At 72.3% G+C, this 90,777-nt stretch carries 70 protein-coding genes (1 of these 70 cut by a window edge); 38 read left to right on the top strand and 32 right to left on the bottom strand.

Features of this window, described 5'->3' with window-relative positions; all coding sequences use genetic code 11:
- Both SNE206_RS21210 and SNE206_RS21205 read left to right on the top strand, forming a co-directional pair.
- Positions 1-971: aldehyde dehydrogenase family protein (locus SNE206_RS21210; protein ID WP_407915029.1), on the top strand; the 971-nt coding region annotated here is incomplete at its 5' end.
- A 376-nt stretch (positions 972-1,347) separates the two neighbouring features.
- Positions 1,348-2,292, top strand: a complete 945-nt coding sequence (locus SNE206_RS21205) for an alpha/beta hydrolase (protein WP_407915028.1) — start codon at positions 1,348-1,350, stop codon at positions 2,290-2,292.
- A 100-nt stretch (positions 2,293-2,392) separates the two neighbouring features.
- Here SNE206_RS21205 and SNE206_RS21200 read toward each other — a convergent pair whose 3' ends face one another.
- The gene (locus tag SNE206_RS21200; RefSeq protein WP_407915027.1) at positions 2,393-3,415 is read right to left on the bottom strand and encodes an LLM class flavin-dependent oxidoreductase; all 1,023 of its coding nucleotides are present in this window, start codon (positions 3,413-3,415) and stop codon (positions 2,393-2,395) included.
- Between the two features lie 344 nt (positions 3,416-3,759).
- On the opposite strand from SNE206_RS21200, the gene SNE206_RS21195 reads away from it, so the two are divergent.
- On the top strand, positions 3,760-4,476 hold the full coding sequence (locus tag SNE206_RS21195; protein WP_407915026.1) for an alpha/beta fold hydrolase: 717 nt from the start codon (positions 3,760-3,762) through the stop codon (positions 4,474-4,476).
- A 15-nt stretch (positions 4,477-4,491) separates the two neighbouring features.
- Here the strand turns inward: SNE206_RS21195 and SNE206_RS21190 are convergent, their stop codons facing one another.
- From SNE206_RS21190 to SNE206_RS21180, 3 genes are all read right to left on the bottom strand, one after another.
- Positions 4,492-5,145 carry a GOLPH3/VPS74 family protein gene (locus tag SNE206_RS21190; RefSeq protein WP_407915025.1) on the bottom strand — a complete coding sequence of 218 codons (654 nt, stop codon included), beginning with the start codon at positions 5,143-5,145 and terminating at the stop codon, positions 4,492-4,494.
- A 335-nt stretch (positions 5,146-5,480) separates the two neighbouring features.
- Positions 5,481-6,218 carry an alpha/beta hydrolase gene (locus SNE206_RS21185; protein WP_407915024.1) on the bottom strand — a complete coding sequence of 246 codons (738 nt, stop codon included), beginning with the start codon at positions 6,216-6,218 and terminating at the stop codon, positions 5,481-5,483.
- Positions 6,219-6,597: 379 nt separating this feature from the next.
- A complete protein-coding gene (locus tag SNE206_RS21180; RefSeq protein ID WP_407915023.1) occupies positions 6,598-7,584 on the bottom strand; it encodes an ROK family protein in 987 nt (328 codons plus the stop codon).
- A gap of 338 nt (positions 7,585-7,922) precedes the next feature.
- On the opposite strand from SNE206_RS21180, the gene SNE206_RS21175 reads away from it, so the two are divergent.
- The 7 genes from SNE206_RS21175 (at position 7,923) to SNE206_RS21145 (ending at position 16,583) form a co-directional block, all read left to right on the top strand.
- The gene (locus SNE206_RS21175; protein ID WP_407915022.1) at positions 7,923-9,230 is read left to right on the top strand and encodes an ABC transporter substrate-binding protein; all 1,308 of its coding nucleotides are present in this window, start codon (positions 7,923-7,925) and stop codon (positions 9,228-9,230) included.
- A 121-nt stretch (positions 9,231-9,351) separates the two neighbouring features.
- Entirely contained in the window at positions 9,352-10,335 is a 984-nt protein-coding gene (locus tag SNE206_RS21170; protein WP_407915021.1) for a carbohydrate ABC transporter permease, read from the top strand.
- A complete protein-coding gene (locus SNE206_RS21165; RefSeq protein WP_407915020.1) occupies positions 10,332-11,213 on the top strand; it encodes a carbohydrate ABC transporter permease in 882 nt (293 codons plus the stop codon). Before SNE206_RS21170 ends, SNE206_RS21165 begins: the two co-directional genes overlap by 4 nt.
- A 207-nt stretch (positions 11,214-11,420) precedes the next feature.
- A complete protein-coding gene (locus tag SNE206_RS21160) occupies positions 11,421-12,446 on the top strand; it encodes a LacI family DNA-binding transcriptional regulator (protein WP_407915031.1) in 1,026 nt (341 codons plus the stop codon).
- A 190-nt stretch (positions 12,447-12,636) separates the two neighbouring features.
- Positions 12,637-13,878, top strand: coding sequence for a mannose-6-phosphate isomerase, class I (gene manA, locus SNE206_RS21155; RefSeq protein WP_407915019.1), 1,242 nt, complete (start codon positions 12,637-12,639; stop codon positions 13,876-13,878).
- A gap of 62 nt (positions 13,879-13,940) precedes the next feature.
- Positions 13,941-15,233 (top strand): cellulase family glycosylhydrolase, encoded by a 1,293-nt coding sequence (locus SNE206_RS21150; protein WP_407915018.1) that lies wholly within the window; start codon positions 13,941-13,943, stop codon positions 15,231-15,233.
- A gap of 309 nt (positions 15,234-15,542) precedes the next feature.
- Positions 15,543-16,583, top strand: coding sequence for a LacI family DNA-binding transcriptional regulator (locus SNE206_RS21145; RefSeq protein ID WP_407915017.1), 1,041 nt, complete (start codon positions 15,543-15,545; stop codon positions 16,581-16,583).
- Positions 16,584-16,599: 16 nt separating this feature from the next.
- Here SNE206_RS21145 and SNE206_RS21140 read toward each other — a convergent pair whose 3' ends face one another.
- On the bottom strand, positions 16,600-17,652 hold the full coding sequence (locus tag SNE206_RS21140; RefSeq protein WP_407915016.1) for a LacI family DNA-binding transcriptional regulator: 1,053 nt from the start codon (positions 17,650-17,652) through the stop codon (positions 16,600-16,602).
- Between the two features lie 320 nt (positions 17,653-17,972).
- Between SNE206_RS21140 and SNE206_RS21135 the strand changes: the two genes are divergently transcribed.
- A complete protein-coding gene (locus SNE206_RS21135; RefSeq protein ID WP_407915015.1) occupies positions 17,973-20,429 on the top strand; it encodes a glycoside hydrolase family 2 protein in 2,457 nt (818 codons plus the stop codon).
- A 426-nt stretch (positions 20,430-20,855) separates the two neighbouring features.
- On the opposite strand, the gene SNE206_RS21130 is transcribed toward SNE206_RS21135, so the two are convergent.
- The gene (locus SNE206_RS21130; protein WP_407915014.1) at positions 20,856-21,371 is read right to left on the bottom strand and encodes an ATP-binding protein; all 516 of its coding nucleotides are present in this window, start codon (positions 21,369-21,371) and stop codon (positions 20,856-20,858) included.
- Between the two features lie 520 nt (positions 21,372-21,891).
- Between SNE206_RS21130 and SNE206_RS21125 the strand changes: the two genes are divergently transcribed.
- Together SNE206_RS21125 and SNE206_RS21120 are read left to right on the top strand one after the other, a co-directional pair.
- Positions 21,892-22,935 (top strand): LacI family DNA-binding transcriptional regulator, encoded by a 1,044-nt coding sequence (locus SNE206_RS21125; protein WP_407915013.1) that lies wholly within the window; start codon positions 21,892-21,894, stop codon positions 22,933-22,935.
- 378 nt (positions 22,936-23,313) lie between these two features.
- Positions 23,314-24,624 (top strand): cellulase family glycosylhydrolase, encoded by a 1,311-nt coding sequence (locus tag SNE206_RS21120; protein ID WP_407915012.1) that lies wholly within the window; start codon positions 23,314-23,316, stop codon positions 24,622-24,624.
- Between the two features lie 286 nt (positions 24,625-24,910).
- Here the strand turns inward: SNE206_RS21120 and SNE206_RS21115 are convergent, their stop codons facing one another.
- Entirely contained in the window at positions 24,911-25,186 is a 276-nt protein-coding gene (locus SNE206_RS21115; protein ID WP_407915011.1) for a hypothetical protein, read from the bottom strand.
- Between the two features lie 768 nt (positions 25,187-25,954).
- On the opposite strand from SNE206_RS21115, the gene SNE206_RS21110 reads away from it, so the two are divergent.
- From SNE206_RS21110 to SNE206_RS21100, 3 genes are all read left to right on the top strand, one after another.
- Positions 25,955-29,926 carry an FG-GAP-like repeat-containing protein gene (locus tag SNE206_RS21110; RefSeq protein WP_407915010.1) on the top strand — a complete coding sequence of 1,324 codons (3,972 nt, stop codon included), beginning with the start codon at positions 25,955-25,957 and terminating at the stop codon, positions 29,924-29,926.
- 374 nt (positions 29,927-30,300) lie between these two features.
- Positions 30,301-36,420 (top strand): RHS repeat domain-containing protein, encoded by a 6,120-nt coding sequence (locus SNE206_RS21105; RefSeq protein WP_407915009.1) that lies wholly within the window; start codon positions 30,301-30,303, stop codon positions 36,418-36,420.
- A gap of 325 nt (positions 36,421-36,745) precedes the next feature.
- A complete protein-coding gene (locus SNE206_RS21100) occupies positions 36,746-38,083 on the top strand; it encodes a collagen-binding domain-containing protein (RefSeq protein ID WP_407915008.1) in 1,338 nt (445 codons plus the stop codon).
- Between the two features lie 206 nt (positions 38,084-38,289).
- On the opposite strand, the gene SNE206_RS21095 is transcribed toward SNE206_RS21100, so the two are convergent.
- Complete coding sequence (locus SNE206_RS21095) at positions 38,290-39,066, bottom strand: MerR family transcriptional regulator (protein ID WP_407915007.1); 777 nt, start codon at positions 39,064-39,066, stop codon at positions 38,290-38,292.
- 328 nt (positions 39,067-39,394) lie between these two features.
- On the opposite strand from SNE206_RS21095, the gene SNE206_RS21090 reads away from it, so the two are divergent.
- A complete protein-coding gene (locus SNE206_RS21090) occupies positions 39,395-40,621 on the top strand; it encodes a serine hydrolase domain-containing protein (protein WP_407915006.1) in 1,227 nt (408 codons plus the stop codon).
- Positions 40,622-40,708: 87 nt separating this feature from the next.
- Here the strand turns inward: SNE206_RS21090 and SNE206_RS21085 are convergent, their stop codons facing one another.
- The 4 genes from SNE206_RS21085 to SNE206_RS21070 form a co-directional block, all read right to left on the bottom strand.
- Entirely contained in the window at positions 40,709-41,401 is a 693-nt protein-coding gene (locus tag SNE206_RS21085; RefSeq protein WP_407915005.1) for a response regulator, read from the bottom strand.
- Entirely contained in the window at positions 41,394-42,626 is a 1,233-nt protein-coding gene (locus SNE206_RS21080; protein ID WP_407915004.1) for a sensor histidine kinase, read from the bottom strand. Before SNE206_RS21080 ends, SNE206_RS21085 begins: the two co-directional genes overlap by 8 nt.
- A 25-nt stretch (positions 42,627-42,651) precedes the next feature.
- Complete coding sequence (locus SNE206_RS21075) at positions 42,652-43,548, bottom strand: lysostaphin resistance A-like protein (protein WP_407915003.1); 897 nt, start codon at positions 43,546-43,548, stop codon at positions 42,652-42,654.
- Positions 43,549-43,826: 278 nt separating this feature from the next.
- On the bottom strand, positions 43,827-44,636 hold the full coding sequence (locus SNE206_RS21070; RefSeq protein WP_407915002.1) for an alpha/beta hydrolase: 810 nt from the start codon (positions 44,634-44,636) through the stop codon (positions 43,827-43,829).
- Between the two features lie 50 nt (positions 44,637-44,686).
- Between SNE206_RS21070 and SNE206_RS21065 the strand changes: the two genes are divergently transcribed.
- The gene (locus tag SNE206_RS21065; RefSeq protein ID WP_407915001.1) at positions 44,687-45,064 is read left to right on the top strand and encodes a winged helix-turn-helix transcriptional regulator; all 378 of its coding nucleotides are present in this window, start codon (positions 44,687-44,689) and stop codon (positions 45,062-45,064) included.
- Here the strand turns inward: SNE206_RS21065 and SNE206_RS21060 are convergent.
- The gene (locus SNE206_RS21060) at positions 45,018-45,488 is read right to left on the bottom strand and encodes a hypothetical protein (protein ID WP_407915000.1); all 471 of its coding nucleotides are present in this window, start codon (positions 45,486-45,488) and stop codon (positions 45,018-45,020) included. The genes SNE206_RS21065 and SNE206_RS21060 overlap by 47 nt on opposite strands.
- A 392-nt stretch (positions 45,489-45,880) precedes the next feature.
- Here SNE206_RS21060 and SNE206_RS21055 point away from each other — a divergent pair, with 392 nt between their 5' ends.
- On the top strand, positions 45,881-46,648 hold the full coding sequence (locus SNE206_RS21055) for an SDR family oxidoreductase (protein ID WP_407914999.1): 768 nt from the start codon (positions 45,881-45,883) through the stop codon (positions 46,646-46,648).
- 167 nt (positions 46,649-46,815) lie between these two features.
- Positions 46,816-47,739 (top strand): RNA polymerase sigma-70 factor, encoded by a 924-nt coding sequence (locus SNE206_RS21050; protein WP_407914998.1) that lies wholly within the window; start codon positions 46,816-46,818, stop codon positions 47,737-47,739.
- Between the two features lie 141 nt (positions 47,740-47,880).
- On the opposite strand, the gene SNE206_RS21045 is transcribed toward SNE206_RS21050, so the two are convergent.
- Positions 47,881-48,453, bottom strand: a complete 573-nt coding sequence (locus tag SNE206_RS21045; RefSeq protein ID WP_407914997.1) for a TetR/AcrR family transcriptional regulator — start codon at positions 48,451-48,453, stop codon at positions 47,881-47,883.
- A gap of 120 nt (positions 48,454-48,573) precedes the next feature.
- Here SNE206_RS21045 and SNE206_RS21040 point away from each other — a divergent pair, with 120 nt between their 5' ends.
- Positions 48,574-49,014 carry a nuclear transport factor 2 family protein gene (locus SNE206_RS21040; RefSeq protein WP_407914996.1) on the top strand — a complete coding sequence of 147 codons (441 nt, stop codon included), beginning with the start codon at positions 48,574-48,576 and terminating at the stop codon, positions 49,012-49,014.
- A gap of 91 nt (positions 49,015-49,105) precedes the next feature.
- On the opposite strand, the gene SNE206_RS21035 is transcribed toward SNE206_RS21040, so the two are convergent.
- The 6 genes from SNE206_RS21035 to SNE206_RS21010 form a co-directional block, all read right to left on the bottom strand.
- Positions 49,106-49,456, bottom strand: a complete 351-nt coding sequence (locus SNE206_RS21035) for a hypothetical protein (protein WP_407914995.1) — start codon at positions 49,454-49,456, stop codon at positions 49,106-49,108.
- A 421-nt stretch (positions 49,457-49,877) separates the two neighbouring features.
- Positions 49,878-51,422, bottom strand: coding sequence for a hypothetical protein (locus SNE206_RS21030; RefSeq protein ID WP_407914994.1), 1,545 nt, complete (start codon positions 51,420-51,422; stop codon positions 49,878-49,880).
- A gap of 376 nt (positions 51,423-51,798) precedes the next feature.
- Positions 51,799-52,305 carry an N-acetyltransferase family protein gene (locus tag SNE206_RS21025; protein WP_407914993.1) on the bottom strand — a complete coding sequence of 169 codons (507 nt, stop codon included), beginning with the start codon at positions 52,303-52,305 and terminating at the stop codon, positions 51,799-51,801.
- Positions 52,302-52,721 carry an arsenate reductase ArsC gene (locus SNE206_RS21020; RefSeq protein WP_407914992.1) on the bottom strand — a complete coding sequence of 140 codons (420 nt, stop codon included), beginning with the start codon at positions 52,719-52,721 and terminating at the stop codon, positions 52,302-52,304. Before SNE206_RS21020 ends, SNE206_RS21025 begins: the two co-directional genes overlap by 4 nt.
- A gap of 44 nt (positions 52,722-52,765) precedes the next feature.
- Complete coding sequence (locus SNE206_RS21015) at positions 52,766-53,512, bottom strand: aquaporin (protein WP_407914991.1); 747 nt, start codon at positions 53,510-53,512, stop codon at positions 52,766-52,768.
- Entirely contained in the window at positions 53,509-53,877 is a 369-nt protein-coding gene (locus tag SNE206_RS21010; RefSeq protein WP_407914990.1) for an ArsR/SmtB family transcription factor, read from the bottom strand. Before SNE206_RS21010 ends, SNE206_RS21015 begins: the two co-directional genes overlap by 4 nt.
- Before the next feature lie 87 nt (positions 53,878-53,964).
- Here SNE206_RS21010 and SNE206_RS21005 point away from each other — a divergent pair, with 87 nt between their 5' ends.
- Positions 53,965-54,438, top strand: a complete 474-nt coding sequence (locus SNE206_RS21005; protein WP_407914989.1) for an ArsI/CadI family heavy metal resistance metalloenzyme — start codon at positions 53,965-53,967, stop codon at positions 54,436-54,438.
- Between the two features lie 134 nt (positions 54,439-54,572).
- Positions 54,573-54,875, top strand: a complete 303-nt coding sequence (locus SNE206_RS21000; protein ID WP_407914988.1) for a hypothetical protein — start codon at positions 54,573-54,575, stop codon at positions 54,873-54,875.
- Between the two features lie 275 nt (positions 54,876-55,150).
- Here SNE206_RS21000 and SNE206_RS20995 read toward each other — a convergent pair whose 3' ends face one another.
- Positions 55,151-55,432: a tetratricopeptide repeat protein gene (locus tag SNE206_RS20995; protein WP_407914987.1), complete on the bottom strand. Its 282-nt coding sequence runs from the start codon at positions 55,430-55,432 to the stop codon at positions 55,151-55,153.
- A 9-nt stretch (positions 55,433-55,441) separates the two neighbouring features.
- Positions 55,442-59,818 (bottom strand): tetratricopeptide repeat protein, encoded by a 4,377-nt coding sequence (locus SNE206_RS20990; RefSeq protein WP_407914986.1) that lies wholly within the window; start codon positions 59,816-59,818, stop codon positions 55,442-55,444.
- A gap of 1,648 nt (positions 59,819-61,466) precedes the next feature.
- Here SNE206_RS20990 and SNE206_RS20985 point away from each other — a divergent pair.
- From SNE206_RS20985 to SNE206_RS20970, 4 genes are all read left to right on the top strand, one after another.
- Positions 61,467-62,288: a hypothetical protein gene (locus SNE206_RS20985; RefSeq protein WP_407914985.1), complete on the top strand. Its 822-nt coding sequence runs from the start codon at positions 61,467-61,469 to the stop codon at positions 62,286-62,288.
- Between the two features lie 484 nt (positions 62,289-62,772).
- Positions 62,773-63,819: an AI-2E family transporter gene (locus SNE206_RS20980; protein WP_407914984.1), complete on the top strand. Its 1,047-nt coding sequence runs from the start codon at positions 62,773-62,775 to the stop codon at positions 63,817-63,819.
- A 395-nt stretch (positions 63,820-64,214) separates the two neighbouring features.
- Entirely contained in the window at positions 64,215-65,318 is a 1,104-nt protein-coding gene (locus tag SNE206_RS20975; protein ID WP_407914983.1) for a pentapeptide repeat-containing protein, read from the top strand.
- A gap of 158 nt (positions 65,319-65,476) precedes the next feature.
- Positions 65,477-66,760 (top strand): PQQ-binding-like beta-propeller repeat protein, encoded by a 1,284-nt coding sequence (locus SNE206_RS20970; RefSeq protein WP_407914982.1) that lies wholly within the window; start codon positions 65,477-65,479, stop codon positions 66,758-66,760.
- Between the two features lie 49 nt (positions 66,761-66,809).
- On the opposite strand, the gene SNE206_RS20965 is transcribed toward SNE206_RS20970, so the two are convergent.
- Entirely contained in the window at positions 66,810-67,400 is a 591-nt protein-coding gene (locus SNE206_RS20965) for a hypothetical protein (RefSeq protein ID WP_407914981.1), read from the bottom strand.
- A gap of 272 nt (positions 67,401-67,672) precedes the next feature.
- Between SNE206_RS20965 and SNE206_RS20960 the strand changes: the two genes are divergently transcribed.
- Entirely contained in the window at positions 67,673-68,200 is a 528-nt protein-coding gene (locus tag SNE206_RS20960) for a hypothetical protein (RefSeq protein WP_407914980.1), read from the top strand.
- Between the two features lie 119 nt (positions 68,201-68,319).
- Here SNE206_RS20960 and SNE206_RS20955 read toward each other — a convergent pair whose 3' ends face one another.
- A complete protein-coding gene (locus tag SNE206_RS20955) occupies positions 68,320-69,015 on the bottom strand; it encodes an ABC transporter ATP-binding protein (protein WP_407914979.1) in 696 nt (231 codons plus the stop codon).
- Positions 69,012-69,311, bottom strand: a complete 300-nt coding sequence (locus tag SNE206_RS20950) for an ABC transporter permease subunit (RefSeq protein WP_407915030.1) — start codon at positions 69,309-69,311, stop codon at positions 69,012-69,014. The genes SNE206_RS20955 and SNE206_RS20950 overlap by 4 nt, the downstream gene beginning before the upstream one ends.
- On the opposite strand from SNE206_RS20950, the gene SNE206_RS20945 reads away from it, so the two are divergent.
- The 5 genes from SNE206_RS20945 (at position 69,312) to SNE206_RS20925 (ending at position 78,913) form a co-directional block, all read left to right on the top strand.
- Positions 69,312-70,499 carry an MATE family efflux transporter gene (locus SNE206_RS20945; RefSeq protein ID WP_407914978.1) on the top strand — a complete coding sequence of 396 codons (1,188 nt, stop codon included), beginning with the start codon at positions 69,312-69,314 and terminating at the stop codon, positions 70,497-70,499.
- Between the two features lie 67 nt (positions 70,500-70,566).
- Positions 70,567-71,475: a phosphotransferase gene (locus SNE206_RS20940; protein ID WP_407914977.1), complete on the top strand. Its 909-nt coding sequence runs from the start codon at positions 70,567-70,569 to the stop codon at positions 71,473-71,475.
- A 308-nt stretch (positions 71,476-71,783) separates the two neighbouring features.
- Positions 71,784-76,157 (top strand): molybdopterin-dependent oxidoreductase, encoded by a 4,374-nt coding sequence (locus SNE206_RS20935; RefSeq protein WP_407914976.1) that lies wholly within the window; start codon positions 71,784-71,786, stop codon positions 76,155-76,157.
- A 198-nt stretch (positions 76,158-76,355) separates the two neighbouring features.
- Positions 76,356-76,781 carry a hypothetical protein gene (locus SNE206_RS20930; protein WP_407914975.1) on the top strand — a complete coding sequence of 142 codons (426 nt, stop codon included), beginning with the start codon at positions 76,356-76,358 and terminating at the stop codon, positions 76,779-76,781.
- Positions 76,782-76,795: 14 nt separating this feature from the next.
- Positions 76,796-78,913, top strand: coding sequence for a tetratricopeptide repeat protein (locus tag SNE206_RS20925; RefSeq protein WP_407914974.1), 2,118 nt, complete (start codon positions 76,796-76,798; stop codon positions 78,911-78,913).
- A 99-nt stretch (positions 78,914-79,012) separates the two neighbouring features.
- Here the strand turns inward: SNE206_RS20925 and SNE206_RS20920 are convergent, their stop codons facing one another.
- Both SNE206_RS20920 and SNE206_RS20915 read right to left on the bottom strand, forming a co-directional pair.
- Positions 79,013-81,370: an arylsulfatase gene (locus tag SNE206_RS20920; protein ID WP_407914973.1), complete on the bottom strand. Its 2,358-nt coding sequence runs from the start codon at positions 81,368-81,370 to the stop codon at positions 79,013-79,015.
- Positions 81,371-81,488: 118 nt separating this feature from the next.
- Positions 81,489-82,493: a formylglycine-generating enzyme family protein gene (locus SNE206_RS20915; RefSeq protein ID WP_407914972.1), complete on the bottom strand. Its 1,005-nt coding sequence runs from the start codon at positions 82,491-82,493 to the stop codon at positions 81,489-81,491.
- 322 nt (positions 82,494-82,815) lie between these two features.
- Between SNE206_RS20915 and SNE206_RS20910 the strand changes: the two genes are divergently transcribed.
- Entirely contained in the window at positions 82,816-83,460 is a 645-nt protein-coding gene (locus SNE206_RS20910) for a dihydrofolate reductase family protein (RefSeq protein ID WP_407914971.1), read from the top strand.
- 568 nt (positions 83,461-84,028) lie between these two features.
- Positions 84,029-84,706 carry a hypothetical protein gene (locus SNE206_RS20905; RefSeq protein ID WP_407914970.1) on the top strand — a complete coding sequence of 226 codons (678 nt, stop codon included), beginning with the start codon at positions 84,029-84,031 and terminating at the stop codon, positions 84,704-84,706.
- Positions 84,707-84,941: 235 nt separating this feature from the next.
- On the opposite strand, the gene SNE206_RS20900 is transcribed toward SNE206_RS20905, so the two are convergent.
- Together SNE206_RS20900 and SNE206_RS20895 are read right to left on the bottom strand one after the other, a co-directional pair.
- Positions 84,942-85,250 (bottom strand): hypothetical protein, encoded by a 309-nt coding sequence (locus SNE206_RS20900; protein ID WP_407914969.1) that lies wholly within the window; start codon positions 85,248-85,250, stop codon positions 84,942-84,944.
- A gap of 395 nt (positions 85,251-85,645) precedes the next feature.
- Positions 85,646-86,839 (bottom strand): HEAT repeat domain-containing protein, encoded by a 1,194-nt coding sequence (locus tag SNE206_RS20895; RefSeq protein ID WP_407914968.1) that lies wholly within the window; start codon positions 86,837-86,839, stop codon positions 85,646-85,648.
- A 245-nt stretch (positions 86,840-87,084) separates the two neighbouring features.
- Between SNE206_RS20895 and SNE206_RS20890 the strand changes: the two genes are divergently transcribed.
- A complete protein-coding gene (locus SNE206_RS20890) occupies positions 87,085-87,519 on the top strand; it encodes a hypothetical protein (RefSeq protein ID WP_407914967.1) in 435 nt (144 codons plus the stop codon).
- Between the two features lie 107 nt (positions 87,520-87,626).
- On the opposite strand, the gene SNE206_RS20885 is transcribed toward SNE206_RS20890, so the two are convergent.
- Positions 87,627-87,944 (bottom strand): DUF6193 family natural product biosynthesis protein, encoded by a 318-nt coding sequence (locus SNE206_RS20885; RefSeq protein ID WP_407914966.1) that lies wholly within the window; start codon positions 87,942-87,944, stop codon positions 87,627-87,629.
- Positions 87,945-88,026: 82 nt separating this feature from the next.
- On the opposite strand from SNE206_RS20885, the gene SNE206_RS20880 reads away from it, so the two are divergent.
- Positions 88,027-88,509, top strand: coding sequence for a hypothetical protein (locus SNE206_RS20880; protein ID WP_407914965.1), 483 nt, complete (start codon positions 88,027-88,029; stop codon positions 88,507-88,509).
- 259 nt (positions 88,510-88,768) lie between these two features.
- On the opposite strand, the gene SNE206_RS20875 is transcribed toward SNE206_RS20880, so the two are convergent.
- Both SNE206_RS20875 and SNE206_RS20870 read right to left on the bottom strand, forming a co-directional pair.
- Positions 88,769-89,515, bottom strand: coding sequence for an MBL fold metallo-hydrolase (locus SNE206_RS20875; protein WP_407914964.1), 747 nt, complete (start codon positions 89,513-89,515; stop codon positions 88,769-88,771).
- A gap of 105 nt (positions 89,516-89,620) precedes the next feature.
- A complete protein-coding gene (locus SNE206_RS20870; protein ID WP_407914963.1) occupies positions 89,621-90,595 on the bottom strand; it encodes a GlxA family transcriptional regulator in 975 nt (324 codons plus the stop codon).
- Between the two features lie 10 nt (positions 90,596-90,605).
- On the opposite strand from SNE206_RS20870, the gene SNE206_RS20865 reads away from it, so the two are divergent.
- A protein-coding gene (locus tag SNE206_RS20865; protein WP_407914962.1) for a hypothetical protein crosses the window boundary here: on the top strand, positions 90,606-90,777 show its 5' portion. The gene runs 92 nt beyond the window's last position; 172 of the gene's 264 nt are visible here — the first part of the coding sequence; it begins with the start codon at positions 90,606-90,608; the stop codon falls past the right edge of the window.

Genomic DNA, 90,777 nt, shown 5'->3' with positions numbered 1-90,777 from the left:
CGTTCTCGTCCGCGACTTCGAAGATCATTCCGGCGTTGCTGGCGGGCAACTCGGTGGTTCTGAAGGTCTCGCCGGAGAACTCGCTGAGCATGGGGTTCCTTGCGGGTCTGCTGGAGCGGGTGGGGCTGCCGCGGGGGGTGGTCAGTGTGCTGCCCGCCGACCGGGAGACCAGTGAGTACCTCGTCTCGCATCCGGGGGTCGACAAGATCGCGTTCACGGGTTCGACGCGGGCCGGGCGGCGGATCGCCTCGATCGCGGGGGAGCAGCTCAAGCGGGTGAGTCTGGAGCTGGGGGGCAAGTCGGCGGCGGTGGTCCTGCCGGACGCGGACATCCGTGCGGCGGTGCAGGGTCTGAAGTTCTCCTCGCTGCTGAACAACGGGGAGTCCTGCATCGCGCAGACCCGGATCCTGGCTCCGCGCAGCCGCTACGAGGAGGTCGTCGCCGCGCTGAAGGAGCTCGTGGAGTCCCTCAGGGTGGGTGATCCGGTGGATCCGGACACCTTCATCGGGCCGATGATCACCCCCGGGCATCAGGAGCGGGTCCGGCAGTACATCGCGCTCGGCATCGAGGAGGGCGCCCGCCTGGTCACCGGTGGGCCGCAGGTCCCGGCGGGGCTGGAGGGCGGCAACTACGTGACTCCGACGGTCTTCGCGGACGTCGACAACTCCATGCGCATCGCGCGGGAGGAGATCTTCGGTCCGGTGCTGGTGGTCATCGCCTACGAGGACGAGGACGACGCCGTCCGCATCGCCAACGACTCCGAGTACGGCCTGTCCGGCGGTGTCTGGTCCGCCGACGAGGAGCGTGCGCTGCGGGTCGCCCGCCGTATCCGTACCGGCACGGTCACCGTCAACGGTGCCGCGGTCGGTTTCGACGGTCCCTTCGGCGGCTTCAAGGCCAGCGGCACCGGCCGCGAGTACGGCGCGGTGGGCCTCGGCAGCTACACCGAGTACAAGACCATCACCCTCTGACGCACGACCCGCGGACCGGCGAACGCGCCGTGCTCCGGGACGACCGCGGCCCGGCACCGACCGTGACGGCCGCGGGGGTCAGGTCGGAAGTCGCGCCGAAGCCGTACGGCGGCACCGGCAGGTGGCCGCCTGCGGTCGCCCGCCCGCAGGCCGGTACAGGGGGAAGGATCGTTCCCCGGCACGAACCTGTCCCTCCCGCCGAAGCCCCGGCGGCCGTAGAAATGCCTTGGCGGGAACGGAACACCCCGCCCCTTCCCCGGACCGGCCCGGACCGTCCGCACCGGGAAGTCCGCAACGGACCGTCCGCACCGGACCGTCCGTACCGGGAAGCCCGCACCCGACGGAACAGCCGTCCGACACCGACAGGAGACCTCCCATGGCCCGCATCAGCGTGACCTTCGACAGCGCCGGCATCGACATCGCCGCCCACCTCTACACACCAGACTCCCCGGCGGCCGGCCCGAGGCCCGCCCTCGTGGTCGGCCACCCCGGCACCGGCGTCAAGGAACAGTCCTCCGGTCTGTACGCCCGGCAGCTGGCCGAGCGCGGCTTCATCACCCTCGCCTTCGACGCCGCCCACCAGGGCGAGTCCGGGGGGCTGCCCCGCGGCCTGGAGGATCCCGGCCAGCGGGTGGAGGACTTCAAGGCCGCCGTCTCCTACCTGAGCGTCCGCGAGGACGTCGACGCCGACCGCATCGGGCTCCTCGGCATCTGCGCCTCCGGCGGCTACTCGCTCACCGCGACGGGCGGAGACCACCGGGTCAGGGCCGTCGCCACCGTCAGCGGCGTCGACGTGGCCCGCCAGTTCCGGCTCGGCGCCGACGGCGTCCAGGACCCTGCGGTCTTCCGGAGCCTGCTCGACGCGGCCGCCCGCGCCCGCACCGCGGCGGCCCGCGGCGAGGATCCCGGCGCCCTGCCGATCTTCCCCGAGAGCGCCGAACAGGCCCGCGCACTCGGTGGCGAGCACGCGGTGGAGGGATTCGAGTACTACTGCACCGCCCGCGGCCGGCACGAGCGCTCGGCCAGGACCTTCGCCTGGCCCAGCGTCGACAAGCTGGCCTTCTTCGACGCCTTCCACGCCGTCCCGCTGATCGGCTCCCGGCCCCTGCTCCAGATCGTGGGCACCCGCGCCGTCACCGCCTGGATGGCCGTCGACGTCCACCAGCGCGCCACCGGCCCCAAGGAACTGCACCGGATCGAGGGCGCCAGCCACGTCGACCTCTACGACCGGAAGGAGTACGTCGACCCGGCCGTCGACAGGCTCACCGCGTTCTTCACGGAGAACCTCCGAGCCCCGGACAGGGCCGACCGGCGGGCGTGAGCGCCCGCGGCCCGCGCCCGTACGGCTGCCGACGGGCCGAGCCGCTGCCCGCACGTGTGCCCAGCCGCCCGCACGTGTCCTCGGCTGCCCGCGCGTGTGCTCAGGGGGTGGCGGGGTGCCAGCCGAGGGCAGGGCCGAGGACGGTGGCGATGTCGGTGAGGATCTGCACGTAGTCCTCGTGCCCGAAGGTGAAGGGCAGGGCGAAGGCGACCTCGTCGATCTCCCGGAAGGCGGGGTGCTCGTGGAGCCGCTCCGCGATCTCCTGCGAGCTGCCGACGAGGTCGGGTGCGAACAGCAGGCGGGCCGGGCCCTGCGGGGCGGTGGTGCGGGGCAGCCGGGCACGGGCGTACTCCCGGTACTTCGCCCGCTGGGCGGGAGTGGCGCTGTCGGTGGGGACGACCACCAGCCCTTGCGAGACCCGGGCACGGGCGCCGTCGGGGTGGCGCTCGCGGAACGCCCGTACGTGCGAGAGCTGGACGGCGCCGAAGTCCTCGCTCTCCTCGGCCTTCACCACGCTGCTGACCAGCAGGTTCATGCCGTTCCCGGCGGCCTGCCGGGCCGAGTTCAGACTGCCGGCGCCGTACCACATGCGGTCGGCCAGGCCGGGCGCGTGCGGCTGGACCCGGTCGGAGAACGCCTCGATGCCCTCGGTGCCGCGGAAGTCGGTGGCGGGCTTGCCGGCGACCAGGTCGAGCAGACGGCGCACCCGGGTGAACCCGAAGTCCTCGGCCCCGGCGGTGTCGGGGTACAGCGCGTCGCGGACCCGCTCGAAGTGCATCGGCGGGCCGACACTGACACCCGGGTTGAGGCGGCCGCCGGAGAGGATGTCGACGGTCGCGAGGTCCTCGGCGAGGCGGAGCGGGTTCTCCCAGCCGAGCGGGATGACCGCGGTGCCGAGTTCGATCCGCCTGGTCCGCTGGGTGGCCGCGGCCAGCACCGCCACCGGGGAGGAGATGCCGAACTGGAGGTGCCGGTGACGCAGCCAGACACTGTCGAAGCCGAGCCGTTCGCCGAGTTCGACGAGCTGCAGGGTGGACTCGTGGCCGCGCCCCGGGTCGCTCTCGTCGAACAGGCCGATGGTCAGGAAGCCGAGTCTGCGCAGGGGTTCCGAGGGAAGCGGCATCGGGGTCCTCCGGGTCGGGAAGGGCGCGCCGAGCCGGGCGCGCCGCACACTGGGTCGTCATCGTCATCATCGTCGGCGGTCGCCGACCGCCCTGACCTGAGCCTGCTCGGTCGGCGTGCGCCGCAACCCCGCGACGGGGCCGGGCTGCACCGCAATGCGGGCCCGGCAGGCCGGACCGCGGTGCCGGCGGCGGGTGATGCCTGCGGTGCCGCGCTCGCGCATGATCCGATGCGGCGAGGAGCGCACCGGCCCACCGGGGCCGGCCCTGGCGCTGGAATCTCCCCCTGGGGGAGGTCGTACCGTCTCGATCGGTCGCAGGGTGCGGCTGCCGAGAGGGGTGTGTGATGGCGACGTTCGTGCTGGTTCCCGGGCTGTTCATGGGTGGCTGGGCGTGGGAGGCGGTGGCCGCCGGGCTGGAGGCGCGGGGGCATCGGGCGGTGCCGGTGACGCTGCCGGCGGAGGCGGGGGCCGGGCTGGAGTCGCATGTCGACGCGGTGGCGGAGGTGCTCGCGGCGGAGGGGCCGGGGACGGTGCTGGTGGCGCACAGCTACGGTGCGTTCCCGTGCGTCGCGGCGGCGGACCGTCGGCCGGAGCTGGTCTCGCGGCTGGTGTTCGTGGACACCGGTTACCCGGAGTCGGGCGAGTCGGTGGTGCTGCAGATGCCGCAACTGGACCTGCTGGCGGGCGTGACGGATGACGTGGTCCCGGTGCCGAGGGAGATCCCGGCGGTGCACGGGGTGCCGGAGGCGGAGCACGAGCGCTGGCTCCGGTCGGCCGCTCCGCAGCCGGTGCGGACGGTCACGGACCCGATCGAGCTGACCGGCGACTGGCTACGGGTGCCGACCACCGGTGTGTTCTGCCTGACGGGCAGGCTGAGCATCGAGTTCGCCCGGTCGCTGCACGCCACCGGGCTGCCGCGGTTCGCGAAGCTCGCCGCTCCCGGGGTGACCTTCTTCGAGCTGCCGACGGGTCACTACCCGATGCTGTCCACGCCGCTGGAGCTGGTGGACGTGCTGGAGCGTGCCGCGAACGGCGAGGGCCGCGGCCTGTACGACAACTGACCGTGCACCCTCCGGTCAGCCGCCGCCCATCCCGCCCTGGCCGGCGATCATGGTCAGGTTCAGGTTGCCCACCGCCCGGGCCAGGCCAGGGGCGTGATCGGTGATCCGGTCGGTGAGCGTGGTGATCCGTCCGGCGTGGGCCTTGCGGTCGTGGCGTGAGAGCACCAGGCGCAGGTGTCCGTGGGCGGCCAGCGCGGCCAGCACCGCGTCGGCGAACGGCGCCTCGGCGATCGGGGCGCTGCCGCGGACGAGTTCGGCCACGCGGAGCTGGAGGTCCAGGGCTTCACGCGGATCGTCCATCGCCACCGCCCGGTGCGGCGTGACGGGGCCGTGGGGCACGCGGTCGGCCATCGTCATGACACCGAGCACCGTGAGCCGTTCCTCCACGGCCTCCAGGGTGTCGTCGCGGCTGCGCTTGATCCACGACTTCCAGGTGCGGGGCCGCTCACCCAGTTCGGCGAGCAGCGCGTCCAGGACGCGGTCCCCGGTAGGGGCCGCGGAGACGACCTGCACCCGGCCCGCCCCGTTCTCGGCCGCGGCGCCCCGGTGCGCGAGTTCGGCCAGGGCGGCGGCGCGCACCAGGAACCCGGCGCGGGTGCGGTCCTGCAGGAGCTGGGCCCGGGTGTCGAACGCCAGCAGGTAGGCGGCCAGATGCAGTCCTCGGCTCATGGCACCGACTCTACGGCGCGCCCGTCCGTCCGCCGTCGGCCTGCAGGACCAGCCGTCCTCCACCTGCAGGGGTATCCCCCCTGGCCGCCGTCGTCCCCCGGTCCTGCACCCGAGGAGCGGCAACCTCCCATCGCCCGTACCGACACCCTGAAGGCGCCGCCGGCTCCGGAGGCGGGAATCGGCAGTGCCCGGAGGCGAGTTCGGGCGGTGTGGGCCCCTGCCGATCCGGCAGGGGCCCACGGCACGAACGGCAGGGGCGCGCCGGGACCTGCCCTCGACGGGCAGCGTCCCGGTCGGCGCGGCCTACCGTCCGCCGGTGGCCCGGTGGCCCGGCCTCACTTCAGGTGCCGGGCGAAGAACCGGGCCCCGGGGTCGAGCTCGAACTGCGGGACGCCGGTGTGCCCGCCCATGTTGGCGTGCAGCGTCTTCTCCCTGGAACCGAAGGCGTCGAACAGGTCCAGGGCCGCCTGCCGGTCGTTGCCTTCGTCGTCCCACTGCAGCAGGACGTGCAGCGGAATGGTGACCCGGCGGGCCTCCTCGAACACGGCGGCGGGCACGAGACTCCCGGCGAAGAGACCGGCGGCCACGATGCGCGGCTCGACCACCGCCAGGCGGACGCCGACGGAGATCACGCCCCCCTCGTACCCGACCGGGCCGCCGATCCCGGGCAGCGACAGGAGGGCGTCCAGGGCGGCCTGCCACTCCGGGACCGCCCTGTCGACCAGCGGGAGGACGAGGGCGTCGACGATCTCGCCGCCGACCGGCCCGCCGGCCTCCATCGCCCGGCGCAGGTCGGCGCGGGCCTGCTCGGCGGCGGCCCACCGGGGCCGTTCACCGCTCCCGGGGAGCTCGATGGTGGCCGCGGCGAAGCCGTACTCCGCGGCGTAGTACCGGGCCCGTCCCGCCAGCCGGGGGTACATCCTGCGCAGTCCGAGCGGGGGGTGGCCGATCAGGATCAGCGGTGCCGGTGCGGAGACGGACGCGGGCGTCCACAGGATGCCGGGGATCTCGCCGAGGGAGAATTCGCGTTCGACGACGCCGTCGTCGAGGCGCTGTTCGGAAGTGAAGTGCACGGTCGTGCCTTTCGGGAGTGCTGTTGAACGGCGCTCCCGGACGACCTATCGCCCGACCGTGGCCCCGGAGGGGAGCACCCATGTCGATACTGCGTTCACGGGTACCACCTCCTCGTTCTCTCGCACGGCCTCCGGAAACGTAGCAGTGGCCGCGGTGGTCCGCCAAGCGGGTTCCTGCACGGGTTCCTGCGCGGGCCCCGTGGCGGTCGGGTCGCGGACGCCGTACCGGAAGCGCCGGCTCACGGCTGCTCGACGCCGGAAGGCGGCCACCGTCGGACGGTGGCCGCCTGCGGGGCCGTGCGGTCGGCCCGGTGGGGGAGCGGCGCGAAGGCCGGCGCCCGGTGCCGCCGGACTGCCCCGGACGCCGAGGCGGGGCCGGTCAGCCCGTGGCGGGCAGCGTGTTCAGGGCGAGCGCGGCGGCACCGACGAGGCCGGCATCGGTCCCGAGTGCGGCGGGGAGGAGGGCGATGCCGGAGGTGAAGGGGAGGGTGGCGTAGGTGGCGAGGTGGTGGCGCAGGGGGTCGAGGAACACGCTTCCGGCTTTGGCGACGCCGCCGCCGATGACGGCGGCCTGGATCTCGACGAGGGTGGCGGTGGCGGCGATGCCGGCGGCGAGGGCCCGGGCGGCGCGGTCGAAGGAGTGCAGGGCGACGGGGTCGCCGGTGCGGGCGGCGGCGGCGACGGCGGTGGCGGTGGTGTCGTGGCCGGTGGGGCGCCAGCCGTCGCGCAGGGCGCGGCGGGCGATGGCGGTGCCGCTGGCGAGGCCTTCGAGACAGCCGCGGGAACCGCACGGGCAGGGGTCGCCGTCGAGGTCGACGGTGATGTGGCCGAGGTGGCCGGCGTTGCCGGTGGGGCCGGGGCGGACGGAGCCGTCGAGGACGAGGCCGGCGCCGACGCCGGTGGAGACGACGATGCACAGGGCGTTGGTGTAGGGGCGGGCGGCGCCGCGCCAGTGTTCGGCGGCGGTCATGGCCACGGCGTCGCCGCCCAGGACGACGGCCCTGGTGCCGACGGCCGGGTGGGCGGCGGCCCGTTCGGTGAGGGGGAAGGCCCGCCACGCGGGGATGTTGACGGGGCTGACGGTGCCGGCGGCGATGTCGACGGGCCCGGCACTGCCGATGCCGAGGGCGGCGGCCCGTTCCCACAGGGGGTGGGCGGCCAGGAGGTCGAGGACGGCGTGCACGGCCCGCAGGACGTGGTCGGCGCTCTCGCGGGCCGGGGTGGGCAGCTGGACCTGGTGGAGGATCCGGCCGTCATGGTCGACGAGCCCGCCCGCGATCTTCGTGCCGCCGATGTCGAGGGCCGCGATCAGGAGGGGAGCCGGGGCCGCGTGCGTGGCGGGGGACAGCATCGTGGCGCTACTCATGGTGACGGGACTCCGGGGGCGTGGTAGCTGGCGGGGGTGAGGGGCGGCCGAGCCGGATGCGGCCGGGGTCGGTCGATTCTGACCCGGCAGGACAACGTTGTCCAGGCGCGTCCGGTCACGCTGTCGTAACGACCTTGCCGCTGCAACAGTAAAGGTAAAATTTAAGTAATTAGCACTGATGCGTTGATGAATACGCTGGATATCAGTGTTGACCGGTCTATGGACACGGCGGGATGTGACGTCTACGTTAAGCGGCATCGGCCCCCGGGGCGGTGACGCAGATCCTGCGCCCCCGGAGGCTTCGACTCAGCGACGAGTACCACGTGAGGATGGGCGTAATGCGAAGAGGATGGGTGGCCGTTGCCGCGGCGACGATGGTCGTGCTCACTGCCTGTAGCGGTGGCGGAGGCGGGACCTCCTCGTCCGCGGTCGTGTCCGGCGACCCGGCGAAGGTCTCCGGCGACATCACGGTGCTGACCAACCGCACGGACCTGATCAAGGACGGCGTGATGAAGCACTACGCCGCGGAGTTCAACAAGCTCTACCCGAACGTCAAGGTCAAGTTCGAAGGCCTCACCGACTACGAGGGTGAGACCAAGATCCGCATGAACACCGAGAACTACGGTGACGTGCTGCTCATCCCCAACTCCATCACGCTCAGCCAGTTCCCCAGCTTCTTCGCCCCGCTGGGCAAGGCGGACGACCTGTCGAAGAAGTACGACTACATCGACTACGCCACCGTCGGTGACCAGGCGTACGGCGTCGCGAGCATGGCCGTGGCCAGCGGCTTCGTCTACAACAAGGCCCTGTGGGCCAAGGCCGGCATCACCGAGTGGCCGGCCACGCCCGAGCAGTTCATCACGGACCTCAAGGCGATCAAGGACAAGACGGGCGCCACCCCCTACTACACCAACTACAAGGACGCCTGGCCGCTGCAGAAGTGGACCGACGCGATAGGCGCCCCCTCCTGCGACGTCAACGCCCGTGACAACCTCGCCTCCGACAAGGCCCCGTGGACCGCGGGCAAGGACCTGTACGCGATCGACAGCCTGCTCTACAGCACCGTCCACGAGAAGCTGAGCGAGGACGACCCCACCACCACGAACTGGGAGAACTCCAAGACCCTGCTCGGCACCGGCAAGGTCGGCGCCATGTACCTGGGTTCGTGGGCGCTCCCGCAGATGCAGAAGGCGGCGAAGGACGCCGGCCAGAACCCGGACGACATCGCCTTCATGCCGTTCCCCGCCCAGGCCGGCGGCCACTCCTGCACGATCGTCAGCCCGGACTACCGGATCGCGGTGAACAAGCACTCCGAGAACAAGGAGGCCGCCCGCGCCTGGCTCGACTGGTACATCGACAAGTCCGGCTCCGCGCAGGACGCCGAGGGCATCTCCGTCCTCAAGGGCGCCCCGCTGCCCACCGGCCTGAAGCCGCTGGAGGAGAAGGGGGTCAGGTTCCTCCCCCAGGCGCAGACGAAGTCGAGCGAGGTCAGCAAGATCGGCAAGGCCTCCGAGGTGGGCCTCGACGCCCCCGACTACCGGCAGCACCTGGTCGACACCGCCCGCGGTGCGGCCGCCGGCGACGCGAACAGCTTCTTCGCCGACCTCAACAAGAAGTGGGCCGAGGCCGTCCAGAACATCGGCTGACCCGGATCCCACGGCACCGCGGCGGGTGCCGCCCGGCCATCACCGGCCGCGCCCGCCGCACCCCGGCACGGACCCCGACACGACCCGGTCCCGCCCGCGGGCGCACGACTGAAGGAACGAGATGACTCCAGCACAGACGGACAGGACGCCCCCCTCCACCGGGGAGCCGCCGACGCAGCCGGCACCGCCGCGCACCACCGACGCCGGATCCCGACGACGCGGCACACGGCGCCGGCCCGCCCGCAGACACTGGTGGATCACGCCCTGGCTGTACCTGCTGGTGCCGCTCGCCCTCCTGGTGACGTTCACCTACCTTCCCGTCGCCGACATGCTCGGCTACAGCTTCACCGACTGGGACGGCATCAGCCCCGAATCGAACAACGTCGGTGCGGAGAACTACACCGACCTGTTCACCCGTCCCGAGCTGTTCAAGGTCTTCCTGGTCAGCGGCGTCTACATGCTCGCCTCGTTCGTCCAGATCGCCCTGGCGCTCTACTTCGCCACGGTGCTGAGCTTCGACACCCGGATGCGCAACCTCTTCAAGGGCATCCTGTTCTTCCCCTACCTGATCAACGGCGTCGCCATCGGCTTCGTCTTCCTGTACTTCTTCCAGCCCGGCGGCACCCTCGACTCCGTGCTCCAGATCCTCGGCTTCCACGGCAAACCGATGTGGCTGGGCGATCCCGACCTGGTCAACAAGTCGCTGGCCGGCGTGTCGGTCTGGCGCTACATGGGCCTGAACATGGTGCTCTTCCTCGGCGCGATCCAGTCGATCCCCGCGCACCTCTACGAGGCCGCGGCCCTCGACGGCGCCAGCCGCTGGCAGCAGTTCCGCCACATCATCGCCCCGAGCATCAAGCCGATCATCAGCCTCAGCGCGATCCTGGCGATCTCCGGATCGCTCTCGGTCTTCGAAATCCCCTGGATCATGACCGGCGGCGCCAACGGCAGCGAGACGTTCGTCATCCAGACCATCAAACTCGCCTTCAAGTTCGACAAGTTCGGACTCGCCTCCGCCAGCGCCGTCGTGCTGCTGGTCCTGATCCTCATCGTCACCTGGATCCAGCGCCGCCTGGTGCCGGAGGAGAGGGTTGAACTGTCGTGACCACTTCCGCCACCGTTACCCGAACGGCCGGCAGGCCGCGCCGCAGCCGCTCGCCGCGCGCCGGCATCGCCCTGACGGCCAAGTACCTCTCGCTCGTCCTGGCGAGCGCCGTCGTCCTCGTCCCCCTGCTGGTCGTCTTCCTCACCTCGCTCAAGACCGCCCAGGAGGCCACGAACACCGGCCCCCTGACACTCCCGGAGCACTGGTTCAACCTCGGCAACTACGCCACGGCCTTCAGCGAGGGCCAGATGCTGTCGGGCTTCGTCAACACCACGATCATCCTGGTCGTCTCCACCACCGGCACCGTGCTGATCGGCTCGATGACGGCCTACGCCATCGACCGCTTCGAGTTCCGCCTCAAGAAGCTGGTCATGGCGATGTTCCTGGTGGCCACGCTCGTCCCGAGCGTCACGACACAGGTCGCGACCTTCCAGATCATCAGCGACATGGGCGCGTTCAACACCCGCTGGGCGCCGATCCTGCTCTACCTCGGCACCGACATCGTCTCCATCTACGTCTTCCTGCAGTTCATCCGCTCCATCCCGATCTCCCTCGACGAGGCCGCGCGGCTCGACGGCGCGAACAGCTTCACCATCTACCGGCGCATCATCCTGCCGATGCTGAAGCCCGCCATCGCCACCGTCGTGATCATCAAGGGCATCTCGGTCTACAACGACTTCTACATCCCCTTCCTCTACATGCCCTCCTCCGACCTCGGGACCATCTCCACCTCCCTGTTCCGCTTCAAGGGCCCCTTCGGAGCGCACTGGGAGACCATCTCGGCCGGCACGATCCTCGTCATCCTGCCGACCCTCGCGGTCTTCCTCTTCCTCCAGCGCTTCATCTACAGCGGTTTCGCCGCCGGCTCGACCAAGTAACCGGACCCGTCCGCCCGTACACCCCGCGGCCGGCACACCCCGCGCCGGCACACCCGTTCGCCCGTACATCCCGCGGCCGGTACCGGACCTGCGCCCGGTACCGGCCGCCACGGAGGCAGGAGCGCTCCCCTGAACCCGCACAGCCCAGCCCCCGGTGCACCCGGTACCGGCCCGAGGACCGCAGGCCGCAGAGGAGCGCGCGTCACCATCAAGGAGGTCGCCGCCCGCGCGGGCGTGTCGATCGGCGCGGTCTCCCTCGCCCTCAACGGCCGCCCCGGCGTCTCCGCGGCGACCGCGGACCGCATCCGCGCCGCGGCCGACGACCTCGGCTGGGCACCCAACCAGGCCGCCCAGGCCCTCGCCGGCCACCGGCACACCGACACGATCGGCCTGGTCCTGACCCGGCCCGCCCGCCAACTGGGCCTCGAACCGTTCTACATGGAGTTCATCTCCGGCATCGAGAGCGTCCTGGAGCAGCACTCCCACGCACTGCTGCTGCGCCTGGCCCGTGACGCCGCCCAGGAGATCGAGGTCCAGCGCGACTGGTGGAAGGCCCGCCGCATCACCGGCTCCATCGTCGTCGACCTCAGGACCGACGACCCGCGCGTTCCCGCCATGGCCAAACTCGGCATCCCCGCCGTCGCGGTCGGTCACCCCGACCTCGTCGCGGACCGCATGCCCACCGTGTGGACCGACGACGCCACCGCGATCCAGCACGCCGTGCGCTACCTGGCCGTCCTCGGGCACCGGCGCATCGCCCGCATCGGCGGCGACCCCGACTTCGGCCACACCGCGATCCGCACCCGGGCCATGGAGAACACCGCGCGGGAGCTCGGCCTGCCGCCCGTTCGTACGATCACCACCGACTTCTCCGGCGACGAGGGGGCGCGGGCCACCCGGGAGCTGCTCGGCGGCCCCGAGCGCCCCACCGCGCTGCTCTACGACAACGACATCATGGCCGTCGCCGGCCTCTCCGCCGCGAACGGGATGGGTCTGCACGTCCCCCGGGACGTGAGCATCGTCGCCTGGGACGACTCCCAGCTGTGCCGGCTCACCCGCCCCACCCTCTCCGCCCTCGGCCACGACATCTTCGGCTTCGGCGCCCACGCCGCCCGGCGCCTGCTGAAGATCGTCGACCGCACGGCGGTGGAGCCCGGGCCGGCGCAGACCCCTGTCCTCACCCCGCGCGGCAGCAGCGGACCCCCGCCGCCTTCACCACGCCCGCCGTCCTGACCACACCCGCTGCCCCGGCCACGCCCTGCCGCCCCCGCGGCCACGGAACCCCGTGCTCCGGCACCGTCCCCGGCAGCGCAGCCCCCCGGACCCCGGTCCACCTCCCGGCGCCTTGTGAGGGTGAGGTCACGCCGAGAGGTGGACCGGCCGCAGACCGCACCGCCGTCCACCACACCAGCAGGAGCCCCCCGTGACCCCAGCAGCCCAGCCGGCCCCCGGCCTGCTCGCCAACACCGTCCGGACCTACGCCTGGGGCTCCGCCACCGCCATCCCCGGCCTGCTCGGCACGGACCCCACCGGCGAGCCTCAGGCCGAACTGTGGATCGGCGCCCACCCGAGCGCCCCCTCCCTCCTGCAGCTCCCCGAGGGCCCCCGCCCGCTGGACGCGCTGATCGCGGCCGACCCCGACGGCCAGCTCGGGGCACCCGTCGCCGCGCGCTTCGGTCCCCACCTGCCCTTCCTGCTCAAGGTCCTCGCCGCGGACCGGGCGCTGTCCGTCCAGGTGCATCCCACCCGGGCGCAGGCCCGGGCCGGCTACGACGACGAGGACGCCCGCGGCATCCCGCCGGGCGCCGACCGCCGCATCTACAAGGACCGCAACCACAAGCCCGAAATGCTGTGCGCGCTCTCCGACTTCGACGCCCTGTGCGGCTTCCGCGACCCCGCGGCCACGGCCGGCCTGCTGGATGCGCTCGACGTGGACGCCCTCACGCCGTGGATCACCGACCTGCGCACCCGGCCGGCCCCCGACGCCCTGCGCGCCGTCCTGACCGGGGCCCTCGGCAGCGACCGCGACCGGGGCCGCGCCGCCGCCGACGCCCTCGCCCTCGCCCTGCCGCGCGCCGCAGCCGGGGGCGGCCCGCACGGCGCCGCGTACGCCGCGTACGCCGCCGCCGCCCGCGACTACCCCGGCGACCCGGGCATCGTCGCGGCCCTGCTGCTCAACCATGTCCGGCTGGCCCCCGGCCAGGCCCTCCACCTCGACGCCGGCGTGCCCCACGCCTATCTCAGGGGCCTGGGCGTCGAGATCATGGCCAACTCCGACAACGTGCTGCGCTGCGGCCTGACCGGCAAGCACATCGACCTCGACGCGCTCGTCGGCGTCGTCGACTTCCGTCCTGCTCCCGCCGGGATCGTGGAACCGCTGCCCGCCGGGCCCGGCGAGATGCACTATCCGGCCCCGGCCGAGGAGTTCCGACTCGACCGGCTGGACCTCGACGGCACCCGCACCTGCGACGGCCCCGGACCGCAGATCCTGCTCTGCACCACCGGTGAGGCCACCCTCACGTGCCCCGGCAGCCGCCCCCTCACCCTGACCCCGGGCGCCGCGGCCTACCTCCCGGCCGCCGCCCCTCCCGCCGTCCTGCACGGCAGCGCCACCCTCTACCGCGCCACCGTGCCCGCCACCGTGCCCGCACCCGCACGCCCCTGACCCCGGCCGGTCCGCCGCGCCGGTACCACCCCGCCCGCCCGCCCACGCTCTTGGAGACCCAGGTGTCCTCTTCGAAGACCGGCCGCGCCCTGCCCACGACACCGCTCGACCGCCGCACCCTCCTGGCCGGCGCCACCGCCCTGGCCGCCACCGCCACCGCCACCGCCGTGGCCGGGGCAGGCACGGCCTCCGCAGCGGAGCGCCGCCCCGGCGCCTCCGCCACCCACGGGTTCGTCACCGCCCGCCACGGCTCGCTCCGCCTGAACGGCGACCCGTTCCGCTTCGCCGGCACCAACTGCTACTACCTCCACCAGCAGTCCCACTACATGATCGACAGCGTCCTGGACGACGCCGCCGCCATGGGCCTGTCCGTCGTCCGGGCCTGGGCCTTCGCCGACGGGGACGGCCACTCGTACCGCGCCCTGCAGACCGGGCCCGGCACCTACGACGACGCGGCCTTCGACTCCCTCGACTACGCCGTCCACAAGGCGGGCGAGCTCGGCATCCGCCTCGTGCTGCCCCTGGTCAACAACTGGCCCGACTACGGCGGCATGCAGCAGTACGTGCAGTGGTTCCTCGGCCTGTCCGACGACTCCTACGGCGACGGCGCCAACCACGACCGCTTCTACACCCACGCAGGCATCAAGGAGTGCTACCGCGCCTGGGCGAGGAAGGTCGTCCGGCACGTCAACCCCTACACGGGGCTCCGCTACTGCGACGACCCGACCATCATGACGTTCGAGCTCGCGAACGAGCCCCGCTGCCGCAGCGACAAGAGCGGTGCCACCCTGCTCACCTGGGCCGCCGAGATGAGCGCCTACGTCAAGAAGATCGCCCCCCGCCAGCTGGTCGCCGTCGGCGACGAGGGCTTCTACGGCCGCGTCGGCGCCGCCGACTACCCGTACTCCGACTACGAGGGCGCGGTGTGGACGAAGCTCACCGCGCTGCCCTCCGTCGACTACGGCACCGTCCACGTCTACCCGCAGAACTGGGGCGGCACGGCCGGCGCCGACCCGCAGGCCTGGGGCACCCAGTGGATCAAGGACCACCTGGCCGACGGCCGCGCCCTCGGGAAGCCCGTCGTCGTCGAGGAGTTCGGCCTGCACGTCAACACCGCCACGATCCCCGACGCCACCGCCCGCGACGCCGCCTACACCGCCTGGACCAAGGCCGTCCTGGACGGCGGCGGCGCCGGCGACCAGTTCTGGCTGCTCACCTCCCGCACCGACGACGGCGCCTTCTACCCCGACTACGACGGCCACCGCATCATGTGGAACTCCGACCAGGCCAACCCCACCCGTACCGCAGCCCGGCTCTTCAGCGACCACGCCAGGGCCATGGCCGCCGCGCGCTGACCTCCGACGGCGCCCCGGGCTCGCGCTGGTGCTGACCGCCGGCTTCATCGCCGTGCTCGCCGTGCCACCCGGGGCGCCCGGGGCGCCACCTCCCGCCCGCCCGTGACGCCCGCGGACCGGGGGAGGTCCCGCCGGAGGCCGTCCGGGCGGCGGACGGGGGTGCCAGGCCGCGGCCGAGCCCTGCGAAGCCCTCGCCGCTGTGTCCTCGCCCCTGTGTCCTCGCCCCGTGTCCTCCCCACCTGCTTCCACCTGCAAGAATGCAGAGGCAGGGCCGTTCTCGCCGGCCCGCGCCCGTGGGAGGGGAATGGCATGGCGCGTAGGGCCACGATCAGGGATGTCGCCGAGCGTGCCGGGGTCTCCACCGCGGCCGTCTCCCTGGCCGTCAACGGACGGCCGGGGGTGTCCGAGTCCACCCGCGACCGGATCCTCGGCGCGGCCCGGGACCTCGGCTGGGCACCCAGCCGTGCGGCCCGGTCCCTCGCCGGCGGAGCGGGCCCCCGGGCCCTCGGCCTCGCCATCGGCCGCGAGGCGCTCACCGGCGGCTCGGGCGTCTTCCACATGGCCTTCGTCGGCGGCCTCGAAAGCGTCCTGGCCGAGCACGCCTGGACACTGCTGCTGCACACGACGACGGACCTGCGGTCGGAGGTCGACCTCTACCGCACCTGGTGGCAGTCGGGGAGGATCAACGGCGCCCTCCTGGTCGGCGTGGTGGCCGACGACCCGCGTGTCCCCGCGCTGCACCACGCCGGCGTGCCCACCGTCGCAGCCGCGCACCCCTCGCTCGCCGGCGGGCTGCCGGCGGTGTGGATGGACGACGCCACCGCCACGACCGAGGCGGTCGTCTACCTGGCAGCCCTGGGCCACCGGCGCATCGCCCACGTGGCGGGGCCGGGGCGGTTCGGCTCCTACCTGGTACGCGCCCGGGCCTTCGCCGAGGCCACGGCAGGTCTGGAGAGCGACGCGTGCCCGAGCGTACCCACCGACCTGTCGGCCGGGGCCGGCGCACACGCCACCCGCACACTGCTGAGCAGCCCCCGGCCGCCGACCGCGATCCTCTACGACAACGACCTCACCGCGGTGGCCGGGATGTCGGTCGCCCAGGAGATGGGCCTGCGGGTGCCGGAGGACCTGTCCGTGGTGGCCGGCGACGACTCGGAGCTGTGCCGGACCGTCCGGCCGACGCTCTCCGCCCTGAGCCAGGACTCCTACGCCTACGGGGAGGAGGCCGCCCGCTGCCTGCTCGAACTGCTCGACAGGGGCCGGGCCGAGTCCCGGGTGTGCGGGGCTCCCGTCCTGGTGCCCCGGGGCACCACGGCGCCGCCGCGCCCCGGGACCTCGCACCGCTCCTGAGCCCGCCGCCGCCGGGTCAGGGCCGCGGGGCGGGCCCGGTGCTCTGGCGCGGCGTCAGCCGGGCGGAGCTGTCCTGGTAGCCGCTTTCGGTCTTCCCGCCCATCAGGGCCAGCAACGTGCGGGCGGCGTGCCCTCCGTAGGTGTGGATGTCGCGGGTGAGCGCGGTGAGCGCCGGCCGCACGACCTGGGCGAGGGAGGAGTCGTCCCAGGCCACGACGGACATGTCCTCGGGCACCCGCAGGCCCATCTCCTGCGCGACCGAGAGTCCGGCGACCGCCATGATGTCGTTGTCGTACAGGATCGCGGTGGGCCGGGCGGCGGAGACCACGAGCCTGCGGGTGGCGCGTGCGCCCTCGTCCCCGGTGTAGTCGGTGTGCACGACGGGGAGGGCCTCCATGCCGAGCCCCGCGCACGCCTCCGTGAAGGCCTCGTCGCGGATGCGGGTGTGGGCGAGCTCGGGCAGGCCGGCGACCCGCGCCACCCGCCGGTGGCCGAGCGCGGCCAGGTACTCCACCGTCTCGCGCAGCGCTGCGGCGTCGTCCGACCAGACGGGCGTGAGGCGGCCCGCCGCGGAAGGATGGCCGATCACCACGGCGGGCATCCCCATCTTCTCCACCGCGGGCACGCGCGGGTCGTCGTGGCGCATGTCCACCAGGACGGCCCCGTCGATGTGCCGCTCGCCCCACCAGCGCCGGTAGACCTCCAGGCCGCGCTCCTGATCGGAGACGATCTGCAGCGCGAGGGAGTAGGAGTGTTCCGACAGGACGTCCTCGATGCCGCTGATCAGTTCCATGAAGAACGGCTCCGTCCCCAGCAGCCGGGCCGGCCGGCACAGGGCCAGGCCCACCACCGAGGACGCCGCGCCGGTGAGGGCCCGGGCCGCGCTGTTGCGCACGAAGCCGATCTCCGCGGCCACGGCCAGCACCCGGGACCGGGTCGCCTCGGACACTCCGGGCTGTCCGTTGAGCGCGTTGGACACCGACACCTTCGAGACCCCGACGGTCCTGGCGATGTCGGCGATGGTCGGGCGCCTGCCCGCGCGGTGCTCCCGCTGAGACACCTGTTCCACAGAGCCCTCCCCAAACCGGTTAGCTTCGTGCACCCGTCCACACCCTATGCGGGAAGAGCGCCGTCCAGTAGCCGGTCCTGGCAACGAAAGCGGTTGGTGACATGGTGTTGACACGGTGACTCGGCGGCATCTAACTTGCATGGAAGTTAACCGGTTAACCAACAGGCCTGACGACAGGCCGCCGATCCGCGTCCCCGATCGGACCATGCCGGCCCCGCTGACCGCACCACGGCCGGAGCCGGTCCACTCAACCGTGTCAGCCGGAGCATACTGCCGCATCCCGCTGCCACCGCGCGCCCCCGAACCGCCGAGGAGAACCCGTGACGACCCTTCGCCCCCTGCACAACGGCTGGACCCTGACGGCCGTCTCCGGCGGGCCGCGGATCCAGGCCGTCCCGGCCACGGTCCCCGGCTGTGTGCACACCGACCTGCTGGCCGCCGGCCTCATCGACGACCCCTACCTGGACGACAACGAGAACCGCCTGTCCTGGATCGGCCGCACCGACTGGCGCTACGACACCGCCTTCACCTGGACCGACGACGGCCACGACCGCACCGACCTGGTCTGCCAGGGCCTGGACACGGTGGCCACCGTCGTCCTCAACGGCACCGTCGTCGGCACCACCGCCAACCAGCACCGCTCCTACCGCTTCCCCGTGCGCCACCTGCTGCACGAGGGCGAGAACACCCTCAGCGTGCGTTTCTCCTCCGCGTACACCTACGCCGAGGCGCAGCGCTCCGCCCTCGGCCACCGCCCCGGCCCCTACACCGAGCCGTTCCCCTTCATCCGCAAGACGGCCTCCAACTTCGGCTGGGACTGGGGCCCGACCCTCGTCACCGCCGGCATCTGGAAGCCGATCGGCCTGGAGAGCTGGAGCGGCGCCCGCCTGGCCGAGGTCCGCCCGCAGCTCACCCTGGACGGCGCCGACGGCCGCGCGCGCATCGCCGTCCGCGTCGAGCGCGCCGACGAACTGCCCGTCACCGTCGACGCCGAGGTCGCCGGCATCCACGTCCGGACCGTCCTGCGGCCCGGCGAGCGCACCGCCGTCCTCGAACTCGACGTCCCCACCCCCGCCCTGTGGTGGCCCCGCGGCCACGGAGCCCAGAACCGCTACGACCTCACCGTCCGTCTCACCGGCGCCTCCGACGGCACCCGCACCGACGGCACCCGCACCGACGGCACCTGTGCCGACGACACCCGCGCCGACGACACCTGGCAGCGCAAGGTCGGCTTCCGCACCGTCGAGGTGGACCAGGAGACGTTCGCCTTCACCGTCAACGGCACCCGCCTGCAGATCCGCGGCGCCAACTGGATCCCCGACGACTGCTTCCCCTCCCGGATCACCCGCGCACGGCTCGCCGAACGCCTCGACCAGGCCGTCGGCGCCAACATGAACCTCCTGCGCGTCTGGGGCGGAGGCACGTACGAGAGCGAGGACTTCTACGACCTCGCCGACGAACTCGGCCTGCTCGTCTGGCAGGACTTCCTCTTCGCCTGCGCCGCCTACCCGGAGGAGGACCCGATCCGCTCCGAGGTCGAGGCCGAGGCCCGCGAGAACATCACCCGCCTCACCCCCCACCCCTCGCTCGTGCTGTGGTGCGGCAACAACGAGAACATCTGGGGCGAGGCCGACTGGGAGTGGAAGGGCGAACTCGCCGGCCGCTCCTGGGGCGCCGGCTACTACTACGACCTGCTGCCCTCCCTCCTCGCCGAGCTCGACCCCACCCGCCCCTACGTGCCCGGCAGCCCCTACTCCGGCCGCCCCGACCTGCCCGCCAACGACCCGGCGCAGGGCCCCATCCACGTCTGGGACGTGTGGAACGAGAAGGACTACACCCACTACGCCACCTACACCCCCCGCTTCGTCTCCGAGTTCGGCTTCCAGGCACCCCCCGCCCACGCCACCCTGCGCCGCTCCGTCAGCGGCGAACTCCACCAGGACGCACCATTCGTCCTGCACCACCAGAAGGCCGACGACGGCAACGGCAAGCTGCTCCGCGGCCTCGGCGAGCACCTCCCGCAGCCCGCCGGCTACGACGACTGGCACTACCTCACCCAGCTCAACCAGGCCCGCGCCATCACCTACGGCGTCGAGCACTTCCGTGCCCTGGCACCGCACTGCAACGGCACGATCGTCTGGCAGCTGAACGACTGCTGGCCCGTCACCTCCTGGGCCGCGGTCGACGGCGACGCCCGCCCCAAGCCGCTCTGGTACGCGCTGCGCCGCGCCTACGCCGACCGGCTCCTCACCCTGCAGGGCGACGACCTCGTCCTGATCAACGACGGCACCACGACGTGGTCCGGCGAGGCCCGCATCGACCGCTACCGCTTCGACGGCGAACTCCTGGCGAGCGACACCCACAAGCTCGACGTCCCCCCGGGCGCCCCGGAGCGGCTCCCGCTCTCGGCGGCCGTCACCACCGCCGCCGACCCGGCCGGCGAGCTGATCGTCGCGACCTTCGACGGCAGCCGCACCGTGCGGCTGTTCACCGAGGACGCCGCCGCCGCACTGCCCGCCCCGGCCTTCGACACCCGGACGGAGCGCACCGCCACCGGCTACCGCGTCACCGTCACCGCCCGCTCGCTGCTGCGCGACCTGGCGCTCTTCCCCGACCGCCTCGACCCCGACGCCACCGTCGACGACATGCTCACCACCCTGCTGCCCGGGGAGAGCGCCACCTTCGACGTCACCAGCAGCGCGGACCTCGCCCCCGACGCCCTCACCGGCCCGCCCGTCCTGCGCTGCGTCAACCAGGTCGTGCGGCGGACGGTCTGACCCTCCACCGCACCGCGGGCCCCCACGGCCCGCCGGACAGCCCGGTTCCCACTCACCGGGCCCACCAGCGCGGTGCGGACGGGAGGCCCCAACAGCCCCGTCCGCACCGTGGCCCCCGCACGGCCCCGAAGCCCCCGCCGGGGGCCGGCCGTACTGCCGCCCCGCGCGGCACGAAGGGGCTGCACCGCCCCCGCGGGCACCGGGCACCCCCGTCGGCCTGCCCATCGGCCGGCGGGGGCACCGGCGCGTGCCGGGCGCGAAGCGGCCACGGCCGTCCGGCGCTCTCCGCCCCCCGGCCGTGAACACGCGGGCGGGACGGCGCGTTCCGGTCCGGACATCTGCCGCGACCCGCGACCCGCGACCCGCGACAACGGCTGACGGTGGCCGGAGGGTGGCCGGAGGGTGAGGAGCCGGTCGCCGACCGGATCAGCAGGGCTCGACGAGGAGCGGCAGGGTGCCGTGGACCTTCAGGCCGCCGGTGTCCTGCAGCTCGATCATCCAGGTCGAGCACAGTGCGGCCACGATGCCCAGACCGCGGCCACGCTCCTGTTCCTGCCCCTGCCCCTGCCCCTGTTCCTGCTCCGGCTCCTGGAGAGAGGCCCCGCAGCGCTGCCGCGGCAGGGTGGCGGCCGCGCCGGCGCCGTGGTCGGCGACGCTGATGTGGAGCGCGGCTCCGGCGCGGCCGAGCCGGATGATCATTCGCCGACCGCCGTGCTCGGCCGCGTTCGCCGTCAGTTCGGCAACGACGAGCAGGGCGTCGTCGATCAGTGACTGCGCCACGTGCCAGGTGCCCAGCACGGCTTTGGTCCACTGCCGGGCGGTGCGGGTGTGCTCGGTGTCGGCCGGCAGCTCGCGGACGGCCACCGAGGGGGTTCTGCCTCCGCGCTCCGGCCGGTGGACGGCCGGTGGGACGGGACGGGTGAGGAGCAGTGGACTGGCCATGGCGATCATCTCGTAGGTTGCGTGGGGGTCCAGGGCGGGGCGGCAGCCGGCTGAGGGAATCGGTGTCCCGATCATCCGTGCACGTTCTGCACGTTCTGAAGGTTCCTGGCAGGGGCCGAATCGATGGCGAAGGCCGCGGAATCTTCGGGCGTTTCATTCGCTCTCCGTTCATGAGAGCACTTGACCGGTTTAGCGTCAAGCGTCCTGAGCGGCCCCCGCTCCGGAGCTTCCGGCGTCCGGTGCCCCGCGGATGAAGGCCCGGCCGGGTTTCGGACCGGGTGCGGCGGGTCGGCGCGGCACGCCCGAAGCGGGAAACCCGGACGCTGCAGGACGGCGGCAGCCGGGAATCCCCGTGCGCGGCTCCGGGGAGGGCTCCTGGCGGAACCGCCGGCAGGTTGCCGGGCGGGAGGGGGCGGCGGCACCCTGAAATCCGGCGGAGCGAAGAAAATCCCTCCGGGCCGTCGAAACGGCCGATGGGAAAACAAATCCGCACCGCCACTCCGAACGAGGGGAGGACGGCATGAAGCGCCCCACGATGGCGGACATCGCACAGCGGGCGGGCGTCACCAAGGGTGCGGTGTCGTTCGCCCTGAACGGCCGCCCCGGAGTGTCGGAGGCCACCCGGGAGAGAATCCTGGGGATCGCCCGGGAGCTCGGCTGGCAGGCCAGCGCGGCGGCTCGCGCCCTGTCCGACGGACGTGCCGGCGCGTTCGGCCTCGTGGTCGACCGTCCGGCCCGGATGCTCGGGGTCGAACCGTTCTTCATGCAACTGGTCTCGGGAATGCAGGCCGAACTCGCCAAGAAGGGGATCTCCCTGCTGTTCACGCTGGCGGTCGACACGGCCGAGCAGGTCGACATCTACCGCAAGTGGTGGGCCAGCCGTCAGGTCGACGGCGTCTTCCTGGTCGACGCCCAGCCCGACGACCCCCGCATGTCCGCACTCGAACAGCTCGGCCTGCCCGCCGTCGTCATCGGGGCGCCGGAAGTGGCCGGAAACCTCAGCGCCGTCTGGAGCGACGACGCCGCCGCGGTGCGCGCCGCACTCGACTGTCTGGCGGGCCTCGGGCATCGCCGTGTCGCCCGCGTGGCCGGCCCGAACCGCTTCTGGCACACCCGGGTCCGCACGGAATCCTTCGAGGCCGTGGCCCGTGCGTACGGGATGAGAAGCATCGTCGTCGAGGCCGACTACAGCGCGGAACAGGGTGCGGAGGCCACCCGCACCCTGCTGGGGCTTCCCGATCCGCCCACGGCGGTGCTCTACGACAACGACGTGATGGCCATGGCCGGACTGTCGACCGCGATGCGGACGGGAGTGCGGGTTCCGGAGCAGGTGTCGCTGATCGCCTGGGACGACTCGCCGCTGTGCGAGCTGGTGCACCCGGGACTGACCGCGCTCTGGCGGGACATCCCCGACTACGGCGCGAAAGCCGCTCACCGGCTCGTCGAGCTGACGGGAGGCGGGGAGCGCGGCCACCTCCAGGTGGTCGGAGTGCGGCTCGTCGTCCGCGGGAGCACCGGCCCGGCCCCTGATCGGCCCGCCGTCCGGCGGACGGCAGCACGGTAGTGCCGGTGACTGCTGCTCGCCCGTGGTGGGGACTGCCGCGGCAGGGAGGGTTCTGCGGTGTCGTCAATTAATCGGTTAACCATAACCGTTGACCCGATCGTCGAGGCGTGTCAGGATCGCGCTCAGCTCCGGTGCGGATGAAAATCCGATGTCTCATGGCGCGCTTGGACAACGTTGCCATCCGACCCGCCGCCACCCTTGGCGTGGTGCGACGCATCGCCGCCCCGGAGCCTGCCGTCCACCGGCAACGTCGACTGTCGACCCGTCACGTCTCCTCCGTCACCGGGACCGCCCGACCGCCTTCCGGTCGGCCGCGGTCCGCAGGGCGACGGACCGGACGGGTCGGTGGCACCCCACTTCCCCCACCTGAGGAGAGACATGGAAAAGCCGCCGAGCAGCAGGGCACTCACCGCCGTCGGTGCGGCAATCGCCGCCGTATTCGGCCTGCTGGTCTCCGTGTTCGGGCTCACCGCCGGCAGTGCGGAAGCCGCCGCCACCGGCATCCACGTCAGCAACGGGCGCGTGTACGAGGCGAACGGCAACGAGTTCGTGATGCGCGGGGTCAACCACGCCTACGCCTGGTACCCGAGCCGGACCACCTCCATCGCCGACATCGCCGCCAAGGGCGCCAACACCGTCCGCGTCGTGCTCAGCAACGGCGACCGCTGGACCAGGACCACCGCCTCCCAGGTCTCGTCCCTGATCGGCCAGTGCAAGGCGAGCAAGCTCATCTGCGTGCTGGAGGTGCACGACACGACCGGCTACGGCGAGGACGGCGCCGCGACGACCCTCGACAAGGCCGCGCAGTACTGGATCGACATCAAGAGCGCACTGCAGGGCCAGGAGAACCACGTCGTCGTCAACATCGGCAACGAGCCCTACGGCAACACCGGCTACAGCGCCTGGACCGGCGCCACGAAGAACGCGATCGTCAAGCTCCGCAACGCCGGCATCAACCACGCCCTGATGGTCGACGCCCCCAACTGGGGCCAGGACTGGTCGAGCACCATGCGGAACAACGCTGCCTCGGTCCTCGCCGCCGACCCCGACCGCAACACCATCTTCTCGATCCACATGTACGGGGTCTACGACACCTCCGCCGAGGTGCAGGACTACCTGAACTACTTCGTCAACAACCACCTGCCCATCGTCGTCGGCGAGTTCGGCGCCCAGCACAGCGACGGCAACCCTGACGAGGACGCGATCATGGCCACCGCGCAGTCCCTCAAGGTGGGCTACATCGGCTGGTCCTGGAGCGGAAACGGCGGCGGCGTCGAGTACCTCGACCTCGTCAACGGCTTCGACAAGAACTCGCTGACCACCTGGGGCGTCCGCTTCTTCACCGGCAGCAACGGCATCTCCGGCACCTCGAAGACCGCTACCGTCTACGGGACCAATTCCCCCACCGCCACCGCCTCTTCCTCCTCCGGCACCGCTCCGAACGGGTACCCGTACTGCGCGAGCGGCTCCTCCGACCCCGACGGTGACGGCTGGGGCTGGGAGAACAGCCGGTCCTGCGTCGTGCGCGGCGGCTCCGCCGACACCGGTGCCACCGCCTCGCCCACTGCCACCACCGCCCCGAACGGGTACCCGTACTGCGCGAGCGGTTCCTCCGACCCCGACGGTGACGGCTGGGGCTGGGAGAACAGCCGGTCCTGCGTCGTGCGCGGCGGCTCCGCCGACCACTGACCGGCGTTCCTGGCACAGAACCCGACCCGCTCCCCGCGGCCGGCTTCCCTCTCACGGGGGGAAGCCGGCCGCGGGGCCGTCGTCGGACCGGCCCACCCCGGAGCGCAATCGGCAGCCCCGGAATTCCGACGCCCCGCCCAGGGAAGCCCTCCGCGGCCAGGTGGGCAGTCGTGCGTGTCCTGGACCTCGCACCGGCAGGAGGGTGGGGACTTCCGCCGAGTTTCCCCGCCTCTGCGTCCGCCTCGCGGCCCGGCCCGGCCCGGTCCCGGTCGCCGGCGGGCACGGGTCAGGGGGTTTCGCCGGGGGTGAGAGCGGTGCCGGTCCAGGTGGTGATCTGGGTGATGAGGCGGTCGGTGCGGTGGTGGCCGCGGGCGGTGGTGGACAGGAGGAGGACGGCGGGCAGGCTGGCCGCGACGATCAGCAGGAGCAGGAGGGCGCCGAGGATGACGGCGGCGGTGCGGGCGGGCGCGGCAGCCAGGCGCAGGAGGAAGTCGGACTGGACGTGACCGTGTGGGAACTGCCCTCCTGAACCCGGGCCCGCCACGTCCAGCAGCCCCGCCATCAGGCACTGTCCGGGCCCGCGGGCCGGTGGACGCAAAGCCAAGGAACTGTCGACGCAGTGCCAACACGGCCCGGCGGCGACCTGACATCCTCCATGAGAAGCCGTAACGGGGGCGTCGAGCATCGGGGCCCCGCACGCACAGGGGGGCGGTAAATGCTCAGAAGGACCATTCACACTTCTGCTGATGTGTGGATGTCCGCGGCAGGCCTCATCGGTGGCGCAGGGCCGGAAAGTGATTTCCGGTGCTCCGTGCGGCGGGCCGGTGCGATCGGTGAGGACGGGAATGTCGAAGAAGTGAGATTCCCGTCACCCGGGGGAGCCGGTTGCTGCATGAGGGCGTGCCGGGGCGACTGCGGCCGGGACTCCGGGTGGGCTTGCGCGTCGACAGGCGCCCAGGTCAGAGCCGGTGCCATGGGCGCGAACTCCCCGATCTGAGCGATCGTGATCGGTGCGCAGGACGTGGCTGGTGCTGCTTTCGCCGGGAAAGCGGACGGTCGGGTGGACCTGTAGGACGAAAGGCTTTCCTTTCCGTACTCCGGCGTGACCTGTGAGACATTTTCCGGCCCGTGGGAAAAACCCTTCGATGTGCGGGGATCCGTATAAGGTGACTCTGCTTCTCATATTCAGGAATGGGGCAGAGTGAATACTTTCGCAAGACGCGGAAGCGGGTATTTTTCCAGGCGTAGGGCCGGTCGGGTCACCACCCTGGTGGCCGCGGGCGCGATGGTGGTGGCAGGGGGTGCCTTCCCCCTGGTCCTGGCGTCGGCCGTGCCGGCCGTTGCGCAGGCCGACGACGGGTCCGTCAGTGCCGAGGACAAGGCGTTGCAGGAGGCGAAGGCTTCGGGGCAGCCGGTGGAGCTGACCTCGGCTCGTACCGAGTTGTCGGACACCTGGGCCCGGCCGGACGGGACGTTCTCGGTGAAGCGGTACGGGGCGCCCGTGCGCGTGCTGCGCGGTGGTGCCTGGATCCCGGCGGATCCGACGCTGGTGTTCGCGCCGGACGGTTCCGTCAGGCCGAAGGCGTCGTCGGTCACCATCACGTTCTCCGGTGGTGGTACGGGCCCGCTCCTGTCGGGGGTGAAGGACGGCCGGACGCTGGCGCTGTCGTGGCCGAAGGCGTTGCCGACGCCCACGCTGAGCGGCAACGTGGCGACCTATCCCGAGGTGCTGCCGGGGGTCGACCTCCAGCTCAAGGCCGAGGTCGAGGGGTTCTCGCAGCTGGTGGTCGTCAAGACGGCCCAGGCGGCCGCCAACCCGGAGCTGGCGACGCTGAAGTACGCGATGTCCACGGTGGGGGTGACGGTGACCACCGATCCCGCGACCGGGGCGGTGGAGGCCAGCGATCCGGCCGGGCGGACGGTGTTCACCAGTCCTTCGCCGCTGATGTGGGACTCCACCACCGCGACGAGCGGGGCGGCGGCAAAGTCCTCCGGTGCGGGCGCGGTGGCGCCGCGGGCTGCCGCTGCCGAGGCTTCCACGCCGGGCAGCGCCTTCGAGCAGCCGGCGGGGTCCAAGCAGGCCGTCATGCCGACCGCGGTCGCCGGGAACACGCTGGAGATCACGCCGGACCAGACGCTCCTGAAGGCCGCGGACACCCGGTACCCGGTGTACATCGACCCGACATGGGCCTGGGGCGGGCGGCAGAACTGGACCCGTGTCTACAAGAAGTGGCCCGGCAACAGCTACTGGAACGCCAACGAGGTGGCCCGGGTCGGCTACGAGAACGAGACGAACGGCCTGTCCCGGTCCTTCTTCCAGCTGGACACGGCCAACATCGCGGGCGCGAACGTCATCTCCTCCACGTTCCGCATCAACAACGTCTGGTCCTGGTCGTGCCAGGACCGGCCCGTGCAGCTGTGGCACACCAAGGCCATCAGCGACAGGACGACCTGGAACAACCAGCCGGACAAGGTCGACTGGCTGGGCACCGTGAACGACGCCAAGGGCTGGAGCTCCAGCAGCTGCCCCGGCGGGAACCTCGAGTTCGACGTCACCTGGAAGGTCCAGCGGATCGCCGCCGCGCACGAACCCAGCATGACCGTGGGCCTGTACGCCGAGAACGAGAGCGACACGTTCGGCTGGAAGAAGTTCGACCCCAAGTCGGCGGTCCTGGAGACGGTCTACAACGACCCGCCGCAGACGCCGTCGGGGCTGGGCACCAACCCGCGTACCGACTGCAGCACCGGCGGGCTCATCGGCAACACCACCGTCAGCCTCTACGCCACCGTGGACGACCCCAACGCGGGCAACCTCTCCGCGCAGTTCCAGGTGTTCCGGGGCGGCACCCTCGTCGTGGACAGGTGGATACCGGCGCTGAAGGGCCGGGTGTCGACGCTGGTCGTGCCCGACTCCGAACTGCCGACCGGCGACTACACCTGGCAGGTCCGCGCGTACGACCAGCGTGACTACTCCGGCTGGAGCACCACCTGCAAGTTCTCGGTGGACCGCACCCGTCCGGTGAAGGCACCGAAGATCGAATCCGCCGTCTTCCCGAACGGGAACGACGGCTGGCCCGCGGGCACCGGCAAGGCCCGCACCCCCGGCGGCTTCACCCTGTCCGCCAACGGCGTCGCCGACGTCGTCTGGTACGGCTACTACACCGACTGGGATCCGGCGGTGCACAGCGCCTGGGTCGCCGCCGGCGCATCGGCCTCCGTCCAGCTCACCCCGCCCGGTGTCGGGCCGCACTTCGTCTACGCCTTCAGCCAGGACGCGGCCGGCAACCGCTCGGACACCGCGACCTACCTGTTCTACGCCGCCCGCTCCCAGGACCGGGATCCGGCGGGCGACCTGAACGGCGACAGCCGGCCCGACATCTGGACCACCGACCCCCGGGGCAGTCTGCTGACCTGGGCAGGGCAGGGCAACGCGAAGTTCTCCGCCGCCACGAGCGGTGGCATGAGCCTCGCCAAGCCCGTGACCGCCTACTCGGGAGACTGGGGGGAGGACGGCTACAACGACCTGGTGACCCTGGAGCACGACCCGGTCGACAACATCGACAGGCTCCGGGCCTACAACAACAACGGCATGGGCCGCGTCAACGCCCTCGACCGCAAGGAACTCACCGTCGCCTGCCCCAGGCAGGACGAGGAGAACGCCTGCTTCGAGGAGGGTGACGACCACTGGCAGGACGCCCAGCAGATCATCACCCCCGGCGACCTCAACCTGGACGGCCAGCCCGACCTGATGGTCAAGCAGGGCAAGCGGCTGTGGGCCTACCTCGGCTCCCGCAGCGGCAATCTGGACCTGTTCGGGGCGCCCGTCCTGGTCGGCGGGCAGGACTGGGACCTCTTCACCGTCATCCTGCCCGGCGACCTCAACGGCGACGGCGTCCCCGACCTGTGGCTGCGCCACAACGGCGACGGCAGGATCCTCCGCTCGTACGGCAAGGCCGCGGTCGACGGCAAGGCCGTCGACCTCGCGACCTGGGGCAGCGAGCCCCGCACCGAGGTCGGCCACGGCGTGTCCGAGGACGCCTACCCGCTGGTCGGCTCGGTGGGCGACGTCACCGGTGACAACGTGCCCGACCTCTGGGCCCGGCAGGCCGACGGAACCATGTTCGGCTGGTACGGCCAGGCATGGGGCGGAAGCGTCAACTCCTTCTCCGGCGGCTTCGTCATCGACGGCGTGGCCGGCGCCCGGATCACCTCCGGCACCACCCTGGCCTCCGGCCAGTCGTACACCACCGGCAAGGCCAAGCTGACCATGCAGGCCGACGGCAACCTCGTGCTGTACACCGCGGCGAACCAGCCGCTGTGGGCCTCCAACACCAACGGCAACCCCGGCGCGGTCGCCCGCATGCAGCCCGACGGCAACCTCGTCGTCTACACGGCGGACGGTTCCAGGGCCCTCTGGTCGTCGAACACCTTCCACAACGCGAACTCCTACGCGGTGGTCCTCGACCGCGGCGTGCTCGCCATCTTCGACGCCTCCGGCAAGGGCCTGTGGACCAGCGGTTCGCAGAGCCGTCCCGACTACAACGGCGACGGGTTCACCGACGTCCTCGCCAGGGACGCCCACGGTGACATGTGGGTCTACCGGGGCACCGGCGGAACGGGCACGAACACGCTCGGCACCCGCGACTTCGTCGGCAACGGCTGGTGGCGCGACTACTGGACCAACGCCTACACCGCCGACCTGGACAACGACGGACGCACCGACATCGTCGGCCGCACCCGGTCGGGCGAGCTCTACCTCTACCCGGGCACGGGAGGCACCGGCACCAACTCCTTCGGCTCCCCCAGCTACCTCGGCAACGGCTGGAACACCTACGACACCCTCGCCTTCGGCGACATCACGGCGGACGGCCGCACCGACATCCTCGGCCGCGACAGCGGCGGCGAGCTGTGGGTCTACCCCGGCACCGGGAACGGCGGCACCGACACCTTCGGGAGCCGGCAGTTCAGCGGCAACGGCTGGTGGCCGGCGTCCTGGACCAGCATCCGCATCGCCGACCTCAACGGCGACTACAAGGCCGACATCATGGGCCGCACCGACCAGGGCGAGCTGTACGTCTACCCCAACACCACACCCGCCGGCGGCACCATCAGCTTCGGCGCCCGCTACTTCAACGGCAACGGCTGGTGGGGCGACTACTGGACGCCGTACGCGACCGACCTCAACAGCGACGGCGCGGCGGAGTCGGCCGGCGTCACCACCAACGGTGAGCTGTACGACTACCTCCCCGGCGGCCGGACGCTGATCGGAACCGGCTGGGGCGCCTACGACGTGATCCTCTGACCCCGCCCCGGTCCTGACGGCCTGTTCCGTCGGGATCCCGCCGGCCCTCGCCGCGCTCGCCGGAGCGCGGCGAGGGCCCGCGGTGCGCGAGCCCCGGCCGGTGCGGCCCGGCATCACCGCACCACCTGGTGCCGCGCCGGCCGCCAGGCCCGACCCGCGCCTGCGGGCCGATCCGTGCCGCGAACCGTCCCGCCGGGCCGGTCCGCCCCGGTCAGGGGCCCGCTCATGACCAGGACCGGCATCCCGTCCTCTTCGGACGCGGAGCATCTCGCGGTGCTCGCATCCGCGAAAGCCCACCGCACCGAATCCGTCATCACAGCCCGCTGTTGTCCCTCTCCACAGGAAGGTGTGACGTGAAACGTCACGGTGCTCGTTTGCTCTCGGCCGCAGTCGCGGCCGCAGCACTGATAGGCGGCCTGCCGGCCGTGTCCGTGGCCGCGCCCGGCAGGAGCGGCCCGGACCTCCCCGCCGTGCAGCAGCCCGAGCCGGTCGCGGTGAAGGCCGTCCGCTCCGGCGGGGCCCGGCGCGTCGACCAGGCCGCCAAGGCGGCCGCAGCGGCAAAGGCCCCGGTGGTGTGGCCCGCCGCCGGGACGGTCGCCGTGGAAGGCGCCGCCGCGGCGGCGCCGGCAGCCAAGGGCAGGTCCACGGCCCACGACTCCGCCCACCCCGTCACGGTGGCCTCCGGCGCAGGACAGGGAAGACTGAACCTCACGGTCGCCGACCGGGCCGCAACGGGCCGGGCCGGCGTCGACGGTGTGCTGCTGTCGGTCTCCCCGGCCGAGGCCACGGCCCGCGGCGGCCGGATCGAGGTCTCGGTCGACTACACCGGCTTCGCCGGCGCCAACGGGGGCGACTGGGCGTCACGGCTGGCCCTGGTGCGGCTTCCCGCGTGTGCGCTGACCACACCGCAGCGGGCCGAGTGCCGCACCCGGCAGCCGCTCCCCTCGACCAACGACTCCGCTGCCCGCACCGTCTCCGCGAAGGTCGAGACCGCCGCGGCGCAGCCGGCCGCGTCGAAGGACGCCGGCCCGTCGCTGCGCAGCGCGCCCGCCGCCGCAACGGTACTCGCCCTGACCGCCACGGCCTCCGGCCCGTCGGGCGACTACACCGCCACCTCGCTCAAGCCCTCCGCCACCTGGTCCGCGGGCGGTTCCACGGGCGGGTTCGCGTGGTCGTACCCGATCGGAGTGCCCTCGGTGCCCGGTGGCCTCGCGCCCTCCGTGGCCCTGGGCTACTCCTCGCAGGCCGTCGACGGGCGCACGAGCGTGACGAACAACCAGCCCGGCTGGATCGGCGACGGCTGGGACTGGGAACCCGGCTACATCGAGCGGCGCTACAAGCCCTGCGAGGACGACCAGTCCGGCGGGACGGGCACCGCTCCGGCCGGCGACCAGTGCTGGTCCGGCGACAACGCGACGCTCTCCCTCGGCGGCAAGAGCACCGAGCTGGTGTACGAAGCCGGCAAGGGCTGGCACCCGGCCTCGGACAGCGCGGAGAAGGTCCAGAGGCTCACCGGCGCCGCCAACGGCGACAACGACGGTGAGCACTGGAAGGTCACCACGGCCGACGGCACGCAGTACTTCTTCGGCCTCAACCGGCTGCCCGGCTTCACCGCCGGGGCGGCGGAGACGAACTCCGCCTGGACGGTGCCGGTCTACGGCAACCACACGGGCGAGCCCTGCCACACCGCCACCCCGGCCGACAGCTGGTGCCAGCAGGCGTGGCGGTGGCAGCTCGACTACGTGGTCGACCCGCGCGGCAACGCGATGGCGTACTACTGGAACCAGGAGAAGAACAACTACGCGCGCAACTGGAGCGCCACGACCGGCAAGGGCACGGCGACCCCGTACGTCCGCGGCGGCTGGCTCGACCGCGTCGAGTACGGCCTGCGCTCCGACACCGTGTACTCGGCGAAGCCGATGGGCACCGTGAACTTCGGCGTCGACGAGCGCTGCCTCACCGGCTGCGGCACCTTCGACGCGGCCAACGCGAAGAACTGGCCGGACGTGCCGTTCGACCAGTCCTGCGCGGACGGCGCCGACTGCGGCACCAACGCCTCTCCGACCTACTGGTCGCGCAAGCGTCTCGTCACCATCACCACCCGGGTGCAGACCGGCGGTGCGGCCAGGGACGTCGACTCGTGGTCGCTGGCCCAGAGCTTCCCGCCCTCGGGCGACGGCATCTCCACCCCGATGTGGCTCGCCTCGGTCACCCGTACCGGCAAGGCCGGCGGCACCGCCACCCTGCCCCCGGTGACCTTCGCCGGCGAGCAGAAGGCCAACCGCGTCGACCGCACCGGTGACGGGCTCGCCCCGTTCGTCCGCCTGCGTCTGAGCGAGGTCACCACCGAGACGGGCGCCACCGTCGGCGCCTACTACTCCGAGCCCGAATGCACCACCGCCGCGCTGCCGCCCACCGACGGCAGCAACACGCTGCGCTGCTACCCGGTCAAGCGGCACGAGGGCACCGTCACCTCCGACGACTGGTTCCACACGTACGTCGTCACCAGGGTGGTCGAGGGTGACAACCTCGCCGAGAGCCCCGACAAGGTCACCGAGTACGCCTACCTGGACGGCGCCGCCTGGGCGAAGAACGAGGACGAGTTCGCCAAGGCCGCGGACCGCACCTACTCCGTCAACCGGGGATACGGCCGGGTGCAGACCCGCACCGGCACCGGCTACGACGCGCGCACCCTGGTGGAGACCCGGTACTTCCGAGGCCTCGACGGGGCGCAGGTGAAGGACTCCGCGGGCACGGCGGTCACCGACCGCCCCGAGTTCGCGGGCATGGTCCGCGAGACCGCCACCTACAACGGTGACGGCGGCGCCCTGGTGTCGGCCACCTCGACCACGCCCTGGCGCTCCGCCGCGACCGCCACCCGCAGCCGGTCCGGGCTGCCCGCCCTCTCCTCGTACTTCACCGGGATCGGGAAGGAGCAGACCCGCACCGCCGTGACGGGCGGCGAGCGCCGCACCTCGGTCACCCGCTCGTTCGACGAATACGGCATGGTCAGTGCCGTCTCCGACCTCGGCGACGAGGCCCGCACCGGCGACGAGCGCTGCACGACCACCACCTACGCCCGCAACACGGACAGCTGGCTGCTCACCGCCCCTGCCGAGACCGAGACCCTGGCCGTCGCCTGCGGCGCCCCGGCCTCGCGGCCCGCCGACGTCGTCGACGCCGGCCGGTCGTACTACGACGGCTCCACCGTCCTCGGGGCCGCCCCCACCGAGGGGCTCGTCACGGAGACCCGTTCCGTCAACGGCGCCGGCGACGGCTACGACACCACCGCCCGTACGTCCTACGACGACTACGGCCGGATCGTGTCGGCCACCGACACGTACGGCAGGACCACCACGACGGCGTACACGCCCGCCACGGGCGAGGTGGCGACCCGGAGCACGGTGGTCAATCCGCTCGGCCACGCCGTCACCACCGACCACGAACCGCTCCGCGGACTCGCGGTGGCCGTCACCGACGCCAACGGCAAGGTGACCGCCACCGCGTACGACCCGATGGGCCGCGTCACCAAGATCTGGCTGCCGACCCGATCGGCCGCCACGTACCCGGACGCGCCGAACTACGGCTTCGACTACCTGGTCCGCAACGACGGGCCCGTGGTCGTCACGACCAGGACGCTGCAGCACGACTCGACCTACGAGACGTCCTACGCGTTCTACGACGGTCTGCTGCGCGAGCGGCAGACCCAGCGCACCTCTCCCGACCGGTCGGGCCGGCTGGTCACCGAGCAGTTCTACGACACCCGCGGCCTCGCCTGGCGGAACTCCGGCACGTACTACGCCGACGGCGCCGCCGACGCGACCCTGGTCACCGGCCAGGAGCTGAAGTACCCGGCATCGACCGACACCCTCTACGACGGTGCCGGCCGCCCGACCGCCGCCGTCAGCCGCAAGTTCGGCGACGAGACCAAGCGCACGACCACCCTGTACCTCGGCGACGGCACCACCGTCGTCCCGCCGAAGGGCGGCACGTCGAAGACGACGCTCACCGACGCGCGCGGCAACGTGACCGAGCTCAAGGAGTACACGAACGACGCCCGCACGGCGAGCCAGTCGGTCGTGTACCGCTACGACCGGCACGACAAGGTCGTCGAGATCGACGACACCGCCGGCGACGTCTGGCGTTACGGCTACGACGTGAAGGGACGGCAGATCCACGTCGAGGACCCGGACAAGGGCACGTCCGACCTCACGCTCGACACCGGTGGCAGGGTCACCGACGTCAGCGACGCCCGCGGCACCACGCTGCACACCGACTACGATGCGCTCGGCCGCCGGACCGCCGTCAAGCAGAACGGCACCCTGCTGGCCGCGTGGACGTACGACACCGTCTCCAAGGGCCTGCCCTCGACGGCGACCGAGTACGTCGACGGCAGCGCGTACACCACGGCGGTCACCGCGTACACCAGTCTCTACAAGCCCTCCGCCACCCAGGTGACCGTCCCCGCCGCGGAAGGCGCGCTGGCCGGCACCTACAAGTGGACGACCTCCTACAACGCCAACACCGGCCAGCAGATGTGGACCCAGCAGCCCGCCGTCGGCGGCCTGCCCCAGGAGCGTGTCACCACCACCTACACCACCACCACCGGCCTCCCGTCGACCACCTACGCGGGAACCGACCCGCTCGTCTCCGCCACCACCTACGACCACTACGGCCGGACCGTCCGGGACGAGTACGGCGCCTTCGGCAAGCACATCTGGCAGTCGTACGAGTATGACGAGCACACCGGAAACCTGGCGCGTGCCGTCTCCGACCGGGACCTCGCACCCCAGCGCATCGACGACACCCGGTACACCTACGACGCCGTCGGCGGTGTGACCGGCACATCGACCACGTCCGGCCAGGACGCCGCAGCGGTCACCGACACCCAGTGCGTCACCACCGACGCGCTGCGCCGCGTCACCGAAGCCTGGACGGCCACCGCCGACTGCGCGACGGCCCCCGCGGGGAACAGCGTGGGAGGTCCCGACGCGTACTGGACCAGCTACACCTACGACGCGATCGGCAACCGCAAGACCGAGACCCGGCACGCGACCGGCACCGCGACCGGCGACACCGTCCGTACCTACACCCGGACCGCCGGCAAGCCGCACGCCCTCGCCACCGTCGACCAGAGCGGCCCGGACGGCACGCTCCAGGAGGTGTACGGCTACGACGCGACCGGCAACACCACCAGCCGGAAGACCGGCAGCGGCCAGAACCAGACCCAGACCCTGGAATGGGACCGGTCCGGCCACCTGTCCACGGTCGTCCAGGGAAGCTCCACGAGCCGCTACCTCTACGACGCCGACGGGCAGCGCCTCATCCGCCGCGACTCCACCGGCACCACGCTGACCCTGCCGGGCGGCACCGAGGTCAGGCTCACCCCGGCCGGCACCCTGGTCGGGACGAGGTACTACAGCCACGGCGGCGAGGTCGTGGCCGTACGGACCGCCGGCAAGCTGACGTTCCTCCTCGCCGACCACCACGACACCGCCACGGCCGCGATCGACGCGGTCACCCTGGGCATCACCCGGCGCAAGTCGGCGCCGTTCGGTGCCCCCCGCGGGACGAGCCCCGGCAGCGCCTGGCCCGGCGGGCAGGGGTTCGTCGGCGGCACCCTGGACGGCGACACCGGCCTCACCCACCTCGGGGCACGCGAGTACGACCCGAACACCGGACGGTTCATCAGCGTCGACCCCAAGATGGACAGCACCAGCTCGCAGGAACTCCACGCCTACGCCTACGCCAACAACAACCCGCTCAGCACCAGCGACCCCCGCGGCGACATCCTGCCCGAGTGCTGGTCCGGCCAGTACACCTGCAAGGGCGGCACCGAGGTGACCGGCTACGGGCAGAACTACGAGGCGATCACCCGGGCCGAGGGCGGCGAGCCCGCACCCGACTACTGCGCCACGCACAAGTGCACCACGCCGCCGCCGCAGGACAACTCCAACGGCGGCCTCGACAAGGAGCAGCGCAAGGCCCGGGCGAACTTCCTCGGCGACGAGTACCAGAAGACCACGCGCTGGAAGCCGGCCACCGAGGCCGACCGCGAGGTGCTGGACCGCTCCACGTCGTTCAGCCTCAACTACGCGGAGAGCAAGCTCTGCGACGAGTTCGGAAGGACCGAGTGCATGACCTACCGCGCCGAGGGCGCCTGGGCCGTGGGGGAGACCGGGGAGTTCGCGGGCACCATCTACGGTGAGGTGGCGAACGCCTACCGCCACGTCATCTGGCAGGCAAGCCTGACCGCGCAGTTCGGCCGCGAGAAGGCCTCACGCTGGGCCGACGCCCATGAGGCGTTCTACCCGGGCAGGGAGGAACAGGACCACCGGGTCGACCTCCTGAACAACGAGTTCGCCCAGACCCTCGGCGAGCGGGCCGCGGCCAAGGCGAACGGCAACGCGGCACTCACCGTCCTCTACATCAAGCGAGCAGCCCGCGCCTACATCGAGTCCGGCAACTACGGGAGGAAGAGCGACCTGGACTGACACCGTCCCGCACGGCGGCGTCCCCACCCGGACGTCCGCACGACCGGTGCCCCGCAGGGAAGGCAGCACGCCTCCCCTGCGGGGCTTCCGTCCATGGGCCTCGGCCCCCGGACCGCAGCTCCCGGACCGTAGCTCCCGGACGTGCCCAGGCGGGTGGCCCGGAATTCCGGACGGGTCGTCCGGTCGTCCCGGCTGCCGGTCGTGGCGCGCCGCGCCGCACCTGAGGGCTGCGCGGATGCCGCCGCGTCACCCCGTTGGGCCGATGGGCGGACAGGGCGGCCCGGCCGCGCGGGGCGGCGGACAACAGATCATTACGGTGCAGGACATGACGAAACGCAATATCACGGTCATTGCGATCGCGGCCTGTGCCTGCCTGACGGCCGCCCTGCCCTGGGCCGGCGGCGGGACGGACGGCACGCGGGGCACCAGAGCCGTCGACTACAACCCGCTCCAGGGCGACAACGGTTTCGGCGTCCTCGTCGAACAGAACGCTTTCCTCGGCAGCACGGAGTCCGAGGGCCCGGTCGCGGTGGGCGGCAACCTGTCCTTCGGCACCTACAACGTCTCCCTGCACGACGTCGGGACGTACACCGCCCCGAACGACACCAGGCCGGCCGGACTGGTGGTGAACGGACGGGTGGACCTCGCCGGGTCCGTACCCGGCGGCGTGCTCAGCGTCCTCAGCAACCGGTACGTGAAGATCGGCGACCTCACCGGGGTCCAGGCGCTGACCCGCGACGGCAACGGCGCGTCCGTCAACACCCGGATCACCGCCACCGGCGCGGCCTACGGCTCCACGCCGCGGATCGAGCTGACGACGCAGCAGACGGCCACCTCCGTCGCGGCGGCGTCCGGGTTCGACGTCGCCGCACTCTTCCCCACCTACCGCGCGCGGGCCGCGGAGCTGGCGACCTGCGCCACCACCGTCGTCCTGCGGGCCGCCGACGGCACGCCCCTGCCCCAGCAGCAGGGTTTCCCGCCGGGCACGAGCGCCTACATCACGCTCACGGACAACGCCACCAACGTGCTGAACCTCACCGGGGCCGACCTGGAGAACCTGAGCGAGATCACCTTCACCTCGCCGCCCACCGCGACGGCGCCCCTGCTGATCTCCGTGGACACCACCGCCACCGGCGGCGTCTACACCTGGAACGTCCCCAACCAGGCCAACGCCTCCGCCGGCGCCCCCTACATCCTCTGGAACTTCGCCGACGCCACCGACCTGACCGTCGCCACCGGCGACAGCATCGAGGGCACCATCTACGCACCCGGCGCCCAGGTCACCGACATCGACGCGGCCAACATCGAGGGCACGGTCGTCGCGAAGTCGTTCACCGCGGGCCCGGTCGACCCCGTCTCCGGCAACGTCGTGAACGCGGGCGAGATCCACTACTTCCCGTTCGCGGCGAACCTCACCTGTACGGACACCCCGCCCACCGAGCCCCCGACCGAACCGCCCACCGAGCCCCCGACCGAGCCTCCCACGGAACCGCCGACCTGGCCTCCCACCTGGCCTCCCACGGAACTGCCGACCTGGCTCCCCACCTGGCCGCCCACCTGGCCGCCGACCATCGACCCGACCTGCCCGCCGGACCCGCCGTCCGGGCACCACCCGACCCCGCACCCCACGGGAGTGCACCCGGGCGTCCCCACGCACCACTGAGGGCCGCCACGCCACCCACACCCCGCCGCCAGACCCCGCCGTCCCGCCCCGCCACCGCCCGTCAGGAGCGGCGGCGGGGCTTTCCGTACCCGGCCGCGCCGCCCCTGCCCGGCGGCCCGGGACCGGTCGTGGTGAGGCTGCCGTGCCCGGGATGCCGGACCCGCCGCGGTGCCGGGAATGCCGCGGTGCCGGGTCCGCCGGGGCCGTCACTGATGCGGAACGGCGATGCCGGCTGCGCGCAGGTTCGCCTCGATCAGCGCGTTCAACCGGGCGATGGACGGTGACCGGTCCTCCCGGTGATGGTTGACCATTCCGTACCGGGAGGCGGCGTCGGGCTGGTCCTGGAACCCGGTCGGCATCGCCAGCAGTGCGCGGTCGGTCAGCAGCTTGCCGGTCAGCGCGGACGCCAGCTCCTCGATCCGCGGGTCGTCCGGATCCCAGGACCGCGCATCCCAGCCGCGCTTGGTCAGTTCGACGGACTCGGGATCGTCCAGCGAGCGTCCGAGCCGGGTCAGGAAGCTGTCGAAGATCTCCGGGACCAGTGCCCGGGCCAGCACCAGGGCCTCCCGCTGACCGGCCACGTAGTCGGCGCCGAAGCCGAGTTCGGCGAGTCGGTCCAGGACTGCGCAGGCCCGGTCGGGCAGCAGGGCCCGGTCGCCGTGGTCGAGACGGTGCAGCCTGTCGCGGCGCGCGATCAGGTCGTCGATCCGTTCGGTGAGCTGGTGATGGATGTCGTCCAGGGTGGCGGCGAACGTCCGGGGATCGGCGTCGAGCAGGTCACCGATCCCGGCCAGCGGCACGCCGGCCGCGGCCAGGGTCCGGACCTGGACCAGCCGGAACAACTCGCCCGATCGGTAACGGCGGTAGCCGGAACCGTCGCGTTCCGGCTCGGCGACCAGGCCGAGCCGGTGATAGTGCCGCACGGTCTTGATCGTGACACCGACGAACGCCGCCGCCTGACCGATCGTGAGCCCGTCTGCCATCGGCTCGGCACACCTCCGGATCGTGGGCGGCTGCGGTCCCCGCGAACCGCATCGGCGACGGCCGGGACGTCCGGACGGTCGCAGGGCGAGGATAGCGCGCACCGGTTCCGGCCCATCCTCCTGCCGCCGAGGAGAACCTGCCCGCCGAGGAGGACCTGCCGCCGAGGAGCACCGGGACGCCTGCGGCCGGTGCCGGTCACCCTTCGACCGCGACAGGGAGTTGACCTTGACCCTGGGTCAGGGCCGCAAGCTCTTCACACGGCCGCTCGAAGGGCCGGCCGCGGCCGACGCCGCCGTGGGAATCCACACCGTGAAGAGGAGATCCATCATGGGAACGAGCAACAGCGGCTTCTCCGACGGAGGGCTGCGCCGACTGCGCGAGGTGCTGGCACGGCACGTCGAGTCCCGGAAGATTCCCGGCCTTGTCGCCCTGGTCGGCCGCGGCGGCCGGACGCACGTCGAAGCGATCGGGACGATGCGTCACGACGGTGGCCCGTCGATGCGCCGGGACACGATCTTCCGGATGGCGTCCACGTCCAAACCGGTCACGACGGCGGCGGCGATGATCCTGCTCGACGAGTGCCGGCTGCGGCTGGACGACCCGGTGGACCCGTGGCTGCCCGAACTCGCCGACCGGCAGGTGCTGAAGCGGCCCGACGGACCGCTGGACGACACCGTGCCGGCACAGCGGCCGATCACCGTACGGGACCTGCTCACCTCCACGTTCGGGCTCGGAGTGGACTTCGAGTCGATGGATTCCCCGATCAGGGCCGCGACCTTCGAGCGTCTCGACCACAGCGTGGCGTCCGGGCCGGCACCCGGGCCGGACGAGTGGATGCGCCGCCTCGGCGAGCTGCCGCTGCAGTACCAGCCGGGAGTGCGGTGGCAGTACGACCTCAGCAACGAGGTGGTCGGCGTGCTCGTCTCCAGGGTCACGGGACAGTCGTTGGAGGCGTTCCTGCGCGAACGCATCCTCGATCCGCTGGGGATGAAGGACACCGCCTTCCACGTGCCCGCCGACAAGATCGACAGGCTGCCGCCCCTGTACGGGCCCGACCCGGAGACCGGCGGGTTCGTCGTGTGGGACGAGGCGGTGGGGGGAAGGTCCAGCGTGCCTCCCGCGTTCCAGGGCGCCGGCGGCGGGCTGGTCTCCACCGCCGACGACTACCATGCCTACTTCCGGATGCTGCTGAACCACGGGATGCACGGGAGTGAACGGATCCTGTCCCGGGCCGCCGTCGAGCTGATGACCACCAACCGTCTCTCGCCCGGGCAACGAGCCGCCCGGGACGCCATGTTCGGCAACATCGCCCACCTGTCGTCCGGCCAGGGGTCGAGCGGCGGCTGGGGCTTCGGGATGGCGGTGCGCACGCATCGCGGCGACTACGCGCCCGTCGGCCAGTTCGGCTGGTTCGGCGGTACCGGCACCACCGCCTACGCGGACAGGACCAACGGGCTCACCGGAGTCCTGCTCACCCAGGTCGGACTGTCCACCCCGGATTCGCCGCGCGCCATGAACGACTTCTGGACCACGCTCTACCAGGCCGTCGACTGACGACGGGCCCGACCGCCGCTTCGCGGCCGGGTCGGGGGGCGGAAGGCGGTGCCACGGCGGGGGAGAGGGTCACCCGGCCGGGCCGGTTCACGACATGCCGGGCACCAGCCCGACCCGGTGGGTGAGGACGACCGCCTGGACGCGGTCACGCAGGCCGAGTTTCGCCAGGATCCGCGACACGTAGGTCTTGACGGTCTCGGGCGTGATGAACATCGCCGCAGCGATCTCCGCGTTCGACAGCCCCTCGGCGATCAGCTGGAGCACTTCCAGCTCGCGGGGGGTCAGCACGCGCACGACGTCCTGCCTGGCCGTCCGGGAGGTGCCGGCCGGTCGCAGGTGCTGGGCGAAGTGGCCGATGAGGTGGCGGGTGACGGCGGGTGCCAGCAGGGCCTCGCCCCGGGCGACGGTCCGGATGCCGTTGACCAGCTCCGCCGGAGGCGCGTCCTTGAGGAGGAAGCCGCTCGCTCCGGCGCGCAACGCGTCGTAGACGTGGGCGTCGACGTTGAACGTGGTGACGACCAGGATCTTCGACGTGCCGTCGGCATCGGGACCGGCCAGTTGCCGTGTCGCCTCGATGCCGTCGAGCAGGGGCATCCGGATGTCCATCACGACCACGTCGGGGCGCAGCCGCCGCGCGGCCCGAACCGCCTCGTGGCCGTTCTCGGCCTCCCCGACGACCTCCATGTCGGGCTGCGCGGAGAAGATGGTGACGTAGCCGGTCCGCACCAGCGCCTGGTCGTCGCAGACGAGTACGCGGATCGGTGGCGGTGCATCACTCACGGGGTCGCTCCTGAAGGGTCTTGGCCGGAATCGTGGCGCGGACCTCGAACCCGCCCTCGGGCCGGGGACCGGCCTCCAGTTCACCATCGAGCATCCGCACCCGTGCACGCAGCCCGGCGAGCCCCCGTCCGCCCGCAGGGCCCGGTTTCCGGGTGACCGGTGCGGCGACGGGCCCGTCCGTGGCCACCTCGATCCCGAGGTGCTCGTCGCCGTACCGGAGCAGGACCCGGGTCGGCCTCCCGGCCGCGTGCTTCAGGGCGTTGGTGAGCGTCTCCTGCACCACCCGGTACGCGGCCAGCTCCACGTCCACGCCCTGCGGCCGCCGCTCGCCCTGCTCGCTGAACTCGACCGGCTGACCCGACCTGCGGGCCCGCTCGACCAGGTCTCCCACCCGCCCCAGGGCGGGTGCCCGGTCCGCGCGTGCCCGGTCCGCGGCCACCGACTCGCCGGTCGCCTCCAGGACACCGAGCAGGTACCGCAGTTCGGTCAGTGCCCGACGGCCGGTGTCGCTGATGGCGGTCAGTCCCTCTCCGGCGCGTTCCGGCGCGGACGCGAGCAGGAACTGCGCCGCGTCGGCCTGGACGACCATGGCCGTCACGTGGTGGGTGACCACGTCGTGCAGCTCGCGGGCGATCCGCGCCCGCTCGGCGGCGGTGGCCGCCTCGGCAGCCAGCCGCCGCCGCTCCGCCTCTTCCGTCCGCCGCGTGCGCACTCCGCTGCCCGCCAGCCAGACCGCGGCCAGGACCAGGGAGAACGCGAGGTAGTCCGGTACGGACTGCGGTGAACCGAGGCGGTCCAGGACGACGGCCAGCACGGCATAGCCCGCACCTGCCGCGGCGGCCAGGCCGTGGCGGAAGCGGACCTGATGGGCTCCGGCGGAGTACAGGGCCAGGTACAGCCCCACACTTGCGAACGTCGTCGCGAAGCCCAGCGACTGGTGCACGGCGAACGCGCCCGCAACGACGGCCAGACAGGCCGCGGGCCACCTGCGGCGAACTGCCAGCGGCAGGGTGTGGGCCAGGACCAGCCCGACGCTCAGCACGTTCGCCGGCCGCCCGGGCAGATCGCCGATCTGCGCACCGATGCCGGACAGGGTCGGCACGAAGGCCGCCAGGGTGAGCGCCAGGGCGAGGACGCCGTCCTTGAGGAGAGCGTCCCGTTCCTGCCACCGGTCGAGCGGCGCCCGGAGCAGCGGAAGGCTCCAGGGTGCCTGACGGGTCGTCATGTCGGTTTCCTTCGGTGGTTCTGTCTCAGTGGCCCGCGCGTCGACGGGTCTTCATCCCGCCGTTGCGGTGGGCGAGGACGAGCATCGGGACGGCGAGGGCCAGGGCGATGAGGACGGGCACCATCGACGCCTCCAGGCCGAAGCTGCCGCCGGTCAGGAGGGCGGAACCGTGCGTGTCGACGGTGAACAGGCCCTCGGGGGCGTGTCCGGAGACCGGGATGCCGAGCAGTTGCTCCGCGGTGTTCCAGGTGAAGTGCAGACCCGCGACGAACCAGATGCTACGCCGCCACAGGAACGCGGCACCGAGCAGGACGCCCGCCTCCAGAGCGATCGCGAGTCCGCTCCACGCGTTCGCCCCCGGGGCGCCCAGGTGGGCGGCACCGAAGAACAACGAGGTGATCACGATGGCGGCCCGGCTGCCCCACAGCTGCTCCAGGGCCTGCAGGGCAAGGGCGCGGAACAGCAGTTCCTCGGTGACCGCGGCGCCGATCTGCACCATGACCGCGGTCCGGACCACCGTCAGGACGCTGCCGCCCGCCCAGGAGAACGAGTAGCCTCCGAACACCGTGATCAGGATCGTGGAGACGAGAACGAAGCCCAGGCCGATTCCGCCGCCGAGCAGCGCCGCCCGGCCGGCCCCGCGCCGGGCGATCTCCGGCGTGGAGCGCCGTGCCGCACGGTGCATGACCAACCGGTACACGGCCACCGCGGCGGCCGCGCCCAGCACCGGCACCGGGCCGGGTCCGGTCGCCGTCAGGCCCGAGACCAGGCCGACGCCGACCGTCCCCGTCAGCATCCAGCCGAGCGGGGAGCGCGCGATCCGGCCGATCCGGCCGTCGCCGCGGTCGCGTCCGTCGCGGCCGTTGCGGTCTTCGTCCGGGCCGGAGCCGGTGTCGTGCGGTGCGGCGGATGTCGTACCCATGGGGCCTCCCCTGTCGTGGTCGTACCTGCGCCGACCTGACGACCACGTTAGGAATTCGCCGGCGTCCGCGAATCACCCGCACAGGGACAGCTCCGGTAGCTCGCACGGGGGATGCGCAACCCGCGGCGGCGAGGTCGGGACGGGAACCGGTGTCCGGAGGCCGGCCGGCGTCCGGTGGTCCGCACCGGCCACCACCGGCCACCACCGGCCACCGGCCCCGGTCCCAGCCCCGCCCCCGGCCCGCAACACTCCACCCGTGCAGGGGGAATGCGCCGCTCTCAGCCCTGCGGAACAGCCTTCAGGGCGGCAGGGCCCGGTGCGCCTGCGGGCTCGGCGCGCCCGGTGCCGTCGGCGGCCTTCAGCAGAAGCCCGGCCAGTCGGTCCGGCGCGATGATCATGCAATCGTGGCCGCTCTGCAGGTTCCACACCTGCGACGGAGTGCCGTTGGGCTGTGTCGCGGGGACGGGACGGCGGGTGACGCCCTCCGGCATGCTGCCGACGCAGTGGATGTGCGTCCGGGAGATGGCGGCCGTGGCCGGGTTGTCCAGCCGGACCGGCTGCTGGAAGCAGCGCGCCGACTCGTCGGAGAGCAACGTGCGCAGCCAGGCCGTGTCCGCCGGGTCGGTGACCCCGAACAGGCCTGCGGGCGCCGCTCCTTCCGGCAGGGGCGGGATGCGCCAGGGGGTGTCGGAGCCGGCGGCGAGGTCGAGCAGGTGCCGGGTCAGGGGCATGACGTCGAGCACGGTCTCGCCGTCGACCGGAACCATCGCGTCGACATAGACCAGAGCGGCGATCCGGTCCGGGACCTGGTTGGCCACGGCGGATATGACCATTCCGGCATAACTGTGCCCGACCAGCACCACGTCGGTGAGGTCTTCCCCGAGGAGGAGATCGATGACGTCGGCGGCGTGGGTGTCGAGTCCCACCTCCGGACCGAGCAGGTGCTCCCTCTCGCCGTGGCCGGTGAGCGAGGGGGCGAACACCCGGTGCCCGGCCCGGGTCAGCAGGGGTGAAACCCGGTCCCATACGCGCCCGTTGTGCCAGGCGCCATGGACGAGGACGTAGATTTTCTTTCGCGGCGTACTCATGGAACAGGACGCTACTGAGCCGATGGGTACCTCTTGGTACCCTTCGGCCCATGCGTGACTCAGCGGGAGACGTCTTCCTCACCGACTGCCCGGCCCGGCTGGCCATCGAGATCATCACCAGCAAGTGGGCGGTCGTCGTCCTGTTCGCGCTCAGCCGCAAACCGTGCCGGCACGGTGAACTCGTCGGTCTCGTCGGCGGCGTCTCGCGCAAGGTGCTCACCCAGACGCTGCGCAGGCTGCAGGGTTACGGCCTGGTCGAGCGCCACGCGTATGCCGAAGCGCCTCCACGGGTCGAGTACGGCCTGACCGCTCTCGGCCTGACCCTCGTCGAGCCGGTCGCCGTCCTGACGGACTGGGCGCGGTCGTACGGTGAGGCCGTCGTCAGCTTCCAGGAAGCGGCGGAGGACGGACCGGCGTCCGGTGCGTGACCGCGGTGGCCACGGACGGCATCAGGGCCGGCGGCAGCCATTCGGCATGGGCCCTGGCGAGCTCGTCACGCACCGCGATGTTCGCGGCGAAGACGTCCACGCCACCGTCGTAGGGGTGTACGGCCCATGTGCAGGCGGGTTCGGTCAGGATGACGCCGTCCGTCATGTCGTCGGCCACGCAGAGCAGGAGCCGGTCCAGTGCGGGGTCGCGCAGGTCCGTCGGGGAGACATGGAAGTGCCACCACGAGTGGAACCCCGGATCGGTGGCGAGGTCGTCGCTCCGCCAGTGCACGGCCCCGTGCGTGGTGGCGGCCACCGCACTGTCCCGCGGGGTCGGGGAACCGGTCGTGGACCAGGAGCAGGTGATCGCCACCAGTGCTCCGCCGCCGGCTGCGGCGTCGCCGAGGAGTTCCTCCAGAAGCACGTGCTGACGACGCAGAATCTCGGCGTGCTCGGCGTCCGAGGTCGCATACCTCTTGCCCTCCGGGAGGGTGCGGAAGCGTATCCAGTGCTCCGGGAACCGGTGACGCAGGCGGCGAGCCTCCGGTGGGCACCCGGGCCACGACCTGTTCCAGCCACCGTCGAGTCCGGCAATGTCCACCGGCTGGTTTCTGTCTCTCACGGCACCGCAACGTAGCCGATCCTGGTGTCGCCGGACAGCGAAATACGGCCCGTCCGACGCGACGAGGGGGACTGGCGATCCCCGCGGGCGACACCGGGAGCTCAGGATGTCAGAGATGGCCGGGCTGTCTCGTCTCAGGCTGTGAAGACAGGTTCCGGGAAGAACCCGCCTCGACACACAGCAGGGAGCAGGTCATGGACAAGAAGAGCACGCACCGGAAGGTCGCGCTGGTCACGGGGGCGAACAAGGGGATCGGTCGTGGTGTCGCCGAGCAACTCTCCGCGCTGGGCATGACGGTTGTGGTCGGGGCCAGAGACCCGCTGCGCGGCGAGGAGACCGCTGCGGCGCTGCGTGCGGCCGGCGGTGACGCCCACGCGGTCACCTTGGACGTCACCGACCGGGCCACCGTCCGAGAGGCCGCGAAGCAGGTCGAGGAGCGGTTCGGCCGGCTCGACGTACTGATCAACAACGCCGGCATCACCGGGTCCGGACAGGTGTCGCCCGAAGACGCCCACGATCAAGTCCCCAGCTCCGTCGACCTGGACATGGTCCGGGCGGTGTTCGACACCAACGTCTTCGGGGTGATCGCGGTGACCAACGCCGTGCTGCCGCTGTTGCGGCGGTCACCCGCGCCACGCATCGTCAACGTGAGCAGTCACGCCGCGTCGCTGACCCTCACCAGCGATCCGGACGGCCCCTTCACGGCACTGCTGCCCTCGGCCGCGTACGCGCCGTCCAAGAGCGCGCTGACCGCGCTGACCGTGCAGTACGCCAATGAGCTGCGAAAGCACGGCATCCTGGTCAACGCGGTCGCCCCCGGCTTCGTCGACACGGACAGCAACAACCACACCGGGTTCCTCACGATCGCGCAGGGCGCCGCAGTCGTGGTGCGCCTGGCCACGCTCGGCACGGACGGACCCACCGCAGGGTTCTTCGGCGAGGAGGGCCCGGTGCCCTGGTGACGGCAGCCGCGGGCAGCCGCGGTGCACCGGACCGGCGGGATGGATCGGCCCGATGCCGACCGGACAACGGGCCGGGGTGATCGGGTGATCGATCGCCGAGGGGCACGGCTCCTCCGGCGGGGAGCTCTGCCGCCCCTCGTGGCAGCGTGGATCAAGGAGGATCCGGCGTGACGAAGACCGAGGAGTTCCAGGAACTGCGACCACTGCTGTTCTCGATCGCCTACCGGATCCTGGGCAGTGTGAGCGAGGCGGAGGACGCGGTCCAGGAGACATGGCTGCGCTATCAGGCCACCTCCACCCGGCCCGGGTCGGCCAAGGCGTTCCTGTCGAGCGTGGTCACCCGGATCTCGATCGACGTGCTGCGCTCGGCGCGCGTCCGGCGGGAGGAGTACGTCGGACCGTGGCTCCCCGAACCGCTGCTGACCGACCCGTACGAGGACCCGGCGCGGTCGGCGGAGCTGGCGGACTCGCTGTCGATGGCGGCTCTGCTCCTGCTGGAGCGGCTCACCCCGCTCGAACGCGCGGTCTTCGTGCTGAGGGAGGTGTTCGCCTTCGGCTTCGCGGACATCGCATCGACGGTGGGACGGTCGGAAGCCGCGTGCCACCAGCTCGCGGTGCGGGCGCGCCGTCACATGGACGCGGGCCGGGTCCGGTTCGAGGCCGACCGGAAGGAACGCGATGAACTCGCCGAACGGTTCTTCGACGCCTTCCGGGAAGGAGACGTCGACGCGCTGGCCGGGCTGCTGGCCGCCGACGTCCACATGATCGGCGACAGCGGCGGCAAGGCCCCGCAGTTCGAGCCCGTCGTCCTCGGTGCCGGGAACGTCCTCCGGGCGCTGGCGACGTTCGTCCCGCTGGTGATCAGGAGCGGTGGCCTTGTGGAGCCGCACCAGGTGAACGGCCAGCCGGGCTCGGTCTTCCGCGACCGGAACGGCCGGGTCCTCAGCACCTGGGCGCTCGATGTGCTCGACGGGCGGATCCGGACGATCCGCACGGTGAACAACCCCGACAAGCTCGGGCACGTCGGCCCTGTGGCGAACGCCTGGGAGGCCCTTCGGGAGGCGAACCGGGCACACCGGCCCACTGGCTGACCGAAGAACCGGCCGCGCTCCAGGGCCGAGATGCCAGGGCCGGGGTGCCAGGGCCGGGATGCACCTTCCCGGGAAGGCCGAACCGGTTGCCACCGGCGCTCAGGGCGTCCTCACCGGTCACCCACGTCGCCATGCCGTCGGTCAGTGCGGCCGCAACCCGTCGAAGACCACGTCGAAGATCCGCTGCCGGGCCGTCGGGTCTGCTCCGAGATGCTCCATCGTCGCACCGGTGCCGACCAGCAGGGCGATCAGTTCCGGCAGGCCGAGCTCCGGACGGACGGCTCCGGCCCGCTGCGCCCCGTCCAGCAGCCGGGCGAGCTGTGCCTGGATCACCTCGCTGGACGCCTGCAGGGCCATGTGCGCGTCCACGCCGACTGCGGCGAGTGCCCGGGCGAACTCGTTCTTGCCCGCAGACTGTTCGACGATCAGGCGGAAGCAGGCGAAGAAGGCGTCCGCGGGCTCCAGTTCGGTGGCAAGCCGCGTTGTCCGGGCGGCGATCGCCTCCAGTCTGCGGACCATCACAGCTTCCAGCAGCGCTTCCTTGGTCGGGAAGTGGCGGAAGAGCGTGCCGACGCCGACCCCGGCGGCCCGGGCGATCTCCTCGGTCGGTACGCCGACGCCGCGGGTGGTGAACACCTCGGTGGCGACGTCCAGCAGTCTGGCCCGGTTACGGGCCGCGTCCGCCCGCAGCGGGCGCTCCTTGGCACCGCTCATTCCTTCCGCCCTTCCTCGCCGACGGCAGCGCCGCCCTGGACAACCGGAGTGGTCAGTCCGTATCGTTGAAAGCGGACTCGCCAGTCCGATTCTAGCGACGGATTTCACCGGAGGTTGATCATGCCCGGGACGCCGACACCGCGCGAGGTCTTCACGAAGCTGCTCGAAGGCATCGCCGCGGGCCGCTACGCCGAGCTGGCCGGGCTCTACGCCGAGGACGCCGTGGCGGAGATCGTCTTCGAGCCGGTGGGGCCCCGCCGCATCGAGGGGCGGGCCGCGCTCCAGGAGCGGTTCGCGCAGGTCGCCGCGCACAGTCCGCTGGACCTGACTCCGGCGAACGTGGTGGTCCGGGAGACCGGCGACCCGGAGCTGATCGTCGCCGAATGGGACTACCGGGTGCACCACCGGCCGACCGGGCGGACCTTCGAGGCCGCCAACATCCAGGTGCTGAGGGTCCGCGACGGCCTGATCGTCCACACCCGGGACTTCCACGACCACCTGGCCCTCGCCGTGGCCGGCGGGGCCCTCCCGCAACTGGTGGCAGCGCTGGACGGCAAGTGACGCGAGCGCACGGCCGCGGGCCGCGGGCTCCCGAGGCCCCGGCCCCGACCGGTCGTGCAGGGTCGGCGATCGGCGGGCGGCGTGGGTGCGTTCAGCACCTGCGATGCCACCACGCCAACTCCGGGTCCGCCGAAGGCTCGTGATGCGTTCGCCCGAGGAGCGCCACGTCCAGGCGTTCGACCTGCAGCCGGAGTTCGCCGCCAGCCCCCGGCGGAAGCATGAACAGAGCCTCTTCCAGCTTGTCCCGTGCCCAGCCTTCGCCGCAGCACAGGCAGGTGAACTCGGCCTCCCACGGCCTCCACCGGCGCTTGGTGCCGTGGACGCGCACGGACCACACGCTCAGCGCCACCGACACGATGCCCGGAGACAACCGCTCCCGTTCGAGCGTACGGACGGCGGCATTCGCCGCTCCCGACAGGCCTGGAACATCGCGATACCGCACCCAGGGGCTTCCCCGGCCGCGTTCCCGCGACCGGAGTGAAGCCGGTGTTCTACGCGGCACGGCCCCTTCGGCTGCATGTCATGGACGGCATCCTCCCACAGTCCGAGATCGGCCGGACGGAACCCGGTGGCGCTGAGGACGCCCGCCCTGACGGCCGCCTCGGGACGTCCGCGGATTCCTCGACGGCCGTCCTGACGCCGAGCCGCACACTTCCGCAGGCGTACCCGGCGCAGGTGCGACGGCGGGGGAGCGTGCCCTCCGTGGCCTCCTCGCAGGTCCTGGTCCGGGTGGAGTCCGGCACCGGTGTGCCGGCGACCACGCCGCCGGCGGTGGTCGGCGTGATGCCGGACCCGCTCCCGTACGTCCCGGCAGTCCGGACGAACACGGCCGGGACGGGATCAGCAGCCGATTTTCCGTGCCGTCACTGCGGGTCGATCTCGATCGTCTTCTCCTCGGGCTCGGCGACCAGGACGTCGAGAAACACGTCCCGTCGGTCTTCCTCCAGCTCGACGGGGGCGTCCTTCTCGGCGGCGGACTGGCTGCTGCTCGGGCTCTGGGAGTCCAGCGAGTCGCTCTCGGAGTGCGTGAGCGCGTCCCGGTTGGCCAGGGTCGACTTGGTGACGGTCTCACGCAGCCCGACGGTGGTGGCGGGTTCGGCCGTCATGGATGTGGCCGTGGCGTGCTGGACCAGGCCCGGATCCAGCGTGTTCCCCGTGATCAGACCCTGAACGAACTCGAACACGTTCACGAGACCCAGTTCCTTGGCGACCTTGTGCAGACCCTGGGACGTCGTGCTGCTCCACAGCCCGCCCGGACGGGGGTTGAAGGAGACGTCGTAGCCGTAGTCACGCGCCAGGCGCAGCGTCGCCCAGCACACCGTGCACGGTCGTTTGCCGCCGGCCACGGACGACTTCCCCTTGTGGCCCGCCAGGATCGCTGCGTGGAGCAGGTTCTGTTCGGCGTGGGCCTTCAGCTGCGTGCCGGACTGCCCGTTGACCACGATGATGCGACCCGCGTGCTCGTCGTCGGTGATCAGTCTTTTGATCAGGTCGGGATCCTGGCCGGGGGTCTTGCCGTCGACGATCCTGTCGGCGCCCTTCACGGTCATCACCTGGTGCAGCACCGCCAGGATCGTCTTGACGGCCTCGGCCTGCACGGGCTCCATCGTGCAGTCGACCTGGAGCTGGACCAGGCGTCCGATGCCCGCGGCCTCCTCCGATTCGGCGTCGAAGGGATCGGGCAGGTCCTTCGAGGCCAGTGCGATCATGAGGTCGTCGAGCTTGTCGGCTTTGCGAGCCGTCCAGTCGTCGTGCACACCCTTGCCGGTCCAGGTCAGCACCTCGGTGAGGTTGTAGCCCAGCAGCGTCGTGACGGTCGTCCTTTCGTTGGCACTGACGAGGATCCGGCCGTTGACGGCCATGGCCTCGATCTCTGCGGTACCGGTGCCCGGGACGTCCTTGACGGGGCGGCCGACGTGGTTGATCAGTGCCTGCGAGAGGTGGTTGAGCAGCTGCAGGTCCCGCACCGTGGCCTTGGACACCGGGCCGAGGAGCACGCCGGTCTTCTGCCAGGCCCCGGCCCGCGGGGCGGGAGTCCTGAACTCGTCCGAGGCCGCGATCCGCTTCATGGCTTCCTCCACCGCGGCGGCTGTCAGCGGCGGGCGGACACCGGGCGACTCCGTCCTGCCGAGGGGGTACTCGTCCCGGCCGTGGAGCGCGTACGCGGCCAGCCGCCGCAGGATCCGCTCGTCCTCGTCCTCGTCCTGGGAGTTGAGCCGCTCGACCAGGCGCAGCGCCCTCCCCTGGACGTAGTCCCTCACCGGCTTGCCGAGACCGGCGGGAAGGATGTCCGCCAGCGTCAGCACGTCGGACGTCCTGCCCGACGACGTGTCCTCCCCCGGAGGCTCTGTGTCGATCTTCAGGCGCTTCGTGGTCTTCGGCGCCCGGTCATCGGCTTTGCGCTTCATGAGTCCCCCGTTTGCACGAGCCGGATCTGATCCGGCGTCATGTGATCCCCTGATGGCAGCGTGTCAGCAAAACGGCCCCAAGGCGACCCTCGGCGACAGAGCGGGGCCCCGGCATCAAGGCCGTCGGGACCGCTTGATCGTGGGCCGGGTGTGCAGGGTGTGCAGGGTGTGCAGGGTGTGCCGGGTGGGCTCGGTGGCCGATGCACGGGTCCGGCCGTCCTGGATGCCCGGCCGCCGGCGCCGGCGGGAGGGGCGCGGCTGTCCGCTCCCACGTGGCGCCGTCGCCGGCTCTTCGGCCTGCTCCGGTGGGCGGCCCTGTCGCGGATCCTGGAATTTCTTGATCACTGCCACTCGATCGGCCCGTGAGTGCCGGTGCTCAGAGCACGACCGGGCTCCGGCGCTCGACCAGGACGACGTCGCGCCAGCGGCCGTGGTGCCGGCCGATGCGCTCGCGGATTCCGATGCGGCGGAAGCCGGCCCGCTCGTGCAGGGCGAGGCTGGCGGTGTTCTCGGGGAAGATCCCGGACTGGACGGTCCAGATCCCGGCCTGCTCGGTGGAGGCGACCAGAGCGTCCAGGAGAGCGGTGCCGACGTGGCGGCCGCGGGCGTCGGGATGGACGTAGACGGAGTGCTCGACGACGCCGGCATACGCGCAGCGGTCCGAGACCGGTACGACGGCGGCCCAGCCCAGCACCCGGCCCGCCGGGTCGAGGGCGACCAGGCGGTGCTCGTTCAGGCGGGCCGAGTCGAACGCTTCCCAGCTGGGGGCGGTGGTCTCGAACGTCGCGTCGCCACCGTCGATGCCGAGCTGGTAGACCGTCAGGACCTGCTCGGCGTGTTCGGGCAGCATCCCCGTGATCCGGACCTGCCCGGCGGCCGTCATGCCCGGGCCTCGACGCCGAGGTCGGCGAGCAGACCGCGGATCCGGGCCTCGATCCGGTCGCGGATCGGGCGGACCGCGTCGACGCCCTGGCCGGCCGGGTCGTCCAGCTTCCAGTCCAGGTACTGCTTGCCGGGGAAGAACGGGCAGGCGTCCCCGCACCCCATGGTGATCACCACGTCCGAGGCCTGCACCGCCTCCACGGTCAGCACCTTCGGGGTCTCGGCGGAGATGTCGATCCCGACCTCGCCCATGGCCTCGACCACCGCCGGATTCACGGTGTTCGCGGGGGCGGAGCCGGCCGAGCGGACCTCGACGCGGCCCGCGCCGAGGCGGGTGAGGAACGCGGCGGCCATCTGGGACCGGCCGGCGTTGTGCACACAGACGAACAGCACGGACGGGACGGCGGGAGTGCTCACAACGGGTCCTCGTTCTTCGGGAAGGGGAAGGTCGGTGGCGGCGTTCAGCGGCCGGAAACGGCCGGTCGGTGGTCCCCGTGCGGGACGGCGACGTCTTCGCCGGCGGGCGTCGGACGGCCGAACAGCACCGCGACCAGCGCGACGCCGACGGCCAGGCCGACGAGCTGGGCGGCGATGAACGGCAGCACGGAGGCGGGAGCGATCCCGGCGAAGGTGTCGGTGAAGGCCCGCCCGACGGTCACCGCCGGGTTCGCGAAGCTGGTCGAGGAGGTGAACCAGTACGCGGCGCCGATGAACGAGGCGACCGCGACCGGGGCGAAGTGCGCGCGGCCGACGCGGGCCAGGCCGAAGATCAGCAGGATGAGGCCGGCGGTCGCGACGACCTCGCCCAGCCACAGGTGCGGCGACCAGCGGTCATGCGTCGACCAGCGTACGGCGGGCTCGGCGAACATCGCGTCCGCGAGCACCGCCCCGCCGATCGCACCGGCGATCTGGGCCGGGACGTAGGCCGCGACCTCCCGCAGCCCGGGCCCGTCCCCGTCGCGGCGCCCGCTCCACCAGGCGGCCAGGGTCACGGCCGGGTTGAAGTGGGCACCGGAGACGGGGCCGAGCAGGAGGATCAGCACCCCGAGGCCGAACACGGTCGCCAGCGAGTCGGCCAGCAGCTGCACGCCGACGTCCGAGGTGAGCCTGGTGGCCTGGATCCCGGAGCCGACCACGACGGCGACCAGCGCGCCGGTCCCGACGAACTCCACGGCCGCCCGGCGGCCCAGCGGGGCCGTCGCGGTCATCTCGCACCCGCCGGGGCCCGGAGCAGGGACGACAGACGGGCCAGGGCCGCGGGCAGCACCCAGTAGTAGACCCAGGTCCCGCGGCGCTCGGAGCCGACCAGGCCGGCCTCGCGCAGCACCTTCAGGTGGTGGGAGATCGTCGGCTGGGACACGTCGAACGGGCCGGTCAGGTCGCAGACGCACGCCTCGCCGCCCTCGTGCGAGGCGATCAGCGACAGCAGCCGCAACCGCACCGGGTCCGACAGGGCCTTGAACATCTTCGCCAGGTCGACGGCGGCCGCTTCACCCAGCGGCTCGCGGACCATCGGCGAGCAGCACGCGGCTGCCTCGTCCTGGCCGAGCACCGGCAGTTCCAGATTCGACATGCATCTATGTTGACAGTCATCTATGTGGGTGGCAAGGTCGGCCATATCGACAACCGTCGAATCAAGGATCGGATCGGGGAGACCGCCATGTCCCGCGTTCAGCTCGCCCTTCGCGTCGCCGACCTCGAAGGCTCCGTCGCCTTCTACTCCAAGCTCTTCGGCACCGAGCCCGCCAAGCGCCGGCCCGGCTACGCGAACTTCGCCGTCACCGAGCCCCCGCTCAAGCTGGTCCTGATCGAGGGCCGGGCCGGCGAGGACACCCGCCTCGACCACCTCGGCGTCGAGGTCGCCACCACCGAGCAGGTCACCGCCGCCACCACCCGCCTCAAGGACGCCGGCCTGGCCACCTTCGAGGAGAACGACACCTCCTGCTGCTACGCCCTCCAGGACAAGGTCTGGGTCCACGGCCCCGGCAGGGAGCCCTGGGAGGTCTACGTCGTCAAGGCCGACGCCGCCCAGCTCGGCAAGAACACCACCGCCGGAGGTGACCCCTGTTGCACCAGCGCCGACCAGGCCTCCGAACCCGCCACCGCGGCGGCCGGATGCGCCTGCGGCAGCTGAACCCGGGGCGTTCCGGATGCGGCCCCTGGGCGCACCGCGCATACGCCAGCTCCGCTCCGCACCGCACCGCGCATGCGGTGTGTCGCACGTGCGTGGGAGGGGCGGGCCGGGGCCGGCGGGCGGAGACTCGGAGCATGGAACCGCGTTACGAGGGCGATGCCGTCCTGCACACCGCCGACGGGGAGTACGGCTGCACGGCCTCCCTGCGGGTGTGGACCAACATGTCCGGGGCACGGACCGGGCCGCCCGGCGTGGACGAAGGCCCGAGCGGGTGGGGCGGGACTCTGCGCCTGGGCAGTCCCGTCGATGCCGAGGCCGCCAGGCTCGTGTGGGGCCCGAAGGCCGTCCTTGTCGGAGACCGGTCCGGCCCCGTGACGGTGACCGGCCGGAACGGCGCCGCCCTGACGGTGAAGGGCAGCGGTGCCCCGCCGTTCTGACCATCCCGAGCGCTCCCCCTCCCGCCTGCGCGCGCGGGCTCCCTGCACGTCGGGGTTCGGCACGTCGGGGTTCGGCGCGGATGCGTATCGCGTTGCGGATTTCACCGGCCTGCCGCGCGTAGCCGGGGCCGTTCCTGTCCGGCGTGCTCCGGGTGCACGGAGGGGGTGCGGGACCGGAATTGTTCGATTGGATTTCTGAAAGATTCTCCCGGCTGCGCCGCGGCTGCGATGATCAAGTTGGTGAACCTGCTGGGAGGGGCAAGCGGTCCGCGTTTTCAGAAGTTCGATTCGATGATCTGATCCAGGTCGGCGCGGGTCTTCATGAATTCGAGGTACTTGGTGTCGTCCTCTGTGAACATCCCTGGCCCGCCGCCCATGCAAGCCCTGACCATTTCTTCTGCGGCCTGGTCGTGGTCGCCTGATTCGAAGGCGATCCGGCCCAATCGTAGATGGATGTACGGATTGCCGATCCTGCCGGGGCATTGAACGGCATTGTGGAAGCACATGCAGGCTTTTTCGTGGGCGCCGAGGCCGTTCGGTTTCCTGCTGTGGAACACAACGCCTGACTACGACTCGCCCAATGCATCAAGGACCCCGTTGAGCATGTCCTCTGCATAGCGTGTGAGGTCGTGGGTGTCGCCCTGCAGTTCGCGGCGGGCGGCGAGGACGGCTTCGAGCGTGGTGCGGGCAGCCTCCAGGTCACCCAGATCTCGCAGAACACAGGCCAGGAGATGCCAGGTGTTGAGGGTTCGGGGATGGCGGTCACCGAACTGCTCGCGCTCGATGGCGAGAGTGGATTCGAATTCGGCGCGGGCGGCATCCAGATGACCCTGGTCGTACATGACGCAGCACAGTGATTCCCGGGTGTTGAGGGTGTCGGAGTGGGTGTCGCCGTGTTCGTGGCGCTGCACGGCGAGAACGGCTTCGAACTCGGCGCGGGCAGTTTCCAGGTCACCCTGTTCCTGTACGGCCAAGGCCAGATCATGGCGAATGGTGAGGGTGTTCCTGTGGGTGTTGCCGTGCTGGTCCCGTTCGATCGCGAGGACGGCTTCGAGTTCGGTGCGGGCGGCGTCCAGGTGGCCCTGGTCCTGGAGGACGAGGGCGAGGTGGTGGCGGGTGTTGAGGGTGTCGGGGTGGGTGTCGCCGTGCTGGTCGCGGCGTGCGTGCAGGACGGCTTCGAGTTCGGTGCGGGCTGCGTCCAGGTGGCCCTGGTCCTGGAGGACGCGGGCCAGGGCGTGGCGGGTGTTGAGGGTGTCGGGGTGGGTGTCGCCGTGCTGGTCGCGGCGTGCGTGCAGGACGGCTTCGAATTCGGTGCGGGCTGCGTCCAGGTGGCCCTGCGTCTGTAGGACCCAGCCCAGGGCGTGGCGGGTGTTGAGGGTGTCGGGGTGGGTGTCGCCGTGCTGGTCGCGGCGTGCGTGCAGGACGGCTTCGAATTCGGTGCGGGCTGCGTCCAGGTGGCCCTGCATCTGTAGGACCCAGCCCAGGGCGTGGCGGGTGTTGAGGGTGTCGGGGTGGGTGTCGCCGAGTTTTTCGCGGCGGGCGTTCAGGACGGCTTCGAATTGGGTGCGGGCGGCGTCCAGGTGGCCCTGGTCCCGGAGGACGAGGGCGAGGCCGTGGCGGGTGGCAAGGGTGTTCTTGTGGGTGTCGCCGAGTTTTTCGCGGCGGGCGTGCAGGACGGCTTCGAATTGGGTGCGGGCGGCGTCCAGGTGGCCCTGGTCCTGGAGGACGAGGGCGAGGCAGTGGCGGGTGGTGAGGGTGTCGGGGTGGGTGTCGCCGAGTTTTTCGCGGCGGGCGTGCAGGACGGCTTCGAGTTCGGTGCGGGCGGCGTCCAGGTGGCCCTGGTCCCGGAGGACGAGGGCGAGGTTGTGGCGGGTGGTGAGGGTGTTCCTGTGGGTGTTGCCGTGCTGGTCCCGTTCGATCGCGAGGACGGCTTCGAATTGGGTGCGGGCTGCGTCCAGGTGGCCCTGGTCCTGGAGGACGAGGGCGAGGCAGTGGCGGGTGGTGAGGGTGTCGGGGTGGGTGTCGCCGAGTTTTTCGCGGCGGGCGTGCAGGACGGCTTCGAATTGGGTGCGGGCGGCGTCCAGGTGGCCCTGGTCCCGGAGGACGAGGGCGAGGTTGTGGCGGGTGATGAGGGTGTTCCTGTGGGTGTCGCCGTGCTGGTCCCGTTCGATCGCGAGGACGGCTTCGAATTGGGTGCGGGCGGCGTCCAGGTGGCCTTGGTCCTGGAGGACGCGGGCGAGGTTGTGACGGGTGGTGAGGGTGTTCTTGTGGGTGTCGCCGAGTTTTTCGCGGCGGGCGTGCAGGACGGCTTCGAATTGGGTGCGGGCTGCGTCCAGGTGGCCCTGGTCCTGGAGGACGCGGGCGAGGTTGTGACGGGTGGTGAGGGTGTTCTTGTGGGTGTCGCCGAGTTTTTCGCGGCGGGCGTTCAGGACGGCTTCGAATTGGGTGCGGGCGGCGTCCAGGTGGCCCTGGTCCTGGAGGACGAGGGCGAGGCAGTGGCGGGTGATGAGGGTGTCGGGGTGGGTGTCGCCGTGCTGGTCGCGGTGGGCGGCGAGGACGGCTTCGAATTCGGTGCGGGCTGCGTCCAGGTGGCCCTGGTCCTGGAGGACGCGGGCGAGGTTGTGACGGGTGCTGAGGGTGTTCCTGTGGGTGTCGCCGTGCTGGTCGCGGTGGGCGGCGAGGACGGCTTCGAATTCGGTGCGGGCTGCGTCCAGGTGGCCCTGGCCCTGGAGGACGCGGGCGAGGTTGTGGCGGGTGTTGAGGGTGTTCCTGTGGGTTTCGCCGTGCTGGTCCCGTGTGATCGTGAGAACGTCTTCGAGCTCGGCGCGGGCAGTTTCCAGGTCACCTTGTGCCTGCAGGACCCAGGCCAGGGATTGTCGGGTGGCGAGGAATTCGGGGTGGGTGCCGCCGAGCTGGTCCCGTGCGATCGCGAGGGCGTCTTCGAGCTCGGTGCGGGCGGCGTCCAGGTGGCCTTGGTCGTGGAAGACCCAGGCCAGGTCCTGACGGGCGATGATGTTCGTCAGGTGCCGGCCACCAGGCTGGTCCCGTGCGATCGTGAGGACGGCTTGGTATTCGGCCTCGGCGGCGTCGAGATGGCCCTGGCTGTAAATGACTCGGGCAAGGGCGTGGCGGACGGCGACAGTATCGGGGTGGCTCTCGCCCTGCTGGCTGCGTTCAAGGGCCAGGACGGCTTCGAACTCGCTGCGGGCGCCGTCCAGGTCGCCCTGGTCGTGGAGGATCCAGCCCAGGGCGTGGCGTGTGGAGAGCGTGGCGGGGTGGGTGTCCCCCAGCTTTTCGCGGCGGGCGTGCAGGACGGCTTCGAACTCCGTGCGGGCAGGGCTCAGCTGACCCTGCACGTAGAGGCCCCAGGCGAGTTCGTGGCGGGTGTTGAGGGTGTCGGTGTGGGCGTCGCCGAGTTGGTCGCGGCGGGCGGCGAGGACGGCTCCGAACTCCGCGCGGGCGGCATCCAGGTCGCCCTGGTCCTGGAGGACGCGGGCGAGTTCGTGGCGGGTGTCGAGGGTGTCGGTGTGGGTGTCGCCGAGTTGGTCGCGGCGGGCGGCGAGGACGGCTCCGAACTCCGCGCGGGCGGCATCCAGGTCGCCCTGGTCGTACAGGACGCCGGCGAGTTCGTGGCGGGTGGAGAGCGTGCTCAGGTGGGTTTTGCCGAACTGGTTGTCCTGGACGGCCAGGATGGCTTCGAGTTCGGTACGGGCCTGGGTGTGAAGGCCGGCGGCGTGCAGGTAGCAGCAGGTCAGTACGGCGGCCTCGGCGAGATCCGCAGGCGCGGGATCGCCTGGGCGCTGGGCCGCGTGGTGGAAGGCGCCGAGAACGTGGGGGGCGAGGGTCCGCCATGCAACCCATGTTGCGGGGTCTTCCGGCTTTCCCGCGCTGTCGTCCAGGGCGGTGGCGTTCAGGATCGCCGAAGCGGCGGCGTGGGCTCCGGGGGTGCGGGAGGTGTCCCGTACAAGGGGGTGCATGCGCAGGAGGGGCAGGGCATCCGGGGCCGTTTCGGGGATGTCGATCAGGCCGAGGGAGTCGAGGGCGGTCAGGTGCTGCCACAGGGTCGGCCCGTCCAGGGAAGCGAGCCGGCCGGCGCCGACGAGGCGTTGCGGGGCGAGGAGGAGGGTGTAGGGGAGGTCGGCGTCGGCGAAGGCGGCGATCAGTTCGAGCAGGGCACGGATGTGGGTGTGGCCGCGGCGCTCAAGGAGTTCGACGGACATGGCCCAGGTCCGTGCGAGGACCTGCTCGGGGTCGAGGCTTGCGGGACTGTCCTGCCATGCCTGCTGGTAGCTGGGGTAGGTGTCGGGGATACCGGGACTACGCCAGGCGCGAGGTATCTCGTTGGTTTTGGCGAGGTAGGTGCCGGCCAGATACAGGGCGATCGGCAGGCCGCCGAGGCGTTCGGCGAGCGCCCGGGCCTGCTCCTTGGTGCCGGCGCTCCGGCCGGCATGGTCGAGCAGGATTTGCGCTGCGTCGTCGAGTCCGTCGTCGGTCAGCGGGTGCAGCCGTTGCAGGTGAGCACCTGGTCCCCATGTGGCCTGGGCGCTGTCACGGGTGGTGACCAGTACTGCACCGGATCCTGCCCCGGGCCGAACCCAGCCGGTCCCCGCAGCCAACACACCCGGTCCGTTCAGCAGTTCAGGGTCATCGGCGTTGTCCACCACCAGCAGCCATCGCTCGCCGAAACCGCCCAACCGGGTCCACAGGGTATCGGCTGCATCACCTGCATCCAAAGCCTCCGGAGCGACGCCGGCCTGGTTGCCGACGGCGCGCAGACCGGCTTCGAGGACGGGGCCGCTGCGGGCATCGACCCACCACACCCGCCAGCCGGCAGTGGTGCAGCGGGCGGCGATCTCCAGGGCGAGGGAGGTTTTCCCGCAGCCGCCCATGCCGGCCAGCACGGCCAGCCTGCCCCCACTCGGGGCAAGTAACCCGTTTTCCATGAGCTCCAGCAGCCCGTCCCGGCCACGCAGCGGCCGGGACGGGTCACGTAGACCCAGCGGCGGGATCACTGACACCCGTAGATCAGCGGCAGGTTTGCCGCCGAGCTGGGAATGGGGCCGGCCCTCGGGACCATGGCCGCTTGCGTAGGCATCGGCGCCGGACAGGCCGTCAGCAGCGTGCCCGGGCAGGCCGGCAGAGGAGGAGGAACGGAAAAGGGCGAGGAGCTTCTCCAGGTCCTGGTCCCGGCCGGTGAAGCCGGCAGGAACCGGAGAAGGGGGCGGGACCAGCGGCGGAGTCGGGCCCGCGGGGACACTCTCGGTCGCCGGGCCGGCAACCCCGTCGAACGCCTGGATCAGCTTGACGAGAGCCGCGTGCGACGACTTCCATTCCCGCACATCGGTCCGCTCTTTCCAGAGCACGCCACCGGTCTTCGCATCATGAATCCTGCACGCATCCACGAACGCACTGACGAACTTCCAGTCCGGAACACGGAGAACACCGGCACGGCCCTCCAGCGCCTCACTGATCCCGCTCGTACTGAGCCGGGACACCTTCGCCCCGGGGAGTTTCGCGGCATCCACCAACTCGGAACCACGGGGACTGCCCGCATCGGCCCGCAACTCCTTCAACCGGCGCACGAAGTCCCGCAATGCCTGCTGCGCCTGTGGGCTGTGTCCCGCCATCGCGGCCCCCTGCCTGTCCGTCCCCTGCACCGCCGGCCCGTGCGCGAGTCCCGCGCGGCAGACCGGGGCGTCCTCCCCTGGCCCACGGACCTGGGGCCTGGAGGCAGTTCCGACGTTGGGGCCTCGTGGGCGGCACCGGTGGCCTGGCGTGCGGTCCGCAGCTGTCCGTGCCGGTCCGTGATCGTCCGCCGGACCGGTCTTTCACCTTAGTGGTCACCTGAGCGGACGGGGGCGGATTCCGGGATGGTCCAGGTGCATCCGCAGATCGTCCCGGGGCGTTTCCCGGCGGGGATCGTGGTGGTCAGGCCGGCCGGCTGACCCGTGTTCACCACGACCCGCAGGGGGAGGACCTGATGTCCCGCAAGTACACCCGCATCGGCGTCTGCACTTCCACCGCAGAGATCGACACGACAGTCAGGGAGCAGTGGTGGGAGCAGCCGGTGAGTCGGCACCGCGGTCCTGGCGTTGGTGCGGCGCGGCGGGCCTGGCCTCGACCGTGATGCCCGGGGTGTTCCTGCAGGCGGCGCGCCTTGCCGCCTGGCAGATGGAGCACCCGGTGATCGTCCCCGGTGGCGACTCGCCCGGCGGAGGCCCCGCCGCTTCCCTGCCGCACGGCTGGATCGGCGCCACGGTCCTGGTCGCCGTACAGCTGCTCGCCGTGGCTGCCGCACGGGTACCGCGCCGCTCCCGCCGGGCTGCGACGACGTGGGATCTCCCGTACCCGATCAGTGCGTGCCGCCGACCGGGGCACCCGATGCCGCGGGCAGGCCGGCCGCCACCTGCTGCCAGGCCGGGTCGAGCGCGACGGCGGTCAGCTGCTCCGTGTCGAGCACGGGTGCGTCCCGGGCCGGGCCCGGATCCGGGCCCGAATCCCGGGCCCAGGGCCGGGTCTTGCCCCGGATCCGGGCCTGCTCCGGTCCGGTTGCCCGGTCGGGCCGTCGGAGGGCGGTACTACAGTGACGCCATGTCACACGACCCCTCTGTCGCCCTGGACGCGTGGTCCCCATCAAAGCCCCGGACGTCCGGGGAGGGCGACTGGAACCGGCAGCTGGCCGACGCCTTCGCCGTTCTGCTCGGCCGCCCCCTGCGGGAGTACGATCCCGACGCGGTCTACGCCGCCTGCGTCGGCGGCAATCTGCTGTACGAGACCGGCTTCCGGCGGGATGCCCTCTGGGTGAGCCCGGCCGCTCTGAGCGGCGCCGAACCGGTCGTCTGGGACTGCTGCCTGTTCGACGAGTCCGACCGGACCCCGGTCTTCGACGCGAGCGGATCGCTCTTCGAGTTCCTGCCGCCCGAGGGCGCGGGTGCGGCGCTTCCCCGGGACTTCGCCGCCGCCCTCGACGCCGTCGGCTCCGGGCGGAGGCTCGTCCTGGGCGCCGATCTCGCTCCGCTGGTGGCGCGGTACGGCGTCGATCTCGCGGCCCCCGCCCTGGCCGGGACGTGGAGCGTGTACTTCCCCCGGCTCGCCTCCGACGGCACCCTCCTCGACGCCCTGCGAGCCGCCCTCGACACCGGCCACGGACCCGAGGACCTGGTGCCCTTCACGACGCAGCCCGACGAGGAGTGGGAGGAGGCGCTGGCCGCCATCGGTCACACCGGACTCCGCACCCACATCGGGTACTTCTGCACCGACGGCGACGAGGGACTGATGCCGCTCTCCGGCGATGCCATGGCGGGCGGCCCGAAGGGCGCGGGGTGTGAACCGGTCGCGGGCTGGGAGGACGGGTACGGCCAGTTCGATCTCACGGTCGTCCGGCTGGGCGACCGGGCCGGTGGCGGGCGGTGACCTGTCGAAGCCCGGGGGATCCGGCGGGATCGCCTGCCGCGCCGTCCGCGCACCGGTCGGCACGGCCGTGCGAGAGCGGCACCTGAAAGCCGCTCCTGAAAAGCGGCCCGGCGACTGCCGGTCTTGACGTCGAAGCCCGCAGACACGGACTCGGGCTCGGGCCCGGTGTGGTCCACAGCGCCGTCGCCGTCGGTGTCCACGGCCGGACGGAGGTGCTTCCACCGGGTCTCGAACGCGGCGTGGAGCAGGTCCTCCCGCTCGGTGGGGAGTCCGAGCTGCCGTCAGAGGTTGCGGACCACGGCCCGGAGACCGGCACATCGGCGGCGGCCGGTGGCGGTGTCCGTGCCGTCGGGGGTGCGCCGAGCAGGTGAATCGGGGCGGGCAGGGCTGCAGGGCGGCCTCGGGCGGACGGCGGCGGGGGAGGATCTGCCGCAACGTGCGCTGTCGCGCTGCCGCGCTGTCGCGTGGGGAAGGGCGGACCTGGATGGACTTCGACCGGGAATTCGACCGGGAAGGTGCCGAGGAGGGGCCGGGGCTGCGGGCCGCTTCGCGGTGGGGGACGGCGGTGCTGGTGGCGGCCGCGGTGGTGGCGCTGGTCATCGCGCTGTGCGTGCTGCTGCGGGCGGCGCTGCTGCCCCTGCTGATCGCGATGCTGATCACCGCGCTGGTGGAGCCGATCAGCCGGCGGCTGACGGTGCGCGGGCTGCCGCGGGCCGCCGCGGCGGCGGCCGGGTGCCTGGTGCTGGTCGCGGTGGTGGGGGCCGCGCTGTGGGTGGTGGTGCGGCTGATCTCGGACGCGGCGTCAGGGCTGACCGCCTCGTTGCAGGAGGCCGCGGACCGGGCGTCCGGGACGGATCCGCTGGCGCAGGCGGTCCGGGGGGCCGCGAGCGGGGTGGGGCAGCTCGGGGAGAGCCTGGGCGCGGGGATCGTGTCGGGCGTGCTGAGCGGGGTGGGTCTGGCCGCGCAGGTGCTGGCGTGCGGGGTGTTGACGCTGGCGCTGGCGTTCTTCCTGCTGCGGGACCGTCCGCTGCTGGTGGCGGGTCTGCGGCGGGCGGCGCCTGCGGGGCAGGGGGAGCGGGCGGTCGCGGTGGCCCGGACCGGGTACGGCGCGATGTCCGGTTTCATGCGCGGGACGACGATCATCGCGGGGATCGACGCGGTGTTCATCGCGGTGGGCCTGACGATCCTCGGGGTGCCGCACGCGCTGGGTCTGGGCGCGCTGGTGTTCGTCGGTGCGTACGTGCCGTACGCGGGCGCGTTCCTGTCGGGGCTGACCGCGGTGGTGGTGGCGTTCGCGGACGGGGGCCTGGCGGAGGCGCTGTGGGCGTTCGTGATCGTGCTGGCCGTGCAGGCCGTGGAGGGGGCGGTGCTGCAGCCGGCGGTCCAGAGCCGGACGGTGCGGCTGCACCCGGCGGTGGTGCTGCTGGCCATCGTGGCGGGTGCCTCGCTCGGCGGGCTGCTCGGCACCCTGCTCGCCGTCCCGCTCACCGCCGCCGCGGTCGGCATCGTGCACCAGGTGCGGCAGTGGTGAGCAGCGCGCGGACGGGCAGCGGGCCGACGGGCAGCGGTCGGTGGACGGCGCGGATCGGGAGGATGCCCGCCGTGCCGAGGACGACCGGGACCTCGGACAAGCCCGTCGTTGCCGTTCGGCCCGCCGTCCGGCCCCGGACTCCCGTCGGCCGTGCCCACGCGTGGCCGGGCGGCCCCCACGGCACGCCGTGGCCCTTCCCGACTGCCCTTCCCGGCTGCGCGTCCCGGTTGCGCTTCCGGGGCCGGTGAACGCCACGGCGTGCGGGGCGGGAATCCCTCGTCCGGCGTGTCGGCCGATGCCCGTCGTGACGGGGCCGCGGACACGGGCGGGTTCACGGGCCTGGACCGTCCGGGGGCACCGGCGGCGTGGCGGGTCGACCTGCCCCGGAGCCCGTGATGTGTCATGGGGCGATGAACGGGAATCGTCACAGCGGGTGGCTGCGCCGTATCGCCCGGCGACGTGATGCCCGGCGGCGCGGCCGACGGCGGCAGTCCGGAGCGGGCGGCCCTGCGGTCGGCGGCCAGACGCAGTGGCTCGGTCTGCTGATCGTCAGCCTGCCGGGTCTGGCCGCGCTGGGCGCGCTGCTGTTCACCTGGATGCAGGTGGGACAGGCGAGCAAGGAGCTCAGGATCGCCGAGCAGGGACAGATCACCACCCGGTTCACCGCCGCGATCACCAATCTGGGCGCGGAATCGCTGGACGTGCGCCTGGGGGGAATCTACGCGCTGGAGCGCATCATGCAGGACTCCTCGCGTGACCGTTCCACCGTCGTGTCCGTGCTGTCCGCGTACGTGCGCCTGCACGCCGGCATCCCGGTGAGCGGTACGGAGCCGGCCCCGGAGCCTCCGACGGGATACTCGGCCCCCACCGACATCCAGGCCGTGATGAACGTGCTGGCCCACCGTGCGCCCGGCCCCGACACGGGGCCGGGAATCGATCTCGGCCACGCCGATCTGCGCGGTCTGAAGTATGCGATCACCGATGAGAACATCTACTTCCGCGGAGCCGGCTTCCGGGAGGCCGACCTTCGGGGATCGGAGCTGTCGAACGCGGACTTCCGCGAGGCGGACCTCTCGGGCGCGGACCTCCGCGCCACGCAGATGGCCGGCGCGAACCTCACGAAGGCCTTCCTGCTCGATGCGAACCTCTCCGGTGCGGGCCTGACCGAGGCGGACCTGACCGACGCGTCCATCTGTGTGATGTTCGAAGGCCAGAGCACATCCGAGTGTGCCGATCTGACCGGCGCGGTCCTCGAACTCGCGAAACTGCCCGGGGCGTTCCTGCCCCAGGTGAAACTGGCGGGCGCGTACCTCGCGGGCGCGGACCTCCGGGGCGCGGACCTGACGGGTGCCGACCTCCAGAACGCGGATCTCACCGCTGCGGATCTCACCGACGCCAAGCTGGACGGCATCAGACTGGACGGTGCCAAGCTGGACGGCGTCAAACTGGGCGGCGTCGAACTGGACGAGGTCAGCGGACAGCCGTCCCCGTCCGGCTGAACGGCCCCGCGGGACCGCACCCGGGCCCCTTCCCGAAGGCGGGGTCCGGCCCGAGGCCCGGGCGAGCCGGCCGGCGTCGGGTGCGGGCTGCGCGGATGATCACGTGTCCTCTACCCTGACGGGGCTTCGACCTTTTCGAGCCGGGGGTGGGGATCCGCATGGCAGCGAGCACGACCGGCGGCGCACCGTCGGGGGCATGGCGGCGAGTGCCTGCCGTGCTGGTCCTGATCGGCGTTCCGCTCGCCCTCGTCGGAGGCCTCGCCTCCTGCGTCGCCTCGGAGACGGGCCACCTGCCGGGTGACTCGATGGAGCGCGTCTGGGACACCCCGTACGACCGGACCGCCGCCGGGTACGGCAACGCGGCCTGGGCCCTCGGCGACACCGTCGTCCGCAGCCGCTTCGACGCCGTCACCGCTTTCGACGCCGGGACGGGCGAGCGCCGCTGGGAGTACGCCGTGCCCGGCCGGGCCGAGATCTGCGCCACCGGCAACGCCGCCGACTCCGTCGTGCTGGTCGGCCTCACGGAGGGCAAGGGCTGTGCCACCGTCGCCGCGATCGACCTGGAGGACGGCCGTGAGCTGTGGCGCACCGGCCGCAGGCCGGGCTCCGCCGCGCCGAAGGACGGCTCCGGCTCCGACACCGTCGCCGCGGGGGCCGGTCTCGCCGTGGTCCTTGACGAGGACGAGCGCCGTGACGAGGAACCGGCGGAGGGCGCACGGCCCGTGATCCCCGGTGACCAGGCGCTGCGCGCCTTCGACCTGCGGACCGGCGCCCCGCGCTGGAAGGCCGCCGTGCCGGAGGGCTGCCTCCCGCGCCGGGTCGCCGTCGCACCGCAGCAGGTGCTCGCCGTCCTCGGGTGCGGCACCGAGGCGAAGCTGGCCGCCTTCGACCCGGCCGACGGCAGGGAACGGTGGACCGTCCCGCTGGACGCCCGGCGACCCGTGGCCGCGGATTCCTTCACGTCCTTCCTGTCCGCCGAACCGACCGTGCTGAAGGTCCAGGAGCCGGTCGGGCACGGCGTGCACGCCTACTTCGCCTTCGGGCAGGACGGCCGCCGCCAGGGGAAGATCGACGTCACCGGCGACGAAGCGGCCGTCGCCGACGGGAAGCTCTTCGCCGCCGGTCACGGCGTTGTCGCCTACGACCTGGTGAGCGGGGACGAGGTGTGGAGCTCGGATTCCCTCGGCACCTGGCGGGGTGTCACGGGGATGCACGCGGGAGGAGGCCGCGTGACGGTCTTCACCCGTTCCCGGAAGGGCCTCGACGAGCTGTACGTCTACGACTCCGCCACGGGCGGGACGGTGGACGAGCGCACCTTCTCCCGCGACACCGACGACGGCAACGCCGAGCTCGCGGGCCTGTTCCGGCACGACGACCTGCTCATAGCCGTCCGCTGGGGCGACGGATCCCGGCGGCCCTTCTCGGCCTACCGGACCTGGTGACGGCGGGAGAAGGACCACCCGCTCCGCCGCGGCCCGGACCGAGGCAGGGCTACCGTTCGTGGACGGGCAGCCCGTCCGGGCCGCGGACCTCGATGCGCAGGCCGAACCCGTCGCGCAGCGCCGCCGCCTGCCCGGGGGTGGCCAGCAGGTAGTGGTCGTCGGCGCAGGCGCCCCTGCCGGGGACGCGGTGGAAGACCCGGGGGTCGCCGCCGCCCGGGACGAGGTCGCAGATGCCCTCCCGAACGGCGCCCAGGTCGAGGTAGTCGTCGGACTCCTGCTCGATCCACCAGGACTTCGGCTCGCCGTTGACCTTGAAGCCGAGAGTCCGGGGCGAGCCGATCGCACCGGCCAGCCCCACGTCGGTGACGGTCACCGCACCTCCGGTCATCCGCTCCGCGTCCTCGAGGATGCCGGTGTAGGCGTCCTCCGCGAAGTCGACGTCCTCGCCGTGGACCTGCAGGGCCACGTCGCACACCTCGAACACCCCGGCCAGCTCCTCGCTGCGCCGGTCCGCTCGGGGCTCGCCCCAGTCGGCGGTGCACGCGACCGCCTCGTCCGCCTTCCGGCGGGTGATCATGCCGAGCTCGTGCAGCCGGACGGCCAGGCGCTGATAGGTGTTCATCCCCGTGTTCTCGACCACACGCGGGATTCTGACACACCGTCACGACAGCGCCGCCACGACAGTGCGGGCGGCTCACCGGGCGAGCCCGCCCAACTCGCCGAACTCGCCGAACTTGCTCAACTCGGAGCGCTGGTGTGTCGGGGCCGAGGAAGGCGGAGTCCGGACAGGACCCGCGGCTGACCGAGGAGTTCACCGTCAGGCTGCGCGTCCCGGGATCCGACGGCTCCCGTGCAACGGGCCGGCAGCCTTTGGTCTTCTGCTTGTCGTACCGGTGCTGGAGGATCCACGTCATGACACAGGAACAGGCGAACGGGGCATCACCGGTCGACGCGGCCGGCACCTACCTTGAGGAGCTCGGTGAGCGGCTGGCGGCCGACGGCTGCCGCGTGACCGCGGCCACCTGGCGTGACCACCGTGTGGTGTTCGGCGGCCGGTCGGACCGCAAGGCGCGATGGTTCGGCACCAAGACCGAGATCTTCGTCCTCGCCGCAGCCGTCCCCGAGATCGACACGGCCTTGCTGGCCGAGTTCACGGGATGGGCGATGGAGCGTGCCAGGAGCATCCGCAGCGGTCTGCCCGGCGCCCGCAACGCGGCGACGGTCCTGCCGGCCCTGGTCAGCGGCAGCGTCCAGCCGTCCGCGACCCAGTGGGCGGCGGCGGACGCCCGCCTCATGGGAACCACCCTGCTCGGACGGCCGATCACGGTGGAGACGGCGGTACCCGGGACTGCCCGGGTCACCATGTACCGGGGCGGGGTCGCGTGGGGCGGGATGTTCACGGGGCACGTCCTGGAGAAAGCGTCACTGTACTTCCCGTGAGCGGCTTCCCGTGAGCGCTCCGACGCGTCCCGCTGCTCCTCCCCGGGCCCGTGGAAGAGCGCGGTCGCTTCGCCGGTCCTCTCCAGGGTGTGGGAGGCGCGGCCGGGGCCGCCCCGCGGTCAGGGCGCGGCAGGGTGCAGCGGGCCGGGGGTGAGGTGGAGGGTGTCGTCGGCGTGTGCCGCCACGAGGTTCAGGTCGTGGGTGACGAGGACGACGGCGAGGCCCCGGGCGGTCCGCAGGTCTCGGAGGAGGGCCATGATGCCGTCGGCGGTGGCCGCGTCGAGGGCGGAGGTGATCTCGTCGCACAGCAGGACGGCCGGGTCGGCGGCCAGGGCCCGTGCGATGGAGACGCGCTGGCGTTGTCCGCCGGAGAGTTCGCCCGGGTGGCGGGTGGCGAAGTCGGGGGGCAGGCCGACGGCGGTGAGGAGTCGGGCCACGCGGTCGGGGCGCTGCTGCGGGGGCGTGGTGGTGTGGAGCTGGAGCGGGCGGGTGAGGGTGGCGCCGACGGTGCGGGCGGGGTTGAGCGCGCCGAGGGGGTTCTGCGGGACGAGCTGGATGCGGCGCAGTTGTTCGCGGGTGCGCGTGTGGTGGGTGCCGGTGAGCGGTCGGCCGTGGAGGGTGAGGGTGCCGGTGGTGGCGGGGTGGAGGCCGGCGAGGGCGCGCAGCAGGGTGGTCTTGCCGGAGCCGGACGGGCCGGTGACGGCGTGGACGCGGCCCGGCTGCAGGGTCAGGGTGGTGTCGGCGAGCAGCGGGGTGCCGTCGGGGAGGGTGATGCTGAGGCCGGTGACCCGGGCGGTGGCCGTGCTGGTGTTCACAGGGGGGTCTCCGGGGTGGGCCGGGCGGGTGCGAGGGCGTCGGCGGCGAGGTTGACGCTGACGGCGAGCAGGCCGATGGCCAGGCAGGGCGCTGCGACGGACCAGGGGTTGAGCATGATGCCGGGGGCGTTCTCGCGGATCATCAGGGCCCAGTCGGCTTCGGGGGGTTGGGGGCCGAGTTGGAGGAAGGCCGCGACGGAGACGACGTAGACGCCTTCGACGAAGCGCAGGCCGAACAGGGCGAGCAGGGTGGAGCGGAGGTTGGGCAGTACCTCGCGGACCATCAGGTGCCACAGGTGTTCGCCGCCGGCCGTGGCCGTCTCGACGTAGCCGGTGGCGGCGGCTCGGACGGCGAGGTCCGCCTGCTGGTGCGCGCCGCGATGGCGGTCGCCACCCTCGCGGGCATCGCCGGCGCCGTCGGCATGGTCCTGATCGGCCAGGCGGCGACCCTCCTCGGTCAGGACGCCGCCATCGCCGACCGGGCCCAGGGCATGCTCGCCGCTCTCGCCCCCGGCCTCGTCCCGTGCCTGTGGTTCCAGGCGATCCGGCAGTTCACCGTCGGCATGCGCCGCCCCCAGGCGCTCCTGCAGATCACCCTCGCCTCCGTCGCCGTCAACGCCGCCCTCGACTGGGCCTTCATCCACGGCACCTTCGGCCTGCCCCGGCTCGGCCTCACCGGCATCGGCGTCGCCACCAGCAGCGTCCACCTGCTCTCCTTCCTCGCCCTGTACGCCTCCACCCGGCGCGACCACCTGCTCGCGCCGCTGCTCGATCCCGCGTTCTGGAAGGCCGACCCGGCGACGGTGCGCCGCCTGCTGGGCCTCGGCACCCCGATCGCCGCCACCTACGGCTCGGAGGCCGGGTTCTTCTCCGTCACCGCGCTGCTCGCCGGCAGCTTCGGCGCTGCGGCCCTCGCCGCCCACACCGCGGTCAACCAGCTGATCTACATCGTCTTCCAGGTGGCCGTCGGACTCTCCCACGCCGCGTCCATCAACGTCAGCCGCGAGCTCGCCCTCGGGGACTTCGGTGCCGCACGGCGCATCAAGAACACCGCGCTGGCCTGCGGTGCCGCCGTGATGACGGTCGTCGGCGCCGTCTACCTCGTCCTGCCCGGCGTCGTCCTGCGCCCGTACTTCGACCCGGACGCGGCCGCCGACCAGCAGGGCCTCGCCATCGCCACCGGCCTGCTCGCCGTCGTCGCCGTCCTGCAGTTCTTCGACTGCGCCCAGAACATCGGCGTCGGCCTGCTCCGCGGTCTCGACGACACCAGGAGCGGCTTCCGCATCACCCTCATCGGCTACTGGGCCGTCGGCCTGCCCGCCTCCTGGCTCCTCGCCCACCCCCTCGGAGGCGAGACCCGGGGCCTGTGGGTCGGCCTGCTCATCGGCCTCGCCACCACCGCGGTCCTCCTCCTGCGCCGCTACAACCGTGCCCTCACCGGCAAGGCCCTGGCCGCCACCGAGCCGGCCGCGGCACCGGCCTGACGACCGGTACGGCGTTTCTCCCCAAGGGCAGGGTCGGGTCCGCCTGCCTCAAGTACCGTGGCTTCCCATGATCGAATCCGAGATCGAGATCGGCGAAGATGTGGTCCGCGACCTGCTGAGGGAGCAGCATCCGGATCTGGCCGAGCTGCCCATCCGCGAGGTGGCGGGCGGCTGGGGCAACCAGATGTGGCGCCTCGGGGACGAGTTGGCCGTCCGGATGCAGCGGATGGACAAGCTCCCCGATCCGCAGCTCAAGGAGCGCCGCTGGCTGCCGGTGCTGGCCCCGCGCCTGCCGCTCCCGATCCCGATTCCGGTACGGAGCGGTGCACCGTCCGAGCGCTTCCCCAAGGTCTGGACCGTCATGACATGGGTCGAAGGCACGCCGCTGGACCACGGCTCGATCACCCGCGGGGACCACGCGGCCGACGTCCTGGCGGCCTTCCTGAAGGCGCTGCACGTGGAGGCGCCCGCCGAGGCGCCGGACGCCTCGGACCGCGGCGGCCGTCCCGGGGAGTGCACGGACGGCTTCGAGCACTTCCTGCGGGCCGTGGACCTCGGGCGCTTCGCCGAGGGCGACATCCGGGCCGTGTGGGACGACGCGGTCGCGGCTCCCGGGTGGGAGGGCCCGCGGGTGTGGGTGCACGGGGACCTGCACCCCGCGAACGTCGTCGTCGCGGACGGCACACTGGCGGGCGTCGTCGACTTCGGCGACGTCTTCGCCGGCGACCCGGCGTGGGACCTTGCGGCCGCCTGGCTGCTGCTCCCTGCGGGCGGCGCCTCACGGTTCTTCGACAGCTACGCGCAGGCGGACGAGGCGGCGATCCGGCGGGCGCGCGGGCTGGCCGCGATGAAGAGCCTGTTCCTGATGTTGATGGGCCGGAACGGGGACCACGGCCTGCCCGGCGGCAAGCCGAACTGGGGGCCCGCAGGCCGGTCGGCACTTGATCGTGTCCTGAAGGGCTTGCCCGACCGGTGAGCGGCGCCCGCACCCCGCCGTACGGGGGCGCGTGAGTCATGATCCGGACCGTTTGCGCCGCGGGCGCCCGCGCCGCGGCATGGTGCTTCGGCACCTTCCCCGTGACGTCCCGCCCGCAGCCGTGACGCTCACACATCGGCGGTGCACGCTGTGCGGTCGGCTTAACTCCCCGTACCCACCGGGTGTGACGACCCGGTAATCCGGTCTTCCTACGGTGATGATCGTGGGAACTCCCCACCGCCTGCCGTGCCGCGCCCCGCGTGCGCACCGGGAGGCGAGGACTGCGATCCCGGGGGAGGGGAGTCTCGGTGACGACGCCAGGCTCGAAGGCGGACAGCGTGCGGACGGTCTGCTCGTACTGCGGCGTCGGCTGCGGCATCGTGCTGGAGATCGGCCGGGACGCCGTCACCGGGCGGCGCACCGCGAAGAAGACCTCCGGGGACAAGCAGCATCCGACGAACTTCGGGCGGCTGTGCACCAAGGGCTCCACCAGTGCCGACATGATGGCCGCCCCGGGGCGGGCCTCCAGGGCGCTGATCCGTGCCGAGCGCGGCGCCGAGCCGGTCGAGGCGGACGTGGACGCGGCGATCACCGCGGTCGCCGGGCGGCTGCGCGCGATCCTCGACGAGCACGGCCCGGACGCGCTCTCCTTCTACGTCTCCGGGCAGATGTCGCTGGAGGCGCAGTACCTCGCGAACAAGCTGTCCAAGGGTTTCGTGCGGACGAACCAGATCGAGTCCAACTCCCGTCTGTGCATGGCCTCCGCGGGTTCCGGCTACAAGCTGTCGCTGGGCGCGGACGGCCCGCCCGGCTCGTACCGGGACTTCGACCGGGCCGACGCGTTCTTCGTGATCGGCGCCAACATGGCGGACTGCCACCCGATCCTGTTCCTGCGGATGATGGACCGCATCAAGTCGGCCGGGGCGAAGCTCATCGTCGTCGACCCGCGGCGCAACGCCACCGCCGACAAGGCCGACCTCTTCCTCCAGATCAGGCCCGGCACCGACCTCGCCCTGCTGAACGGCCTGTTGCACCTGCTGGTTGCCGACGGTCACACCGACGAGGCGTTCATCGCGGAGTTCACCGACGGCTGGCAGGAGATGCCCTCCTTCCTGGCGGACTACCCGCCGGAGAAGGTCGCCGAGATCACCGGCATCCCGGAGGCGGACATCCGGCAGGCCGCGCGGTGGATCGGCGAGGCCGGCGAGTGGATGAGCTGCTGGACGATGGGGCTGAACCAGTCGACCCACGGCACCTGGAACACCAACGCCCTGGTCAACCTGCACCTCGCCACCGGCGCCATCTGCCGCCCCGGCTCGGGCCCGTTCTCGCTGACCGGCCAGCCCAACGCCATGGGCGGCCGCGAGATGGGTTACATGGGCCCCGGCCTGCCGGGCCAGCGCTCCGTCCTGGTGGATGCGGAGCGGGCCTTCGTCGAGGACCTGTGGGGCGTCGAAGCGGGCACCCTGCGGACCGAGGTGGGCCGCGGCACGGTCGAGATGTTCGAGCAGATGGCCGCGGGCGACATCAAGGCCTGCTGGATCATCTGCACCAACCCGGTCGCCTCCGTCGCCAACCGCAGGACCGTCATCGCCGGTCTGGAGGCCGCCGAACTCGTCATCACCCAGGACGTGTTCGCCGAGACCGAGACCAGCGCGTACGCGGACGTGGTGCTTCCGGCGACGCTGTGGGCGGAGTCCGACGGCGTGATGGTCAACTCGGAGCGCAACCTCACCCTCGTGCAGGGGGTCGTGGACCCGCCCGGGCAGGCGCTGCCGGACTGGCAGTTGATCGCCCGCATCGCCTGCGAGATGGGCTTCGCCGACGCGTTCACCTACGCGAGCTCCGAGGACGTCTTCGAGGAGCTCAAGCGGGCCTGGAACCCGAAGACCGGCTGGGACCTGCGCGGTGTCAGCTACGGGCGGCTGCGGGAGACGCCGGTGCAGTGGCCGGCCCCGTCCGCGGACGGGGACGACCGCAACCCGATCCGCTACCTCAACGACGGCGTCAGCCAGACCCTGCTGGAGCGCGAGGACGGCACCCGGCCCCGACTGGTCTTCCCCACCGCGTCCGGCCGGGCGCAGTTCTTTCCCCGCCCGCACCTGCCCGCCGCCGAACTCCCCGACGACGACTACCCGTTCGTCCTGAACACCGGCCGGCTCCAGCACCAGTGGCACACCCTCACCAAGACCGGCAAGGTCGCCAAGCTCAACAGGCTCAACCCCGGCCCGTTCGTCGAGCTCCACCCGGAGGACGCGGCCGCGCTGGACGCCGAGGACGGCGACCACATCGAGGTCGCCTCCCGCCGCGGCCGGGCCGTGCTGCCCGCCGTCGTCACCGACCGGGTCCGCCCCGGCAACTGCTTCGCACCGTTCCACTGGAACGACCTCTTCGGCGAGTACCTCAGCATCAACGCCGTCACCAACGACGCCGTCGACCCGATCTCCTTCCAGCCGGAGTTCAAGGCCTGCGCCGTGTCGATGCGCGTGGTGCCCGCCCCCGCACCCAAGGAGACCGCCCCCGTGCCGGCCACCACCGACCCCGCCGTCCCGGCCCGGAAGCAGCCGCAGAACCTGCCCGCCCTGCCGCAGGCCGCCGCGGTCCCCGCCCCGGCCACGGCCGGCGGCGTGCCCGGTGCCGTGTCCGGTGCCGTCCCCGCCCTCGCGGCACTGTTCGGCATCACCGACCTCACCCCGCCGGCCCTCGCCGAACCCGAGCGCCGGTTCCTCTCCGGATACCTCTCCGGCGTCGCCCTGGCACCACCCGGCGGCGTCCCGGTGCTGCCCGCGAACGCCCCCTTCGCCCCCGGGACGGCGCTGTGGGTCGACGGCGTACTGGCCGGCATGTTCTCCCGCACAACCGTCCCCGTCACGCACGCACCCGTCACGCACGCACCCGGGACGGCCGCCCCCGCCACGCACGTCTCCCCGGGCCCGGCCTCCGGTCCCGGCGGCGCCGTGCCCGCCGCCGCCCCGGCCCGCGAACTGCTCGTCCTGTGGGCCTCGCAGACCGGCAACGCCGAGGACTTCGCCGCCACCGCGGCCGCCCGCCTGACCGAGGCCGGCCGCACCCCGACCCTGCTCGCCATGGCCGACGCCACCCCCCGACAGCTCACCGCCGGCACCGACCTGCTGATCGTCACCAGCACGTTCGGCGACGGCGACGCCCCGGACAACGGCGCCGACTTCTGGCAGGCCCTCGCCGCCGACGGTACGTCCCGGCTGGAGGGCGCGCGGTACTCCGTCCTGGCGTTCGGCGACTCCAACTACGACGACTTCTGCGGCCACGGCCGCCGCCTGGACGAGCGCCTCGCCGAGCTCGGCGCGACCCGTCTGCACCCGCGCACCGACTGCGAACCCGACGACGACGAGCCCGCCGCGCAGTGGCTCGACCAGGTCACCGCGGCCTTCACCGCCATCCTCGAACCGCAGCCCGCCCCCGCCCCGGCCGCCACGGCGAACGCGGAGGCCGCCGCCGCACCGGTGCCGCCCGCCGCGCCCGCGGCCGTCGTGGCTCCGTCTGCCACCACGGCCCCCGCGACACGGCCCACCGCACCGGCCGGCTACTCGAAGACATCCCCCTTCCCGACCCTCCTGATCGGCAACCGCGTCCTCAGCCTGCCCGGATCGCAGAAGGAGGTACGGCAGTTCGCCTTCGACACCCGCGGCGGCGAACTCGCCTACGAGGCGGGCGACGCCCTCGGCGTCCGGCCCGCCAACGGCTCCGCACTCGTCGCCGAATGGCTCGCCCTCACCGGCCTCGACCCCGACCAGGACGTCACCCTGCCCGGCGACGGCGACGTCCCCCTCGGCGAGGCCCTGCGCACCCGCCTCGACATCGCCCGCATCACCCCCGACCTGCTCAGGTTCGTCGCCGACCGCACCGGCGACCGCGACCTCAAGCGACTGCTGCGCCCCGACAACAAGGGGGAGCTGGCGAAGTGGAGCTGGGGCCGGCAGGCCGCCGACGTCATCGGCGCCTTCCCCGTCCGGGCCTCCGCCGCCGAATGGGCCCCGGTGCTCAAGCGCCTCCAGCCCCGCCTGTACTCCATCTCCTCCAGCCCGCTCGCGCACCCGAGCGAGGTGCGCCTCACCGTGTCCGTCGTCCGCTACACCAACGACCTCGGCCGCGACCGCAAGGGCGTCTGCTCCACCTACCTCGCGGACAGTGCCGACGACGGCCCGGTGCCGGTGTTCGTCCAGCCCTCCCCGCACTTCCGCCCGCCCGCCGCCTCCGCCACCCCGATGATCATGGTGGGTCCGGGTACCGGCGTCGCGCCGTTCATCGGCTTCCTGGAGGACCGGCAGGCCCGCGGCCACACCGGCCCCAACTGGCTGTTCTTCGGCGAGCAGCGCGAGGCCACCGACTTCTACTACCGCGAGGAACTGGAGGCCTACCGGGCCTCCGGCCACCTGGACCGCCTCGACGTCGCCTTCTCCCGGGACCAGCGCAACAAGGTCTACGTCCAGGACCGCATGCGCGAGCACGGCCCGCGGCTGTGGCGCTGGCTCCAGGACGGCGCGCACTTCTACGTCTGCGGCGACGCCGGCCGCATGGCCAAGGACGTAGACCAGGCCCTGCGCGAGATCGCCGCCGCCCACGGCGGCATGGACGAGGACACGGCCGCCGCGTACGTCCGCCGGCTCGCGAGCGACAAGCGCTACGTCCGCGACGTCTACTGATCCGTCCCGCACCCCGGACCCCGCACCCGGACCCCGGACCCCGGCTTCACCGGCGCCGACCGCGTCGAGGCGAACCACCACTGCGCCACCGGCCACGCCGGGGTGCCCGGCTGCTGAATATGCAGGTCAACCATCCGGGACGAGCCACTAGAATCGTCCGACAGTACGTCAGGTTCGTGGTCGAGTCCCGGGGGAAAAGTGGATCCTGAGCTCATCGTGCTCGCCGGCAGCGCCGCGAGCGCCGTCGTCACCGCCCTGTCCACCGAGCTGTGGCAGCAGGCCCGTGACGGCCTGGCCGGGCTGTGGCGGCGCTCCCAGCCCGAGCGGGCCGAGGCGGTGGCGGCCGAGGCGGACGCGACCCGCTCCGACCTCGCCGACGCGCAGGCCTGCGGCGACACCGCCGCCGAGGACGAACTGCGTGCCGAGTGGCAGGGCAGGATCCGTCGGCTGCTCGCCGCGGACCCGCAGGCAGCGGCAGGTCTGCGCGCCCTGGTCGACGAGCTCGCCCCGCACCTGCCGCAGGCCGCGCCCGGCACGGTCACCCAGAGCGCGCAGGCTTCCGGCAGCGCCCGCATCTACCAGGCGGGGCAGTCGATCCACGTCACCGAGCGGCCCGTGCCGTGACGGGCGGGGACCGGATGTCCGGACGGGCCGACGGCCACGGCCGGGTCTACCAGGCGGCCGGTGACCTCCACATCACCGAGCATCACCACCCCGCGCCCGACCGGTCCGGCCCGGACTCCGTACGCCGGCCCGCCGTCGGCCGCACCCCGCTCGTCCTGCGCGACCGCACCGAGCTGATGGGCCGGCTGGAGGCGGCCGTCGCCCCCGGCCAGGCCGGTACCGTGCACGTCCTGCACGGGCTCGGCGGCGCCGGCAAGACCGCCGTCGCCCACACCCTCTTCCGGCGCGCCGCCGAGAACGCCGGCCGCCTCTGCCTCTGGGTGAACGCCTCCGACGCGGCAGGTCTGCGCTCCGGCATGCTCGCCGTCGCCGCCGACCGGGGTGCCCAGGAGGGCGAGCTCGTCGCCGCCCGCAGCGGCCTGCGGGCCGGTGCCGACCTCGCCTGGGACCACCTCGACCGCTCCGACCGCCCCTGGCTGCTCGTCCTCGACAACGCGGACGACCCCGCGGTGCTCCAGGACGGCGGCTGGCTGCGCGGCAGCCCGTCCGGCGTGGTGCTCGTCACCACCCGTCAGGCGGCCACCCGCTGGTGGCCGGAGGCAGAGCTGCTGCACGTCGGCGTCCTGCCCCGGCAGGACGCCGCCCGAGTGCTGCACGACCTCGCCCCGGAGACCGGCTCCGTGGCGGAGGCCGAACGGATCGCCGACCGGCTCGGACGGCTGCCGCTCGCCCTGACCCTCGCCGGCAGCTTCCTCGCGAACCAGGTGCTCGACCCCTGGACCATGGCCGACTACGACCGCAGCCTCGACGACGGGCACGGGCTCACGGCCCTCCACGACGACGCCGACCCGGACATCCGCGACGACCGCCTGCTGCTCGGCACCACCTGGCAGCTCTCCCTCGACGCGCTCGCCGCACGGGGACTCCCGGAAGCCGCCACCCTGCTGCAACTGCTCGCCTGCTGGGGGCCCGACCCGCTGCCGGTCCAACTCCTGACCGGCCCGGCGCCCGTGCCCGGACTCCCCCGTGCACGCGTCGAGCCCGCCCTGCGCGGCCTGCTCGACCACTCCCTCACCGACCTCGGCCGGGACGGCATCCGCTGCCTGCGCACCCACGGGATCGTGCTCGACAGCGTCGCCCGCCGCACCCCGTCCGACCGGCGCGACGGCCTGCTCGCCGCCGCGGTCGCCCGTCTCGACGGGGCCGTCCCGCCGCAGCCCACCCGCGGCCCGCACGACCCGAACCTCGGGCTGCTCGCCCCGCACTGCACCGCGCTGCTACGGCACGCCACCACGCCCGCCGTGACCGCCGCCGCCCTCACCGTCGCGGTGCGACTCGCCACCGCCCTGCACCGCACCGGCGAGTACCTCACCGCCCACGAACTCGCCCGCACCTGCGCGGACCTCGCCGAACCCCGCCTCGGCGCCGAACACGAAGCCGTCCTCGCCGCCCGCACCCGCGAAGGACGCTCGCTGTTCCGGCTCGGCCGCTTCACCCCCGCCGTGGCCCTGCACCGCCGGGTGCTCGGCATCCGCGAACGACTCCTCGGGCCGGACCACCCGGACACCCTGGAGAGCATCCACGCCCTGCAGTTCGGCCTCCATCAACTCGACGGGCACCACGAGGAGGCGCACGCCCTGCTCGCCCGCGCCGCCGAAGGACGCGAACGCGTTCTCGGCCCGGGCCACCTGCTCACCCTGCGCACCCGGGCCGACCGGCTGGAGTACCTCGAAGGGGACGAGCTGCGCCGGGAGGCCGACCGCGACCTGCCCGCCGACTGCCTCCGCCACCTGGGCGCCGACCACGCGGTGACGGTGGTCGGCCGGCACAACCACGCCTACGCCCTCTGGCGACTCGGCGACCGGGCCGAGGAGGCCGACCGGCTCGCCGCGGCCGTCCTCGCCGACTACCTGCGGCTGTACGGAACGCGCTACCCGGTCACCGTCTCCGCCCAACTGCTCCACGCCCGGACACGCGCGGCCGCGGGCCACCTGCCGGAGGCCGTCGATCTGATGGCCGACGTGGTCACCGGCCGCGAGGAGACCCTGGGCCCGGACCATCCCTACACCGTCCGCACCCGGGAGATCCTCGCCGAGCTCCGCGCCGACCTCGACGGCCGCACCACTCCCTGACCCGCCGCCGACCGCCCGCACCGGAGAGGCGGTCACCGGCCTCTGCCCCGGCACCGCGCCCCGGCTCGTCCTGGTCCGCCCAGGCTCGTCCGGTGGGGCCTACTCGCGGGCGAGCATGGCCTGGGCCTCGGTCTCCAGGTCGATGTACGGCTCTCCGCTGACGTCGACGGCGACGCGGTGCAGGGTGCCGCCGGTGAACGCCCAGGGCGCGGTGCCGGGGTAGAGGCCGGTGACCGCCTCGCCGGTGTCGCGGCCGACGGACAGGCCCTCCCCGGCCAGGGTGAAGCGGCCCGGCTGGGTCTTGATCCGGCCTTCGCCGACCTTCCGGTCGCCGTGGTAGAGGCTCAGGATTCCGGTGGCGACGCCGGGGGTGATCTCTCCGTCCTTCTCGAACGCGGCGGCGAGGATCAGCTGTTCGCCGGTGGGGAGGTCGTGGTCGGCGGAGACCAGCTGGTGGTCGGTCCCGAGGAAGTTGTAGACGTAGTGCAGGCGGTTGCCCTTGACGAACAGGGTGTGGCCGCCGAACCGGCCGCCGTGGGCGAGCAGTACGCCCGAGGCGCCGGAGCCGGGAACGTCCACGAGGGCGCCGATCGCGTAGGAACGGTTGCGGATGTTCACCGCGACGGCCTCGGGGACCTCGGAGCCGCCGGGCCGGTACACGTAGCGGCTGCGCGGCGGGGTGAGCTGCGGTCGCGGTGTGGAGAGGATCTCCAGGGCGGAGCGGTCGTCCAGCGGGAGGGCCCGGTTGACGCCGGCCTCGTAGAACCACAGGCCGATCAGCTCGGCGAGCCTGCCGGGCTCCTGCGCGGCGAGGTCGTGCAGCTCGGAGCGGTCCTCGTCCGTGTGGTACAGCTCCCAGGTGTCCTGGCCGTAGGCGCCCCAGCCGCTGATCGCCGGATGCGTGGTGACGGCCTTCCACCCCTGGTGCCAGATGCCGCGGGTGCCGAGCATCGAGTAGAACTGCGTGGTGCGGGCCGACGGCAGCGCCGGCGAGTCGAAGGAGTACCGCATGCTGACCCCCTGCAGCGGCACCTGCACATGGCCGCGGACGGCATCCGGCATCTCGATGCCGATGCAGTCCAGCACGGTCGGCATGATGTCCACCGCATGGTGGTACTGCGTGCGGACCTCACCGCGGGAGGCGATCCCCGCCGGCCAGGAGATGATGCACGGGTCGCAGGTGCCGCCGTTGAACGAGTACCGCTTCCACATCTTGAACGGCGTGTTGAAGGCCATCGCCCAGCCGTTCGGGTAGTGGCCGTACGTCTCGACGCCGCCGATCTTGTCGATCATCGCCATGTTCTCGTCGATGTCGTCGGCGACGTTGTTGAAGAACTTGTTCTCGTTGACCGAGCCGTTCGGCCCGCCCTCACCGGACGCGCCGTTGTCGGACACCACCACGAACATCGTGTTGTCGAGCTGGCCGGTGTCCTCCAGGTAGGCGAGCAGCCGGCCGATCTGGTCGTCGCAGTGCGACAGGAACCCGGCGTACGCCTCGGCCATCCGCGCGAACAGCCGCCGCTCGTCCGCGCCCAGCTCCTCCCAGGGCCGGGTGAAGTCCAGCGCGGGGAACGGCTCCCCGCCCGGCCCCGTCCGGGTCTCCGGCGTCCCGATCGGGTTCAGCGGCGGCAGCTCGGTGTTCTCCGGGACGAGCCCCGAACTCTTCTGACGGGCCAGGATCTCCTCCCGCATCGCCTCGTACCCGCCGTCGAACCGGCCCCGGTAGCGGTCGATCCACTCCTTCGGCGCCTGGTGCGGGGCGTGTGCGCAGCCCGGCGCGTAGTAGAGGAAGACCGGCCGCTCAGGGGCGATGGCCTTGACGTCGTCGAAGTACTGGATCGCCCTGTCGGTGATGTCGGTGCCGAAGTGGTAGCCCTCCTCGGGGGTGGCCGGCTGCTCGACCGGGTGGTTGTCGTGGACGAGGTCCGGGTACCACTGGCTGCTCTCCGCGCCGAGGAAGCCGTAGAACCGTTCGAAGCCCCGGCCCAGCGGCCAGCTGCGCCGGGTGGAGGCGAGGTTCATCTCGTCCTCCGGGCACAGGTGCCACTTGCCGGTGATCGCGGTGCTGTAGCCGCGCTCGACGAGGACCTCGGCGAGGGTCGCGCATTCGGGCGGGATGTGGCTGTTGGCGTTCGGGAAGCCGATCGCGGCCTCGCTGATGCAGGCCATGCCGTTGGTGGTGTGGTTGCGGCCGGTCAGCAGCGCGGAGCGGGTCGGGGAGCAGAGCGCGGTGGTGTGCCACTGCGAGTAGCGCAGGCCCCGTTCGGCGAGCCGGTCGATGTTCGGGGTCTCGATCGGCCCGCCGTAGCAGCTCATCGCACCGAAACCGACGTCGTCCAGCACGATGTACACCACGTTCGGCGCCCCCTCGGGCGCCCTCGGCTGCTCGTACACGGACCAGTCCGGCACCGAGTCCCGGACGTCCAGGTTCACCACACCGCGAAACACCCCAGCCACCGCAGACCGCCTTCCGGGTTCGGCCCGCTCCACCGTGCCGGGCACAGGCCACCGGTGCCCATCCTCAGGGCACCGGCCACCGTCCGCAGCCCGTGGCGACCGCGCGGGTGGGGCGGCATCAGCGGATCACGCAGCGGAACCCGAGGTGGCAGGTTGCGGTGTCCTCGCTCTGCCCCTGCCGGGCCGCCGGCCGGTAGCGCAGGCAGTAGTTCGGCGCGCACAGGTGCGAGCCGCCCTTGACCACCCGCCGGGGGAACCGCTCCGCGGGCGGGGCGTCGGAGCCGGTCGGGATCGGGGACGGGGCCGGGTCCGGGGCCGGGTGCGGTGCCGGTGCCGGGGCGTCGACGCGGGGGTTGTGCGGCGCGCAGCAGGCACCGGGCGCAGCGCCGGGACGGCGGGTGGTGTAGTGGTCGGCGGTCCACTCCCAGACGTTGCCGGCCATGTCGTGCAGGCCGTATCCGTTGGGCGGGTAGGAGCCGACGGGGGTGGTGCCGGGGCCCGGGTCGCTCCTTCCGGCCGCCAGGTACTCCCAGGGGAACCGGCCGTGCCAGGTGTTCGCCATCCGGCGCCCCCTGGGCGCGAACTCGTCGCCCCAGGGGAAGACGGCCCCGGCGAGGCCGCCGCGGGCGGCGAACTCCCACTCCGCCTCCGTCGGCAGGTCCTTGCCGGCCCACTCGGCGTAGGCACGGGCGTCCTCGTGGGCGACCTGGGTGACCGGATGCCGCTCGCGCCCGTCCAGGGTGCTGCCCACGCCCTGCGGGTGGCGCCACGACGCGCCGGGGGTGTAGCTCCACCACCGGCGCCAGTCGTCCAGGTCGACCGGACCGCGGGTGCCGTGGAAGACCAGTGCCCCCGGCACGAGGCCGGCCGGGTCCGCGTCCGGGTAGTCGGCCGGACCGACCGGGCGTTCCGCGACGGTGACGTAGCCGGTCGCCTTCACGAAGCGGCGGAACGCCGCCACGGTGACGGGATGCTCGTCCATCCAGAACCCGTCGACGGACACCGGGTGCACCGGTTGCTCCTCCGGATAGAAGTCCTCGGAGCCCATCAGGAAGGAACCGCCCGGGATCCGTACCATCCCCCGGGCCGGCACCGGGAGCGGGCGCTGCGCAGTGGTCGTCACGAAACCGACGGTGCACCACCCGCCACGGGACCGGCCCGACGACACGCCCGGGTGAACATGCCGATCGGCGGCCGGCACCGGCGACGTGCGGTGGGCATCAAGCGATGGGCGTCAAGCGGTGGGCATCAAGCTGTCGGCCTCCCGCGCAAGGCTGTGCGCCGCGGGCCGGTGGGGGTCGTCGGTCGTGGGTGGCCGGCGATTCGGCCCGGGCCCCCGCCGCGCCTGCCGGAACGCTGACCGGCAGTCAGGGATCCGGGTGCCGGGCCCGGTTGACAGGGGGCGGGGGTAGCGTGGCCGTCCAGGGACGACCCAGGAGGAACGTATGGTCCAGCTGCTTCGGGTGCAGAATTTCAACGTTTCCAGCGACGGAGTCGGCGCGGGTGAGGACCAGAGCTTCGAGAGGCCGTTCGGCCATGTCGATCCCGGCAAGCTGTTCGCCTGGGCCGGTGCGACGGCGAGCTGGCCGATGCGCACGGACCCCGGGGGCAGCCGGGGCCTGGACGACTACCTCACCAGGGACTACGCCCGGAACATCGGCGCGGAGATCATGGGGCGCAACAAGTTCGGTCCGCAGCGCGGGCCCTGGCAGGATCACGAGTGGCGCGGCTGGTGGGGCGACGAGCCGCCGTTCCGGACCCCGGTGTTCGTCATGACGCACCACGCGCGTCCCTCCTTCACGCTCTCCGACACCACGTTCCACTTCGTGGACGGCGACCCGGCGGCCGTCCTGGAGCAAGCCCGGGAGGCGGCGCAGGGCAAGGACGTCCGACTCGGCGGCGGGGTCACCACCGTCCGGGAGTTCCTGGACGCCGATCTCGTGGACACTCTGCACGTGGCCGTCTCCCCGGTGAAACTGGGCTCCGGACTGCGGCTCTGGGAGTCGCCCGACGAACTGCTCGACCGGTTCCACCTGGACGTCGTGCCCAGCGCGAGCGGCGTCACGCACCACCTGTTCTGGCGGAGGTGAACGGGCCGCACCGGCAGGGGACGCCCGGCTCGGCAGGGAACGCGGCCGGTACGGAGCCCGCCCGCTTCACGCAGGCCGTCCGGTTCACGAAGGCCGGACGGCCTCCGGCCGGAGGGTGAGCGTCCGGCGGAGTTCGCGTTCGAGCACCTTCTCATCGAGCCGAGGAAGGCCGTGCTCACCGGGATGCCTGGTACCCGGGCACGGCCGGCGGCAGGCAGGTCCGCCCCCTCCGGCAGGAGGGCGACGCTGCTCGCCGACGGTGGTGCCCGACCGGGCGGGCCGGCAGGAAGGCGGCGTGCACCGTCGCAGCCCGTGAGCTCCGACGGCCGCCCCGACCCGGAGCCGGAACGCACACCGAAAGGGTCCGGCCGGTCACGCGCCGGGGAGGGGCCGGTGCCCCCACGGCCGTTCGAGTGCGGGCAGGAAGGACGCCCCGGTCCACGGGCGGGCCCGCCGGTACGGCGGCAGCGGTTACGTCGGGTGACCTGGGGGGCCTGTCTCGTTCGCCTGCGTCCCGATGTGGTGGGATGTGCGGTCACGGGCCGATGGTCACTGACGGGGGTATGGCGTGCTGAGGAGCGGACGACTGCTCGCACTGGACGAGAACGCGGCGCAGCTCACCGCCGCGGGCCTGATCCGGCTGGGCGTGGAGGAACAACTGGACAAGACGGCGGGAACCCCGGCCTGGCTGGGACGGATGCGGGCGGCCTCGTTCGCCGACGCGTGGCTGGCCTTCGGCGACCCGCCCGGGCCGGGCCTGCGGGTGCCGGCCGGACCGGTCCTGCAGTCGGTCGTCCACCAGGCCGCGGAACTGCTCCTGCAGACCCGCGGAGGGGACGGCGCGGCCGTCCTCGACTGCCTGGGCCGGCAGTCGGCCCAGGCCCGCGAGCAGGCCCACCGAACGGGTGCGGCGCACCCGGCCGAGCCCACCGCGCTCACCATGGTCTGGCACGGCGTCCACGTCGTCACCGCGGACCGCCGGCACACCCCGCCGGACACGAGGGTCCACGGCCGGCACATCGACGAGCGGTACGAGGCGTACGTCCGCGAGCGGCACCGCCGCCAGGACACCCTCGCGCTGGTGCTGTCCTGCGCCCGGATCGCCGCCACCGCCCTGGTGGAGCTCAGCGACGGGGATCCGGCCCGGGCGGCCGGGCGGCTGGAGGAACACGCGGCCTGCTACATGCCGCGGGGCGGCCCGGCCCCGATGTGGGTACCGGGTCGGTTCGGGCCGCCGTCCGACTGAACCGCCGCGCCGACACCCCGGATGCCTCGGCAGACGGTCGCCCGACCAGCCCGGGCCCGGCCCCGCCTCCGGTACCGCCGCCGTCCGGCCGGCCACCGGCCCTGAGGTGCCGCCTCTGCCCGTCGGGCCTTCGGTCGTGAAGGAGGCCTCGGGCCGTGCGCGGATGCTCGGCGCGAAGTGGAAGCGGCAGCCTCCGGAGGCCGACTCGTCGTGGACATCGCACAGGGTCGGCGGGTCAAGCCGAGGGGGCGAGTCCGCTGTTGACGATGCGGACCCAGAGCCTGTGGTGCCACTCGTTGGCGTCCGGGGCGGGCTCGGTGGTCAGAACCGGGTTCGGGCCGGTCTCGACGAGGTGCAGGAGGGTCCAGGCGACGCCGTAGCAGTCGTCGGGGCCGAAGCAGGTGACGAGCGCCTGGGCCTCCTCGCCGGTGACGGGCTTGGCGATGGCTTCGAGCTGCTCGACCCGCCGGTCGATGTCCTCCTCGTCGGCGTCCCAGTCGGGGAGGGGGCCGTCGGCTACGAAGGCCTGCACTTCTGGTCTCATCCGTGAATGATCGACCGCTGAGGCCGGCCGGGGCAAGGCGCTCCCCTGGTCACGCGGTGGTGGGTTGCCGGGTGAGATCGAGTGGGAGCCGGGCGGCACGGCCTCCGGGCGGCCTGGACGACCCGGCCCGGCTCCAGGCCACTGACCACCTGTACACGTCGTCCTGCAGACATGGCAGGGCGGCAGCCGAGGCGGCGGCGCCCGCACCTGGCCTGTCCGGTGTGCCCCGGTTTGCTGGGAAAGTCCTGCCTGTTTGCCCGGGTGTCGGGGCTCTGCGGTCGGACCTGGGACGGTGACCCGGCTCATCGAAGTTTGACCGCTGCTCAGTGATCTCCGACAGGCGATCTTGACTGACGCGAGGTTTCTGCCACTTGATCGTGACCGGTGACGGGCCGTCAGTGGCCCTGGGTCGTTGTTTCGACTGTTTTGGCGCGCACGCGCAGCAGGTGGTGCATGTCGGAGAGGCGACCCCAGCCAGGGCTGTTCATGTTCTTGATGCCGGAGCGGATCTTGTCGAGGGCTGACAGGCCGCGTTCGTCGTCGCGCAGGGCGAGTCCGGCGGCGGCTTCGAGCCTGGCGTCGAAGTACGGGTCCGCCAAGTGGGCGGCGAAAACGGCGCGCAGTTCCGGGGTGTCGAGGGCGGATGTGGCGAGCTTGCCGAGCGCGTTCGTCCGGATCGTCGGCGTGGAGTCGTCGGTCAAGTGCATCAGGGCCGCGAGGGCTTCCTCGTGCTTGGCGGTATTGGTGTGGAGGAACGTGGAGACGCCCGCCCGGACGCGCGGGTCGGTGTGGCGGGCGTGGGCCAGGATCGCCGCGACCGTGTCGGAGGAGGAATAGGAGGAGTAGGCGGCGATGGCGGTGGCGAGGGTGCGCGGGTCCTGCTCGCTGTCCAGCAGCGGGCGCAGGAAGTCCTCCGCCTCGCGGGCGAAGGGGAGTTCGGCGTCGTTCTCCTGTTCCACGTCGAAGCTGAACGCGATTGCCAGGTACCCCATCGTGTCGAGGCCGAAGCGCCTGCGGTCGAGGTCGGATGCGTCCTGGGCGGCTTCGAGGGCCCAGTCGAAGGTCTCCCGGCTGGTCCGGCGCCCCAGGTGGAAGACCGAGGTGAACCAGTCGTCGTGGTCGGGGTCGGCATGTACCAGGGCGCGGGCCATCAGCTCGTCCGGCGAGCGGTGGATGCCCAGTTCGGCTTCCAGAGCGGTGATGACCGCCCGGTGTGCGGGCGGCGGCTCGCTCGCGGCCCCCACCCCGGACGCGAGGGCTTCCTGTGCGATGCGCAGCGCCCGCCGGTGCGGGCTGTCGCTGCTCAGCGGGTCGCGGCTGCGGGACAGCAGGGCTTGCAGCACCCAGTACCGGCCGTTCTCCGCTGCCCATGTCACGGGGTCCACGCCGTCGTCCCAGGGGCGGGTCACGTCCACGTCCCAGACGACCAGATAGTCTACGACCCTCTGGCGTCCGGCCCTCGCGGCAGCGGCCAGCAGGGCGACGGCATCATCGCCGGCCAGGTCGTCCGCGGTGGCGTCATACAGGAGTTCGAGCGTCGCGTCGTCGTCTTCGAGTTCGACAGCAGCCAACAGCAAGGGCAGGTTCACCGGCCGATTGTGCCTGCATGCGGGACAGTGGTGCGAGCGAAATTTCGACAAGCCCCAGCGCTGTCCACGGCTTCCGTGGAGTGGGTTGCCAGTCCCCGAAACAGTCAAGGTCGCGTGGCAATCGGTCAAGATCACATGCCACCTGCCACCTGCCACCGATCTCACCGAAGTTCGACCGGCGTTTCGGTGAAGCCAACTCGAAACGCGGATGCGCCGTCACCAGGGCGTCTGCCATCCTCAGGCCTGTGCCAGCTCGTAACCGCCGTCTGCCGCGTCACCTGTCGTGGCCACTCACGTCGACGGACGTCCACTCCGTTCTCGGCGGGTTGCCGGCGGATGCCGTCAGCCTGAGCTTCGACGAGCGCCCCTGGGGAGACGAGACCCTCCTGCACGCCGGGTGGATCCCCCCGATCTCCTCGAACTACGGCGGTGGGCTGCCCTCCGCCTGGTGGTCGAGCGTGCGGATCACCGTCGCCCCGACCCTGGGCATCGAACGGGCTGCGGCCCGCAAGGTCCTGCGCGAGCACGCACTTCCCGAACTCCGGGACTGGGTGGACGGCGCCCGGCAAGCCCCCGAAGCATGGGCCCTGACCCGGCACAGCATCTCCTGGGGCCTCGTGGACCGCGGTCTCGCCCGCCGCCACGACCAGGAGCCGTACCAGCAGGTCAAACTTCACTGAGACGGGTCAACAGGTGATTGTCCTCCGAGGAGCGACCTTGACGAACAGTCAGATGGGTTGACCGGCCTCACTGCTCTGCGGCCGGGCTCAGGCTGTGGCTGGACAGCTCAGTCGGTGCCGCTGCCCGACGGGGCCACGACCCGTCGAAGGCTGGCCCGCAGCCGTGGGGAAGGTGGGCCATTGCCGGCGCGGCCGCCTCTTACCGTGGACAGCGCGCTACCCGCGATGAACGGCAGGTCGTTGTTCCAAGGGAACTGCGTGTTCCTGTGGAAGCTGAGGCACTCGTGGCTCGGGAACGGGAACAGGGCCCGCAGCCGCGGTTCGGCGCAGGCGGCTTCCATGACCGCAGGGTTCCTCCTTCGCACCGTGGGATCACCCTCCGACATCAGCCGCCAGGTCTTCTCAACAGCTGTCTCCTCAGCCATCCCGAGATCGTGACGGCCGCTCTAGGGCGGCGTTTGAGATCCGGCGGAGGGGCTGGCGGACTGCGCCGATAGCCTCCTCTCCATGAACACCGTGCTGGATTCGATGATCTCTTTCGCGGCCACCGGTGAGATCGGCGCGTTCAGACTCGGCATGTCCGGCGAGGAGGCGGATCTCCTTCTGGGTGGTGGGACCGATCTGGCCACGCCAGCACTGCCGAGCCCCGGTGGAGCAGTCGGTTTCAAGGACGGCAGTCTGGAGATGTGGGTTGATCCTGACCTGACGGTGTTCCTGCTCGGATTCGACGCGGTGGACGTCCAGGGCCGGTTCGCAGCGCCCTCTCGCATCGGCGTGGCCGGCCGGGCGGTGATCCAGGCCCCGAGTCGTGAGGCAGTCCTCGACCGACTCGATCAACTCGGCTGCGCATGGCGCCGCGACGATACCCTGACCTTCGATGACCAGTTCGCCGTCCGGACGGAAGCCGACGTCTCCATGGTCTTTACCCGGCCCGGGCCTTCGGCGAATGAGTGGGTACTCGCCAGCCTTTACAGGTCGGCAAGCCGTTAATGGTGCGGTGATGTGGGCGCGGGGCCCCAGGGACCGGAGCGGGTGGCAGGTCGGCCTCGGGTGAGGCGGCGGATCGTGATGCCGATCGTGGCCCAGCGGGTCATGGTCTCAAAGTGGGCGGGGCCGGTCTCGTAGTCGCGGGCAAGGCGGCGGTGGGCGGTGAGCCACGAGAAGCCGCCGGGCCGCCGAGCCGTCGGGCCGTTGCGGTCGGCGTCGGGGCCGCCCGGTGTCGCCCGGTGTCGTACGGCGTGACGGTGCGTCACTCACTTCGCGTGGTGAGGCGCCCGGCGGCTTCGAGGGGTGCGAGGCGGTGGTGCTCCCGATCGGCCCACTGCCGTACTCGGCCGGGGTCGAGCGGGGTGCCGTGGCCGACGTGGAGGGCGGTGGGGTTGAGGGCGAGCATCTGGCGGAGGCTGGTGAGGTTCTGCCGGGGGTCGTCGTGGAAGGGCGGGTTGGCGGGCTTGCCGGGGACGAGGCCCATGAAGGAGTTGGCGATCAGGTCGCCGGCGACGAGGTCACCGTCGTCGGTCAGGACGGAGACCGATCCGGCGGTGTGGCCGGGGGTGGGCATGATGCGCGCCGCGAGGCCGAAGTCCTCAAGGCTCGTCTCGCCGCGGATGAGCACGCCGGGTTCGAAGGGTTCGGCCCGGACATGGAGGTTCTTGTTGCGGGCCAGGAGGCGGCCCATCGGGCCGGTGGGCAGGTAGGGCTCGCGGGCCCGGCCGGAGCGGTACGGTCCGAGGTCGGCGATGTGGCCGGCGACGGGTGCGCCGGTGAGCCGGTGCAGTTCGGCGGCGGAGCCGAAGTGGTCGATGTGGCCGTGGGTGATGACGATCAGTGAGATGTCGGCGGGGTCGACGCCGTGGGCGGTGATCCGGTCGAGGATCCTGCGGCCGCTGCCGGGGGTTCCCGCGTCGACGACGACGGGGCGGCGGCCGAGCAGCAGGTAGGCGTTGATGCTGTGCCGGCCCATGACCGGGATCGGGACGACCTTCGTGCGGGGCATGACTTCCTCCGGGATGTGCTGGTCGATGCCACGCCGTGCGGGCATGGCGAAGCCCGGCCGGTGCGGCAGTGCGTGCCGGTCGGCAGGTGGTGCGGGTGGGCCGGGTCAGAAGCGGCGGCGGTACTCGGCCGGGGTGGTACCCAGCCGCCGCCGGAAGACGCGGTGCAGCGTCTCCACGGAGCCCAGGCCGCTGGCGGTTGCGACCTCGGGCAGGCCCCGGTCGCTGTCCTCCAGCAGTCGCCGGGCGGCCTCCAGCCTGGCCGCCTCCACGTAGGCGGCCGGTGTCGTGGACGTGCGCCGGTGGAACAGTCGGGTGAAGTGGCGCGTGCTCAGGTGCGCCCGGGCCGCGAGGGCTTCGAGGGAGAGGTCCTCGACGAGGTGTTCGGCGATCCACCTCCGCAGCTCGTCGATCCGGTCGTCCGAGGAGCTCTGGACGGAGAGTGGAACGCTGAACTGGCTCTGGCCGCCGGAGCGTTTGACGTACATCACCATCATCCGGGCCGTCGCGAGCGCGAGGTCCTGACCGCGGTCCTCGGCGACCATGGCCAGAGCCATGTCCATCCCCGAGGTGACGCCGGCGCAGGTCCACACCCGCCCGTCCCGGATGAAAATCGGATCGGGATCAACCCGGACGCCGGGATGTTCGGCGGCCAGTCGGCCTGCGGTGAGCCAGTGGGTCGTGGCGGGCCGGCCCTCCAGCAGCCCGGCGGCGGCCAGCAGGTGAGCTCCCGCGCAGACCGATCCGATCCGCAGGGCCCGGGGTGCAGCACGGCGCAGCCAGTCGGTGACCTCGTGGTCGATCACCGGCTCCACGCCGCCGTCGACGAGTTCGATCGCCCCCGACACCAGCAGGGTGTCGACCGGGCCGGTCACGTCGTCGAGGGCCAGGTCGGCCATCAGCCGGACGCCGCTGGAGGTGGTCACCGGGCCGCCGTCGGGCGTCGCGATCCGTACGAGGTAGCCGGGCCGCTCGGCTCCGGCGACCCGGGAGGCGACGGAGAACACCTCGGCCGGTCCGGTGGCATCCAGCAGCTCGATGCCGGGGAAGGCGACGATCACGACGCGGTGCGGTGGGGACATGCCCTGATCCTTGCGCTCGATCCGTCATGGCTGCAACGACCAGGATCTGTCACATCAAGCCATCGAGGAGAGTCTCGCCGGCGACCACCGGCCCGTCATCGGCTTCGAGGCCCGTGAGACCGGCCGATCCCGCGCCGACCGGACCTGCGGCTGCCCGGTGCCGGTCGCCTCCCTGCCCGACC

The sequence above is a fragment of the Kitasatospora sp. NE20-6 genome (assembly GCF_045862635.1).
This window is presented reverse-complemented; position numbering and strand designations above follow the sequence as displayed.

Excerpts from the sequence above, each read along its gene's own strand:
- SNE206_RS21205 (WP_407915028.1), top strand. The coding sequence starts at position 1,348 with ATGGCCCGCATCAGCGTGACCTTCGACAGCGCCGGCATCGACATCGCC.
- SNE206_RS21200 (WP_407915027.1), bottom strand. The coding sequence starts at position 3,415 with ATGCCGCTTCCCTCGGAACCCCTGCGCAGACTCGGCTTCCTGACCATC.
- SNE206_RS21195 (WP_407915026.1), top strand. The coding sequence starts at position 3,760 with ATGGCGACGTTCGTGCTGGTTCCCGGGCTGTTCATGGGTGGCTGGGCG.
- SNE206_RS21190 (WP_407915025.1), bottom strand. The coding sequence starts at position 5,145 with ATGAGCCGAGGACTGCATCTGGCCGCCTACCTGCTGGCGTTCGACACC.
- SNE206_RS21180 (WP_407915023.1), bottom strand. The coding sequence starts at position 7,584 with ATGAGTAGCGCCACGATGCTGTCCCCCGCCACGCACGCGGCCCCGGCT.
- SNE206_RS21175 (WP_407915022.1), top strand. The coding sequence starts at position 7,923 with ATGCGAAGAGGATGGGTGGCCGTTGCCGCGGCGACGATGGTCGTGCTC.
- SNE206_RS21170 (WP_407915021.1), top strand. The coding sequence starts at position 9,352 with ATGACTCCAGCACAGACGGACAGGACGCCCCCCTCCACCGGGGAGCCG.
- SNE206_RS21145 (WP_407915017.1), top strand. The coding sequence starts at position 15,543 with ATGGCGCGTAGGGCCACGATCAGGGATGTCGCCGAGCGTGCCGGGGTC.
- SNE206_RS21130 (WP_407915014.1), bottom strand. The coding sequence starts at position 21,371 with ATGGCCAGTCCACTGCTCCTCACCCGTCCCGTCCCACCGGCCGTCCAC.
- SNE206_RS21125 (WP_407915013.1), top strand. The coding sequence starts at position 21,892 with ATGAAGCGCCCCACGATGGCGGACATCGCACAGCGGGCGGGCGTCACC.
- SNE206_RS21120 (WP_407915012.1), top strand. The coding sequence starts at position 23,314 with ATGGAAAAGCCGCCGAGCAGCAGGGCACTCACCGCCGTCGGTGCGGCA.
- SNE206_RS21115 (WP_407915011.1), bottom strand. The coding sequence starts at position 25,186 with ATGGCGGGGCTGCTGGACGTGGCGGGCCCGGGTTCAGGAGGGCAGTTC.
- SNE206_RS21100 (WP_407915008.1), top strand. The coding sequence starts at position 36,746 with ATGACGAAACGCAATATCACGGTCATTGCGATCGCGGCCTGTGCCTGC.
- SNE206_RS21095 (WP_407915007.1), bottom strand. The coding sequence starts at position 39,066 with ATGGCAGACGGGCTCACGATCGGTCAGGCGGCGGCGTTCGTCGGTGTC.
- SNE206_RS21090 (WP_407915006.1), top strand. The coding sequence starts at position 39,395 with ATGGGAACGAGCAACAGCGGCTTCTCCGACGGAGGGCTGCGCCGACTG.
- SNE206_RS21080 (WP_407915004.1), bottom strand. The coding sequence starts at position 42,626 with ATGACGACCCGTCAGGCACCCTGGAGCCTTCCGCTGCTCCGGGCGCCG.
- SNE206_RS21075 (WP_407915003.1), bottom strand. The coding sequence starts at position 43,548 with ATGGGTACGACATCCGCCGCACCGCACGACACCGGCTCCGGCCCGGAC.
- SNE206_RS21070 (WP_407915002.1), bottom strand. The coding sequence starts at position 44,636 with ATGAGTACGCCGCGAAAGAAAATCTACGTCCTCGTCCATGGCGCCTGG.
- SNE206_RS21065 (WP_407915001.1), top strand. The coding sequence starts at position 44,687 with ATGCGTGACTCAGCGGGAGACGTCTTCCTCACCGACTGCCCGGCCCGG.
- SNE206_RS21055 (WP_407914999.1), top strand. The coding sequence starts at position 45,881 with ATGGACAAGAAGAGCACGCACCGGAAGGTCGCGCTGGTCACGGGGGCG.
- SNE206_RS21045 (WP_407914997.1), bottom strand. The coding sequence starts at position 48,453 with ATGAGCGGTGCCAAGGAGCGCCCGCTGCGGGCGGACGCGGCCCGTAAC.
- SNE206_RS21040 (WP_407914996.1), top strand. The coding sequence starts at position 48,574 with ATGCCCGGGACGCCGACACCGCGCGAGGTCTTCACGAAGCTGCTCGAA.
- SNE206_RS21030 (WP_407914994.1), bottom strand. The coding sequence starts at position 51,422 with ATGAAGCGCAAAGCCGATGACCGGGCGCCGAAGACCACGAAGCGCCTG.
- SNE206_RS21025 (WP_407914993.1), bottom strand. The coding sequence starts at position 52,305 with ATGACGGCCGCCGGGCAGGTCCGGATCACGGGGATGCTGCCCGAACAC.
- SNE206_RS21015 (WP_407914991.1), bottom strand. The coding sequence starts at position 53,512 with ATGACCGCGACGGCCCCGCTGGGCCGCCGGGCGGCCGTGGAGTTCGTC.
- SNE206_RS21010 (WP_407914990.1), bottom strand. The coding sequence starts at position 53,877 with ATGTCGAATCTGGAACTGCCGGTGCTCGGCCAGGACGAGGCAGCCGCG.
- SNE206_RS21005 (WP_407914989.1), top strand. The coding sequence starts at position 53,965 with ATGTCCCGCGTTCAGCTCGCCCTTCGCGTCGCCGACCTCGAAGGCTCC.
- SNE206_RS21000 (WP_407914988.1), top strand. The coding sequence starts at position 54,573 with ATGGAACCGCGTTACGAGGGCGATGCCGTCCTGCACACCGCCGACGGG.
- SNE206_RS20990 (WP_407914986.1), bottom strand. The coding sequence starts at position 59,818 with ATGGAAAACGGGTTACTTGCCCCGAGTGGGGGCAGGCTGGCCGTGCTG.
- SNE206_RS20985 (WP_407914985.1), top strand. The coding sequence starts at position 61,467 with ATGTCACACGACCCCTCTGTCGCCCTGGACGCGTGGTCCCCATCAAAG.
- SNE206_RS20980 (WP_407914984.1), top strand. The coding sequence starts at position 62,773 with ATGGACTTCGACCGGGAATTCGACCGGGAAGGTGCCGAGGAGGGGCCG.
- SNE206_RS20975 (WP_407914983.1), top strand. The coding sequence starts at position 64,215 with ATGTGTCATGGGGCGATGAACGGGAATCGTCACAGCGGGTGGCTGCGC.
- SNE206_RS20970 (WP_407914982.1), top strand. The coding sequence starts at position 65,477 with ATGGCAGCGAGCACGACCGGCGGCGCACCGTCGGGGGCATGGCGGCGA.
- SNE206_RS20960 (WP_407914980.1), top strand. The coding sequence starts at position 67,673 with ATGACACAGGAACAGGCGAACGGGGCATCACCGGTCGACGCGGCCGGC.
- SNE206_RS20940 (WP_407914977.1), top strand. The coding sequence starts at position 70,567 with ATGATCGAATCCGAGATCGAGATCGGCGAAGATGTGGTCCGCGACCTG.
- SNE206_RS20925 (WP_407914974.1), top strand. The coding sequence starts at position 76,796 with ATGTCCGGACGGGCCGACGGCCACGGCCGGGTCTACCAGGCGGCCGGT.
- SNE206_RS20910 (WP_407914971.1), top strand. The coding sequence starts at position 82,816 with ATGGTCCAGCTGCTTCGGGTGCAGAATTTCAACGTTTCCAGCGACGGA.
- SNE206_RS20900 (WP_407914969.1), bottom strand. The coding sequence starts at position 85,250 with ATGAGACCAGAAGTGCAGGCCTTCGTAGCCGACGGCCCCCTCCCCGAC.
- SNE206_RS20885 (WP_407914966.1), bottom strand. The coding sequence starts at position 87,944 with ATGGCTGAGGAGACAGCTGTTGAGAAGACCTGGCGGCTGATGTCGGAG.
- SNE206_RS20880 (WP_407914965.1), top strand. The coding sequence starts at position 88,027 with ATGAACACCGTGCTGGATTCGATGATCTCTTTCGCGGCCACCGGTGAG.
- SNE206_RS20875 (WP_407914964.1), bottom strand. The coding sequence starts at position 89,515 with ATGCCCCGCACGAAGGTCGTCCCGATCCCGGTCATGGGCCGGCACAGC.
- SNE206_RS20870 (WP_407914963.1), bottom strand. The coding sequence starts at position 90,595 with ATGTCCCCACCGCACCGCGTCGTGATCGTCGCCTTCCCCGGCATCGAG.